Below are 114,334 nucleotides of genomic sequence, written 5' to 3' on the forward strand. Positions count from 1 at the left end.
TTCGAGAAGCCTTCGAGAAACCCTCGATCAACTCTCGATCAACCCGACACGTCACCCCGAGAGGTCGTCATTCCGATGCGTCAATCGTCCGTCCGCGCGCGCCGTGTGGCAGCGGCATCCGTCAGCCTGGTCGTGGCAGCGGGCGTCGCCGCCTGCGGTCCGAAGGACAACGATGCCAAGGGTTCCGGTGGCGACTCCACGCCCCACAAGGGCGGCACACTCACGGTCCTGAACTCCGAGCCGCAGGCCGACTTCGACCCCGCGCGGCTGTACACCTCCGGCGGCGGAAACGTTCCCTCGCTCGTCTTCCGCACCCTCACCACCCGCAACCGCGAGAACGGCGCGGCCGGCTCCGAGGTCGTCCCGGACCTCGCCACCGACACCGGGCGCCCCAACAAGGACGCGACCGTGTGGACGTACACCCTCAAGAAGGGGCTCAAGTACGAGGACGGTACGCCGATCACCTCGGCCGACATCAAGTACGGCATCGAGCGCTCCTTCGCCCCCGAACTCTCCGGCGGCGCCCCCTACCTGCGCGACTGGCTGGTCGGTGCCGCCGGCTACCAGGGGCCGTACAAGGACCGGAAGGGCCTGTCGTCGATCGGGACGCCGGACGCCCGGACCATCGTCTTCCACCTGAACAAGCCCGAGGGCGAGTTCCCGTTCCTCGCCACGCAGACGCAGTTCACCCCGGTGCCCAAGAGCAAGGACACCGGAACCAAGTACGAGTCGCACCCGGTCTCGTCCGGCCCCTACAAGGTCGTCAAGAACGAGAACGACGGCGAGCACCTCGTCCTGGAGCGCAACCCGAACTGGTCGGCCGCGACCGACGCCGAGCGCAAGGCGTACCCGGACACGATCGACGTGCGCTCCGGCCTCGACTCCTCGGTGATCAACCAGCGGCTGTCCGCGTCCCAGGGTGCGGACGCCGCAGCCGTCACCACGGACACCAACCTCGGCCCGGCCGAACTCGCCAAGGTCAGCGGCGACAAGGAACTGGCCGCGCGCGTGGGCACCGGCCACTTCGGCTACACGAACTACCTCGCGTTCAACCCGACCGTGAAGCCGTTCGACAACCCCGAGGTGCGCCAGGCCGTCGCCTACGCCGTCGACCGCTCCTCCGTGGTCAACGCGGCCGGCGGCAGCGCCCTCGCCGAGCCCGCCACCACCTTCCTGCCGAACCAGAAGTCCTTCGGCTACACGCCCTACGACCCGTTCCCGGCGGGCCGGGCCGGCGACCCGGAGAAGGCCAGGAAGCTGCTGGAGCAGGCCGGCTACAAGAACGGGCTGACCGTCACGCTCACGCATTCCAACGACAAGAACTTCGAGACCAGCCCGGAGATCGCCACCGCCCTCCAGGACGCGCTCAAGAAGGCCGGCATCACGGTCAGGCTGCAGGGCCTGGAGGACAACGACTACCGGGACAAGATCCACGGTGTGAAGACCGAGCCGGGCCTCTTCCTCGCCCACTGGGGTGCCGACTGGCCCTCCGGCGGCCCCTTCCTCGCCCCCATCTTCGACGGCCGGCAGATCGTCAAGGACGGCGCCAACTTCAACACGGGCCTGCTGAACGACAAGACGGTCAATGGCGAGATTGACGCGATCAACAAGTTGACCGATCTCGACGCCGCCGCAAAGCGGTGGGGTGCACTGGACAAGAAGATCGGCGACAAGGCCCTCGTCGTGCCGCTGTTCCACCCGGTCTACAAGCGCCTGTACGGCAAGGACGTCAAGAACGTCGTCATCAGCGACTGGACCGGCGTCCTGGACATCTCCCAGGTCGCGGTGAAGTAGCACCGTGAGCGAGGCACTTGCCGCCGTCGAGACCGCCGGGACGGGTACCTCCGTCCCGGCGGCCTCGGGGGCACGTCAGTTCTGGCGGCGGCTGCGGGCGCAGCGCGCCGCGCTGGTCGCCGCGGCCGTCGTCGCGCTGCTCGTCCTGGTCGCGCTCGCCGCGCCGCTGCTCACCGCCCTGGAGGGCCAGGACCCCACCACCTACCACCCCACCCTGATCGACTCCGCGCGGGGAGGCGTGCCCATCGGCTCCTTCGGCGGCGCGAGCGCCGACCACTGGCTGGGCGTCGAACCGCAGACCGGACGCGACATGTTCGCCCGGCTGGTCTACGGCGCACGGGTCTCGCTCGGCGTGTCGCTCGGCGCCACCCTGGTGCAGGTCGTCCTCGGCGTCGCCATGGGCGTGGCCGCCGGACTGGGCAACCGCTGGGTCGACCTGATCCTGAGCCGCATCACCGACATCTTCATCTCGATGCCGTTGATGATCATGGCTCTGGCGCTGCTGGCCATCGTGCCCAGCGGCTTTCCGCGGCCCGTCCTCGTCGCGCTGATCATCTCCCTGGTCGCCGGCTGGAGCACGACGGCGAAGATGGTGCGCGCGCAGACCCTCGCCCTCAAGAACCTCGACTACGTCTCCGCGTCCCGGCTCAGCGGCTGGAGCACCTGGCGGACCGCCGTGCGCGAACTGCTGCCGGGCCTGGCCGCGCCGGTCATCACGTACGCCGCGCTGCTGATCCCGCAGAACATCAGCGCCGAGGCCGCCCTGTCCTTCCTGGGCGTCGGCGTGAAGCCGCCCACGCCCTCCTGGGGACAGATGCTCACCTCGGCCGACGTCTGGTACCAGGCGGCCCCGCAGTACCTGCTGCTGCCCGCCCTCGCCCTGTTCCTGACCGTGTTCGCGATGACCGTCCTCGGCGACGGCGTCCGCGTCGCCCTCGACCCGCGCGCCGCCTCCCGCCTGCGCGTCGGCACCGGACGCAGACGGGAGGCCCGCGCGGCGAAGGCCGTACCGGGATCCGATGCTGCCGCGGCGAAGGCCGTACCGGGATCCGATGCTGCCGCGGCGAAGGCCGTACCGGCCCCGGACGCGGCCGTGGTGAAGAAGGAGGACCGGGCGTGAACGGCTTCACCGGCTTCGTCCTGCGCCGCATCGCCGGCGCCGTGATCACCCTGTTCGTGCTCTCGGTGATCATCTACGTCGTCTTCTACGTCACCCCCGGCGACGTCGCCCAGATCACCTGCGGCCCGCGCTGCTCCCCGGCCCAGGTCCACCAGGTGTCCCAGCAGCTCCATCTCGACGATCCGCTGTACGTGCGCTACTGGCACTTCCTGCAGGGGCTCTTCGTCGGCCAGGACTTCTCGACCGGCACCTCCGTGGAGCACTGCGCGGCGCCCTGCCTCGGCCAGTCGTACCAGACCGACCAGCAGGTCACCGACATCATCCTGGCCAAGCTGCCGGTGAGCTTCTCGCTGGTGATCGGCGCGATGGTGATCTGGCTGCTGGTCGGCGTCGGCACGGGCGTGCTGTCCGCCTGGCGGCGCGGCCGGCTCTCCGAGCGCCTGCTGACCGCGGTCACGCTGGCGGGCGTGGCCACGCCGGTCTTCGTCATCGGCCTGGTCCTGATGATCGTCGTCTGCGGCGAACTGCAGCTGCTGCCCTTCCCGCAGTACGTGAACTTCACCGACGACCCCGAACAGTGGGCGTGGAACCTGCTGCTGCCCTGGCTGTCGCTGGCCCTCATCGAGGCGGCCAACTTCGCCCGGATGACCCGGGCGTCGATGCTGGAGACGCTGGCCGAGGACCACATCCGTACGTTCCGCGCGTACGGCGTCGCCGAGCGCGCGTTGATCGCCCGGCACGCGCTGCGCGGCGCGACGGCCTCCGTGATCGCCCTCAACGCGGTCACCTTCGGCTCGGCCGTCGGCGGCGCCGTCCTCACCGAGACCCTCTTCGGGCTGCCCGGCATCGGCCAGGAGCTGGTGCACGCGGTGAAGGTCGTCGACCTGCCGGTGGTCGTCGGCATGGTCCTGGTCATCGGCTTCTTCGTGGTCCTCGCCAACGCCGTCGCGGACGTCCTGTACGCGGTGGCCGACCGACGGGTGGTGCTCGCATGAGCCTGGTGGAAGTGGCGGACCTGACCGTCGAGTTCGGTGACCTGCGCGCCGTCGACGGGCTCTCCTTCAGCCTGGCGAAGGGAGCCGCCCTCGCCCTGGTCGGCGAGTCCGGCTCCGGCAAGTCCACGGTCGCGGGCGCCCTGCTGGGCCTGCACCGGGGCACCGGAGCCCGGGTCGGCGGCTCGGTGCGGGTGGCCGGCACCGACGTCCAGGCGGCCTCCGACGAGGAACTGCGCCGGCTGCGCGGGGCCGGGGCCGCCATGGTCTTCCAGGACCCGCTGTCCTCGCTCGACCCGTACTACGCGATCGGTGACCAGATCGCCGAGGTCCACCGCGTCCACACGCGCGTGTCACGCCGCGCCGCACGCGCGCGTGCCGTCGAGGTGCTGGAGCGGGTCGGGATCCCGGACGCACGACGGCGCTCCCGGTCCCGCCCGCACGAGTTCAGCGGCGGCATGCGCCAGCGCGCCCTCATCGCCATGGCCCTCGCCTGTGAGCCGGACCTGCTGATCGCCGACGAGCCGACCACCGCCCTCGACGTCACCGTCCAGGCCCAGATCCTCGATCTGCTGCACGCGCTGCGCGCGGAGACCGGCATGGGCCTGCTCCTCGTCACCCACGACGTGGGCGTGGCCGCCGAGAGCGTGGACGACATCCTCGTCATGCGGCACGGCAGGGCCGTCGAGCGCGGCCCGGTCGGCGCGGTCCTCGCCGAGCCCGCCGAGGCGTACACGCGCCGGCTGCTCGACGCCGTCCCGCGCGTCGACGCCCGCCGGACCGGCTCACCGGCCACCGACGAGGTCGTGCTGGAGGCCACCGGCGTGCGGCGCGAGTTCGGGCGCGGCAAGCGCGCGTTCGCGGCGGTGGACGACGTCTCCGTGACCGTCCGGCGCGGGGAGACCCTCGGCGTGGTCGGAGAGAGCGGCAGCGGCAAGACCACGCTCGGCCGCATGCTGGTGGGGCTGCTGGAGCCGACCGCGGGCGGCATCCGCTACGAGGGGCGCCCGCACACCGGTGTGAACCCGGCCGTGCAGATGGTCTTCCAGGATCCCGTCTCCTCCCTCAACCCCCGCCGCGGCGTGGGCGAGTCCATCGCCGACCCGCTCCGCGCGCGCGGGGAACGCGACGAGTCACGCATCCGGGGACGCGTGACGGAACTGCTGGAACGCGTGGGCCTGGACCGGGCGCACTACGACCGCTACCCGCACGAGTTCAGCGGCGGACAGCGCCAGCGCATCGGTATCGCGCGGGCGCTCGCCGCCGAGCCGCGCGTCATCGTCTGCGACGAGCCCGTCTCGGCGCTCGACGTCACCACCCAGGCGCAGGTGGTCGCCCTGCTCGGCGAGCTCCAGCGTGAACTCGGCCTGGCGCTGGTCTTCATCGCGCACGACCTCGCCGTAGTCCGCCAGGTCAGCGACCGGGTCGCGGTGATGCGGCGCGGCCGGCTCGTCGAGTACGGGCCCGCCGACGAGGTCTACGACAGCCCGCGCGAGCCGTACACCCGGCAGCTGCTGGCCGCCGTACCCGCGCTCGACCCGGAGCTGGCGGCCCGCCGCCGCGCCGCCCGGCGCGAACCGGCAGCGGCCGGGCTTCCGGCCCAGGGAACCCGCACCCGGGTGGCGTAACGTTTCGCGATCGTGCGATCACCCTCCGATCCTTAGCGCGACCGAACGTCACCCGCACGCGAAAGTTACGACCGTTCACCCCTTTTGGTGGTGCGATGGACAACCGTCCGTCGCACCACCGCCTTGTCCCCTTACGTTCATCCCGCTGCGAGCCGCCGGGACAACGGCGGCTCCCCAGACGGGAGAACGGGGGTGCACACGTGCGCATAGGACTGCTGACCGAGGGTGGCTATCCGTATGTGAGCGGTGACGCCGGGCTCTGGTGCGACCGGCTCGTGCGCGGGCTCGAGCGGCACGAGTTCGACGTCTACGCGCTCAGCCGCAGCCGGCGCCAGGAGGCCGACGGCTGCGTTCCGCTCCCACCGCAGGTCCGCCGGGTGCGGACCGCGCCGCTGTGGACGGCCGAGGACGACGGGGTCGCCCACGGACGGCGCGCACGCCGGCGCTTCGCCGAGTACTACGGGGAACTGGTGGCGGCGGTCTGCGCCGGGGACGCCTCGGGCACGGCCGGCGAACCCGGTTCCCATTCCGGCGGGGGCGGCCACGGGGGGCCGGGGCGCGGCGGAGTCCGGACCGAGGGGCTCGGGGCGGATGCGGGCGACGGGGCCGGTCCCGCCGGGGACGGTCACGGGGCCGCCGGTACCCAAGGCGTGTCCGGTGACCTGGCGGACCGTTTCGGCAGCGCGCTGTACGGGCTCGCCGAACTCGCCCGCGAGGAGGGCGGACTCGTCGGCGCCCTGCGCTCCGACACGGCCGTACGCACCCTGGAGCGTGCCTGCCGCGCCCCCCGTGCGCTGCGCACGGCGCGCGAGGCGCGCGTACCCGACCTGCTCGCCGTCGCCGCACACCTCGAACGCGCCCTGCGCCCCCTCTCGCTCGACTGGTACGACGACGACGCACTCGGCGCGGCCGACCTCAGCCACGCCACCGCGGGCGGTCCCGCCGCCCTCTGCGGACTGCTCGCCCGGCACTTCTCCGGCGTACCGCTGCTCGTCACCGAGTACGGCGTGCGGCTCCGCTCGCACTACCTGACCCTCGGCCCCGACGCCGCCGCCCCCGCGGTCCGCGCCCTGCTCGGCGCCTTCCACGGCCGGCTCGCCGCCGAGGTCTACCGCGCGGCCGAGATCCTCACCCCGGGCAACGCCCACGCCCGCCGCTGGCAGGAACGGTGCGGTGCCGACCGCGCCCGGATCCGCACGGTGTACCCCGGCATGGAGGCGGGCCGCTTCACCGAGGTCGGCGAGTCCCCGGACCGGGCCGATCCGGACACGCTGGTCTGGGTCGGGCGCGTCGAACCCGCCAAGGACCTGGTGTCCCTGCTGCACGCCTTCGCCGAGGTGCGCAAGGAGGAGCCCGAGGCCCGCCTGCGGATCGTGGGCGCCCCCTCCGGCGCCGAGGGCGCGGCCTACCTCGGCCACTGCCGGGCGCTGGCCGCACAGCTCTTCCCGGACGAGGCGGAGGGCGCGCACGCCGTCGGCGACAACCCCGTCTCCTTCGAGGAGATCGGTGCCCCGGAGGTCCCGACGCTGCCCGAGGCGTACGCCGCCGGCGCCGTCGTCGTCCTCTCCAGCGTCGTGGAGGGCTTCCCGATCGGCCTGGTCGAGGCCATGTTCTGCGGCCGGGCCACCGTGTCCACGGACGTGGGCGCGGTCGTGGAGGTCATCGGCGGCACCGGACTGGTCGTGCCCCCGCGCAACCCCCGGGCGCTCGCCGAGGCGTGCGTGGCGCTGCTGCGCGACCCCGAGCGCCGTGAGCGTCTCGGAGCCGCCGCGCGTGCCCGGGCGCTCGAACTGTTCACCGTCGAGCAGAACATCACGGCATTTCACGGCATTTACCTGGAGATCGTCTCGCACAGCCCGGTGCGCCGGGTCGTCCTGGACGAGTCCGGCGAGCCGCTGCCCTTCGCGGCCCCCGCCGAGTCCCGCGTCCCCGGCCGCTGGACCGACTCCACCGCCCGCGCCCTGCCCCGCGGCATCCCCGGCTGGGCCACGTCGGCCCCGGTCCGCGCCACCCCGCTGGCGACCGCCGAGGGGGCACGATGAGCGAACTGGACAGCCGCACCGCCGACGACGCGGGGCCGGTTCCATCGGCCGGGCGGAAACGGGCCGTCGGCCCCCGGCGGGCGTCCGTGGACCCGGTGAAGGCCCTGCTGCACCGGCACCGTGAACTGTGTGAGCGGGCGGTGGACCCGCTGGAGATCGCCGCGGGGCTGGAGGCGCACGGGGTCACCGACCGGACGGCCGCCCGCTTCCGCCACCGTGACGTCTTCTCGCTCGCCGAGGAGCTGTACGCGCGCGTGCCCCGGCACGCCGAGCCGTGCCCGGAGCCCCGCCCGCTGCCCGTGCCCCGTGTCCGCCTCGGCCGGCTGCTGCTCACCCTCCTGCCCGGAGCGCTCGGCACGGCCACGGTGACCGGGCTGCGCCTCACCCATGGGGACACCCGGCCGCTGGTGGCCGCCGCCGGCCTAGTCGCCGTCGCGCTCGCCGTCCGCGCGGTCCTGCGCCACGGCCCGCTCGCCGGCCCGCCCGGCACGCGCGCGTGGCGGACCGCGATCGGCACGCGCACGTGGACGCTCTGGCTGCTCGCCTACGCCCTCGTCGGTGACGGCCTCCTCCGCGCCGTGCTGACGGGTGGGCCCGACGCCCTGCCCACCGGAGCCCCGGACGGCCCCTGGCCCACGACCACCGCGCCCGCCCTGGCACTCCTGGCGGCCTGCGCCCCCGCGGCCTGGTCCGCCCGCCTGCTCTCCGCCGGCGCCCGGCGCAGACTCGCCGGCAGCCGGGGCCTGGAGGACTTCACGGCCGCCGCCAGGCCGCTGCTGCTCGGCGCGTTCGCCGCGTTCCTGAGCGCCCTCGGCGTACTGCTCGCAGTCTCCGGCACCGCCCTGCGCGAGCCCGCGGCCTACCCGCAGGCCCTCACCCTCGGCGCCCTGCTCCTCCTCGCCCGCCTGCTCACCGTGCACCGCCACCGGCATGCCCCCGCCCTCGCACTGGGTGCCGCGGTGGCCGTGGAGGCGGCGTCCCTGGCCCTGCCGGTGGCCGGCCGGCTGCCCGGCTGCGCCTTCCTGGCCGTGCCCGTCGAGACCCTCGTCGACGCCTGGGGCGAAGCCGCCGTACCGGCCCTCGCCTGCGGCGCCGCGGCCCTGGCCCTGCTGTGGCACGCGGGCCGCACCCTCACCCGGGCCTCGGCCCACGCCCCCACGGGAGCACCCGAGTGAACCCTCCGCCCACCGGCCCCACCCACCGCCTTCGGGCACCCGCACCACCCCTTTGAAGGAGAAGACCAGATGACCACCTCCCGACCCGGAGCGCCCGGAACCACCGGAACCGCCGGAGCGCCCGGAGCGGCCGCAGGAGACGTCGAAACGGCCGGTACCACCGGCGCGCACACCCCGGGAGCCGCCCGATGAGAGTCCTGCTGATCGGAGCCAACGGATTCATCGGCCGCTTCGTCGCCGACCGCCTGCTCGCCGACCCGGCCGTCCAGCTCACCGCGCTCGGCCGCGGCGACGACGCCGACGTACGCTTCGACCTCGCCACCGGCAGCCCCGGTGCGCTCACCCGCTTCCTCGACGCGGTCCACCCCGGGGTCGTCGTCAACTGCGCCGGCGCGACCCGCGGCGGTGCCCGCGAACTCACCCGGCACAACACCGTCGCCGTGGCCACCGTCTGCGAGGCGCTGCGCCGCAGCGGCTGCGGTGCCCGTCTGGTCCAGATCGGATGCGGTTCCGAGTACGGCCCCAGCCAGCCCGGCTCCTCCACGGCCGAGGACGCCGTACCGCGCCCCGGCGGCCCGTACGGCGTCAGCAAGCTGGCCGCGACCGAACTGGTACTCGGCTCCGGCCTGGACGCGGTCGTCCTGCGCGTCTTCTCGCCGGCCGGCCCCGGCACCCCGGCCGGCTCCCCGCTCGGCCGGCTCGCCGAGGCCATGCGCCGCGCCATGCAGTCCGGCGACGGCGAACTCAAGCTCGGCGGCCTCGGCGTCCAGCGCGACTTCGTCGACGTACGCGATGTCGCGCGGGCCGTGCACGCCGCCTCGCTCTCCGCCGCACAGGGCGTGATCAACATCGGTTCCGGCCGTGCCGTGCGCCTCAGGGACGCCGCCGCCGTCCTCGCACGCGTGGCCGGATACGGCGGTGCCCTCCACGAGCTCGACGCGCCGCCCGGACCGCTGCGCGCCGCCATCGGGCACCCCCGGGCCGACGCCGAGCACGCGGGCCAGGTGGCGTACCCCTACCCGGACGGCTGCGGCAGCTGGCAGCAGGCCGACGTCCGCACCGCGCGCGACCGGCTCGGCTGGCGGCCCCGCATCAACCTCGAGGAATCCCTGGCCGACATCTGGATGGAGGCGGCATGCCGCATCTGACCAGCACCACCGCCGACGCCACCAGCACCGGCGTCCGCACCGCGCTCGGCGTCCCGGGCTACGCCCACCCGCTCGTCGCCCCCGCCCAGTGGGCCGAACTGGCCCGCCCGGGCACCCCCCTGGACTGGGTGGTCCTCGACGTCGCCGCCGGGCCCGGCAGCCGCCCCGACCCGCACTGCCTGGAGGCCGCGGCCCGGCTGCGCGCGGCGGGCGTCCGCGTCCTGGGCCACCTGGACCTCACCTACGGCGCCCGCGCCCTCGGCGACCTGCTCTCCGACGCCCACCGGCATCTCGACTGGTACCGCGTCGACGGCTTCCTGCTGGACCGCTGCCCCGTCGAGCGCACCGAGCTGCCCGAGGTCCGCCGTGCGATCACCGCATTGCGGGCGGTCAGCGACACCGCCCGCGTCGTCCTCGGCCACGGCCGCCACCCGCACCCCGGCTACGCCGAGATCGCCGACCAGCTCGTGACCTTCGCCGGTTCCTGGTCCGACTACCGCTGGTCGCAGGTGGCCGAGTGGACCGCCGACCACCCCGCGGACCGGTTCTGCCACTTCGTGCACAGCGTGCCCCGGGGGCATCTGGACGAGGCGCTGCGGATAGCCCGCTGGCAGGGAGCCGCGACGATCTACTTCACGGACCGCACCGACGGGGGCGGACGCGTCGACCCCTGGGAGACGATGCCCGGCTACTGGGACGAAATCGTCTCGCGAGTCGGAACGGGTGTCTCGGAATGAAGAAGGGCGTGGCAGTGTTACGGGGAGAACAACTGTAGTGATTGACCGACCAACGGAGTCCCCGTGTCGCTGCCACCCCTGGTCGAGCCGGCTTCCGAGCTCACCGTAGACGAGGTCCGCAGGTACTCCCGCCACCTGATCATCCCCGATGTGGGCATGGACGGGCAGAAGCGGCTGAAGAACGCCAAGGTGCTCTGTGTGGGCGCCGGCGGCCTGGGCTCGCCGGCGCTGATGTACCTGGCCGCCGCGGGCGTGGGCACCCTCGGCATCGTGGAGTTCGACGAGGTCGACGAGTCGAACCTGCAGCGCCAGATCATCCACAGCCAGGCCGACATCGGCCGTTCGAAGGCCGAGTCCGCCCGTGACAGCGTCAAGGGCATCAACCCGTACGTGAACGTGATCCTTCACGAGGAGCGGCTGGAAGCCGACAACGTGATGGACATCTTCAGCCAGTACGACCTGATCGTCGACGGCACGGACAACTTCGCGACCCGGTACCTGGTCAACGACGCGTGCGTGCTGCTGAACAAGCCGTATGTGTGGGGCTCGATCTACCGCTTCGACGGCCAGGCGTCCGTCTTCTGGTCCGAGCACGGCCCCTGCTACCGCTGCCTCTACCCGGAGCCCCCGCCGCCCGGCATGGTGCCCTCCTGCGCCGAGGGCGGTGTCCTGGGCGTGCTGTGCGCGTCCATCGGCTCCATCCAGGTCAACGAGGCCATCAAGCTCCTCGCCGGCATCGGTGAGCCGCTGGTCGGCCGCCTGATGATCTACGACGCCCTGGAGATGCAGTACCGCCAGGTCAAGGTCCGCAAGGACCCGAACTGCGCGGTCTGCGGGGAGAATCCGACCGTCACGGAACTCATCGACTACGAGGCCTTCTGCGGCGTCGTGTCCGAGGAGGCCCAGGCGGCCGCGGCCGACTCCACGATCACTCCGAAGCAGCTCAAGGCGTGGATCGACGAAGGCGAGAGCATCGAGATCATCGACGTCCGCGAGCCGAACGAGTACGAGATCGTCTCCATCCCGGGCGCCAAGCTGATCCCGAAGAACGAGTTCCTCATGGGCAGCGCCCTGGAGGGCCTCCCGCAGGACAGGAAGATCGTCCTGCACTGCAAGACGGGTGTCCGCAGTGCGGAAGTCCTCGCGGTCCTGAAGTCCGCCGGCTTCGCCGACGCGGTCCACGTCGGCGGCGGTGTCATCGGCTGGGTCAACCAGATCGAACCGCACAAGCCGGTCTACTGACCACCGGTCCCGCCGACCAGCGGGACTGACGAAGCCCACGGCTCCGACCTTGTCGGATGCCGTGGGCTTCGGTGTCTCACCAGTCGCCATACCCCTCGTCGTAGGCGTAGTAGTAGCCGCCGTAGCCTCCGTCGTGGTCGTAGCCGTCGTGGTCGTAGCCGTCGTGGCCGTAGCCGTCGTGGCCGTAGCCGTAGTCGTCGTCGTGGCCGTAGTAGCCGTAACCGTCGTGGTCGTGGCCGTAGCCTCCGTCGTGGTCATAACCGTCGTAGCCGTAGCCGTCGTGGTAATAGCCGTCGTGGTAATAGCCGTCGTGGTAGCAGCCGTGGCTCCACCGCCACCAGTCGTCGCAGCCGCCGTTGTAGTGCTGGGAGTAGGACGACTCGTGAACGGGGGCGGCGACGGCGGACCCGGCCGCGCCGACAGCGGTACCGCCGGCCAGAAGGACGCCGGCCGCGTACACCGCGAGAAGGCGTCGAATGCGTTGTGCTGACATGGCCCAGCCCTCCATTCCACTGTCTCGCGCAACGGAAGACGCGCGGGAATGCCGGCCGCGCGGGAGTGAACGCGCGACGCGGTTTCAGGCGTGCCGTGTGGCGGGGCGAGCGGTCCGGACCCTCGGCCGGCCTGCACCTTCCATGCGTCCGACAGACGGCCGATGCCGCCGTCCAGCCGCGGGACGAAATTGCCGAAGGACGCGCGCCCCATGTAGCGGCACCGCCGCAGGAACGAGTCTTTTCCTCGACGCACGCCATGACAAGGGACGATCGGCCCTGATTCGTGACCGGTGAACAGAACCGTGACGGCGACGACCGAGGCTCCCACGGTGGACTCCTCAGCCGCCGCAGACCTTGCCGTCCTTCGGCACCGTTCCGTTCAGCAGGTAGGCGTCCACCGTGGAGTCGACGCAGTCGCTGCCACTGCCGTACGCCCCGTGCCCCTCTCCCTTCCAGGTGAGCTCGACGCCCACACCCCGGCCCAGCTCGTCGGCCATCCTGCGCGCGCCCTCGTACGGCGTGGCCGGGTCCCCGGTGTTGCCGACCAGCAGGACCGGGGCCGCACCCGGCGCGCCGACCTCCGGGGTGTCGTACTGACCGGGCACCGGCCAGTCATGGCACCAGCCCGCCGTGTCCCAGCCCAGGTAGTCCCCGAACACCGGCGATATCCGCTCGAACTCCGCCAGCCGTCGCTTCGTCTCGGCGGGCGTCGGCCGCTGTCGCTCGTCCAGGCACGATATGACCCGCTGGGAGTGCGTCATCGTGCCGTAGCGACCCGAGGCGTCGCGGTCGTTGTACTCGTCGGCGAGTGCCAGCAGCTCCGAGCCGTCACCCTGCTCCGCCGACTCGAGGGCACTGGTCAGCCTCGGCCAGTTCGACTCGCTGTAGAGCGGCAGGATGATCCCGGTGACCGCGAGCGTCTCGGTCAGCTTCCGCCCCGACGACGTCGGCAGCGGCTTCTTGTCGAGCCGCTTCAGCAGGTCGGCCGCCTTCCGCGAGCCCTGGCCGTGATCCTGGCCGGTGGACTCGAGATAGTCGTCGAAGGCTCGCTGGAAGCCGCGGGCCTGGTTCTCGGCGTGGCCCACCGTGTCCGCGGTCGGATCGACCACCGCGTCCAGCACCACCCGGCCCACCTGCCGGGGGAACAAGTGGGCGTACACCCCGCCGAGTTCGGTGCCGTAGGACATGCCGAAGTAGTGCAGCTCGTCGTCGCCGAGGACCTGGCGCATCAGGTCCATGTCGCGTGCCGTGTCGGTGGTGGACACATGGGCCAGCAGCGGTCCGGTGGCCTGCCGGCAGCCCTGGCCGAAGTCGGCGGCGTCCTGGAGGTACGCCTTCTCCTCGGCCGGGGTGTCGGGCGTGGCGTCCACCGCCTCGGCGGCCTCGATCTCCCGGTCGCCGCGGCAGCGCACGCCCTCGCTCCCGCCGACCCCGCGCGGATCCCAGCTGACCAGGTCGTAGCGTTCGTGGAGCGAGGAGACGGACTGCTCGAAGTACGGCATCGTCGACACGCCCGAGCCGCCGGGGCCGCCGAAGTTGAACAGCAGCGAGCCGATGCGGTCATCGCCGGTCGCCCGCGCGCGGATGAGGGAGAGGCCGATCGTTCTGCCGCCCGGCTCGGACCAGTCCAGCGGCACCTTGAGCGTCGCGCACTGCCATGCGCCACCCGGCGCGGAGGCGTTCCCGGTGGCCTCGCAGCGCCCCCAGCCGAGGCGCTGGGAGGTGAGGGAGGACGGCAGGGCCGTCGGACCCGGCGCGGCGGTGGATCGCGGCGCCGGCGGGGGAGTGGAGCCGGTCCCCTTGCCCTCGCCCCCGTGCCCGCCCTCGTCCGGCGAACCGCCGCAGCCGGCGAGCAGCAGCCCTGCCGCCACCGCGGCGGTCCAGCGCAGGAATCGCCTCATGCCCACCCCCCTGACAGGCCCGCCGCGTCGTGCCGCGCCGGGCGTTCACGCCATGGTAGGCGCCCCCGGCCCGGTCCGAGACGGCCTGTGGATAACCCTCTGAACTGCCCTTTCGTCGGCCGTCGGGGACCCGTCAGGAGCAGACGGCGCCGCTCTTGGGCACCTTCCCGTCCAGCAGGTAGCCGTCCACCGCCCTCTGCACGCACTTGTTCTTGCTGTCGTAGGAACCGTGCCCCTGGCCCTTGTACGTCAGCTCGACGGCGACGCCCTCGCCGAGCGCGTCCGCCATCTTCTTCGCGCCCTCGTACGGGGTGGCCGGGTCGCCGGTGTTGCCCACGACGAGGATGGGCGCCGAACCCGGCGCGCTGACGTCGGGATGGTCGGCGGCGCCCGGCACCGCCCAGTCGGTGCAGCTGAGCATGCCCCAGGCCATGAACGGGCCGAACAGCGGGGAGGCGGCGCGGAACTCGGGCAGCTTCCGCTGGACGTCGTCCGTGGTGTAGCGCGGTTTCGCGTCGGAGCAGCTGATGGCGGTGTTCGCCGCCAGGAGGTTGCTGTAGTCGCCGTTCTCGCTGCGGCCGTTCAACGAGTCGGACAACAGCATGAGGATCTTGCCGTCGCCGTCGTACGCCTGCTCCAGCCCCTCCGTGAGGTACTCCCAGAAGTCCTTCGAGTACAGGGACTGCGCGATGCCGTTGATGGCGGCCGTCTCGGTCAGCTGGCGCGGGAAGATGCCGGGGATCGGCTTCTTCTCCAGATCGGCGAGCAGTTTCGCGATGCGGTCCTTCACGTCCTGCTCGGTGTCGCCGATCGGGCATTCCGTGGTCTTCGAGGTGCAGTCCTTCGCGAAGTTGTCGAGCGCGAGCTGGAAACCCTTGGTCTGGCCGAGCGCGCCCTGCTCCGGGGTCTGCGTGGGGTCGACGACGGCGTCGAGGACGGCCCGGCCCACGTGCTTGGGGAACAGGTGGGCGTAGACGCCGCCGAGTTCGGTGCCGTAGGAGATGCCGAAGTAGTGCAGCTTGTCGTCGCCGAGGACCTGGCGCATCAGGTCCATGTCGCGGGCCGCGTCCGTGGTGCGCACATGCGGGAGGACCTTCTTGGAGTTCCGCTCGCAGGCCGCGTTGAACCGCTTGGTGCGCTGGAGGAACTGGTCGCGTTCGGCCTTGTCGTCCGGGACGGCGTCCTGCTGGAAGTACACGTCCAGCTGCGAGTTGCTCTCGCATTCCACCGGCGCGCTGCGGCCGACCCCGCGCGGGTCGAAGCTGACCAGGTCGTAGCGGGTGCGCAGGTTGGAGTAGTCCCCGGCGAACGCGGGCAGCGTGGTGACGCCGCTGCCGCCCGGACCGCCGAAGTTGAACACGAGCGACCCGATCCGCTTGTCCGCGGGACCGCTGGCCCGGGCGCGGATCAGGGCGATGTCGATCGTGTCGCCCTTCGGTCTGCTCCAGTCCAGCGGCGCCTTCATGGTGGCGCACTGCCAGTCGCCGCCGTGCGGCAGCGGGGACGGGGCGCTGCCGCCGCCCTCCGCCTCGGACGGCGCCGGGCAGTCCTTCCAGTCCAGTTTCTGCGCCGGGAGATCCCCGTCCCCGGTGCTGCCGCCGCATCCGGCCAGCACGGCGGAGAGCAGCGCAGCGGTGGTGATCAGCGCGGCGGCACGCGGCCTGGAGGGGTTCGCCATGCTTCCATCGTGCGGGCAGACACGCCGGCCCGCGCGGGGCACGGTCCGTCCGCATTACCCCGCCCGGCGGGGGCCGCTCACAGGGCTCCCTTCCGGGAGAGGTGGTTGAAGGCCAGCCAGCCCGGCAGCACGGGCAGCCACAGGGTCAGCAGCCGGAACAGCAGCACGGCGGGGGCCGCGACCTCCTTGGGCAGGCCCACGGCGATCAGCCCGACGGTGAGGGTCGCCTCGACCGCGCCCACACCGCCCGGGGTGGGCGCCGCGGAACCGAGCGCGTTGCCGGCGAGGAAGACCACGGCGACGCTGGCGATGCTCAGCGACACCGAGCCGTCGCCGAAGGCCCGGATGGAGGCGTCCAGGCACATCACGAAGCAGGCGGTCAGCAGGAGCATGCCGCCGATGCCGGTGACGAGCTTCTGGGGCCGCTGCAGCACGTCGAGCATGCGCGGCACGACACCGGCGAACAGCGACCTCACGCGCGTGACGACGAATTTCCGCAGGAACGGCACCGAGGTGACGACGAGGACCAGGACGGCCACGGTCAGCAGGCCCGCGATGACCGTGCGGGACGGCGACAGCGACGGTGTCTTCTCGGTGCCGGTCAGATAGCCGAAGGACAGCAGCATCAGGATGTGACAGCCGAGCCCGAACAGCTGCGACGCGCCGACGCTCGCCACCGCGAGGCCCGGGCGCACGCCCGCCCGCTGCAGGAAGCGCGTGTTGAGGGCCACACCGCCGACCGCGGCCGGTGCCACGATCTTCACGAACGACCCGGCGACCTGCGCCGCCACGGTCCGCGGGAACGGCACCCGCTCCGGCACGAAGCCCAGCAGGGCCATCGCCGCGGCGACGTAGCTGAGCGCGGAGAACAGCACCGCGGCGATCACCCAGCCCCACTGGGCCTGCGCGAACAGCGTGCCGAACTCGATGTGGGTGAGCTGCGTCAGCAGGTAGTACGCGCCGATCGCGCCGGCGATGAAGCTGATCAGCGTGCGCGGCCGGACCCGCTCCAGCCGGGCCGGCTCCACCGGCGCCTGGGGCCTGATGCGCAGCACCTGGTGCCGGATCTGGGTGAGCAGATCCTCCTCGCGGGCCTCTTCCAGGGCCTCGTCGATGGCCCGCTTCTCCGCGCGCTGCTCGGCGCGGACCGTTTTCTTGTCGGGCTTCTCCTGGGCGGGCGGGGCCGTCTCGGAGGCTTCTTCCAGACGGGCCTGTTTGTCCTGCCGGGAGGCTTCGAGCACCGCTTCGCGTTCGCGCTGGGCCCGCTCCCGGGCCAGCCGGCGCAGCGTCGCGCGCGTGGAGCGCGTCAGCGCGATCGGCTGGAGCATCGGCAGACAGTCGGCGACCGCGTCCGGGCCGAGCACCCCGACCGCCGAGGCGACGGCACGCTCCGCGCCGACCCGCAGGCCGAGCGTGGTGACCAGCTGGGCGACGTCCATGCGCAGCAGCAGCTCACCGGCCGCGATCTCGCCGCCGCGCAGCTCGGTGAGGATCACCTTGCCGGAACGATCCACCAGAATCGCGTCACCCGCCAGCCTGCGGTGCGCGATACGACGGGACTGCAGCGCCTGCACCTGGTGCCAGGTGTTGCGCAGCAGTTCGTCGGTGATCTCGTCGTCGGCCAGGGAGTCCAGGGTGCGTCCGCCGGTGTGCTCGTAGACGAGCATGACCGCGTCGGGGCCGAGTTCGGCGGTGGCGATCAGCTTGGGCGCGTTGGCGCCCGCCGCGATCGCCGCGTACGCCAGCAGCGCCTCCTGCTCCAGCGCCTGGCGCAGCGACTGGAGGCTGGAGCGGGTGGCGAAGCCGCGCAGGGCCAGATTGCGCCACGCGCGGTAGAAGAAGCCCTGCGCCTGCTGCTCCCGGTCGACGACCGTGACGTCCAGCGGCGGGCCGTCCTCCAGGGTGACGAAGTAGCGCCGGCCCCGGTCGCCGGTCTCCGACTCCGTGGCGTCCTCACGGGCCGCGCTGAGCGGGTGGAAGCCGACGTGCCTGAGACCCGCCATCAGGTTCTGGCCGGTCGGGCGGACGTTGGGGGAGCCGACCGCGTACAGGGTGCCGTAGGCGACGGTCCAGCCGATCAGAACCGTCAGGATGATCGAGAACGGGGTCGTGTAGCCGGTGACCAGCATCGAGAACGCGTCGAGCAGCAGCACGATCCACAGCACCGCGCGCCATCTGGGCCTGCGGGACATGCCGACGGCCGACATGTAGGCGATCACGGGGGCCAGATAGCCGTGCACCGGGTCGGTCAGGGCGTGGATGTCGCCCGGTGAGGGCTGGGTGAGCGCCTCCTGGATCGAGTCCGGGGCGGCCCGGGCGACCCACAGGTCGGTGGCGAGCGTCACTCCGTGGGCCAGGACGGCCGCGAGGACGCCGTCGGCGATGCGGAGACCGTCCCGTTTGACCAGCCGTTCGATCGCGAAGGCCACGGGTACCAGCAGGATCGCGATGCTGGACGCCAGCCCAGCGATCTTGATCAGCAGGTCCGGGGCCTGCCCGGTGCCCTTGTTGATGTCCTGTTCGAGGCCCGAGGTGGTGCCGTGCGCGAACGCGGCGATCGCGAGCAGCACCACGATGGCGAGCACGCCCACCAGGAGCCGCATGAGGTCGGAGGGACGGTGTACGCGCGCGGGGAGCAGCGGTTCGTCGCCCTCCACCTGCTCGGCGTGGGGGTCGCCGTCGTTGCCCGGCGGGTGCCCGGAGGGCGCTCCCTCGCGGCCGGGCGCCCCCTCCTCGCCGTCCCGCGCGCGCGTGACGGCGGTCTCGCCGGCCTCCGTGTCGTCTCCCCCCGCGCGCGGGGGGTCGTCCTTGCGCGGACCGGTGTCCTCCTGGTGCGCTCCGGCGCCGCCCTCGCCCGCGCGGGCGGTGTGCGGGCGCGCGGAGGCGTCAGGGGTGCCCGCCGCTCCTTCGGGGTGCACGCCCTGCTCCTTCGTGGTCTCATCTTGGTCTCGTATCACCAGTCACCGCCCGCACGATGGTGGCATGCCCCACCGACCCACGAGGGCATCAGGGTGCGGATGCGCGGGCGCACAGTCTGCCCGAAGGACCGCCCGGGGGCGAGGGGACCGTTCCCCGCGTACCCCGCCGGGATGCCTGCGGGGTGCGGCAGGATGGGGTGAATGAGCGAGCAGAGCCCTGCCGAGGACGCCCGCGAGGCGTATGCGGACGCGCTGCCGGAGTACGCCGAGCGGGTCCTCGAGGTCGCCGAGCGGATTCCGGCGGGCCGGGTCATGACCTACGGCGACGTCGCCGAGTGGCTGGAGGAGGGAGGCCCGCGGCAGGTGGGCCGGGTGATGGCCCTCTACGGCGGCGCCGTCCCGTGGTGGCGCGTGGTGCGCTCCGACGGCGTGCTGCTGCCCGGACACGAGCTGCGCGCGCTCGGCCACTACCGCGCGGAGGGCACACCGCTGAAACAGGCGGGCAGGAGCACGGAGGGGCACCTGCCGCGGCTCGACATGCGACGGGCCCGATGGGACGGCGGCACGGACGCGGAGGGTCACACCTGACAGCTTCCGCCATCGGATGCCGCCAGGGCAGACCTGTGGCCCGTTCGGGGGACACGGGGGACGTCCGTGGCATGCCGTACGTTCGTGAGGGGTGGGACGTGCGAGGCGCGAGCGCCGCGAGGGAAGAATCGGAAGCTCTGCTTCCGCCCGGAGCGGCGGCGTAGCGTCGGCAGCACGTGTCCCGCTCATCCCGCGGCCACCGCCTCGCACGTGTGACCGCCCGCCCACCAGCACAACCACCAGGACCGGCCGATCACGTGAGCTCCTCTTCCTCCACCAGGCGCCTGCCGCACCCCCCGGTGCGGCAGGGAAGCCGTGGCGCTTACCGACTCGTCCGTACTCCGCCGGCCGTCGTGGATCCCCCTCGTCTGGACGCGGCGCAGCACGCCGTGGTTGATCACCGGACGGGACCGCTTCTCGTCCTCGCCGGTCCCGGCACCGGCAAGACCACCACCCTGGTCGAATCGGTGGCCGCGCGGATCGCCCGGGGCGGCGACCCCGCCCGGATCCTGGTGCTGACGTTCAGCCGCAAGGCCGCCGTCGACCTGCGCGACCGCATGGCCCTGCGCATGGGCGCCGCCCGCGCGCCCAGGGCGACCACCTTCCACTCGTACTGCTACGCACTGGTCCGCGCCCACCAGGACGGCGACCGGTTCACCGAGCCGCTGCGCCTGCTCTCCGGCCCCGAGCAGGACGTCGCCGTGCGCGAGCTGCTCGCCGGCCAGCCCGAACTGGAGCGGCTCGGGCTGACCCATGTGCGCTGGCCGGACGAACTGCGCGCCTGCCTGACCACGCGTGGCTTCGCCGACGAGGTCCGCGCCGTCCTCGCCCGCACCCGCGAGCTGGGCCTCGGCGCGGACGCCCTGGACGCCTTCGCGCGCCGCATCGGCCGCCCCGACTGGCGGGCCGCGGCCGCCTTCCTCGCCGAGTACCTCGACACCCTCGACCTCCAGGGCGTGATCGACTACGCGGAACTGGTGCACCGCGCGGTCCTCCTCGCCCGCCGCCCGGAGACCGCGGCCCGGCTCGCGGCCCAGTACGACGCCGTGTACGTCGACGAGTACCAGGACACCGACCCCGCCCAGGTCCGGCTCCTGCGGGCGCTGGCCGGCCAGGGACGCACCCTGGTCGCCTTCGGCGACCCCGACCAGTCGATCTACGCCTTCCGGGGCGCCGACGTGAACGGCATCCTCGACTTCCCGGCCGCCTTCCCGCGCGCGGACGGCCGCCCCGCACCCGTCGAGGTGCTGCGCACCTCCCGCCGCTCCGGCGCCGCCCTGCTGGCCGCGACCCGTCTGATCACCCGGCGCATGCCGCTGACCCGGCTGCCCGCCGATAAGGTCCGCGCCCACCGGGAGCCGGCCCCGGTACGGGACGGCGGCCGGGTCGAGGTCCAGACGTACCCGACGACCGGCGCGGAGCTGGACAACATCGCGGACATCCTGCGCCGCGCGCACCTGGAGGACGGCGTCCCCTGGAGCGAGATGGCCGTCCTGGTGCGCGCCGGCTCCCGCAGCCTGCCGACCTTCCGCCGGGCCCTCACCGCGGCCGGCGTCCCCGTGGACATCGACGGTGACGACCTGCCGCTGCGGCACGAGCCGGCGGTGGCGCCCCTGCTCACCGCCCTGCGCGCGGTGGCCACGGCGGAGGCGCGGCGCCACGAGGGCGAGGCCGGACGCGGCGACGACGGCGGACCGTCCACCGAGGACGCGGCGGATCCGGCCGATGCCGCGAGGGGGAACGCCGACGCCGAGACGGTGGCCGTCGAGTCCGAAGGGAAGGCCGCCGACGCCGAGACGGTGCCCCTCGAGCCCGAGGTGAAGGCCGCCGAGGCTGAGACCGTGTCCGTCGAGTCCGAAGGGAAGGCCGCCGACGCCGACACCGTGTCGGTCGAGTCCGAAGAGGAGGCCGACGACGCCGGAGCACGGGCCGCCGACTCCGCGGCACGGGCCCTGGACGCCGCGGAACGCGTGCCGGACGGCTGCTGGCTCGACACCGAGACCGCCCTCACCCTGCTCGCCTCCCCGCTCGCCGGCATGGACGCCGCCGACCTCCGCCGCCTCGGGCGTGCCCTGCGCGAGGAGGAGCGGGCCGCGGGCAACCCCCTGCCGCCCCCGTCCGACGAACTGCTCACACGCGCGCTCGCCGAGCCCGAACGGCTGGCCGTGCACGACCCGGCGTACGCGCGCGGGGCACAGCGCCTCGGCGCGCTGCTGCGCAAGGCCCGCGAGCGCCTCGCGGGCGGCGGAACGGCCGAGGAGGCCCTGTGGGACCTCTGGGAGGGCACACCGTGGCCCTCGCGGCTGGAGCGGGCCGCCCGGCGCGGCGGCGCGGCCGGCCGCAACGCCGACCGGGACCTGGACGCCGTGTGCGCGCTGTTCGCCACCGCCGCGCGCGCGGAGGAGCGCACCGGGGGCCGCGGCGCCCTGAACTTCCTGGAGGAGACCGAGGCCGAGGACATAGCCGCCGACACCCTCACGCGCCGCGCGGTACGCCCCGACGCCGTCCGCGTCATGACCGCGCACCGCTCCAAGGGCCTGGAATGGCGGCTGGTCGTCGTCGCCGGTGTCCAGGAGGGACTGTGGCCCGACCTGCGGCGCCGCGGCTCCCTGCTGGAGGCCGACCGCATCGGCCGGGACGGACTCGCCGAGCCGCTGACCCCGGGCGCGCTGCTCGCCGAGGAGCGCCGCCTGTTCTACGTCGCCGCCACGCGCGCGCGTGACCGGCTCGTCGTCACCGCCGTCAAGGCACCGGCCGACGACGGCGACCAGCCGTCCCGGTTCCTGACCGAGCTCGGCGTCGAACCCAAGGACGTCACCGGGCGCCCCCGCCGCCCGCTCGCCGTCGCCGCGCTCGTCGCCGAACTGCGCGCCACCACGGTCGACCCGCGCGCGTCGGCCGCCCTGCGCGAGGCCGCCGCCCGCCGGCTCGCCCGGCTCGCCGGGCTCGCCGACGAGGACGGCCGGCCGCTGGTGCCGTCCGCGCACCCCTACCGCTGGTGGGGCATGTTCGAGCCGACCGAGAGCAAGGTGCCGCTGCGCCACCGCGACCAGCCCGTGGTGCTCTCCGGCAGCGCGCTCGACCAACTCGCCAACACCTGCGCGCTGCAGTGGTTCCTGGGCCGCGAGGTGAAGGCCGACGCCCCCGCCACCACCGCGCAGGGCTTCGGCAACGTCGTGCACGTCCTCGCCGACGAGGTCGCCTCCGGCCGCACCCCCGCCGACCTCGACGTCCTCATGGAACGCCTGGACTCGGTGTGGAACGCGCTCGCCTTCGACGCCCCCTGGAAGTCGGAGCAGGAGAAGGGCAACGCGCGCGTGGCGCTCGAACGCTTCCTGAACTGGCACGTGCTGGACCGCGCCGGCCGCACCCCCGTGGCCAGCGAGGAGGACTTCGACGTCACCCTCGAAGCGGGCGGCTACCAGGTCCGCATCCGGGGCCAGATGGACCGCGTGGAGACGGACGCCGAGGGCCGGGCCTACGTGGTCGACTTCAAGACCGGCAAGCAGGCGCCCACCGCGCGCGAGGTGGAACGGCATCCGCAGCTCGCCGTCTACCAGCTCGCCGTCCGTGAGGGCGCCGTGGACACGGCCTTCGACGGCGTACGCCCCGAACCGGGCGGCGCCGAACTGGTCCACCTCAGACAGGGCGCCGCCAAGCGCGACGGGGGCGACGGCGTGCCCAAGGTGCAGACCCAGGAGCCGCCGAGCGGGGAGTGGGTCGGCGACCTGCTGGCCACCGCCGCCGGAAAGGTTCTGGACGAACGGTTCACGCCCAGCACCGGCCAGCACTGCACGCACTGCGCCTTCCGCGCCTCGTGCAGCGCGCGGCCGGAGGGCCGGCACGTGGTGGAGTGAGACGGCCCGGCGCGTTCCGAGGCGGCGCCGAGCGCCGTCCCCGGCCGGGGCGACGCGTCCGCGCCGGGTGTCCGCGGCCAGGGTGACGTACGGCGAGGTGCCCGCGGCCAGGGTGACGTACGGCACCACACGGGCTGACCTGCGCTTCTTTCACACCGGACGGCCGGCCGGGCTCCGGTTGTCAGTCCTCGCCGCTAGCCTTTTCCGACATGCCCGCCCGAATCAGCGACCCCGAGCAGCTCAAGGAGCTCCTCGGCATCCCCTTCACCCCGGAGCAGACGGCCTGCATCATCGCGCCGCCCGCCCCCCAGGTGATCGTGGCCGGCGCCGGGTCGGGCAAGACCACCGTGATGGCGGCCCGCGTGGTCTGGCTGGTCGGCACCGGACAGGTCGCCCCCGAACAGGTCCTCGGCCTGACCTTCACCAACAAGGCCGCCGGCGAGCTGGCCGAACGCGTCCGCAAGGCACTGATCAAGGCCGGCGTCACCGACCCGGACGCCCTTCCGTCCCCCGACCCCCACACGCCGCCGACGGCCTCCCGCGCCGAACCCGTCCGGCCGGACCCGGACCACCCGACCGGCGAGCCCGTCATCTCGACGTACCACTCCTTCGCCGGCCGCCTCCTCACCGACCACGGCCTGCGCCTCGGCCTGGAGCCCAGCTCACGCCTCCTGGCCGACGCCACCCGCTACCAGCTCGCCGCACGGGTGCTGCGCGCGGCCCCCGGCCCGTACCCGGCGCTGACCCGGTCCTTCGCCGACCTCGTCAGCGACCTGCTCGCCCTCGACTCCGAGCTCGCCGAACACCTCGTCGACCCCGGGGAACTGCGCACCTGGGACACCGGCCTGCTGCGCACCCTGGAAGGTGCCAAGCTCACCAACGCCGATCTGCGCAAGGTCCCGGAGACGGCCGCGGCCCGCCGGGAACTCGCCGACCTCGTCCGGCGCTACCGGGCCGCCAAACGCGAGCGGGACCTGCTCGACTTCGGCGACCAGATCGCCCTGTCGGCCCGCCTCGCCCGCATCCCCGAGGTGGGCCGCCTGCTGCGCGAGGAGTTCCGCGTGGTGCTCCTGGACGAGTACCAGGACACCTCGGTCGCCCAGCGCGTCCTGCTGGCCGGCCTGTTCGGCGGTGGCACCGGTCACCCGGTGACCGCCGTCGGCGACCCCTGCCAGGCCATCTACGGCTGGCGTGGCGCCTCCGTCGCCAACCTGGACGACTTCCCCGACCACTTCGCCCGCTCCGACGGCCGGCCCGCCACCCGGCAGGCGCTCAGCGAGAACCGCCGCAGCGGCGGGCGCCTGCTCGACCTCGCCAACGGCCTCGCCGCGCCGCTGCGCGCCATGCACGCGGGCGTGGAGGCCCTCCGCCCGGCCCCCGGGGCCGAGCACGACGGCACGGTCCGCTGCGCCCTGCTGCCCACCCACGCCGAGGAGATCGACTGGATCGCCGACTCCCTCGCCCACCTCGTGCGCACCGGCACGCCGGCGGGCGAGATCGCCGTCCTGTGCCGGACCGCGACCGACTTCGCCGAGATCCAGGGCGCCCTCGTCGCCCGTGACGTCCCCGTCGAGGTGGTCGGCCTCTCCGGGCTGCTGCACCTGCCCGAGATCGCCGACCTCGTCGCCGTCTGCGAGGTGCTGCAGGACCCCGGCGCCAACGCCGCCCTGGTGCGCCTGCTGACCGGCCCGCGCTGGCGCATCGGCCCGCGCGACCTCGCCCTGCTGGGCCGGCGCGCCCGTCTGTTGGTCGCCCACGCGCGCGTGGACGGCACGGACGACCCCGACCGCCGGCTCGCGGCGGCCGTGGAGGGCGTCGACCCGTCCGAGGTCATATCGCTCGCGGACGCCCTGGACACCTTCCTCGAGACGCCGATGGACGGGGGCTTCCAGGAAGGCGCCGACGACGGACTGCCGTTCTCCCCGGACGCGCGCGTGCGCTTCGCCCGCCTCGCCGCCGAGCTGCGCGACCTGCGCCGCTCGCTGTCCGACCCGCTCATGGACGTCCTGCACCGCGTCCTCGCCGTCACCGGCCTGGAGGTGGAGCTGTCGGCCTCCCCGCACGCGCTGGCCGCCCGCCGCCGCGAGACCCTGTCCAACTTCCTGGACGTCGCCGCCTCCTTCGCCGCGAGCGACGGCGAGGCGACCCTGCTGGCCTTCCTCGGCTTCCTGCGCACCGCCGCCCAGTACGAGAAGGGGCTCGACAACGCCCTGCCCGGCGGCGAGAACACCGTCAAGGTGCTCACCGCGCACAAGTCCAAGGGCCTGGAATGGGACGTCGTGGCCGTACCCGGACTGGTGACCGGCACCTTCCCCAGCGCCCAGGGCCGCGAGAAGTGGACCGCACAGGCCAAGGTGGTGCCGCACACGCTGCGCGGCGACTCCGACACCCTGCCCGACGTCGACAGCTGGGACTCGCGCGGCATGAAGGCCTTCCACGAGGCCATGAAGGACCACCAGCACACCGAGGAACTCCGACTCGGCTACGTCACCTTCACCCGCCCCCGCTCACTCCTGCTCGGCTCCGGCCACTGGTGGGGGCCCAGCCAGAAGAAGCCGCGCGGCCCCTCCGACTTCCTCCGGGCGCTGTACGACCACTGCGCCGCCGGACACGGCGAGATCGAGGCATGGGCGGACGAGCCCGCCGAGGACGCGGAGAACCCGGCCCTGCACGCGGACGTCGCCGACCAGGTGTGGCCCCTCCCGCTGGACGCCGCCGCCCTGGCCCGCCGGCGTGCCGCCGCCGAGACCGTTCTCGCCCACCTGGACGCCCTCGCCACCCGGCCCGACGGCCCCGGCCCGGCCCTGCACGACCCGGCCGGCGACGAGCACCCGGACTGGCCCGTCCCGCCGGACGACGACCCGTACGGCGACGACCCGTACGGCGACGACCCGTACGGCGATGACTCGTACGGCCAGGAGCGGTACGGCGAGGAACCGTACGAGGACTTCCCCGACGAGGAGGAGTTTCCGTACGGCGACGACTTCGGCGGGCCGACCCCCGACGACCCAGCCCCCGACGACCAGGCCCTCGACGACCCGGCCGTCCCCGGCCCCGACCCCGCCGGCTGGGACGACCGGAACGCCGCGCGGCCCACGGTCCCGCACCAGGCGCCCGCCCCCCGGCGCCGCCCGCGGTCCACGGACGCCCCGGCCTCCCTCACCCCCGAGGAGGCCCGTACCGTCGCCTCCTGGGACCGCGACCTCGACGCGCTCACCGGAGAGCTGCTGCGCGCCCGGCAGACCGTCACCGACGTCCCCCTGCCCGCCACGCTCACCGCGACCCAGCTGTTGCGCCTCGCCGAGGACCCGGACGGGCTCGCGCAGGAACTCGCGCGCCCCATGCCACGCCCCCCGCAACCGGCCGCGCGCCGGGGCACCCGCTTCCACGCCTGGGTCGAAGCCCGCTTCGAAGAGCTGACCCTGCCCCTGCTGGAACCGGACGAGCTGCCCGGCGGCGACGCCGAGATCGCCGACGAACACGACCTGGAAGCCCTGAAGGAGGCGTTCGAACGCACCGAGTACGCCCGGCGCACCCCGTACCGGGTCGAGGCCCCCTTCCAGCTCACCCTCGCCGGCCGCGTCGTCCGGGGCCGCATCGACGCCGTCTACCGGCACGGCGACAGCGACGGGACGACGTACGAGATCGTCGACTGGAAGACCGGCCGCACCCGCGCCGCCGACCCGCTCCAGCTCGCCGTGTACCGGCTGGCCTGGGCCGAGCAGCAGGGCGTGCCGCCCGAGTCGGTCACCGCCACCTTCCTGTACGTGCGCAGTGGCGAGGCCGTACGGCCCGCCGGGCTGCCGGACCGGGCCGCACTGGAGCGGCTGCTCACGGGAGAGACGGAACGGTCACCGGAGGCGACCTGAGTGTGACGCATCGCCCTCCGAGGATGCCGGTGCGGGCGGATAGGCTCGGGAGCATGAGCCAGACCCCGGACAGCGCCGTCCGCACGTACATCGAGCAGCACCGCGCCGCCTTCCTCGACGACCTCACCGCATGGCTGCGCATCCCCTCCGTGTCGGCGCAGCCCGACCACGCGCCCGACGTGCGGCGCAGCGCCGACTGGCTCGCGGCCAAGCTCCAGGAGACCGGCTTCCCGACGGCCGAGGTCTGGCAGACCCCCGGAGCCCCCGCCGTGTACGCGGAATGGCCCTCGGGCGACCCGGAGGCACCCACGGTCCTGGTCTACGGCCACCACGACGTGCAGCCCGCCGCCCGCGAGGACGGCTGGAACAGCGACCCCTTCGAGCCGGTCGTCCGCGGCAACCGCCTCTACGCGCGCGGTGCCGCCGACGACAAGGGCCAGGTGTTCTTCCACACACTCGGCGTCCGCGCCCACCTCGCCGCCACGGGCCGCACCGCCCCGGCCGTCAACCTCAAGCTGCTGATCGAGGGCGAGGAGGAGTCCGGCTCCCCGCACTTCCGGGCCCTGGTGCAGGAGCGGGCCGGGCGGCTGGCCGCCGACGCCGTGATCGTCTCCGACACCGGCATGTGGTCCGAGGACACCCCGACCGTGTGCACCGGCATGCGGGGCCTGGCCGAGTGCGAGATCCGGCTCCACGGCCCCGGCCAGGACATCCACTCCGGTTCCTTCGGCGGCGCCGTGCCCAACCCGGCCACCGCCGCCGCCCGCCTCGTCGCGGCCCTGCACGACGAGCACGCGCGCGTGGCGGTCCCCGGCTTCTACGACGGCATCGTCGAGCTGACCGACCGCGAGCGCGAACTCTTCGCCGAGCTGCCCTTCGACGAGGAGCGCTGGCTGAGCACCGCCAAGTCGCACGCCCTGCACGGCGAGGCCGGGTACTCGACCCTGGAGCGCATCTGGGCCCGCCCGACCGCCGAGGTCAACGGCATCGGCGGCGGCTACCAGGGCCCCGGCAGCAAGACGGTCATCCCGTCCACGGCCATGGTGAAGCTCTCCTTCCGCCTGGTCGCCGGCCAGGACCCCGACCACATCGAGAAGTCCGTCCGCGCCTGGGCCGCAGAGCAGGTGCCCGCCGGGATCCGCTACGAGATCGACTTCGGCTCGGCCACGCGCCCGTGCCTGACCCCGCTCGACCACCCCGCGCTGCAGTCCGTGGTCCGCGCCATGGGCCGCGCCTTCCAGAGCCCGGTCCGCTTCACCCGCGAGGGCGGCTCCGGCCCCGCCGCCGACCTCCAGGAAGTCCTCGGCGCCCCCGTGCTCTTCCTGGGCATCTCCGTCCCGTCCGACGGCTGGCACGCCCCCGACGAGAAGGTCGAGCTGGACCTCCTCCTCAAGGGCGTCGAGACCAGCGCCTACCTGTGGGGTGACCTGGCCCGGACCTGGCGTCCCGCACCCTGACCGGCCCGCGCCGTACGGACGGGCACCGCGCGCAGGGCACACTGGGAAGACCGTCCGCCCGCCCCGCCCGCGCCCGACCCGGTGCCCTCCCGTCCCACGTCCCGCCGAACCGCCCGCCGATAGAACCGCTGTACTGGGGGAGTTGGAAGCACCCGTGACCACCTGGACCGACCACACAGCCGACCGACCCATCTCGCTGACCGCCCCGAGCGGCATCGACCGCGCCGCCCACCACCGGCTGGACGAGGCCTGGCTCGCGGCGGCGTGGAGCCACCCCACGACCCGCTGTTTCGTGGTCTCCGGCGGCCAGGTGCTCATCGACGAGACCCCGGACGGCCGGACCGAACTCGTCATGACGCCGTCGTTCGAGGCCCCCCTCACCGAGGCGCACCGCTACTTCCTCGGCACCGACGGCGACGGCGTCAGCTACTTCGCGCTCCAGAAGGACTCGCTGCCCGGCCGTATCGACCAGTCCGCGCGCCCGGCCGGGCTGCGCGAGGCTGGCCTGCTGCTGTCGCCGCGCGACGCGGGGCTCATGGTGCACGCGGTCGGCCTGGAGAACTGGCAGCGCACCCACCGCTTCTGCTCCCGCTGCGGCGAGCGCACGGTCATCGCCGCGGCCGGCCACATCCGCCGCTGCCCGGCCTGCGGCGGCGAGCACTACCCGCGCACCGACCCGGCCGTGATCATGGCGGTCACGGACGAGGAGGACCGCATCCTGCTCGGCCGCCAGGTCCACTGGCCCGAGGGGCGCTTCTCCACGCTCGCCGGATTCGTGGAGCCCGGCGAGTCCATCGAGCAGGCGGTGCGCCGCGAGGTGTCCGAGGAGGTCGGCGTCGCCGTCGGCACGGTCGAGTACGTCGCCAGCCAGCCCTGGCCCTTCCCGTCCAGCCTGATGCTCGGCTTCATGGCCCGCGCCACCTCCACCGCGATCGAGGTCGACGGGGACGAGATCCACGAGGCCCGCTGGTTCTCCCGCGAGGAGCTGCGCGCGGCCTTCGAGTCCGGTGAGGTGCTGCCGCCCTACGGCATCTCCATCGCCGCCCGTCTGATCGAGATGTGGTACGGCAAGCCCCTGCCGACGCGCGGTTTCGTCTGAGACACACAACAGGGCGGCCCCCCTCGGGAGAGGGGGGCCGCCCTGTGGACGGTCACGGGGAAGGCCGGCCGGTCACCGGAGGAACCCGTGGACCGTCACGCGGCGAGCTTCTGCTTCACCTGGGCCAGCGACGGGTTCGTCAGCGTGGTGCCGTCCGAGAAGAGCACGGTCGGGACCGTCTGGTTCCCGCCGTTCGCCTTCTCCACGAAAGCGGCGGACTCGGGGTCCTGCTCGATGTTGATCTCGCTGTACGCGATGCCCTCCCGGTCCAGCTGGCTCTTCAGTCGCCGGCAGTAGCCGCACCACGTCGTGCTGTACATCGTCACAGTGCCCTGCATCTCTCGCTCTCCTCAGGCAGCTCGGTGGAAGTCGTGCGAAGGGAGAACGTAGGCGATCGGCCCGCCATTCCCGACCGGGGTATCACGCGCCCGGCCCCCTCCTGTGATACCTGCCGCATTAATACGACCGCGAGCCCCTGCCTGTGGACAACCGGCACAGCCGTCCCGGGCGACCTGGCAGCATGGCGGTGTGACAGCAGCAACGCACTCCTCCCTCTTCCCGCAGGCACCGGAGACGGCCGACGCGGTGCTCGAAGGGCTCGACCCCGAGCAGCGCGAGGTGGCCACCGCCCTGCACGGTCCGGTGTGCGTGCTGGCCGGAGCGGGCACGGGCAAGACCCGGGCGATCACCCACCGCATCGCCTACGGGGTCCGCGCCGGCATTCTGCATCCCGCCAGCGTGCTCGCCGTCACCTTCACCAACCGGGCCGCCGGAGAGATGCGCGGCCGGCTGCGTCAGCTCGGCGCCCAGGGCGTCCAGGCCCGCACCTTCCACTCCGCCGCGCTGCGTCAGCTCCAGTACTTCTGGCCGAAAGCGATCGGTGGCTCCCTGCCCCGGCTCGTCGACCGGAAGATCCAGCTCGTCGCCGACGCGGCCGCCGCGCTCGGCACCCGCCTCGACCGGAATGAGCTGCGGGATGTGACCGCCGAGATCGAATGGTCCAAGGTCACCCAGACCGTCCCCGCCGACTACCCGTACGCGGCTGCGAAGGCCGGCCGTGAGGCCCCCCGCGATCCCGCCGAGATCGCCCACCTCTACGCGGCCTACGAGGACCTCAAGCGCGACCGCGCGGTCATCGACTTCGAGGACGTCCTGCTGCTGACCGTCGCCGTCCTCCAGGACCGCCACGACATCGCCGACCAGGTCCGAACGCAGTACCAGCACTTCGTCGTGGACGAGTACCAGGACGTCAGCCCGCTGCAGCAGCGGCTGCTGGACCTGTGGCTCGGCGACCGGGACAACCTGTGCGTCGTCGGGGACGCCAGCCAGACCATCTATTCGTTCACGGGCGCAACACCCGACCATCTGCTCGACTTCCGCGCCCGGCACCCCGGCGCCACCGTCGTGAAGCTGGTCCGCGACTACCGCTCGACCCCCCAGGTGGTCCGCCTCGCCAACGGGCTGCTCGCCCAGGCCCGGGGGCGCGCCGCCGACCACCGGCTGGAACTCGTCTCCCAGCGCGCCCAGGGGCCCGAACCCGTCTACATCGAGTACACCGACGAGCCCGCCGAGGCCGAGGGCGCCGCCCGCCGTATCCGTGAGCTGATCGACGCGGGCGTCCCGGCCGCCGAGATCGCCGTGCTGTTCCGCACGAACTCCCAGTCCGAGACCTATGAGCAGGCGCTCGCCGACGCGGGGGTGCCCTACCAGTTGCGGGGAGCCGAGCGCTTTTTCGACCGGCCCGAGATCCGCAAGGCCGGCATCGCCCTGCGCGGGGCGGCCCGCTTCGGCGGCAACGACTCCCTCCTGGACGACGTCGTCGACCTTCCCTCGCAGGTGCGTGCCGTCCTCTCGGGCGAGGGCTGGACGAGTGAGCCCCCGGCCGGCTCGGGCGCCGTCAGGGAGCGCTGGGAGTCCCTGGCCGCTCTCGTCGCCCTCGCCCACGACCTCGCCGCCGCCAGACCGCGAGCCACCCTCGCCGACTTCGTGGCGGAACTGGACGAGCGGGCGAACGCCCAGCACGCACCGACCGTCCAGGGCGTCACCCTCGCCTCCCTGCACGCCGCCAAGGGCCTGGAGTGGGACGTCGTCTTCCTGGTCGGCGTGGCCGAGGGCATGCTGCCCATCACCTACGCCCGGACCGACGAACAGATCGAGGAGGAGCGGCGCCTGCTCTACGTCGGGGTGACCCGCGCCCGGGAACGCCTCCATGTCTCCTGGGCCCTGTCCCGCTCGCCCGGCGGACGGCCCAGCCGCAGACCGAGCCGCTTCCTGGACGGCCTGCGCCCCGGCACCACCCCCACCGTCGGCCGCTCCGGCTCCGGTGCGGGCGGAGGCGTCGAGCGCGGGGTCACCGCGAGCGCCCCCGCCGTTCCCCGGCGCGCCCAGCGCACCCCGGCCCGCTGCCGGGTCTGCGGCCGCACCCTCACCGACGCGGGCGAGATGAAGCTGATGCGCTGCGCGGACTGCCCCTCGGACATGGACGAAGGGCTCTACGAGCGGCTGCGGGAGTGGCGGGCGGTCCAGGCCGGGCACAGTGGCCAGCCGGACTTCTGCGTCTTCACCGACCGGACGCTGATGGCCATCGCCGAGGCATGCCCGGAGAGTTCCGCCGAGCTCGCCCGCATCCCCGGTGTCCTCAGCCGCAAGCTGCGCAGCTACGGAGCCGATGTTCTGGCCATCTGCGCAGGTCAGGAGCCTGGCGGAGACGACGGCGACGACTGATGCGAACTCGTCGAAAAAATAGTTTGCGCATGCCCCGGCAATCCCCATAGGTTCTAGGCACGGAAGCAGCGGCCTTCTCGAAGACCGCGGTTTCGTGTTGTACTTGCACATCCGACGGATCGGTTCACCCGGTCCCCAAGACGCCGAGAGGAGGCGAGTCCAGTGATCAGCATCAACATCAGCACCATCAGCACGGCCAAACTGACCGATCGCTCGACCGTCTCCACGTGCATGCTCGGCGCCTCGAACCAGGGCACCGGTCTGTCCGGCATCCGTGCCGTGCGTCCGGCGACCTCCGTTGCCTCCGCGGGTCTTCCCATCCGTGAGCGCAATGAGCGACCGACCAAGGCACTGGAAGCGGTAGAGGCACAGGCCCATGCCTATGCCTTTGCGGCGGCCGGTGCCGGATTCCGGAAGCAGACGACGCAGCACCACCTGATGTGGGCCTTCCGTGGGCCAGAACCCTGGAGTGATCCAGCCTGATTCGATCAGGCCGGCGCCTTCAGGGCCGCGGAACCCCATCCGGGATCCGCGGCCCTTCTGTTTGCCCCGAACGGGGCGACGGAGCGAAGGGGCCTCGGGACAGGAAAGAACCCGGTACCAGCCGACACCCGGTCAACCGGCCGGAACGACCAGACGAGGAAGACACACCGTGCAACTCGAAGCGCACGCCCCGTCCGTACCGCCTTCGCAAACCATTCCCCCGCCCGGCCTCACGGAGGACTCCACCTTGATCCCCCTCACCGCGCTCACCGCGCTCGACGACGCCATCGAGAACCTCGGCGTACCCGTCCCCTGCCGCTCCTACGACCCGGAGGTCTTCTTCGCCGAGTCGCCCGCGGACGTGGAGTACGCCAAGTCCCTCTGCCGCACCTGCCCGCTGATCGAGGCCTGCCTCGCCGGCGCCAAGGAGCGGCGTGAGCCCTGGGGCGTCTGGGGTGGCGAGCTGTTCGTCCAGGGTGTCGTCGTAGCCCGGAAGCGGCCGCGTGGCCGCCCGCGGAAGAACCCGGTCACGGCATGAACACCGCAGGAACGATCGATCGCCCCCTCACGCACGACCCCAAGAAGCAGGCCCCGATGAAGCCGTCCACCAGCGAGCCCGCAGGCTCCGCGACCACAGACTTCACCCCCACCGGCGCTACCGAAGCGCGTCAGAACAGGAACCGAGAGATGCAACTCATGCAAGAAGCCCTGGCTCGTGCGCATATGCACGAGCGGCTCCATCACGCCGTGGCCGAACGCCGGGCCATGCGCCTGGCCGTCGCCCAGCGGATGCAGCGCCGGGCCGAGCGCGCCTCGCTGCGCGCCCGCCGTGCGCTGGCCATGGCCGTCATGCAGTAACGAACACACCTGAGCAGCGGTGGCCTCCCTGGACAGGGAGGCGAAGCTTCCCCGCGGGGGCCGGTCCGGCCGAACGGACCGGCCCCCGCGGTGCGTTGCGCACGGCGATCCGTCACCGACGGGGTTATCGTCGGCGGGTGACGAGTCTTCCCGGAGGAAGTGATCAGGGCGGCTCCACCTCGGAGCGCCGCTGCCTTGTGTGCGCCCGCTGCGGCACCCCCGCCGGCGGCTCCCTGCCGGTCACGTGGACCTGCTCCGTGGAGAACGGCGCCCGGCAGTACTTCTGCGACGCCTGCTCCCGGGAGAACCTCCGGGCGATCGAGGGGCGGCTTGATTCGGCCTGGTGGTGACGGAGACGGAGCCGGGGGCCGGTCCGGTGACCGCGGCCACCGCCGGCCGGCCGGGTCAGGCGCCCGCCGCGGGCTCCTCCTCGCTCGCGTCGTCCTCGGCCACGCCGTCCACGAAGCCCGGCAGCCACTCCTCCAGTTCCTCCCGCAGCCGCACCGTGGCGCCCAGCTGGCACAGGACCCCGATCGTGCTCAGGGTCACCCGGTGTATCAGCAGGTAGGCCGGCGGCAGGTTGAGCCGCTTGCCGAGCTGGTAGGCGGGGGAGCGGGGGTCGGCGATACGGGCGGCCTGGCTGCGGATCCAGGAGCGGGTGAAGGTGAACGCCTCCACCCGGGCCGGCTCGATGATCGGCAGCAGGTAGTCGAGGACCGCGTCCGGGTCCAGCTCGATGGTCTCCTTCACGAACCCCTCCGCGCAGAGCAGCTCGTAGACCGTCTCCGCCTCGCCGTCCAGGGTCATCCGCAGGGAGAAGCCGATCGGGGTCGGCAGGCCGCCGGGGAGCCGGTCGACCGTGCCGAAGTCCAGGACGCCGAGGCGCCAGTCGTCCTCACCGCCGGGGCCGCCGGGCAGGAGGCGGAAGTTGCCCGGGTGCGGGTCCGCGTGCAGCAGCCCGGTGCGGGCCGGGCCCGAGAAGAGGAAGCGGGCCAGGAGCTGGCCGGCCCGGTCGCGCTGTTCCTCGGTGCCGTCCGCGATGACCTCGGACAGCGGGATGCCGTTGATCCACTCGGTCACCAGGACCTGCTCGCACTGGTGCACCACCGCCGGGACGACCACGTCCGGGTCGTCCGCGAACTCCTCCGCGTGCACGGACTGGGCCTGCGCCTCCAGACCGTAGTCCAGTTCCTCGGAGACGCGGTCCCGCAGCTCCGCGATCAGCGGCTTGATGTCCATGCCGGGGATCAGCGGACCCAACAGCCGGGCGAAGCGGCTCAGTTGACCGAGGTCGGAGAGCAGTGCCTCGCCGGCGCCCGGGTACTGCACCTTGACCGCCACCTCACGGCCGTCGTGCCACACCGCACGGTGCACCTGGCCGATCGAGGCCGCGGCGGCCGGCTTGTCCTCGAACTCCTCGAACAGGTCGCGCCAGTCCGGCCCCAGCCGCTCCTGGAGCACCGCGTGCACGGTGCGGGTCGGCATCGGCGGGGCCGCCTCCTGGAGCTTGGTCAGCGCCACCCGGTAGGGGCCGGCGACCTCCTCCGGCAGCGCCGACTCGAAGACGGACAGGGCCTGCCCGAACTTCATCGCGCCGCCCTTCAGCTCGCCGAGCACCTTGAACAGTTGCTCCGCCGTGCGCTGTTGCAGCTCACGGCCGACGATCTCCGCGGACTCGCCCACGATCCGCTTGCCCAGCCCCCAGGTGGCCCGGCCGGCGATGCCGAGCGGGAGTGCGGCGAGCTTGGCGGTACGGGTGACCGCCTTCCGGGGAAGATCAGACATGCGCCCTCCAAGTCCCAGTCGGCCGTGCCGCGCCCGCTTCGCGTCGCCGCTCCGTCGACGGCCGTTGCACCGCCATTGTCGCGCGCCGCTCCCCGTCCGTTGAGGAGTGCTCCCGTTTAACTCTCTCAGCAGCCCCGCAGCCGCATTCCGGATGCGGCCGGACCGGGTGGGAGCGCCAGTTCAGGGCGGGCAGGGAGGCCTCCCAGCGGGCTCCGGCGGCGGTCGGCGACTCCCCGTCGAGGAAGGCCAGGGCGTGCGCCGCCGCGAGCCCGGCGACCGCCGTGGCCAGCGCCAGATCGCAGGCCCCGACCCGGTGTCCCCGGCCGGACCGCCACTGGGTGACCAGCAGGGGCCATGCCGGGTCCCGGTCCGCGCGGTCCCGGTCCAGACACCCGGCGCAGCCCGACTCGCCGGGAAGCACGAGCGGACCGACCACGCCCGTGCCCTCCACGACACCGGCGTACAGGTGAGGTGTGCCGGAGGCCAGGAGCGGTTCGGCGGCGAGCGGATCGGGGGCGTGCACGGAGACGTCGTCCCGGGGCGCGAAGATCACCAGGGAGAGGCCGGGATCCCCGGCGCCGGGCCCCGGGGAGCGGGTGCGGCGCGGCGGACGGTCCGGGGCCGCGCGCCGGACGGCGGCCCGCGCGGCCGTCTCCCGGCGGTCGCCGGCCGACTCCGGGGGCAGCCCGCCCGGCGCCACGTCCCACGGCTCCACGCGGCCCACGTCGGACACGTCGACCTCGCCGACACCGGCGCCCGAGAGCACCGACGCCAGCAGGGCGCCGACCCGGCCCGCTCCCCGCACCTGCACCCGCAGCGCGCCCCGGGCCGCGAGCCGGGCCGGCGCACCGCCCGGCTCGGCCGTGATCAGGGACAGCGAGGCGAGGTCGGGGCGCAGCCGCTCCAGGACGTCCGTCCTCTCCCGCAGCGCGTCCGCGGCCGGTCCGCCGCCGCGGGCGTCGTCGACGAGGCCCGCGCGGGCCAGCCGTTCCACGAGTGCGTCGACGCGACCGTCCGGCACCTTCGCGCGGCGGCCCTCCTCGCGCAGCAGCGGCAGGCCGCGGGTGCCGTCGAGCAGGTCCAGGAGGCCGCCCGTCGCGGCGTCGACCGGGCCCAGCGTCAGCGCGTGCGCGGGTGTCATCCCGAACTGCACCGTGCCGGGATCGCGCCAGCCGCGCCGCAGCGCGGGCTTCACCATCGGATGCATGACCCACCCCTTGTCCGTCGAGACCTCCGGCACAGCCGAGACGCCCCGTGCGTCCGCCGACGGAACGGAGCCCGCTCCGCCGACGCCTGCCAGCATGCCGGTCCCGGGCTCCGGGCGGCGTAAGTTATCCACAGGCGGAGGAGTTCTTCATACGAATCAAGGACACCTCGCACGCGAACCGGCCGAAGAATCGGTGCAAATCGGACCAGTTGATCGGTCGTACGAATCAAACACATGGTGGGGGATCGGCAGCGAACCGTCTCGGAGCCGGGACTTTGTCCCTGCCCACCGGGTAACGTCGGGGCGTGCCCGCCGACCCACTGCACAGCGCCGGTAAACCACAGCGCAGCACGACGAGCCAGCCACCCGGCGGCTCGGGGGTGAGCGCGATCGAGGTCCGCAGGAGTGCCCGGCGCCGCCGCACGGTCTCCGCGTACCGCGAGGGCGATCGCACCGTCGTGCTGATCCCCGCCCGCATGTCGAAGGCGGAGGAACAGCGCTGGGTGACCGTCATGCTCGACAAACTCGCCGCCCAGGAGAGCAGGCGGGTGCTCGGCGACACCGAGCTGGCCGAGCGTGCCGGACGGCTGTCGGCCCAGTACTTCGACGGCCGGGCCCGGCCCGCCTCCGTGCGCTGGGTCACCAACCAGAACACCCGCTGGGGCTCGTGCACCCCGGCCGAGGGCAGCATCCGGCTCTCGCACCGCCTGCAGGGGATGCCGGAGTACGTGGTCGACTACGTGCTCTGCCACGAGCTGGCGCACCTGCTGGTCCCCGGCCACGGCCCCGACTTCTGGCAGCTGCTGGAGGCCTATCCGCGCACCGAGCGGGCCCGCGGCTACCTGGAGGGCGTGGTCGCCGCCGGCCGGCTGCCGCACGTACCGGGCGCGCGCGGCGAGCACGATGCCTGAGCGCCCCGCCGTGGGCCCGGCCGTGCCGCCGTCCGCCTGAGCGCCCCGTGTGTCCGGGCACCCGCCGTGTGCCCGTGGAGCACCCTGGCGCCGAGAGTGTCCGTCCCGGTATTCGGCGTCCGTCCTGTGTGAGCGGCCGGGTGCGGTTGTGTACCGGCTCTGTACCGACCCCGCCCCTTGGGGTTCGTCGTCGGCCTTTGCCGTTAGCCTGGCGCGACGCACTCGCATTCGGGATGGGGGACGGTCGTAACGCATGGCCAGGGAATTCCAACGCGGCCACAAGGCCAGGATCAGTGACCTCACGGCGGGCACGGATCTGTACGTAGGCGTGCAGATCTCCGGCCCCGGACTGACCTTCGACATCAGCTGCTTCGGTCTCGACGCCGACGAGCGCCTGTCGGACGACCGGTACTTCGTCTTCTTCAACCAGCCGAAGTCCCCCGAGGAATCCATCCAGCTGCTGGGTGCCCAGGCGGGCGACACGGAGTCGTTCCGGGTCACGCTCGACCGGGTCCCGTCGCAGATCCGCAAGCTGTCCTTCACGGCGACCGTCGACGGCGCCGGCCAGATGTCGCAGATCGCCCCCGGCTATCTGCGCATCGTGGCGGGCGGCGAGGAGGTCGCGCGGTACGCCTTCGACGGCTCGGAGTTCTCCACCGAGCGGGCCGTGATGCTCGGCGACTTCTACTTCAAGGACGGGTGGCGGTTCGCCGCGGTCGGACAGGGCTTCGACGGCGGTCTGGAGGCGCTGCTGAAGAACTTCGGCGGCGAGGTGCTGGAGGAGGAGGCGCCCGCCGCCCCGCAGCAGCCGCAGTCCGCCGGGACCCCCGGCTTCGCCCCGCCCGCCCAGACCGCGCCGGCGCCCGCGTTCGGCACCCCGGCCGCCCCCGCCCCGGCGCCGCAGCCCGCCCCGGCCCCCCAGGGCTTCGCCCCGCCGCCCGGTCACACCCCGCCCCCGGCGCCCGCTCCGAACGTGCACGGCGCGCCGACGGTCATCGCTCCGCTGGCCCCGCCCGGCGGCAGCGTCCCGCCGCCGGTCGCGCCCCCGGCGCCCTACGGCCAGCCGCCCCAGCAGCCGTCGTACGGCGGCCGGCCCGGCGCGCCCATGCCCCCCGGCTACGGCCAGCAGCCGCTCTCCTACGGCGGCCAGCCGGCCCCGCCCATGCCCCCGGGCTACGGTCAGGTCCCCGGCCAGCAGCCCGCCGGCTACGGAGTACCGCAGGGTGCGCCCCAGGGCGGTGCCGGGGTGACGGCCGCGCTCCAGGCGTTCAAGGAGACGCCGACCGGCCAGCGCTGGACGCAGCAGAACAAGAAGCTGATCCGCGTCGACCTCGGCATCGGCGGCCAGCCGGTGCTGGCCCGGCAGGGCAGCATGGTGCTCTACCAGGGCAAGGTCGACTTCAGCTACAAGGGCGCCGGATTCGCCGGCCGGATCGTCGGCAACGCCACCGGCCAGGAGATGCAGCTGATGCGCTGCACCGGCCAGGGCCAGGTGTTCCTCGCCGAGAACTCCACCCACCTGCACCCGGTCGAGCTCCAGGGCGACGCGATCTGCGTGTCCGCGGAGAACGTCCTCGCCTTCGACGAGAGCCTCCAGTACGAGGTCCGCCGCATCGAGGGCCACGGCATCCCGGGCGGCGCGCTGTTCACCATGCAGTTCCAGGGCACCGGCACCATCGTCGTCAAGACGCACGGCACGCCCGTGGTGCTGCCGGTCACGCCGACCACCTTCGCCGACTGCAACGCCGTCGTCGCCTGGTCGGCCGCCTCGCAGGTGATCGTCTCCAGCCAGGTCCGCATGCGCCGCAACGCCTACCCGGGCGACACCGGCGAGAGCGTGAACCTCCAGTTCCGGGGCGCGCCCGGCAACTTCATCGTCGTCCAGCCGTACGAGGTCTGAGGGAGCCCGTCATGAACCAGCCGCTCGCGGGCTACGCCCCCGCACCCGTCACCGCCCGCATGGAGAACCACGGCAGCCACATGCTGAAGGTCGCCATGCAGACCGGGAACGACCTCCTCGCGCGCGTGGGATCGATGGTCGCCTACGAGGGCTTCGTCCAGTACGAGCCCAACCCGCCGGCCGTCCGCCAGATCGCTCGCGACTGGGCCACCGGCGAGGGCGCGCCCCTGATGAAGTGCTCCGGCGACGGCCTGCTCTACCTCGCCGACTACGGCGCCGACGTCGTCGTGATCAACCTCAACGGCGACGGCATCTCCGTCAACGCCACCAACCTGCTGGCCTTCGACGCCCACCTCACCTGGGGTGTGGAGCGGGTCAAGGGGCTCGCGAAGTTCGCCGGGCAGGGCCTGTGGAACACGAAGATCTCCGGGCAGGGCTGGGTCGCGCTGACCTCCCGCGGCAAGCCGATCGTCGTGGACTGCGGTGGCGGCGAGGACGAGACGTACGTCGACCCGGACGCGCTCGTCGCCTGGTCCCCGAACCTGAAGGTGAAGGGCAAGCGCAGCTTCAAGGCGCAGTCGCTGATCGGCCGCGGCAGCGGCGAGGCCTACCAGATGGCCTTCTCCGGACAGGGCATCGTCGTCGTCCAGCCCAGCGAGGACAGCACCGACCGCCTTCGGATCCGGGGCTGAGGGGGAACCAGAACACCATGCAGAGCCCGCTTTTCGCGCACAACGACCTGCAGACCCAGGAGCGCTGGAGCCTGCAGAACAAGCAGATGCTCCGCGTCACCCTGGAGGGGCACGACGACATCCTCGCCCGCAAGGGCACCATGGTCGCCTACCAGGGCCTGGTCGAGTTCGACGCCGAGTTCCGCAACAACAGCCAGGCACGCGCGCGTGCGCACACCGGCGAGGGCCTGGACCTGATGCGCTGTCACGGACAGGGCACGGTCTACCTCGCCAACCTCGGTCAGCACGTGCACGTCATGGACGTCGAGCAGGACGGGCTGACCGTCGACAGCTCCTACGTCCTCGCCATGGACTCCTCGCTGCACCACGAGGTCATCGCCGTCGACAGCCTGTACGGCATCTCCGGCTCCGGGAAGTACCAGCTGAACATCACCGGGCGCGGCAAGGTGGCGCTGATGACGTCCGGGGCGCCGCTGCTGATGCAGGTCACGCCCGACAAGTACGTCAACTGCGACGCCGACGCGATCGTGGCCTGGTCCACCGGGCTGCGCGTGCAGATGCAGGCCCAGACGCACTCCTCCGGGGTGTGGCGCCGGCGCGGCAGCACGGGGGAGGGCTGGGAGCTGAGCTTCATGGGCTCCGGGTTCGCGCTCGTGCAGCCCAGCGAGCTGCTTCCGCCGCAGAACGCGCAGATCGGACAGGGCCTCGCCGCCCAGTTCGGCATGGGCCAGCAGGGGGCGCGCGGCCAGAACCAGGGCAACGTCTGGAGCTGACAGGCAAGGGGTGACCGCCCGGGCGGTCACCCCTTACCCGGTCAGAGCCTGGCGCGCGTGGCCTCCAGGAGGCGTACGACCGACTCGTCCGCCACGCCGGCCACCTCGTCGTAGGCGTACCAGCGCAGGTCCAGCGACTCGTCGCTGATCTCCTGCACGGCGCCGGCCGGGGCCAGGACCGCGTACTGGACGTCGAAGTGCCAGTGGCAGGGCGCCGGGATCGGATGGCGGTCCAGCCGCACCGGGCCGCCGGGAAGCGGCGTCAGCCCGGCGATTCCGGACTCCTCCGTCGCCTCGCGCAGGGCCGCCGCCATGAGCGTGGCGTCCCCCGGCTCGCAGTGGCCGCCCATCTGGAGCCACATCCGCAGCTTCCGGTGCAGCGTGAGCAGCACCCGGCCGTGCTCCGGGTCGACGACCAGGGCGCTGGCCGTCAGGTGCCCCGCCTCGCACGCCTTCCACATGCCGTCCGGACGGGCCGCCAGGTGGTCCAGGTAGGACTGGCGCAGCTCCGGCTGGCCCTCGTACCCCTTCAGGACGAGGACCGCGTCGTCGTACAGGCTCACTCGGCGTCGTCGCCCTCGGTCTCGTCGTCCTTCTTGCGCAGGTCCGGCTTGCTTCCGGTGCCACCCGCCGCCTCCCCGAGCATCTTGTCCAGCTCGGAGAAGTCCATCTGCTCGCGGTGCACGAAACCGTCCGGGTCGTCCAGGTCGCCGGCCGTCGGCAGCATGTCCGGGTGGTGCCACAGGTCGTCCCGGCCGTCGACACCGCGCGCGTCCGTGAGCGAGGCCCACAGGCGGGAGGCGTCGCGCAGCCGGCGCGGGCGCAGCTCCAGGCCGATCAGCGTGGCGAACGTCTGCTCGGCAGGGCCACCGGTGGCGCGGCGCCGGCGCAGCGTCTCGCGTAGGGCGTCGGCCGACGACAGACGCGGCTTCGCGGCCGCGTGGACCACCGCGTCCACCCAGCCCTCGACGAGCGCCAGAGCGGTCTCCAGACGGGCCAGGGCGGCCTTCTGCTCGGGCGTGTCCTCCGGCTGGAACATGCCCTGCTGGAGCGCGTCCTGCAGCTGCTCGGGGTTCTGCGGGTCGAACTGGCCGACCACGTCCTCCAGCTTGGCCGTGTCGACCTTGATCCCGCGCGCATAGCCGTCGACCGCGCCGAACAGGTGCGAACGCAGCCACGGCACGTGCGCGAACAGACGCTGGTGGGCGGCCTCGCGCAGGGCCAGGTACAGCCGCACCTCCTCCTGCGGCACGCCGAGGTCCTTGCCGAAGGCCTCGACGTTGGCCGGCAGCAGCGCGGCCTTGCGGGCCGGGCCCAGCGGCAGGCCGATGTCTGTCGAGCCGACGACCTCACCCGCCAGCACACCCACGGCCTGCCCGATCTGCGTGCCGAACATGGCACCGCCCATCGAGCGCATCATGCCGATCAGCGGGCCCGCCATGGCCTGCATCTCCTCCGGCAGGACGTCGCCCATCGCCGCGCCGACCCGCTCGGCGACCGGGTCGACCAGCTCCTGCCAGGCGGGCAGAGTCGCCTCGACCCACTCCGCGCGGGACCACGCCACCGCCGAGGCGGAGCCCGACGGCAGGGACGTCGCGTCGTCCAGCCACAGGTCGGCCAGGCGGACGGCATCCTCCACCGCCTTGCGCTCGGCGGCGCCGACGCTGGCGTCCTTCGTGCCGTCCGGGGTGCCCTGGGCGACCGTCTGGCGGGCGATCTGCTTGGCCATGTCCCAGTTCACCGGGCCGCCCTCGTACGAGAGCATCTGGCCGAGCTGCTGGAACGCGGCGCCCAGGTCCGTGGGGTTCAGGGAACCGAACATGGCTGCGAGCGGATTGTCGGCGCCGGGGCCGCCAAAGCCGCCGGCTCCGGGCAGGCCGCCGAAACCGAACGGATTGGCCGGTCCCTGCCCACCACCGCTCTGCTGGTCCTTCTTCTTGCCCTCGTCGCCGTCTTCCGGCTCCTCCGGCGGAAGGCCGAAACCGAATGGGGTGTCACTCACGGGATTCCTCGGCTGGTAAGGCCACCGGTCTCACTCCGGCGGCGCGGCTGCCCGACAACACCACCCAGCGTAGACACCCGGACCCGATCGGGGCTCGGTGCTTCGCCTGCGGAAGGCCTGCGGCAGGATGGATGCACCTGGTACGTACGCGTCACTCGCGCGCGTACTGAAGACAACCGCTGGAGACGCCCGGTGAGTTCCCCAGATCCGCAGGTTCGCGCAGCGCGAAACCCCTCAACCCGCCCGTCGCCCGACGACCGCCCCTCCCCGTCGGCGTTTCGCGCCGGCGGGACGACGCCCGCGCGCGGGCCCGTCGTCGCGGTGACCGGCGCCGCCGGCGGGGTCGGTGCCCTGCTCACCGAGCGGCTCGCCGCGTCCGGGGAGATCAAGCAGGTCGTCGCCATCGACGAACGGCGCGGCGACTGCGCAGACGCGCAGTGGCACATCCTCGACGTGCGCGACCCGGCGATCGCGGAGAAGCTGCGGGGCGCCGACGTGGTCGTCCACCTCGCGCTCGACCTGGATCTGGAGACCGATCCGGCGGCGCGCACGGCTTACAACGTCCGGGGGACCCAGACCGTCCTGACCGCCGCCGCGGCGGCCGGGGTGCACCGGGTGGTGCTGTGCACCTCGGCGATGGTCTACGGCGCCCTGCCGGAGAACGAGCTGCCCCTCTCGGAGGACGCCGAGCTGCGCGCCACCGCCGAGGCCACGGGCGTGGGGGACCTGCTGGAGATCGAGCGGCTGGCACGGCGGGCTCCGCGGGCGCATCCGGGACTGAACGTCACCGTGGTGCGGCCTGCGGTGCTGGTCGGTGGCACGGACACCGCGCTGACCAGGTACTTCGAGTCGCCACGGCTGCTCGTCGTCGCCGGGTCGCGGCCCGCGTGGCAGTTCTGCCATGTCGAGGATCTGTGCAGTGCGCTGGAGTACGCGGTCCTGGAACGGGTGGACGGGGAGCTGGCCGTCGGCTGCGACGGGTGGCTGGAGCAGGAGGAGGTCGAGGAGCTGACCGGGATCCGGCGGATGGAGCTGCCGTCGGCGGTCGCGCTCGGCGCCGCGGCCCGGCTGCACCGGATCGGGCTCACTCCGTCACCGGCGGGGGACCTGGCGTACACGATGTACCCCTGGGTGGTCAGCGGGAGCCGGCTGCACGATGCCGGGTGGCGGCCGAAGTGGACCAACGAGGAGGTGCTCGCGGAGCTGCTGGAGGAGGTTTCCGGGCGGCACACGGTGGCCGGGCGGCGGCTGGGGCGGAAGGACGCGACGGCCGCGGGGGCCGCCGGGGCGACGGTGGCGCTGCTGGGCGCGGCGGCTGTCGTACGGCGGGCCCGGAAGGCACGGCGGCGCGTCTGAGCCAAGGCTCTCGCTCCCACGCCCCCAGAGACTCCGCTCCCCCGGACCCCGGCCTCCGTCCGCGGCCGGCACGGCGCTGTAGGAGTCTCCGAAGTCGCACGCGTGTGTGACTGGTGAAACTCGTATTCACGGTCGTCCCGGGCGTGCGGCACGATGGGCGTATGGCGCACTTGAACGAGCACCCCGGTGAGCAGGCGGCTCAGGACCCCATCAAGCTGATCGGCATCCGGGAGACCCCGCTCTCCGTGGACGAGGTGTTCCGGGCCGTCGGGGACGACGCGGCCGGCGGCATCGCGCTGTTCGTGGGGACCGTGCGGAACCACGACGGAGGCGCCGACGTGGACGCGCTCGGGTATTCGTGCCACCCCAGCGCCGAGGCCGAGATGCGGCGGATCGCCGAGAAGGTCGTCGCGGACCATCCCGTGCGGGCCCTGGCCGCCGTCCACCGGGTCGGCGACCTCCGGGTGGGCGACCTCGCCGTCGTCGTGGCCGTGGCCTGCCCGCACCGCGCGGAGGCCTTCGACGCCTGCCGCAAGCTGATCGACGACCTCAAGCACGAGGCGCCCATCTGGAAGCACCAGAGGTTCTCGGACGGCACCGAGGAGTGGGTCGGCGCCTGCTGATCCCCCGATTGCCGCCCCTGCCGGCCCACATCCCCCTCCGGTTGCGTAACCGGCACCCTCGCGTGAGCGTTGTCCGTGCGGATGGTTAATCTGCTGATCAGTCAGTTGCGGACGCGCATGGCGTAGGGAGGTCGGCATGGGGGTGCTTGTCTGGCTGTCGATTCCGCTCGTGGCCGCGGTCGGCGGTGGACTCTGGGGCAGTTGGGCCAATCGGACCCGCAAGGTGCGCGGCGACGGTCCTGAGCTGGACGGATACGCGCGGTTCCGGGAGGCCATGGAGAAGCCCCGCTCGGGCGCGCCGGGTGCGTGACCGGGGTGCCCTGACGGTGCGCTGACAGAGGCGTCCCGTACTGTCGGGGCATGCCACGCCGCACCGCGACGATGCTCGCCTCTACCCTGATGCTGATCGCGCTCCTGTGCGCGGGAGTGCTCATCCCCGTGCCGTACTCGGAGATGTCTCCCGGCCCGACCGTGAACACGCTCGGACAGCACGACGGCGAGCCGGTGCTGCAGATCTCCGGGCGCAGGACCTATCCGACGGACGGCCATCTGAACATGACCACCGTCCGGGTCACCAGCGCCGACTACCGGATCAACCTCGTCGAGGCCGTCTACGGCTGGCTGGCGCACGACAGCAAGATCGTCCCGCACGACACGCTCTACCCGGACGGCAAGACGGAGGAGCAGTCCACCCAGGAGAACGCCGAGGAGTTCAGCCAGTCCCAGGAGAGCGCCAAGGTCGCCGCCCTGAAGGAGCTGGGCGTCCCCGTGAAGTCCTGGGTGATCGTCTCCACGGTCGTCAAGGGCTCCCCGGCCGAGGGCAGGCTGCACGCCGGTGACGTGATCAAGGCCGTCGACGGCGCCGCGGTCAAGCAGCCGGCCGACGTCGCCAAGCTGGTGACCAAGCACGAGCCCGGCCAGAAGACCGTCTTCACGGTCGTACCCGCCAAGGAACAGGAAGCCGCCGAGAAGGCCCACCGGACGGCGACCAGGACCCAGAAGGTCACGATCACGACCGCGGCGTCCGACGACAGCGGTGCCAAGCGGGCCATCGTCGGCATCTCCGCGGGGACGGACCACACCTTCCCGTTCACCATCGACATCAAGCTCGCCGACGTCGGCGGCCCCAGCGCCGGCCTGATGTTCGCCCTCGGCATCTACGACAAGCTCACCCCGGGCAACCTCACCGGCGGCAGGTTCGTCGCCGGCACCGGCACCATCGACGACAACGGCAAGGTCGGCCCGATCGGCGGCGTCGAGATGAAGACCGTCGGCGCGCGGAACAAGGGCGCCCAGTACTTCCTGACGCCCGCCGACAACTGCGCGGCGGCCGCCGAGGACACCCCGGGCGGCCTCACCCTGGTCAAGGTCAAGACCATCGGCGACGCGCTCGACGCCCTCAAGGACATCAGCAGCGGGAACACCGCCGCCCTGCCGAAGTGCACCGCCAAGGGCTGAGCGGGCCGTGACACGGCTGGGGGCGCTCCCTGAACACCAGGGGCGCCCCCATCGCCGTACCCGGGCGGAACGGGATCAGTCCGCGAACGTCGCCGTCAGGGCCTCCGCGAGACCCGGCACCAGGTCGGGGCCCGTCAGCACCTCCGTGGAGGAGTCCTTCTCGCGCAGCCGCAGCGCCGACTCGCGGCTGCCGTCACGCAGCACGGCCACCGTCATGCGGACCTCCTGGCGCTCGGGGTGCTGGGCCACCCACTTCGCCAGCCCGGACTCGTCGAGACCGGAGGGGACCTGGGCCTCGGCGGACGGCGGCAGCATCAGGCGCTCCACCGTGAGCGCGCAGCCGACGACCGCGTCGGGCCAGGCGATGGTGCCGAGGAACTCGTCCAGCGGCTTGCCGGACGGGACCTCGTCCTGCTCGATCGGGGTGAGACCGGTGGTCTCGGACTCGTCCTCGAGACCCAGCTGAGCCGCGAGCGAAGGTTCCTGAGCCCGCAGCCGTGCGGTGTCTACGAGGGCGAAGAGGCGAGCGGGCTGGTCCCAGCCGAGGCCGGAGACGTACTCGTCGATCTCGAGTACGGCCCGGGTGAGCGGGCTCGCTGCCATGGGAGTGTTGGACATGGTCACAATCCTGCCTTGTTCCCGGCCGGAATCGGGAACCGAGTAAACGGTGAGTAAGTTGCATAGGTGTGGGCCCACGATCACGGGGGGCCACGGCGGGCCCGCGAACCCGAGGGCCTGACGTATCGACAGCGAACTTCGAGGTGCGCACCTTGGCTTTCCAGATGCCGGACCGCGGCGGAGGCCCGACGGGGCCACGGATCAGAGCGGGCCGCCCGTCCCGGAGGGTCCGGGCCCTGCTCGTGACCCTGGGCGTCCTTGCCGTGCTCGGCATGGCGTTCACCATGTTCGCGGGCTTCTGGACGGACTGGCTGTGGTACCGGTCGGTGCACTACTCGTCCGTGTTCACCACCACCCTGTCGACGAAGATCGGGCTGTTCTTCGTCTTCGGCCTGCTGATGGCCGTCGCGGTCGGCGTCAACATCTGGCTCGCGCACCGGCTGCGGCCCCCGCTCAGCGCCATGTCGATGGAGCAGCAGAGCCTCGACCGCTACCGCATGGCCATCGCGCCGTACAAGAAGTGGCTGCTGTTCGCGGTCACCTCTCTGGTCGGGCTGATCGCGGGCGCCTCGGCGTCGGGCCAGTGGCGGACCTGGCTGATGTGGGTGAACGGCGTGCCCTTCCACCAGAAGGACCCGCAGTTCCACCTCGACGTCTCCTTCTACGCCTTCGACCTGCCCTGGTACCGCTTCCTGCTGGGCTTCGGCTTCGCCACGGCCATCCTGTGCCTGATCGCCGCCGCCCTCACGCACTATCTGTACGGCGGGCTGCGCGTCACCAGCCCGGGAGCGCGCGCCACCGCCGCCGCGACCGGACACCTGTCGGTGCTGCTCGGCATCTTCGTCGCGCTCAAGGCGGTCGCCTACTGGCTCGACCGGTACGGGCTCGCGGTGAAGTCCAGCGACTTCAAGGCGACCGGCAACTGGACCGGCCTGCGGTACGTCGACGCCAACGCCTACCTGCCGGCCAAGACGATCCTGTTCTGCATCGCCGTCATCTGCGCGCTGCTGTTCTTCGCCACCCTGTGGCGGCGCACCTGGCAGCTGCCCGTGATCGGCTTCGGCCTGATGGTCCTGTCGGCGATCCTGATCGGCGGCCTGTACCCGGCCATCGTGCAGAAGTTCCAGGTCCAGCCGAACGAGCAGGCCAAGGAAGCGCCGTACGTCCAGAAGAACCTGAAGGCGACCCGCGAGGCGTACGGCATCGACGACGCCGAGGTCACCGAGTACGCGGGCAGGTCCACGACCCAGGACAAGACCACGCTGCGCGACAAGGTCGACGACACGGCCAGCATCCGCATCATGGACCCGAACGTCGTCTCCCCGACGTTCCAGCAGCTGCAGCAGATGAAGGGCTACTACGGGTTCCCGGACAACCTCGACGTCGACCGCTACCCGAAGGACGGCAAGGAGCAGGACACCGTCCTCGGTCTGCGGGAACTGAACCTGGGCGGCATCCCGAAGAACAACTGGATCAACGACCACTTCCGTTACACGCACGGTTTCGGCGTGGTCGCCGCGAAGGGCACCGAGGCCGACGCCAAGGGCCGGCCGGTCTTCACCGAGAAGAACCTGCCGTCCCAGGGCGACCTCGGCTCCTACGAGCAGCGGATCTACTACGGCGAGAAGACCACCACGTACTCGATCGTCGGAGGGCCCCAGAAGGAGGTCGACTACTCCGACAACGAGCGCGAGGAGACCACCAGCTACCAGGGCAAGAGCGGGGTCAACCTCGACAGCCTGGTCAACCGGGCCGCGTACGCGGCGGCGTTCAACGAACCGCAGATCCTCTACTCGGGCGCGATCGGCAAGGGCTCGCGGATCCTGTACAACCGCACGCCCAAGGAGCGCGTGGAGGCGGTCGCCCCCTGGCTGACCATCGACGGCGACGCCTACCCGGCCGTGGTGAACCACCGGATCCAGTGGATCGTGGACGCGTACACGACCACGAACGGATACCCGTACGCCTCCCGTACGACCCTCGGTGACACGACGGCCGACTCGCTGACCGCGACCAACAACTCCCGTGCGGTCGTGGCCCAGCAGAACCAGGTCAACTACATCCGCAACTCGGTGAAGGCGACCGTCGACGCGTACACCGGCGACGTGAAGCTCTATGAGTGGGACACCGAGGACCCGGTGCTGAAGACCTGGATGAAGGCCTTCCCCGGCACCGTCAAGCCCCGCTCGGACATCTCCCCGGACCTGCTGGCCCATCTGCGCTATCCGCAGGACCTGTTCAAGGTCCAGCGCGAGCTGCTCACCCGCTACCACGTGCCGGACGCGCAGACCTTCCTCAGCGGCAGCGAGGTGTGGTCGGTCCCGGACGACCCGACCAACGACTCGGGCAGCGCGGTCCCGCCGTACTACCTGAGCATGAAGATGCCGGGCCAGAGCGACAAGGCGTTCTCGCTGACGACCACGCTCACCCCCAACGGGCGGGACAACCTCAGCGCCTTCATGGCCGTCGACTCCGACCCGCGCACCAGCGACTACGGCAAGATCAGAGTCCTGAAGCTGCCGACGAGCACGACCGTCGACGGCCCCAAACAGGTCCAGAGCCAGTTCAACTCCGAATCGGACATCGCCGAGACCATCAGCCTGCTCAGCCGCGGGCATTCGAAGGTCGAGTACGGCAATCTGCTGACCGTGCCGCTCGACGGGGGCTTGCTGTACGCGGAGCCCGTCTACGTCCGCGGTGGTTCCCTCAAGTACCCGTTGCTGAGGAAGGTTCTGGTCACCTACGAGGGCAGGACCGCCTTCAAGAACACCCTGGACGCGGCCCTCAACGAGGTGTTCGGCGTGCAGGGTTCGACCAGGCCGCCGGAGACCGGCACCACCAACCCGCCCGGTACCGCCAACCCGACGGTCAGACAGGCACTGCAGGACGCCCAGAAGGCCTACGACGCCGGGCAGCAGGCCCTGCAGGACGGTCCGGACTGGGACGCGTACGCCAAGGCGCAGAAGGACCTGGAGAACGCGCTGAAGAAGGCCGAGGAGGCACAGGCCAAGGCCGACAAGGCCGGCGGCGGAAACAAGAGTTGATCAAGCGCCCTCCGCGTCGTGGTACGGTTGACCTGCAACGGCGCGGGGTGGAGCAGCTCGGTAGCTCGCTGGGCTCATAACCCAGAGGTCGCAGGTTCAAATCCTGTCCCCGCTACTGAAGTCGAAGGCCCGGATCCTATAGGGATCCGGGCCTTCGTGGTGTGCGAACTCATGTACTGAGGGGAGGGACGGCCGCGCCGCCGTGGGGAGTTGGGCGCTCTGTGTTTGACTTGTCTCCCTGTGGGCATGTCGACAAAACGCTGAAGTGACCTCACGGGCTGCGGTATACCGGGTGTACCCAGGTTGCAGGTGGTGCGACGATGGACGTTATGGGGGACAAGGCAACTCTGTTCGAGTCAGGGCGATTTGTGCAGCCTCCCGGCATCGAGCCGGCCCGCGACGAGATGGTGGACATGGGCGAAGCCGGCGAGGAGACGCGCCTCGCGCTCGCCGCGCAGAGCGGCGACGCCGAGGCGGCGAGTGTCCTCGGGTCCATGCTGCTGCGCCGCGGCGACCTCGACGGAGCCGAACCTCATCTGCGGGCCGCCACCGCGGCCGGTGACCGGGCCGCCGCCAACAACCTGGGAGTCCTGCTGCACCAGCGCGGCTACGCCGAGGAGGCGGCCGGCTGGTGGCGGATCGCCGCCGTGGCCGGATCCGCCGCCGCCGCGCACGCGCTCGGCCGCTGCCACCGCGAGCGCGGCGACGAGCCCGCCGCCGAGTACTGGCTGCGCCAGTCCGCCGAGCAGGGCCACGTCCTCGGCGCCTACGCGCTCGCCGACCTGCTGGAGCACCGCGGGGACGTCGCAGCCGAGCACTGGATGCGGGCCGCGGCCGAGCGCGGGCACCGCGAGGCCGCCTACCGGCTGGCGCGCGCGCTCGACCGCACCGCCGGGCACGGGGACGAGAACGGGTCCGACAACGCTGTCGCGGAGGCCGAGCAGTGGTACCGGCAGGCCGCCGCGCGCGGTCACCGGCGGGCCGCGCTGCACCTCGGGGCGATCCTGGAGCGCCGCGGGGAACTGAAGGAGGCCGGCCGCTGGTACCTGACCTCCGCCAAGGACGGCGAGCCGCGGGCCGCCTGCGCGCTGGGCTTCCTGCTGCGCGACGCCGGCGACACCGAGAGCGCGGCCGTGTGGTGGCTGCGCGCCGCCCAGGAGGGCGACGGCAACGCGGCCAACGCGCTGGGCGCGCTGCACGCCGAGCGCGGTGAGACCCAGACCGCCGAGCGCTGGTACCGCGCCGCGCTGGACGCCGGCGACGACAACGGCGCCTACAACCTCGGGCTGCTCTGTGCCGAGCAGGGCCGGACCACCCAGGCCGAGCAGTGGTACCGGCGGGCCGCCTACGCCGGGCACCGGGAGGCCGCGAACGCGCTGGCCATCCTGCTGCTCCAGGGCGGCGACACGACCGGGGCCGAGCCGTGGTTCTCCAAGGCCGCCGAGGCCGGCAGCGTGGACGCCGCGTTCAACCTCGGCATCCTCTACGCGGGCCGCGGCGAGGACGAGATGGGCTTGCGCTGGTACGAGCGGGCGGCCTCCGCCGGACACGCCGAGGCCGCGCTGCAGGTCGGGATCGCCCGGCTGCGCGAGGGCGACGAGCCGGAGGCCGAACGGCATCTGCGCTGCGCCGCGGGCAGCGGCAGTGCGGAGGGCGCATACCGGCTGGCCGCCCTGCTCGACGCGCGCCGGCCGCCGGAGCCCGCGCACGAGCTGGGGGAGATCGTGCAGGAGAAGACCGAGTGCGAGGAGTGGTACGAGCGTGCCGCCTCGCAAGGGCACCGGCGGGCGCAGGTGCGGGTCGGCATGCTCGCTGCGGCCCGGGGCGACGTGGTGGAGGCGGCGCGGTGGTACCGGACGGCGGCCGAGGCCGGGTCGCGCAACGGTGCCTTCAACCTGGGGCTGCTGCTCGCCCGCGAGGGCAGCGAGCCGGAGGCGGCGGTGTGGTGGACCCGGGCCGCCGACGCCGGGCACGGCCGGGCGGCGCTCCGGCTGGCCCTGGTCTACGCGCGTCGCGGTGAGCTGGCGGAAGGGCAGAGGTGGGCCGACCGGGCCGTGGCGCTGGGGCCGGCGGAGGTCGCGGAGCGGGCGGGGCGGCTGCGGGACGCACTGCGGGAGGAACTGTCCGCGTGACCTGGTCCGGGTGACCCGGTCCGAGCGGCTGTGCGGGCCGGGGGTGCGGGGCCGGGGAGTGACCCGTGCCACCTCGCCGCGAATGGATTTGCATCCCGGCACCGCCCTCCCGTAATGTCGTGTTCACCGACGCGGGGTGGAGCAGCTCGGTAGCTCGCTGGGCTCATAACCCAGAGGTCGCAGGTTCAAATCCTGTCCCCGCTACTGAAGACCGAGGGCCGGAATCCAGAAATGGATTCCGGCCCTCGGTGTTTTCACGCGCACACGGCCGAGAGGTCTCCGTGTCCGTGTCGAGCCCTCTCGGGCATACGCGAGGAGCCCCGGCGGATGCCGGGGCTCCAGGGAAGCGTGGTGTTACGCGCTCGCACAGTTCGGGCACAGTCCCCGGTACGTCATCTCGACGTCCGACACCGTGAAGCCGAAGCGTTCGGAGTCGGGGAGGTCGGCGAGGGGGTTGCCGGTCGGGTGGACGTCACGGATCGCGCCGCAGCGAGCGCAGACCAGGTGGTGGTGCGGCCGGTGCGCGTTCGGGTCGTACCGCTTGGCGCGCTTGTCCGTGCTGACTTCCAGGACCTCGCCGAGGGTCACCAGCTCACCCAGCGTGTTGTAGACGGTCGCCCGGGAGATCTCCGGCAGCTTGGCGACGGCCCGTGCGTGCACCTCGTCGGCCGTCAGATGGACGTGCTCGCCGTTCAGGACCTCGGCCACCACGCGTCGCTGCGCGGTCATCCGCCATCCGCGTCCACGCAGCCGTTCCAGAAGGTCGCTCATGGCCACCAGCCTAACAGGAAGAGGGACCAGGTCGGGAATATGTGTGACTTTGGATCGTGGCTTGACTTAGACAAAGTCCATTGTAGGATCAAAACCGGCTTTGGCCACAGGACAGGACTAGTCAGTGATGACGCAGGAGGCGCACGTGTCGCAGGGACCGCTCACCACGGAGGCCGGTGCTCCGGTCGCCGACAACCAGAACAGCGAGACGGCGGGCGTCGGCGGGCCGGTCCTGGTCCAGGACCAGCTGCTGCTGGAGAAGCTGGCCCACTTCAACCGTGAGCGCATCCCGGAGCGTGTGGTGCACGCCCGCGGCGCCGGCGCCTACGGCACGTTCACCGTGACCGCCGACGTCACGCCGTACACGCGTGCCGCGTTCCTCTCCGAGGTCGGCAAGGAGACCGAGGTCTTCCTGCGCTTCTCGACGGTGGCCGGCAATCTCGGCGCGGCCGACGCGGTCCGGGACCCGCGGGGCTTCGCGCTGAAGTTCTACACCGAGGAGGGCAACTACGATCTCGTCGGCAACAACACCCCGGTGTTCTTCATCCGGGACGCGATCAAGTTCCCGGACTTCATCCACACCCAGAAGCGCGACCCGTACACCGGCAGCACGGAAGCCGACAGCGTGTGGGACTTCTGGTCGCTGTCGCCGGAGTCGACCCATCAGGTGACCTGGCTCTTCGGCGACCGCGGCATCCCGGCCTCATACCGGCACATGGACGGCTTCGGCTCGCACACCTACCAGTGGAGCAACGAGGCCGGTGAGGTCTTCTGGGTCAAGTACCACTTCAAGACCGACCAGGGGATCAAGAACCTCACGGCCGAGGAGGCGGAGGTCCTCGCGGGCAAGGACCCCGACTCCCACCAGCGCGACCTGCGTGAGGCGATCGAGCGCGGCGAGTTCCCGAGCTGGACCGTGGGCGTGCAGATCATGCCCGCGGCGGACGCGGCGACCTACCGCTTCAACCCGTTCGACCTGACCAAGGTGTGGCCGCACGCGGACTACCCGGTCGTCGAGATCGGCAGGCTGGAGCTGAACCGCAACCCGCGGAACGTCTTCGCCGAGGTCGAGCAGTCGGTCTTCAGCCCCGCGCACTTCGTGCCCGGCATCGGCCCCTCGCCCGACAAGATGCTCCAGGGGCGGCTCTTCGCCTACGGCGACGCGCACCGCTACCGCGTCGGCATCAACGCCGACCACCTGCCGGTCAACCGCCCGCACGCCACCGAGGCCCGCACCAACTCCCGGGACGGCTTCCTCTACGACGGCCGGCACGGCGGGGCGAAGAACTACGAGCCCAACAGCTTCGGCGGCCCGCAGCAGACCGGCCGCCCGCTGTGGCAGCCATTCGACGGCTTCACCGGCGGCACGGGCGGCCACCCGACCCCGGTGCACGCCGAGGACGACGACTTCGTGCAGGCGGGCAACCTCTACCGGCTGATGTCGCAGGAGGAGAAGGAGCGTCTGGTCGCCAACCTGGCCGGCGCCCTCTCGCAGGTCTCGCGCGAGGACATCGTCGAGCGCGCCGTCGGCAACTTCCGCAACGCCGACGCCGACTTCGGCAAGCGGCTGGAGGCGGCGGTGCAGGCGCTGCGCGACTGAGCCGGCCGCCCTCGCGGCTGGGCGGGCCGGACCCACGGTGCTCTGGGTCCGGCCCGTTCGTGTGCTCAGGGCACGGCTGCGGGCTCGCGGGCCGGGACCCAGCGGCGGATGATGTCGCGGACCGAGACGATCCCGGCCACGTCGCCGTGGTCGAGCACGATCAGGTGCCGGAAGCCGCCGTGCGCCATGGCGCGGGCCGCCTCCTCCAGGGTCCAGGTCGGGGCGGCGAAGACGACGTCGGTGGTGGTGTGGGCGTGGGTGCGTTCGGCGTCCGGGTTCTGGCCCAGGCCGACGGAGTTCAGGATGTCGCGTTCGGTGAGGATGCCGATGCCGCCGGCGTCCGGGTCGAGGACCACGGCGGCGCCGACGCGGCGGGCGGACATCAGGGCGGCTGCCTGGCGGAGGGTGTGGGCGGGGCCGAGCGTGAGGATCACCGTGCTCATGGCGTCACGGACGAGCATGGATGGGCCACCTCCTAGAATCCTCCCCGTTGTGCGGGCCCGGCGCGGGAGGCGCCTGTTCGGTAATGCACAAGTTCACAAGCGGGGGTAACCTCAGACTGCCAGGTAAAGGGCGGGTCAACAAGGGGGCGCGCGACGCCAGTTGAGGGCGTACCGGGAGTACTCCCGTTCCTCACCGGCGCTGGTTGAGATACCCCAGCAACTCGTCGTGCAGCAGCCCGTTGGACGCCGCCGCGTTGCCGCTGTGCGGGCCCGGGCGGCCGTCGAGGCCGGTGAAGGTGCCGCCCGCCTCGGTGACGACGATCGCGTTGGCGGCCATGTCCCACAGGGACAGCTCCGGCTCGGCGCAGAAATCCACGGAGCCCTCCGCCACCATCATGTACGGCCAGAAGTCGCCGTACGCGCGCGTGCGCCACACCTGGCGGGTGAGGTCCAGGAAACCGTCCAGGCGGTCCTGCTCCTCCCAGCCGGAGAGCGAGGAGTACGCGAAGGAGGCGTCCGCGAGCTTGCCGACCTGGGAGACGTGGATACGGGACGCGGCGGTGAGGTTGCGGCCGGTGAAGGCGCCGTGGCCCTTCGCCGCCCACCAGCGGCGCTGCAGGGCGGGGGCGGAGACGACCCCGACGACGGGCTCGTAGCCGCCCTCCGTCGCCTCCATCAGGGAGATGAGGGTGGCCCACACGGGAACACCGCGTACGTAGTTCTTGGTGCCGTCGATGGGGTCGATCACCCAGCGTCGGGGGCCGGTTCCCTCCACGCCGTACTCCTCGCCGAGGACCGCGTCCCTCGGTCGGGCGCGCTGGAGCTGGCCGCGGATGACGTCTTCCGCCGCCTTGTCCGCTTCGCTCACCGGGGTCATGTCCGGCTTCGTCTCCACCTTCAGGTCGAGCGCCTTGAAGCGGGCCATGGTGGCGGCGTCGGCCGCGTCCGCGAGCACATGGGCGAGACGGAGGTCGTCGAGGTAGTCCGGCATGTGAGGAACGGTATCCGGCGGGCGGGTGCGGGGGCCACCAGGGTCCGGGTGTGAACGGCCGTCGCGAACCCTTGACAGTGCATACAGGCGCGTCAAATCTGGGCGCAGTGTCGCTGTGACCCAGGGAGGCGAGGATGCCTGCTGCCCGGGAATCGTTGTTGGACGCCGCGTTCACGGCGCTCGTGCGCCGGCCGTGGTCCGCGGTGCGGATGGTCGACGTGGCCGCGTCGGCCGGGGTGTCCCGGCAGACCCTGTACAACGAGTTCGGCAGCAAGGACGGGCTGGCCCGGGCACTGGTGCGGCGGGAGGCCGACGGCTACCTCGCCGGTGTCGAGCGGGCCCTGGCCGGCTCCGCCGGGGCGGGCGAGCGGCTCACCGCCACCGCCGAGTGGACCACCACCGCCGCCCGGGAGAACGCGCTGGTCCGGGCCATGCTCACCGGCTGCTGGACCGAGCGGCTGCCGGCCCCGCCGCTCACCGCCGTGCCCTCCGCCACCACGGTCCCGGCCCAGCGCCGGGCCGACGGGCCGCTGCCGACGCCCCGCGACTTCGTGCGGATCGTCCGGGACCGGGCGGCGACCGCGCTGGCCGGCCCCGGCACCGCCCCGGACGACACCGCCGAACTGCTGCGCTCCTGCGAACTGGTCGTCCGCCTCGCCCTGTCCTGCGTGGCGGCCCCGACCACGGAGGGCAAAATGGCGGACCTGGTCCGGGCGGTACTCCCACGGCACCCGGTGTGAGCCGGCCCGGCCGGTACCGCGGCCCCGCAGCCCCAGGGCCCGGTACCGCCAGGAGACGGCCGCCCGCGTCAGACGTCGCCCTCGTACGGTCCGTTGCGCTGGTACACGGCCCGGTACGGCCGGGGGAGGTCGCTGCGCTCATGGGCCGCGTCGGACCGGTCGGCGGGGGCCGAAAGCGCCGACAGCACGCGCAGCCGCTCCAGTCCGGCCAGCACCGCGGCCCGGTGACCGGACTCCTTCATCCACCGCGGCAGCCGCGGGAACATCGCCCTCGTGCGGCCGGTGCCGCCCTCCCGCAGGGTGGCACCGGTATAGGCGGCCAGCGCCTCGACGTGTTCCTCGTTGCAGGCCCACAGGACGTGGCCCGCACAGCGCGTCTGCAGCCACAGGGGCCGCCGGAAGAACGGGTCCTCGGTTCCGCCGAGCTGCGCCGCGACGAGCGCGCCGTCCCGCCTGGCGGCCTGCCATCCGGCATTCACACCGCACCCGCCACAGGCGAGCCGGCGGGGCCGGACCAGCAGTTCGCCGGAGTGGGCGAGCGGGGGGAGACCGGGGCGCGGGATCACGTCCGCCCGGCCGCCGCAGCGGGGACACACCACCAGGACGCGGCCGGCGAACCGGGGCAGCCACTCGCCGCGGTCGCGATGCCGGGCCGGACCGGTGTCCTGTTCACGGTCCATGCGGGGCGCGCCTAGTGCGCCGACCCCGACAGCTGAAGCCCGATCACCCCGACGATGACCAGGCTGATGGAGACGATCTTCAGGGTGGACACCAGGTCGCCGAGGAAGACCATGCCGTAGATCGCGGTGCCCGCCGCGCCGATCCCGGTCCACACGGCGTAGGCGGGGCCGACGTCCAGCTTCTTCAGGGAGAGGGTCAGCAGGCCGAAGCTGCCCAGGGCGAACGACGCGAAGGCGATCGTCGGCCACAGGCGCGTGAACCCGTGGGAGAGTTTCAGGCACACGGCGAAACCGGTCTCCAGAATCCCGGCCACTATGACCAGCAGCCACGCCATGTGCGGTCCTCCCGTTGGTCCGGATCTCCGGCTCGGTGCGATTATGCACTTACCGAACTCACGGCCGGGCAAACAACGCGGGGCTCAGTCGCCTTCCTTGCGTTCCCGCGTGGCCAGCAGCCGGCGCAGGGAATACAGCCGTGCGGGGTCCGCGTGCCCCTCCTCCACCCACGCGTCCAGCGCGCAGTCCTGCTCGTCGTGGCTGCACGCGCGCGGGCAGCCCTCCGTGCCGGGTTCGAGGTCCGGGAAGGCGTGGATCACCCGGGACGGGTCGATGTGCGCGAGCCCGAAGGAGCGGACTCCCGGGGTGTCGACGACCCAGCCGTCCCCGCCCCCCAGCGGCAGCGCGAGGGCCGAGGTGGTGGTGTGCCGGCCCCGGCCGGTCACCGCGTTCACATGTCCCGTCGTTCGCCGGCGCTCCTCGGGCACGAGCGCGTTGACCAGGGTCGTCTTGCCGACGCCGGAGTGGCCCACGAACGCGGTGACCCGGCCGTCCAGATGCGCGCGTACCCGGTCCGCCGCGCCCCCGCTCTCCAGCTCCTCGCGGCTGGTGACGACGTACGGGATGTCCAGGTCGCCGTACAGCTCCAGCAGCTTGTCCGGCGGGGCCAGGTCCGACTTGGTCATCACCAGCAGCGGCTCGAGACCGCCGTCGTAGGCCGCGACCAGACAGCGGTCGATCAGCCGGGGGCGCGGCTCCGGGTCGGCCAGGGCCGTCACGATCGCCAGCTGGTCGGCGTTGGCCACGACCACTCGCTCGTACGGATCGTCGTCGTCGGCCGTGCGGCGCAGCAGCGACGACCGCTCCTCGATGCGGACGATCCGCGCGAGCGTGTCCTTCATGCCGGACAGATCGCCGACCAGGGCCACCCGGTCGCCCACCACGGCCGCCTTGCGGCCCAGCTCGCGGGCCTTCATCGCCATGATCGTGCGGTCGTCGACCAGACAGGTCAGCCGGCCCCGGTCGACGGTGAGGACCATCCCCTCCGCCGCGTCCTCGTGCTTCGGGCGGATGTTCGTCCGCGGCCGGTTGCCCTTGCGGTTGGGACGGCTGCGGATGTCGTCCTCGTCGGTGTGCTTGCCGTAGCGGCGCATGGCGTGATCCCTACTGTCCGAGCATTCCGGTCCACAGCTCGGGGAAGTCCGGCAGGGTCTTCGCCGTCGTCGCCACGTTCTCGATCTGCACGCCCTCGACCGCCAGGCCGATGATCGCACCGGCGGTCGCCATGCGGTGGTCCTCGTAGGTGTGGAAGGTCCCGCCGTGCAGCGGGCGCGGACGGATGTGGAGGCCGTCGGCCGTCTCCGTGACGTCACCGCCCAGCTCGTTGATCTCCTTGGTGAGCGCGGCCAGCCGGTCCGTCTCGTGCAGCCGCAGATGCGCCACGCCCCGCAGGGTGGACGGCGAGTCGGCGAGCGCGGCCACGGCCGCGACGCCCGGGGTCAGCTCGCCCACGTCGCCCAGGTCCACATCGATGCCGTGGATCGCACCCGAACCGGTGAACCGCAGCCCGTACTCGGTGAGCTCGCAGGAACCGCCCATCTCGGTGAAGATCTCCCGCAGCCGGTCACCCGGCTGGGTGGTGCGGGACGGCCAGTCCGGGATCAGCACCTTGCCGCCGGTGATCAGGGCCGCCGCCAGGAACGGCTGTGCGTTGGACAGGTCCGGCTCGATCGTCAGGTCCCGGCCGAGCAGCGCGCCCGGCGTCACCCGCCACACGTTCGGCTCGCCGCCCGACTCGGGGGTGTCCACCTGGGCGCCGACCGCACGCAGCATGTCCACCGTCATCCGGATGTGCGGCAGCGAGGGCAGGCTCGCCCCGGTGTGCCGGACCTCCACGCCCTGGTTGAAGCGCGGGCCGGACAGCAGCAGTGCCGAGACGAACTGGGACGACGAGGAGGCGTCGACCGAGACCGGACCGCCGTCCAGCGCCCCGCCGCCCTGCACGGTCAGCGGCAGCGCGCCCCGGCCGTCGTCGTCGATCCGGGCACCGAGCACCCGCAGCGCGTCGATCACGCCGTCGAGGGGACGCTCGTACGACCGCGGGTCCCCGTCGAACCGGATGGGACCGTCGGCCAGCGCGGCCACCGGCGGCAGGAACCGCATCACGGTGCCCGCGTTGCCGACGTCGACCGTGGCCGGGCCGCGCAGGCCCGTGGGCAGCACCCGCCAGGCCTCGCCGGTGCCGTCGGGGCCGACGCCCTCCTCGATCTCCACGCCCATGGCCCTGAGGGCGCCGGCCATCAGCAGGGTGTCCCGGGACCGCAGCGGGCGGCGCAGCCAGCCCGGCTCGGAGGCGAGGGCGGCGAGGACCAGGGCACGGTTGGTGACCGACTTGGACCCCGGCACGTGGACCGTCGCGTCGACGGCCCCGCTCGCGTGCGGGGCGGGCCAGAGTGCGGTGGAGGAGCTGTTCGGGGCCATGGGGCCACTTTATAAGGAGGGCCCGGGGTCAACCTTCCAGCAGCCAGCGGCCCCCGCCGATCAGCGAGCACAGGGACACCGCGTGGAACAGGAACAGCCACAGGCCCGCCGGTACGTGCGTCAGCCGCGACAGCTGGTCCGCGTCCGAGTCCCCGGCCCCTCCCCGGGACCGCTTGGCCTGCAGTTCGAACGGCGGCCGGACCCCGCCGAGCAGCAGGAACCACACCACCGCGTACGCGAACGCCGCCTGCACCTGCGGTCCCGTCAGCCAGGACACCAGCAGGAACGCCCCGCCCGCGAGGACCACGGTCAGTACGCCGTACGCGTTGCGGATCATCACCAGCATCACCACCAGCAGGGCGGTGGCCACCCACAGCAGCAGAGTGATGCGGCCGGCGGCCAGCAGCGCGGCCCCGCCGAGACCCAGCAGCGAGGGAGCCGTGTACCCCGCCGCGGCCGTGAGGATCATCCCCAGGCCGTACGGCTTGCCCCGGCTGACCGTGAGCCCGCTGGTGTCGGAGTGCAGCCGGATGCCGGTGAGCTGCCGGCCGGTGAGCAGGGCGGTCAGGCCGTGGCCGCCCTCGTGGGCGATGGTGATCGCGTTGCGGGATATCCGCCACAGCGGATGGGGCACGACCACGGCGAGCGCCGCGGCCGCGGTGGCCAGCACCACCCACAGGTCGGGATCGGGCTGGGAGCCGGTGAGCCGGTCCCAGAGGTCGGGCAGCGCGGTGGCGGCGAGGCTGTCCATATCTCGCGGTGGCTCCCTGCAGTAGTACGGAGTCTGGCAGTGTGGCACGTATGTGCGGACGGTATGCATCGAGTCGTGGGCCCGAGGATCTCGCGGGTATCTTCGAGATCGAGAAGTGGGAGCCCGAAGAGACCCTGGAGCCGGACTACAACGTGGCTCCGACCAAGGAGGTCTACGCCGTCCTGGACCGCCCCCTGAAAGACGCGGACTCCCCGCGTCCGGTTCGCCAGCTGCGGAAGCTGAAGTGGGGCCTGGTCCCGTCCTGGGCCAAGACGCCCGAGGGCGGCGCCCGCATGATCAACGCGCGCGCCGAGACCGTGCACGAGAAGCCCTCCTACCGACGGGCCTTCGCCGCCCGCCGCTGCATCGTGCCGGCCGACGGCTACTACGAGTGGGTCACCGGCGAGCAGGAGCGCGATCTGGAGGTCGAGGGCAAGAAGAAGCGGCCGCGCAAGCAGCCGTACTTCGTGCTGCCCGCCGACGGCTCGGTGTTCGCGATGGCCGGCCTGTACGAGTTCTGGCGCGACCGGACCCTGCCCGACGACCACCCCCGGGCCTGGTGGGTCACCTGCTCGGTGATCACCACCGAGGCGGAGCGGACCCCGCTGGCGGTGGCCCCGGCCGAGGGCCCGCACACCCTCGCCGACATCCACCCCCGGATGCCGCTGATGCTCACCCCGGACCGCTGGGACGCCTGGCTCGACCCGTCCCGCACCGACCCCGACGGCCTGCGCGACCTGCTCACGCCGCCGCCCGCCGGCCTGATGCGCGCCTATCCGGTCCCCACCGCCGTCAGCAACGTCCGCAACAACGGCCCCGAGCTGCTGAAGGAGCTGGAGGCACCGGAAGAGGGCACACTCTTCTGACGTGACTACCGAGACCGTTGCCACGGATGCGGGAGATGCCCGGATCACCTGGCACGAGGCGAAGCGTGCGCGGCTGGTGCTGGCCGTCGGCCATGGGGCGGGCGGCGGCATCGAGGCGCGCGACCTCCAGGCACTCGCCGGGACGCTCCCGGGGCACGGCGTCACCGTCGCCCTCGTCGAGCAGCCCTGGCGGGTCGCCGGGAAGAAGGTCGCGCCCGCCCCGAAGACGCTGGACACCGGGTGGCGCGGCGTGTGGCCCGCCCTCGCGAAGCCGGGACTGCCGGTGATCTCCGGCGGCCGGAGCGCCGGGGCGCGCGTCGCCTGCCGTACGGCGGCCGAGCTGGGCGCCCACGCCGTGCTCGCCCTCAGCTTCCCGCTGCACCCGCCGGGCAGGCCGGAGAAGTCCCGCGCGCAGGAGCTGCTGGGCGCCGGCGTGCCCACGCTGGTCGTCCAGGGCGGGAACGACCCCTTCGGCAGGCCGGAGGAGTTCCCCGACGGCTCCTACGAGCTGATCGAGGTGCCGTACGGCGATCACGGGTTCGCCGTGCCCAAGCGTGCCGGGACCACCCAGGAGCGCGCGCTGGAGATCATCACCGACGGGGTCGCGGGGTGGGTCGCGGCGCTCGGGTGACGGCCGGGAATGTTGCGCGGCCGCCCGCTGTTGAGGCCCACAGAAGTGCTGAGGACCTCGGCACCGACGTCGTGGGAGAGGAAGTCCGCCGCATGGGTTCGACCATCTGCCCGAGCCGCAGCAGCCGCACCGACCTGGACTGGACGGTGCTGCACGCGGCCAGGACCGCTCCTATTCGAGCGGCGGCGGGTACGGGTCGTGTTCTATCCTCCGAATCGAGTGGGATCGGTTCTGGTCCTGCCCGGGATCTTGAGGAGGTGGGTCCGGTCACCGGTACCGACGCAGGGACCGACAACGGCCAGGCGGAGCAGCCCGAGGGCCAGGGCGTCAGCGCGGAAACGTCCGGTGAGACGACCGCGGAGCGCAGCCGGCGCTTCGAGCGGGACGCGCTCGAATTCCTCGACCAGATGTACTCGGCCGCGCTGCGCATGACCCGCAACCCGGCCGACGCCGAGGACCTGGTGCAGGAGACGTACGCCAAGGCGTACGCGTCCTTCCACCAGTTCCGCGAGGGCACCAACCTCAAGGCGTGGCTGTACCGGATCCTCACCAACACCTTCATCAACTCGTACCGCAAGAAGCAGCGCGAGCCCCAGCGCAGCGCGGCCGAGGAGATCGAGGACTGGCAGCTCGCCCGCGCCGAGTCGCACATGTCGACGGGACTGCGTTCCGCCGAGTCGCAGGCGCTGGACCACCTGCCGGACTCGGACGTGAAGGAAGCGCTGCAGGCGATCCCCGAGGAGTTCCGCATCGCCGTCTATCTCGCGGACGTCGAGGGCTTTGCGTACAAGGAGATCGCGGACATCATGGGGACACCCATCGGTACGGTGATGTCCCGGCTGCACCGGGGCCGCCGGCAACTGCGCGGCATGCTGGAGGACTACGCCCGTGAGCGCGGGCTGGTCCCGGCGGGCGCCGGGGAGTCGAACGAAGCGAAAGGCTCGGGCTCATGAGCTGCGGAGAGCCGCACGAGACGGACTGCGGTGAGGTCCTGGACCATCTGTACGAGTTCCTCGACAGCGAGATGCCGGACGTCGACCGCGACAAGTTCCAGCACCACTTCGAGGAATGCTCGCCGTGCCTGGAGAAGTACGGCCTGGAGCAGGCCGTGAAGAAGCTGGTGAAGCGGTGCTGCGGCCATGACGACGTGCCCGCCGACCTGCGCGCCAAGGTCATGGGGCGGATCGATCTGATCCGCTCCGGGCAGACCGTGCCGGAACACGACGTGACCAAGGCGCCGACCGCGCCCCAGGAGTCCTGACACGCCGGGGCATATCACCCGAACGTGCTAATCCTCAGGTCATAAGCCCCGCACCCCCCGATAACCGCCCTAGGCTCCGAGCCTGGACAGGCATGGTCGGGGAGGGGCGTGATGGAGGCGGTACCGGCGAGGGCGCGCGGCTATGTGACCGGTGTCGCCCTGCTCGCCGCGCTCAGCCTGTCCCGGCTGCCGGCCACCCCCACCCCCTGGGCCGCCACGCTCCTGCTCGCCGCGCTCTACGCCACCTGCGAGCACGTCGTGCACCGCCGCTTCGGCGGCCCCTTCTACCCCGTGCTGCTCGCCGGCGCGTTCCTGCTGCCCCCGGCGGCCGCCGCGCTCGTCCCGGTGCCCGCCGCCCTGCTGTCCCCGGTCGAGCACCGGCCCGCCCTGCCGCGAAGGGTGTGGCGGGCCGCGCAGCCCGCGCTCGCCGTGTGGGCCGCCGCCCGGGTGCACGGGGCGCTCGGCGGCCGGGACGCCGTCGTCCGCTCCGACTTCCCCCACGCCCTGCTGCCCGCCGGCGCGGCCGTCCTCGCCTTCTGCCTGGTGCTCACCGCGCTCGACGGCGGCCTGCGCGCGGCGGCCGGGCCGGTGCCGCTGCGCCGGGCCTGGCGCGGCCTGCTGGCCCGCTCCCTCGCCGCCGTCGCGGTGCACGGCCTCGCCGGACTGATGATGGCCGTGCTGTGGCGCAGCCCCTACGGCCCCGTGTCCGCGCTGCTCGTGCTGCTGCCGATGTGCGTCTCCTGGTGGGTGTTCGCCCAGTACCACCGCGAACGCGCGGCCCACCAGGCCACCATCCGCGCCCTCGTCCAGGCCGTCGACATCAAGGACGGCTACACGCGCGGCCACAGCGAACGGGTCGGACAGGCATCTGTGCTGATCGCCCGCGAACTCGGCATGGACGACGACCGTGTCGAGGTGCTCCGCTTCGCCGGCATCCTGCACGACGTCGGCAAGCTGGGCGTGCCCACCCGGCTGCTGCGCAAGGACGGGCCGCTCACTCCCCAGGAGCGGCGGATCATCGAACTGCATCCCGAGTACGGCCACGAGATGGTCCGCGGGATCTCCTTCCTCGGCGAGGCCCGCGCGGCCATCCTCCACCACCACGAGCGGCTCGACGGCACCGGCTACCCGTACGGGCTGGCCGGCGCCCAGATCCCCGAGTGCGCCCGGATCGTCGCCGTCGCGGACGCCTTCGACGCCATGACCTCCACCCGCTCCTACAGCAGGGCCCGCCCGGTCGAGGCGGCCGTCGCCGAGCTGGAGCGCTGCGCCGGGGCCCACTTCGACCCCCGCATGGTCACCGCGCTCGTCCGCGCCCTGGCCCGCTCCGGCTGGCACCCGGCGGTCACCGCCGACGAACCGGCGTACGGCACCCCGCCCGCGCAGCGGGCCTCCCGCACCGGGGTGCCCCGATGACCGTCCTGAGACTCGTCCACGGCGCCGCCGCCCTCGTCTCGGCCGCCTCCCTCGCCGTCACCCTGTGGACCGGCCTGGCCGACCGGGGCGACGCGCTCGCCTTCGGCGTGCTCATAGCCGTCGGCGAGCTGACCCGGTGGAGCGACACCCGGGCACGCCAGGCCGCACCGCTCGGCGCCGCCGGCTCCCTGTCGTACGCACTGCTGGGCGCCGACGCCGGCCGGCCAAGCCAGCACGACGCCGCCCAGGTCGTCACCGTCGTCCTGGTCGCCGCCCTGATCGGCGCCGTCCCGCACATCTGGGCCGGCCGCACCGCCACCGCCGACCACCTGGCCCGCCGCGTCCTCACCGTCGGGTTCGCCGCCGTCTGCTTCCAACCCCTGTACAACCGGGGCGTCTTCGACTCCTGGAGCGGCCCCGCCTACGCCCTGCTGCTGCTCACCCTGCTCGCGCTCACCTCGCTGTGCGGCGCGGTCCTGGCCGCCGCGCTGGCCCACTGCCGCACCGGCTGGCCGTTCGGACCGCTGCTGCGCGAAGAACTGCGCGGGCTGCTCGGCATCGGCTCCGCCGTCGTCGCGACCGGCGCGGTGATAGCGCTCGCGGTCGCCGTCGTCGGACTGTGGGCGCTGCCCGTGTTCTGCCTGCCCATGCTGCTCGTCCAGCTGTCCGTGCGCCGGTACGCGGCCGTGCGTGCCACCTACCGGCAGACCATCGCCTCCCTCGCCCGCGCCACGGAGATCGCCGGCTGCACCCCCGCCGGGCACGCCCGCCGCGTCGCCGCGCTCAGCCTCGCCGTCGGCCGGGACCTCGGCCTGACCGGCCCGGAACTGACCGTCCTGGAGTACGCGGCCCTGATGCACGACATCGGACAGCTCAGCCTGGTCGACCCGGTCCCGGCCGGCGCCACCGCCGCCCTGCCGGCCGCGGAGCAGCGGCGTATCGCCCTGCTCGGCGGCGCCGTCGTCCGGCAGACCGGGGTCGACGCCGCCGTCGCCGTCGTCGTGGAGCGACAGGCCGACCCCTACCCGGAACAGCCCCTCGCCGCCCGCATCGTCCGGGCCGTGAACGCCTACGAGGAGAAGACCCGGGAGGCCGGCCCCGAGGGCCCGCTCCGTGCGCTGGAGGAGCTGCGACTGGGCACCGCCGGGGACTACGCTCCCGAGGTCGTGGAGTCGCTCGCCCGGGTGCTGGCCCAGCCCCAGGGCGCGCGGGAGCGCGTCCCGGTGAGACGAACGGGACTGTCTGACCCCGAGCCCGGCTGGGTAACCCATGGGTAATGAGCGCCTTTCCCGTCGTACGTGGTTGGATGCGAGGGAGAGGGTGTCCGGGGGCACAAGCCAGCCCACTGTGCGGAACTGGAACTGGCAGGCGGGAATCGTGAGGATCTTCGGCAAGGGACGGCACCGGCCCTCCGCCTCCTGGCGGCAGGCGACCGACCGGGCGTTCACGCTCATCGGGGACGGCCGGTACGAGGACGCCGGCGAGCTGCTGACACGCGCCGCCGACCTGGAGCCCTGGCTGTCGGAGTCCTGGTTCAACCTCGCCCTGCTGCACAAGTTCCGGCACGACTGGGAGCAGGCCCGCGCGGCCGGACTGCGTGCGGTGGCCCTGCTCGACCGGGAGACCGGGGCGCCCGACTGGTGGAACGTGGGCATCGCCGCGACCGCCCTGCAGGACTGGCCGCTGGCCCGCCGCGCCTGGCAGGCGTACGGGCTGAAGGTGCCCGGGGGTGCCGCGGCCGCCGCCGAGCCGCTCGGCATGGAGCTGGGCAGCGCCGCCGTACGGCTCTCCCCGGAGGGCGAGGCCGAGGTCGTCTGGGGCCGCCGGCTGGACCCGGCCCGGCTGGAGGTGCTCTCCATCCCGCTCCCCTCGTCCGGGCGGCGCTGGGGCGAGGTCGTGCTGCACGACGGCGTCCCGCACGGCGAGCGCACCACGTCCGCGGGGCACTCCTACCCGGTCTTCGACGAGATCGAGCTGTGGGCGCCGTCCCCCGTGCCCACCTGGGTGGTCCTGCTGGAGGCGGCCACCGAGGCGGACCGGGACGCGCTGGAGCAGCTCGCGGCCGACGCCGGGTTCGCCGCGGAGGACTGGTCGTCGTCGGTGCGGCTGCTGTGCCGGATGTGCTCCGAGTCACGGATGCCGTCCGACGAGGGCGAGGGCGTGCACCTCGACCCGCACGATCACAGCGAGCCGGGGCATCCGGGGCCGCTGGGGCACCGGACGGACGGGCAGCTGTGGGTGCCGGAGCGGGAGTGCGGGGTGGCCGCGCCGGCCTCGCTGGTGCGGGGGCTGCTGGACGGCTGGGTGGCCGACAGCCCGGACTCCAGGGACTGGCGGGATCTGGAAGAGGTTTGCTGAGCCGCCGGTGAGCAGCCGCCTTTAGGCTGTACTCGCAGAATTTTCCAGGCTTGCAGGAAGGCGTACGTCGGTCATGGCGCAGCAGGACACCGATCAGCAGCACGCGGGCGTGCTCCCCGTCGACGACGAGGGCTATGTCGTCGACACGGGGGAGTGCGAGGAGCGCGAGAGCGCCTGGCGTGAGCGCGGCACCTCGCGGCCGATCACGGTCGTCGGCAATCCGGTGCTGCACAAGGAGTGCAGGGACGTCACCGAGTTCGGCGAGGAGCTGCAGCAGCTGGTCGCCGACATGTTCGCCAGCCAGCGCACCGCCGAGGGCGTGGGCCTGGCCGCCAACCAGATCGGTGTCGACTCGAAGGTCTTCGTCTACGACTGTCAGGACGACGAGGGCGTCCGGCACGTCGGCGTGGTGTGCAACCCGAAGCTGGTCGACCTGCCCGCCGAGCGGCGCCGGCTCGACGACAGCAACGAGGGCTGCCTGTCCGTGCCCACGGCGTACGCGTCGCTGGCCCGGCCGGACTACGCCGAGGTGACCGGCCAGGACGAGAAGGGCAACCCGGTCAAGGTCCGGGGCACCGGCTACTTCGCTCGGTGTTTGCAGCACGAGACCGACCACCTCTACGGCTACCTGTACATCGACCGGCTGTCGAAGCGGGACCGCAAGGACGCGCTGCGGCAGATGGCCGAGAACGAGCCACGCTACCCCGTGGTCGCCAACGACTGACCAGGGCAGGGCACTTGGGGCGCCCGGCCGGGATCCTTCCCGGCCGGGCGCCTTCGTGTTGCCGCGGTTCGCTCATGCGTGCGTCGTACAACCGATCCAATGTGCGCTCCTAGTGATCCTTAATCAGTCACACAAGGGGGGATTCTCGGCACCATGGGGTAGTGAGTGAAGCAAATCCGTTCCCACGCCGGTCAGTTGTGGTGCTGAATGTAAGAGCGGGGATACGCAACGGCGCACGCCCGGCACGGGAGGGGTGCGCGCTCCTGGCGGCTGAGAGGGGTTTGTACGTGCAAGCTTTCCCACGCAGCACCACAGCGACGGCGACGGCGGTCGTAGTGCCACCCTCACTGGCACTCCCGGTGATCGAATCCGCCTTTCCGCGGCAACTGCACCCGTATTGGCCCCGGCTCCAGGAGAAGACACGGCTCTGGCTCCTGGAAAAGCGGCTCATGCCGGCGACCAAGGTAGCGGAATATGCCGATGGACTGTGCTACACGGACCTCATGGCGGGCTACTACACAGGGGCTCCGGACGAGGTCCTGCAGGCCATAGCCGACTACAGCGCCTGGTTCTTCATCTGGGACGACCGCCACGACCGCGACGTCGTGCACGGCCGGGCGGGCCACTGGCGGCGGCTGAGGTACCGGCTGCACGCCGCCCTCGACGCCCCCAGACACCATCTGCACCATCCCGACCCGCTGGTGGCCAGCTTCGCGGACAGTGTGCTGCGGCTGTACGGGTTCCTGCCGCGCACCTGGAACCAGCGGTTCGCCCGGCACTTCCACGCGGTGATCGAGGCCTACGACCGCGAATTCCGCAACCGCACCGAAGGATACATACCCGGCGTCGAGGAGTACCTCGCCCTGCGCCGCCACACCTTCGCCCACTGGATATGGACGGATCTGCTGGAAGCGAGTGCGGGCCGTGAACTCCCGGGCGCCGTGCGGAAAAACCCGGCGTATCGCCGGGCGGCCCTCCTCAGTCAGGAGTTCGCCGCCTGGTACAACGACCTCTGCTCACTGCCGAAAGAAATAGCGGGCGATGAGGTGCACAATCTCGGAATCAGTCTCATCACCCATGAGGGACTGACCCTGGAAGAAACGGTGGACGAAGTCAGGCGACGCATCGAGGAGTGCATCGAGGAATTCCTCGTGGTGGAGAAGAACGCCCTGCGGTTCGCCGATGAAATCGACGACGGAACGGTGCGCGGCAAGGAATTGAGTGCCGCCGTCCGGTCCTGTGTCGGGAATATGCGCAACTGGTTCAGCTCCGTCTACTGGTTCCACCACGAGTCCGGCCGGTACATGGTCGACAGCTGGGACGACCGGTCCACGCCCCCGTACGTCACGAACGAAGCGGCAGGTGAGAAATGACCCTTGAGTCGGTCAAGCCCGAGGCCCCCGGGACCCGCGACACCTCCGAGGCGCCCGAGCTGCGCTTACCGCCCCTGGCCGGCGGAGCCGTACCGGTCCTCGGGCACGGCCTGAAACTGGTCCGCGACCCGCTCGCCTTCATGTCCGCGCTGCGCGAGCACGGTGACATCGTGCGTCTGCGGCTCGGCCCCAAGACGGTGTACGCCGTCACCACGCCCGCGCTCACCGGGGCACTGGCCCTGAGCCCCGACTTCAAGATCGACGGCCCGCTGTGGGAGTCCCTCGAAGGGCTCCTCGGCAAGGAGGGCGTGGCCACCGCGAACGGCCCCCGGCACCGCAGGCAGCGGCGCACCATACAGCCCGCGTTCCGGCTCGACGCGATACCCGACTACGGCCCGGTCATGGAGGAGGAGGCGCACGCGCTGACCGGCCGCTGGAAACCCGGCGAGACCATCGACTGCACCTCCGAGTCCTTCCGGGTCGCCGTCCGGATCGCCGCCCGCTGCCTGCTGCGCGGCGACTGCATGGACGAGCGCGCGGAACGGCTCAGCATCGACCTCGCCGCCGTCTTCCGGGGCATGTACCGCCGGATGGTGATGCCGCTCGGGCCGCTCTACCGGCTGCCGTTCCCGGCCAACCGCGAATTCAACCGGGCATTGGCCGATTTGCATCTGCTGGTGGATGAGATCGTCGCCGAGCGGAGGGCGTCTGGTCAAAAGCCGGACGATTTGCTGACGGCATTGCTGGAGGCGAAGGACGACAATGGCGATCCCATCGGGGAACAGGAGATCCACGACCAGGTCGTCGCGATACTCACCCCCGGCAGCGAAACAGTCGCGTCCACGATCATGTGGCTGCTTCAGGTCCTCGCCGAACATCCGGAACACGCCGAGAAGGTACGGACCGAGGTCGAATCCGTGACCGGTGGCCGACCGGTCGGATTCGAGCACGTGCGCGCGCTCAGGCACACCAACAATGTCGTCGTCGAGGCCATGCGGCTCCGGCCCGCCGTATGGATTCTGACGCGGCGCGCGGTGACCGACACCGAGCTCGGCGGCTATCGCATTCCGGCCGGGGCGGACATCGTCTACAGCCCGTACGCGATCCAGCGTGACGGCCGCTCCTACGCCCGCCACCTCGACTTCGACCCCGACCGCTGGCTGCCGGAGCGGGCCAAGGACGTACCGAAGTACGCCATGAGCCCGTTCAGCGTCGGCAACAGGAAGTGTCCCAGCGACCACTTCTCCATGACCCAGCTGAGCCTGATCACCGCGGCGATCTCGGCGAAGTACCGCTTCGAGCAGGTCGACGGGTCGAACGACAGCACCCGCGTGGGCATCACGCTCCGCCCGCACGACCTACGCCTGCGGGCGATGCCCTGGTAGGGCGCCTGGTACCGGTGCGCGCTCAGGCGGCCTGCGGGCCCCGGAACGCGCGCCGGTAGGCGTTCGGGGTCGTCCCGAGGGCCCGGACGAACTGATGGCGCAGCGCGGCGGCGGTGCCGAAGCCGGTGCGCCAGGCGATCGCGTCCATCGTCTCGTCCGTACCCTCCAGCAACTCCTGTGCCAGCAGAACCCGTTGACGAAGGATCCACCGGTAGGGAGTGGTCCCCGTCTCCTGCTGGAAGCGCCGGGCGAAGGTGCGCGGCGCCATGTGGGCGCGGGCGGCGAGCTGCTCCACGGTGACCTCCTGGTCGAGATGGCTCTCCATCCAGGCCAGCACCTCCCCGACCGTGTCGCAGGGAGCCTTCGGCAGGGGCCGCTCGATGAACTGGGCCTGCCCGCCGTCCCGGTGCGGCGGCACCACCATCCGGCGGGCGATCTTGTTGGCGACTTCCGGGCCCTGTTCCTTGCGCACCAGGTGCAGACAGGCGTCGATCCCGGCGGCGGTGCCGGCGGAGGTGATGACGGGATCCTCGTCCACGTACAGCACGTCCGGCTCGACCGTGAGCCGGGGGTAGCGCCGGGCGAGCTGCTCGGCGTGGTGCCAGTGCACCGCGCAGCGCCGCCCGTCCAGCAGTCCCGCCGCGGCCAGCACGAACACGCCGGAGCAGACGCTGAGCACCCGTGTGCCCCGGTCGACGGCCCGCCGCAGCGCCGCCAGCAGCTCCGCCGGATACTCGCGCTGCGCATAGGTCTCACCGGCCGGTACGGCGATCAGATCGGCCTCCTCCAGCCGCTCCAGGCCGTACGGGGTGGTCACGCCGAACCCGCAGTGCGTGCGCAGCTCGGGGCCCTCCGCCGACACCACGGCGAAGTCGTACACGGGCAGTCCGTCGTCGCTGCGGTCGATGCCGAACACCTCGCACACGACGCCCAGCTCGAAGGGATGCACTCCGTCCAGCAGGACGGCGGCCACGTTCTTCAGCATGCTGACAGTGTGCCTCGACAGTGGCGGTAATTCGAGGGTGTGCGGCAGTCCTGCCGCTCACGGTAAGGAGCATTCGGCGCGACAGTGGTGTCCATGAACGGAAACCAGATCGAAGGCCTCATCGGAATCCTCGCCACCCTCGGGATCCTGGTCCTCCTGATCCTCCCGTCCGCGCTCGGAGCGGTGCGCGACCGGCGCGTCGACCGACAGCTCAGGGAGGCGGAGCGGCCCGCGACGCCCCCGCGCGCCGGAGCGAAGGAAGAGCCCGAGCGCCTCGGGAGGCGCTCCGGCGTGGCCCGGCACGCCTGACCGGAGAACGAACGGCGTCGCCCGTCCGCACCCTCCCGAAGGCGGTGCGGACGGGCGACGCCGAACAGCCCGTGGCCGGTCAGAAGTCCTCGTCCAGGTCGACCGTGCCCTCCACGGCGACCTGGTAGGCGGAGGGACGGCGCTCGAAGAAGTTGGTCAGCTCCTGGACGCCCTGGAGCTCCATGAAGGAGAAGGGGTTCTCCGAGCCGTACACCGGGGCGAAGCCGAGACGCGTCAGGCGCTGGTCGGCGACGCATTCGAGGTACTGGCGCATCGAGTCGGTGTTCATGCCGGGCAGGCCGTCGCCGCAGAGGTCGCGGGCGAACTGCAGCTCGGCTTCGACGGCCTCCCGCAGCATGTCGGTGACCTGCTGCTGGAGCTCGTCGTCGAAGAGCTCCGGCTCCTCCTTGCGGACGGTGTCCACTACGTCGAAGGCGAAGGACATGTGCATCGTCTCGTCGCGGAAGACCCAGTTGGTGCCGGTGGCCAGGCCGTGCAGGAGGCCGCGGCTGCGGAACCAGTAGACGTAGGCGAAGGCGCCGTAGAAGAACAGTCCCTCGATGCAGGCGGCGAAGCAGATGAGGTTGAGCAGGAAGCGGCGGCGGTCGGCCTTGGTCTCCAGCCGGTCGATCTTCTCGACCTCGTTGATCCACTTGAAGCAGAACCCGGCCTTCTCGCGGATGGAGGGGATGTTCTCCACGGCGTCGAAGGCGGCGGCGCGGTCGTCCGGGTCGGGGAGGTAGGTGTCCAGGAGGGTCAGATAGAACTGGACGTGTACGGCTTCCTCGAACAGCTGCCGGCTCAGGTACAGACGGGCTTCGGGGGAGTTGATGTGCTTGTACAGCGTCAGCACGAGGTTGTTGGCGACGATCGAGTCGCCGGTGGCGAAGAAGGCCACCAGGCGGCCGATGAGGTGCTGTTCCTCGGGCGTGAGCCTGGCGAGGTCGGCGACGTCGGAGTGGAGGTCGACCTCCTCGACGGTCCAGGTGTTCTTGATGGCGTCCCGGTAGCGCTCGTAGAAGTCGGGGTAGCGCATGGGGCGCAGGGTCAGTTCGAAGCCCGGGTCGAGGAGGTTGGTGTTTCGGGTGGTCATTACTGGCAGGCCTCGCAGGACTCGGGGTTTTCCAGCGAGCAGGCGACCGCGTCGGGGTCGGTGACCTGCTGCACGGGGATGGTGGCCTGCGCCTGGGCGGCGCGGGCGATGCGCGTCGCCGGACGGGAGCGCAGGTAGTACGTCGTCTTCAGCCCGGACTTCCAGGCGTAGGCGTACATGGAGGAGAGCTTGCCGATCGTCGGCGTCTCCAGGAACAGGTTGAGGGACTGGGCCTGGTCCAGGTACGGGGTGCGGGCGGCGGCCATGTCGATGAGGCCGCGCTGGGGGATCTCCCAGGCCGTGCGGTAGAGGTCGCGTACGTCCTCCGGGATCCAGACGAAGTCCTGGACGGAGCCGTTGGCGTCGCGCAGGGCCTCGCGGGTGCGGGCGTCCCAGACGCCGAGGTTCTTCAGGTCCTGCACCAGGTAGGAGTTGACCTGGAGGAACTCACCGGAGAGGGTCTCGCGCTTGAACAGGTTCGACACCTGCGGCTCGATGCACTCGTACACCCCCGCGATCGAGGCGATGGTGGCCGTCGGCGCGATCGCCAGGAGCAGCGAGTTGCGCATGCCCGTCTCCGCGATGCGCGTGCGCAGGGCGTCCCACCGCTCGGGCCAGGCGGGCTCGACGCCGTAGTGGTCGGGGTGGAGGACGCCGCGGGCGGCGCGGGTCTGGTCCCAGGCGGGCAGCGGGCCGTTGCGCTCGGCGAGGTCGGCGGAGGCCTCGTAGGCGGCCAGCATGATGCGCTCGGCGATCCGGGTGGACAGGGCCTTGGCCTCGGCGGAGTCGAAGGGCAGGCGCAGCTTGAAGAAGACGTCCTGCAGGCCCATCGCGCCCAGTCCGACCGGACGCCACTTGGCGTTGGAGCGGCCCGCCTGCTCGGTGGGGTAGAAGTTGATGTCGACGACGCGGTCGAGGAAGGTGACGGCCGTACGCACCGTCTCGTCCAGCCGGTCCCAGTCGATGTCGCCGTCGGACACGAAGGCGCCGAGGTTGACGGAGCCGAGGTTGCAGACGGCCGTCTCGCCGTCGTCGGTGACCTCCAGGATCTCGGTGCAGAGGTTGGAGGAGTGGATGACGTTGCCGGCCTCGGCGGTCTGGTTGGCGGTGCGGTTGGCGGCGTCCTTGAAGGTCATCCAGCCGTTGCCGGTCTGTGCCAGGGTGCGCATCATCCGGCCGTACAGCTCGCGGGCCGGCATGGTCTTCTTCGCCAGGCCGGCGGCTTCGGCCCCGCGGTAGGCGGCGTCGAACTCCTCGCCCCACAGGTCGACCAGCTCGGGCACGTCGGCGGGGGAGAACAGCGACCACTGCTCGTCGGCGTTGACCCGGCGCATGAACTCGTCCGGGATCCAGTGCGCCAGGTTGAGGTTGTGGGTGCGGCGGGCGTCCTCGCCGGTGTTGTCCCGCAGCTCCAGGAACTCCTCGATGTCGGAGTGCCAGGTCTCCAGGTAGACCGCGGCGGCGCCCTTGCGCCGGCCGCCCTGGTTCACCGCGGCGACGGAGGCGTCCAGGGTCTTCAGGAACGGCACGATGCCGTTGGAGTGCCCGTTCGTCCCCCGGATCAGCGAACCACGGCTGCGGATGCGGGAGTACGACAGACCGATGCCGCCGGCGTGCTTCGACAGCCGGGCGACCTGGTGGTAGCGGTCGTAGATGGAGTCCAGCTCGTCCAGCGGGGAGTCGAGCAGGTAGCAGGACGACATCTGCGGGTGTCGCGTGCCCGAGTTGAACAGGGTGGGGGAGGACGGCAGATAGTCCAGGCGGCTCATCAGCCCGTACAGCGCCGCGACCTCGTCCACGGAGCGCGTCGTGTCGTCCTCCGCCAGACCGCTCGCCACGCGCAGCATGAAGTGCTGGGGCGTCTCGACGACCTTGCGGGTGATCGGGTGGCGCAGCAGGTAACGGCTGTGCAGGGTGCGCAGGCCGAAGTAGCCGAACCGGTCGTCGGCCGCGACGTCGACCAGCGCGTCGAGCCGCTCGGCGTGGATCCGGACGAACTCCGCGGTGCGGTCGGCGATCAGGCCCTCCCGGTGCCCGACCGCGATGGACCCGGTGAACGACGTCACGCCCTGCGAGGCGGCCTCGTCCCGGATCGCGAGGGTCAGCAGCCGGGCCGCCAGCTTCGAGTAGACGGGGTCCTCGGAGATCAGGCCGGCGGAGGCCTCCGTGGCCAGCTCCCGCAGTTCCGCCTCGTCGGCCCGCGCGGACCGGCCACGCAGCGCGGCGGCGGCGACCCGCCCCGGGTCGGCGTCGGGCAGATCGACGGTCAGCTCGGTCAAGGTCCGCAGCAGTGCGGTACCGGGACCGTCGGTCTCCAGCTCGGTGACTGAAGCCGGGTCGGCTGGCGCGATGGTCACGTGGGGCTCTCCCTCGCTCGGCACGGGGGCCTGGCGAAGGGCAGGGGCGACCACGAGCGCGCACGGCGTCGCGTCCACCAGCCCACTCCGCGAGGCCCGGACGTCAGAACGCACCCGGATCGGACGACCGGGTGGGCTGCCGGCAGGTCCTCGGACTGAACAGGCGTGCGGACGCACGCGAGTACACCGTTGCGGGACAGTTCCGGATTCGCACCGGATTCCCCTGCGACGACAACGGGGATGAGCATACATCTAGTGCCGGGCTGTCCTGTCACCCCCAGATGTTGTGTCGCTCCGGTCTCAGAGGGTCAACGCGTAAGTGAGCAGCGTGAGGTCGGAACGGCCCGGGAGCGGATTCCAGTCCCGCTCCGGCGCGCGCTCGAAGCCGAGGCGTTCGTAGATGCGGTGGGCGGTGCGCATCGTCCGCTGCGTGGAGAGCACCACGCCGGCACAGCCTTCGACGGCCCGCGCCCGCTCGACACAGGCCCGCACCAGCGCCTCGCCGACACCCTGGCCCCGGGCGGCGTGGTCGACGGCCAGCATCCGGATCTCGGCCTCGCCCGGGCCCGCGATGTCGGTCATGGGGCCGCCGGAGGGAACGAAGGTGACGCCGCCGAGGAGGCCGGCGTCCCGGACGGCCACGAGGACCTCCGCGGCGGCGGCCCGCCCGGCGACGTCCCGCAGCTCGCCCAGGTACCAGTCGTCCTCGTCGAAGGCGAGGAGGCCGTCCCGGAGGTACGCCTGAGCGGTGATCTCGCCCAGCGCGCCGTACTCCTCGGGGCCGGCCCGCCGGATCAGGAAGTCCATGACACCGAGTCTGCCCGAGGGGTACGACGACGGGCCGCCGGAAGTCCTCCGGCGGCCCGTCGAACGGCGCCCGGCTAGTGACCGGCGCCCGCGGTCGCGGACGGCAGCTCCGCCTGGACCCCGGGGTCACCGGCGTCCGCGGTGTAGTCCTCCGGCCTGGTCTCGTCGAGGCCCTCGGGGGCCTTCAGCGCCTTCAGCACGAAGGTCAGGACCACCGTGACCACGACGTTGATCACGAACGCCGTCAGGCCGATGTAGCCGATCTCGCCGATGCCCGGAATCTCCTTGGCGCTGCCGCCGAAGTGCTTCTGGGTGGGCGAGGCGACTCCGTACGCCGCCACCGTGCCGTAGACCATGCCCACAGCCCAGCCGGCCAGCAGCGCCCAGCGGTGGAACCAGCGGGTGAACAGTCCGCCGACCAGGGCCGGGAAGGTCTGCAGGATCCAGATCCCGCCCAGCAGCTGGAAGTTGATGGCGACGGTCTTGTCCATGGTGAGGACGAAGACCAGGGCTCCGACCTTCACCAGCAGCGACACGATCTTGGAGACGCGGGTCTCCTCGGCGGCCGTGGCGTCCGGCTTGATGAAGTCCTTGTAGATGTTGCGGGTGAAGAGGTTGGCCGCGGCGATGGACATGATCGCCGCCGGGACCAGCGCGCCGATGCCGATCGCGGCGAAGGCCACGCCCGCGAACCAGTCCGGGAACATGTCCTCGAACAGCTGCGGGATGGCCAGCTGGCCGTTGGTGACCTTCACACCGGCCGCGATCGCCATGAAGCCCAGCAGCGCCAGCAGACCCAGCATGAGGGAGTACAGCGGCAGGATCGTGGTGTTGCGGCGGATCACCTCGCGGCTCCTGGAGGAGAGCGTCGCGGTGATCGAGTGCGGGTACATGAAGAGGGCCAGGGCGGAGCCCAACGCCAGGGTGGCGTAGGTCCATTGGCCCGCCTCCGCCGGGACCAGCGCGCCGCGCGGCTTGCCGGTCGCCGGGTTGACCTGGGCGAAGGCGTCGCCCGCCTTGGCGAAGACGTCGTCGAACCCGCCCAGTTTGATCGGGATGTAGATGATCGCCACCGCGATGACGATGTAGATCAGGGCGTCCTTGACGAACGCGATCAGCGCGGGGGCGCGCAGGCCCGAGGAGTAGGTGTAGGCGGCCAGCACACCGAAGGCGATGAGCAGCGGCAGGTCCTTCACGAACCAGTTGGTGTTCTCTCCGCCGCCGACGCCCATCACGTCCAGCACCGCCTGGATGCCGACGAGCTGGAGCGCGATGTACGGCATCGTCGCCAGGATGCCGGTCACCGCGACCGCCAGCGACAGGCCCTTCGAGCCGAACCGGCCGCGCACGAAGTCGGAGGTGGTGACGTACCCGTGGCGGTGCGAGACCGACCAGAGGCGGGGCAGGAAGGTGAAGATCAGCGGGTACACCAGGATCGTGTACGGCACCGCGAAGAAGCCCGCCGCGCCCGCCGCGTAGATGGCCGCCGGGACGGCGACGAACGTGTACGCCGTGTACAGGTCACCGCCGAGCAGGAACCAGGTGACCCAGGTGCCGAAGGACCGGCCCCCCAGGCCCCATTCGTCCAGGGACTGCTCGTTCTCGGCCTTGCGCCAGCGCGCGGCCAGGAAGCCCATGACCGTGACGGCCAGGAAGAAGAAGATGAAGACGCCGAGCGCGACGCCGTTGACGCCGTCCTTCACTTCACCGCACCCCCGTTCGCGTCCTCGCGGGCGCGCTGGTCACGCTTCCACAGCTGGTAGGCGAGCATCGTGAGCGCGGTGGAGATCAGCACCCAGAGCATCTGGTACCAGTAGAAGAACGGGATCCCGATGAACGCCGGGTCCGTCTTGGCGTACGAGCCGACCCACAGCATCGCCACGAAGGGCGCGACGAGACACACGGCGATGATCACTCGGGCCGGTGTCACCACCGGTGGTCTCACTTCAGGCGTTTCGGACATGCCACGGCTCCGTCCCCTCACTGATCACCTGTAATGCGCAGGCAATCTAGGTGACGGCGTCGTGACAGCGGAAGACCTCGTCCGCATATCGGTATATCGATTCAGCGAACGCGCCCGGTTGTTACTCCGCCGGCCTCTTCAGCCGGGCCACGAACTTGTACCGGTCGCCCCGGTACACCGACCGCACCCACTCCACCGGCTTGCCCTCGCGGTCCAGCGAGTGGCGGGAGAGCATCAGCATCGGCAGGCCCACGTCGGTGCCGAGCAGGCCCGCCTCGCGCGGGGTGGCCAGGGAGGTCTCGATGGTCTCCTCGGCCTCGGCGAGATGGACGTCGTAGACCTCGGCGAGCGCGGTGTACAGGGAGGTGTACTTCACCAGCGAGCGCCTGAGGGCCGGGAAGCGCTTGGCCGACAGATGGGTGGTCTCGATGGCCATCGGCTCACCGTTGGCCATGCGCAGCCGCTCGATGCGCAGCACGCGCCCGCCGGCGGTGATGTCGAGCAGTTCGGCGAGCCGGTCGTCGGCGGTGACATAACCGATGTCCAGCAGCTGCGAGGTCGGCTCCAGCCCCTGCGCCCGCATGTCCTCGGTGTAGGAGGTGAGCTGCAGCGCCTGGGAGACCTTGGGTTTGGCGACGAAGGTGCCCTTGCCCTGGATACGTTCGAGCCGGCCCTCCACGACCAGTTCCTGCAGGGCCTGGCGCACCGTGGTGCGGGACGTGTCGAACTCGGCGGCCAGCGTGCGCTCGGGCGGCACCGGAGTGCCCGGCGCCTGCGTCTCCGTCATGTCGAGCAGGTGCTTCTTCAGGCGGTAGTACTTGGGCACGCGCGCGGTACGGGTGGTGCCGGCCTCGTTCTCCGCACTGCTGACGTCGGTGGTCATGCTCTGCCTTCCCGGCTCCGAATGCCGAAAGCGACCGACATCCCATCGGCCACGGCTCACATCGTGGCACGGGTTGTTGTGTCAGGACTCCACCCGCACGCTCCGTGATCCCCTCTATATACCGTTGCGCCCGCTGCTGGTCTAGTCCATCGCGCGGCGGCGCGGGCGCCCGGCACCGCCCCGGCCGGCGCCGTCACACCTCGCGGCTCCGGTTCGCGCGGCCCAGGCTCGCCCCGTCCCAGTCTCCGCCGCCGGGGCCGGCTCCGCCACGTCGCCCCTTGCTCCGGCGGTGCGGCGGGACGGTGGGCCGGATCCGCCGGATCCCCTGCCGCTCCGCCCAGATCCCCTGCCGCTCCGGCTAGATCCCCTGCCACTCCGGCTTGTTGGCGTAGGTGTGCCGGAAGTAGTCGGCCAGCTTCAGCTTGGACGCGGCGGCCTCGTCCACGACCACCGTGGCATGGGGGTGGAGCTGGAGTGCGGAGGCCGGGCAGACGGCCGCGACCGGACCCTCGACGGTCGCGGCGACCGCGTCCGCCTTGCCCTCGCCAGTCGCCAGCAGCACCAGGTGCCGGGCTTCCAGGATCGTGCCGATGCCCTGGGTGATGACGTGGTGCGGGACCTGCTCGATGTCGCCGTCGAAGAAGCGGGCGTTGTCGACCCGGGTCTGCTCGGTCAGCGTCTTGATCCGGGTGCGCGAGGCGAGCGAGGAGCAGGGTTCGTTGAACCCGATGTGCCCGTCGGTCCCGATGCCGAGCAGCTGCAGGTCCACTCCGCCGGCCGCGGCGAGCGCCCGGTCGTACGCCTCGCAGGCCGCCTGGACGTCCCGGGCCGAGCCGTCCGGTCCCAGGAACGCGTCCATGCCCATGCCCAGCGGCTCCAGCACCTCACGGCGCAGGACCGAACGGTAGGACTCGGGGTGGTCCGCGGGCAGCCCCACGTACTCGTCGAGCTGCGCTATTCGCGCCCGGGTGACGTCCACGGCGCCGGAGCGCACCTTGGCGGTCAGTGCCTGGTAGATGGGCAGCGGGGTGGAGCCGGTGGCCACGCCGAGCAGCGCGTCGGGCTTGCGTCGCAGCAGCTGGGCCATGGCCTCGGCGATCAGCTCGCCGCCCGCCGCGGCGTCCGGAACGATGACAACTTCCACGCTGGGCCTGCCGTTCTGGAGAGGGCTCTGTGCGTCTAGGTGGTTTAGACCAATCTAACAGAATCGGCGTTCCCGGGCGCGGAGAAGAAGGGGATTTCCCGGGCCGGCGGGCCGGTCTCGAACCGGCCCGTCACCCGGTCCGCCGCATGCCCGTTCCGCCCCTCGTCAGGCCCCCTTGCTCAGGTGAGCGAGCCGCCCGTCGCGTCGAGCCAGTGACCGGTCACCCAGCGGCCGTCCTCCGAGACCAGGAAGGCCACCACGTCGGCGATGTCCGCCGCGGTCCCCACCCGTCCCAGCGCCGAGAACGCGGCGGCCTCCTTCCGCGCCTCGTCGCTCGCGCGCAGCCACGAGGCGTTGATGTCGGTGTCCACGATGCCGGGCGCCACCGAGTTCACCGTGATCCCGCGGGGGCCGAGCACCTTGGACAGGTCCCGGGTGAAGACGTCGAGCGCCGCCTTGGTCATCCCGTAGGCGATCGTCGCGGGCATCGCGGCGGACCGCGCCAGTCCGGACGATATGTTCACCACCCGTCCGCCGTCCCGCAGTCGCTCCGCGCCGAGCTGGGTCAGGAAGAACGGTGCCTTCACGTTCACCGCGAAGAGCCGGTCGTACTCCTCCTCCCCGATCTCGGCGAAGGGGTGCGAGGCGCCGATGCCCGCGTTGTGCACGAGGATGTCCAGTCCGTCCGTGTGCCGGTCGAACTCCTGCCACAGGCGCTCGGCGTCCCCCGGCGCTCCCAGTTCCACCCCGATCGGGAACGCCGAGCCGCCGGCCGCCTCGATCGCCGTGACCGTCTCCTTCGCGGCGGTCTCGTTGCTCCCGTAGTGCACCGCCACCCTGGCCCCGTCGCGTCCCAGCCGCTCGGCGATACCCCGTCCGATGCCCCGGCTCCCGCCGGTGACCAGCGCCGTCTTCCCCGTGAGCGCACCCATGTCCACCCCTCCAGATTTGTCTAGTGGTCGCTACAGAAAGACCGTACACGACCCCGCGGACAATTTTCTAGGGCACGCTATAAAATAGTCCCCATGGCGACGGGTCGGGACACGCAGGCACAGGGCGGAACGGGCCGGACGCGGGGCCGGCCCCGCTCCTTCGACCGGGCCACAGCGCTGGAGAAGGCGCTGATGGCGTTCTGGGAACACGGGTACGAGGCCACCTCGGTCTCCGACCTCACCCGGATCATGGGCATCGGCGCCCCCAGCCTCTACGCGGCCTTCGGCGACAAGCGCACCCTGTTCGACGAGGTCGTCCAGGTCTACGCGGACACGTACGGCGCCTTCGGCGACCGCGCCCTCGCCGAGGAGCCCACGGCTCGCGAGGGCATCGCGCGCCTGCTCCGCGAGGCCGCCGCCGCGTACGCCGACCCGGCCCACCCGTACGGCTGCCTGATGGTGCACGCCGCCACGAACTGCAGCAGCCCCGAGGTGGAGGCGCTGCTGCGGGACCGGCGCAACGCCGGCATCGCTGCCTTCGAATCCCGGATCCGCGCCGACGTCGCGGCGGGACTGCTGCCTGCCGGCACCGACGCGGCCACCCTCGCCCGGCACGCGGGCGCCATGATCCAGGGCATGTCCCAGCAGGCCCGCGACGGCGCCGGCCGGGAGGAACTGGAAGCGCTCGCGGAAATTGCCATGACCATCTGGCCCCACGACTGAGCCGGGCGGGCTAGGCTGCGTGGCATCGCGTGCCCACGCCCGCGCGGCGCGGACGCCCCCACGCCATGGACACGCCCTCGTGGTCTAGTCCACAATCGAGTATGACAAGCCTCCGCCTTCCCCGCACAGGAAGGCGGATCGAGGAACCGGTGCTCTCTGCCCTGACTGCCCCGGCTCCTCGACCTTCGGCCGACCGGGACCGCACACCCCACGGCCGATGATGCTCCGGGCTGCGGTGCCGGGAGGGTTGAGGGTCCCTTCCAGGCGCCGCGGCCCGCGGGTGTTTTTCCAGCCATTCGCGCGCCGCGGGTACGCTCGCACACGTGCCCTCCATGAACGAACTCGTACGCCAGCACACCGCCCTCGACGACTCCGATCTCGAGTGGCTCCACCTGCTGGTCTCGGAGTGGCAGCTGCTCTCCGACCTCTCCTTCGCCGACCTGGTGCTGTGGGTCCCCACCCGGGACGGCACCCGGTACGTCTCGGTCGCCCAGATGCGCCCCAACACCGGCCCGACCTCGTACCAGGACGACATGGTCGGCCACCTGGTGCCGCGCGGCCGGCGGCCCATGCTGGACGTGGCGCTGGACGAGGGCCGGATCGTGCGCGAGGGCGATCCGGAGTGGCGTGAAGAGGTCCCCGTACGGGTCGAGTCGATCCCCGTACGGCGGGAGGGCCGCGTCCTCGGGGTGATCGCCCGGAACACCAACCTGCTCACCGTGCGCACCCCGAGCCGGCTGGAGCTGACCTACCTCCAGAGCGCCTCCGACCTCGCGCAGATGATCGCGGCCGGCTCCTTCCCGTTCCCCGACCAGCAGGTCGACATGGACGCCTCGCCGCGTGTCGGCGACGGCCTGATCCGGCTGGACGCGGACGGTGTCGTCCAGTACGCCTCCCCGAACGCGCTGTCCGCCTATCACCGGCTCGGCCTCGCCTCCGACCTGGTCGGCCATCACCTCGGGCAGACCACCGCCGAACTCGCCCCCACCCGGGGGCCGGTGGACGAGGCGCTGGCCAAGGTGGCAAGCGGCTGGGCGCCGCGCGAGTTCGAGATCGAGGCCCACGACGGCGTCATCCAGTTCCGGGCCATCCCGCTCAAGCCCAAGGGGGTGCGCATCGGGTCTCTGGTGCTGCTCCGGGACGTCACCGAACTGCGGCGCCGTGAACGCGAGTTGATCACGAAGGACGCCACCATCCGGGAGATCCACCACCGGGTGAAGAACAACCTCCAGACGGTCGCCGCCCTGCTCCGGCTCCAGGCCCGGCGCATCGACTCCGAGCGCGGCCGGGAGGCCCTGGAGGAGGCGGTCCGCCGGGTCGGCTCGATCGCGATCGTGCATGAGACGCTGTCTCAGAACCTGGACGAGCGGGTGGAGTTCGACGACATCGCCGACCGGGTGCTGGCCATGGTCGCCGAGATCTCGCCGGGCAAGGTGACCGGCCGGCGCAGCGGACGGTTCGGCGTGCTCGACGCCGAGGTCGCCACGCCCCTGTCCATGGTCCTGACCGAGGTCCTGCAGAACGCCCTGGAGCACGGCTTCCGCGAGGGCGACATGGGCACGGTCGAGGTCGCCGCGGTGCGCGGCGGCACCACCAAGGAGGCCCGTCTGCTGGTCACCGTGCAGGACGACGGCGTGGGACTGCCCGAGAACTTCGACCCGCACCGTTCGGGAAACCTGGGTCTCCAGATCGTACGGACCCTGGTGGAGGGCGAGTTGGGCGGTTCGTTCGACATGGTGCCGGCCCCGGAGCGGGGGACGCGGGTGATCCTGGACATTCCGGTGCGTGCGCAGAAGTGAGCGGACGGCCTTTCCTGAAAGGCCGTCGAGCGCACAAGGCCGTCGGGTGCCGCGAAGGACGTCGAGCACCGCGAAGCCGTCGAATGCCGCGAAGGCCGCTGGATGCTGCGAAGGCTGATGCGCGCCGCGAAGGCTGATGCGTGCCGCGGGCGAGTCGGCACAGCAAAAAGCCCCGGACCGCCATTGGTCCGAGGCTTGTGCTCGTTGCTGCTCTGCTAAATCGCTAAGCGCATCGGGGGATACTGCGCGCTGCGGCTCGGGGGCGGGAGATGCGTACGTGCTGTGCGCGCCGCCAAGCTCAGGCTGTCAGCAGGGGTGGGTATGTCAGGCGGAGGCCTGACGGGCCCGGTTGCGGGCGGCGCGGCGCTTCATGGCGCGGCGCTCGTCCTCGCTGAGACCACCCCAGACGCCGGAGTCCTGGCCGGACTCGAGCGCCCACTGCAGGCACTGCTCCATGACGGGGCAGCGACGGCAGACGGCCTTGGCTTCCTCGATCTGCAGCAGCGCAGGACCGGTGTTGCCGATGGGGAAGAAGAGCTCGGGGTCTTCCTCGCGGCAAACGGCGTTGTGACGCCAGTCCATGGCTGCTACCTCTCCTTGGTATTACATGCAGGTTGCTTGTGAATGTGAACGCTTTCACGAATCCCTCAACAAGTGAAGGGCCGACCGCCGAGTCTTCCCCGGCGTGGTCCTTGGTTTGAAGAGGGGTTCCGGTGATCAGTGGAGGCCGGTCTTGCGGGCCGTCCCGATCGCCACGTAGAGACTCGCAAACCTCAGCGGCGGATACAACCCCTTCCGGAAAGTTTTTTTTGATTCCTCGGTGTCGACTGGGTCACAGCCGTACTTCCATGGGGTGGACCCTGGCCTAAACGTTCGAGTGAAAGGACTTTGGCCCGTTCCGCTCACACAATCACACGCAGTGCGCGGCGTACGCCTGTGAACGTCACGCTGGTACGCAGCCCCAGGTGGTCACCGTCCATCTGAAGGGGCAGGGGCACCTTCGAATGCAAGGTGAACTGGTCCAGATCGTGCAGTGAGACCGCGTGCCTGCCGTGGGGGCCGCGCTCGGGGGACGAAGTGAGCAACTGGGTGCCATACCGGGCAACCGCGGCCGTCGACAGGCGGCTGAGACCCAGCACATCGATACCGGTGTCGAACGAGGCCTTAGGCGATGTGTACATCGGGCGATTGCCGAGATACGTCCACGGGGACGTGTTCGAGGCTATGGCGACCACAAGATCCTCGACCGGGTCCTCGCCGGGCCGGTCGAGCGTGATCGTGCCGTGCCGGCGGTTCGGCTCGCCGAGGAACTGCCGGACCACCTGACGGACGTAGAGCGCGTGCGTCGACTTCTTTCCGCGCTCGCGCTGCTGCTCGACCCGGCCCACCACGCCCGCGTCGAAGCCGAGCCCGGCGTTGAAGGTGAACCAGCGGGCCGGCGCCGCCTCGTCCTCACTGCCCGGCGGACCCGAGGTCAGTCCGAGGCCGACGACCCGCTCGGTGCCGTCGCGCAGCGCGTCCAGCAGTGCGCCGGTGGCCTCGACGGGATCGTTGGGCAGGCCCAGGGCCCGGGCGAAGACGTTCGTGGAACCACCGGGGACGACGGCGAGACCGGGAAGCCGCTCCGGGTCCGGGCCGGCGTGCAGGAGGCCGTTGACCACCTCGTTGACCGTGCCGTCGCCGCCGAGCGCCACGACCAGGTCGATGTCGTCGCTCTCCGCCGCCTGCCGGCCGAGGTCGCGCGCATGGCCGCGGTACTCGGTGGTGACCGCCTCCAGCTTCATCTCGCTCGCCAGCGCGTGGATCAGGACATCGCGTCTGCGTGCGCTTGTGGTGGTTGCCGCCGGATTGACCACGAGAAGTGCACGCATGCAAGGCAGCGTACCTACTGGGGGGTACTCGGCCCAGACCGAGGTAGGGATCGGGTAAGAGAAGGGGGCGTGAGCCTGGACACTCGGGCACGGGGCGCGGCGGGGCGCTCCGGGGGCGGGGCTACCCTGCTGGGGTGAGCAGTGAGCAGAATCCCGCCCCGGACACCGACGCGGCCGGCGTGGCCACGGAGCCCCGCCCGCGCAGGCTGACGTACGCGGCGGTGCTGGCCGCGCTGGAGGGTGCCGCCCTGATGGCCGGCGGTCTGGGAGCGCTCGTCCTCGGGCTCACCGGTGACCCGGACGACCGGCAGCAGGCCGTGACCCTCGGGATCACCCTGATGGTGCTCGCACTGCTGCCGCTGCTCGCCGCGCGCGGGCTGCTGCTGCGGCGGGGCTGGAGCCGGGGCCCCGCGGTGATCACCCAGGTCATGGCCCTGCCGGTGGCCTACAACCTGATCCACGCCGACGGCCTGGCCATCCCGGCCGGCATCGTCCTCACGGCGGTCGCCGTGACGGCGCTGGTGCTCCTCGTCAACGGCGAGACGACCCGGGCCCTCGGGATCAAGGGGCCGGGCCGGGCCGAGTAGGGCTCGCGGAGAGCGGCGCTCGCCGAGCGGATCCGGCGAGCGGTCCCCTCGGGCAAGGCCCGCCGCGCAGGTCCGCCGAGCGCCTCGGGGCGGGACTCACTCCTCGACGAGGAGCTTCTCCCGCAGCTGGGCCAGGGTGCGGGCCAGCAGGCGCGAGACGTGCATCTGGGAGATGCCGACCTCCTGCGCGATCTGCGACTGGGTCATGTTCCCGAAGAAGCGCAGCAGCAGGATCCGCTTCTCGCGCGGCGGCAGGTCCTCCAGCAGCGGCTTGAGGGACTCGCGGTACTCGACGCCCTCCAGCGCCTCGTCCTCGGCGCCCAGGGTGTCGGCGACCGCCGGCGACTCGTCGTCCGTGTCGGGGACGTCCAGGGACAGCGTGGAGTACGCGTTCGCGGACTCCAGGCCCTCCAGGACCTCCTCCTCGGAGATCGAGAGCTTCTCGGCCAGCTCGTGGACCGTCGGGGAGCGGCCGTGCAGCTGGGACAGCTCGGCCGTCGCGGTGGTCAGCGCGAGCCGCAGCTCCTGCAGCCGGCGCGGCACGCGGACCGCCCAGCCCTTGTCGCGGAAGTGCCGCTTGATCTCGCCGACGACGGTCGGGGTCGCGTACGTGGAGAACTCCACGCCTCGCTCGGGGTCGAACCGGTCGACGGACTTGATCAGGCCGATCGTGGCGACCTGGGTGAGGTCGTCCAGCGGCTCGCCGCGGTTACGGAACCGGCGTGCCAGGTGTTCCACGAGCGGCAGGTGCATACGGACCAGCTGGTTGCGCAGCTCCGCGTACTCCGCGCTGCCCGCGTTCAGCTTGCGCAGCTCGACGAACCTCGCCCGCGCACCGCTGCGGTCCTGGGCGTCGTGCTGGGCGGCCCGCACGGCCTCCGCGTCGTCCTCGGCGTATCGCTCGTGCTCGCTCATCGTCCCGCCCGTAGCCCTTCCCCGAGCCCTCGCCCCCGCGCGGACGGTGGACGCGGCTCCGTCGCCTGTCTCCGGTGGCGTGCCCGGTCCGGCATCGTCACCGTCGACCCGCGCGGAGTCGTCCTCCGGGTGCGGTCTGGCCTGCTCGGGGATGCCGTCGATGCCGTCCGCCGTGCGCTGGGAACCGTCCCGGGGGCCTGCCCCGGCGGTCTCGGCGCCACCCGTGCTGTCGGCTTCGCTCGAGCGGGAGGATTCCCATGACCAGGGGGCGCCTCCGTCCCCGGTCGGTAGCTCCCGTGTGCCGCGCTCTTCGTCCCGCACCGGCCCGTCCCCGTTCCTCACGCCGGCCCGGGGCCGACGCCACGCTGTTTGTAGAGGCTGATCGACACCGTCTTGTCCTCGTCCACCGCAGACGAGACCTTGCCCGCGAGGGCCGACAGCACGGTCCACGCGAAGGTGTCCCGTGAGGGGGCGTGGCCGTCCGTGGTCGGTGCCGAAACGGTGACTTCCAGCGAGTCGTCGACCAGCCGGAAGACGCAGCTGAGGACCGAGCCGGGCACGGCCTGCTGGAGCAGGATCGCGCAGGCCTCGTCCACGGCGATGCGCAGGTCCTCGATCTCGTCCAGGGTGAAGTCCAAGCGGGCCGCCAGACCGGCCGTGGCCGTCCGCAGCACCGACAGGTAGGCACCCGCAGCCGGCAGCCGGACTTCCACGAAGTCCTGGTTCGCCGCGGGCTCGCCTGCGATCTGGGACACCCTCACCTCCATGGTGGTACAAGCTTTACGGGGCCGAGGGTCGCCCCTCGGGGTAACGCGTACGTGGTTCAAGCGGTGACGCTATCGCGCTCCGAACGTTCCTGTCCCCGGGACCCCAACCCCCTGGCGTCACTCACAGTAAAGCTGTGGATACGCTCCGTGTCTAGAGGGTTTGCGTGCCCAAATGGGGAGAGCGCGCGCCGGGTTGACGTACCCAGACGTCAGACGCTCGAACCGTCGTGCGGCAGCCACCGCATGCAGTGTCACACGAGAACGGGGCCGGGTGAGACCCTCCCGCTCAGACGAGCACGTGGTCGACGAAGCACCACCGCCAGTCCTCGCCGGGCTCGAAGGTCCGCATCACCGGGTGACCGGACGTCTCATGATGCTCCGTGGCGTGCCGTCCCGGCGAGGAGTCGCAGCAGCCGACATGGCCGCAGGTGAGGCACAGCCGCAGCTGGATCGGATGCGTGCCGGTGCGCAGGCACTCCGGACACGTCCTGTCGAGCGGCTCCGGTTCCGGGTGCGGCAGCGCGTCGGCGTGCGTGCACTGTTTCATGATTGCCAGATTACGACGGGTGTGCGGGTGGCCGCGCGGAAAAAGAGGGTGGGCGAAGAGCATGGACGTGATGCCCCTGCTGTTGCTGGTGGCGGGCAGTGCGGCGGTGGCGGCGGCGGCCAGGCGCACCCCCGCGCCGGCACCCCTGCTGCTCGTCGCCGTCGGCCTGGCGGTCTCCTACATCCCCGGAGTGCCGTCGTACACCCTCGATCCGCACGTCGTCCTGCCGCTGCTGCTGCCCCCGCTGCTGTACACCTCGGCGAGCGACAGCTCCTACCTCGACCTGCGGGCGCAGCTGCGGCCGGTGGCGCTGCTCTCGGTGGGTTACGTGCTCTTCGCGACCCTCGTCGTCGGCTGGGCCGCCTATCTGATCGTCCCCGGGCTGTCGCTGCCCGCGGCGCTGGTGCTGGGCGCGGTGGTGGCCCCGCCGGACGCGGTGGCCGCCACGGCGGTCGCACGCCGGGTCGGGCTGCCCTCACGGATCACGACGATCCTGCAGGGCGAGTCCCTGCTGAACGACGCCACCGCGATCACCGCCTACAAGGTGGCCCTCGGCGCCGCGGTGGGCGCGGGGGCCACCTGGGCCGGCGGCATCGGCGAGTTCGCGCTCGCGGCGGTCGGCGGCGTCGGGATCGGTCTCGTTCTCATGGCGCCCCTGCACTGGCTGCGTACGCACCTGGCCGAGCCGCTCCTGCAGAACACGCTCTCGCTGCTGATCCCGTTCGTGGCCTACGGGGTCGCGGAGGGGGTGCACGCCTCCGGGGTGCTCGCCGTCGTGGTCGTCGCCCTGTATCTCGGCCATCGCGCGTGGGAGGTCGACTTCGCCACCAGGCTCCAGGAGGAGGCGGTGTGGAAGATGGTCGCCTTCGTGCTGGAGTCCGCGGTGTTCGCCCTGATCGGCCTCCAGCTGCCGATCGTCCTGAAGCGGCTCGGGGAGTACGAGGGGGCCTCCGCGGCCTGGTACGCCGTCGCGGTCTTCCTGGTCGTGGTCGCGGCCCGGTTCGCCTGGGTCTATCCGGCGACCTTCCTGCCCCGCCTGCTCTCGGCCCGCATCAGGGAGCGCGAACCGGACCCCACCTGGCGGGGCGCGATGGTCATCTCCTGGGCCGGCATGCGCGGTGTCGTGTCCCTGGCCATCGCCTTCGCCATCCCGTCGGCCATGGCCGCCGGCCCCCGCAACCTGATCCTGTTTCTGACCTTCACCACCGTCATCGGCACGCTCGTCGTCCAGGGCGTGACGCTGCCACCGCTGATCCGGCTGCTGAAGTTCCCCGCCCGCGACCGGCAGGCCGAGACGCTCGCCGAGGCCAACGCCCAGGCGCAGGCCTCGCGGGCCGCCGAGGCCCGGCTCGACGAACTCCTCTCCGACGAGCGCAACGCCTTGCCGCCGCCGCTCGCCGACCGGCTGCGCACGGTCCTGGAGCGCCGCCGCAACGCCGTCTGGGAGCGGCTCGGCCAGGTCAACCCGGTCACCGGCGAGTCCGTGGACGACACCTACCGCCGGCTGTCCCGGGAGATGATCAGCGCCGAACGCGAGGTCTTCGTCCGGCTCCGTGACCACCGGTACATCGACGACGAGATGCTGCGCGCCCTGCTGAGACGGCTGGACCTGGAGGAGGCGGCGGCCTTCAGGGAGGCCGGGTAACGCTCCGGGGCGGCTCCGCAGCGGCTTCCGGCGGCTCAAGGCGGCTGCCGGGGGCTCCGGGGCGGCCGCCGGACATCCCGGGGCGGCCGCCGCCGGGGCTCAGGGAGTGACCACCGGGGCGTCCGGGAACGGGCGGCCGGTGACGACGGCCGCGATCGTGGTCCCGCGCGCGAAGGCGCCCTCCTCCGCGAGGGTGACGAGTCCGTACAGCAACTTGGCGACATAGAGACGCTCCACGGGCAGTCCGTGTCGCTGCTCGAAGTCCCGTGCGAATCGCTCCAGTTCAGGTGTCGTACGGGCGTAGCCGCCGCAGTGGAAGCGGTCGTCCAGCGACCAGGTGCCGCTGCGGACGCCGAAGGCACGTTCCTGCAGGGCCAGTACGTCGGCTTCCAGGAACCCGCCCTTCAGTACCGGTATGCCGAGCGCCCGCCGGCCGGCCGACAGCCCGGCCGCGAGTCCGGCGAGGGTGCCGCCGGTGCCGCAGGCGACCGCGACGGTGTCCGCGTGGCCGCGCAGTTCCGCACCGAGGGCACGGCAGCCGCGTACCGCCTCGGCGTTGCTGCCGCCCTCCGGGACGACGTACGCCCGCTCGGCGCCGGCCGCGCGGAGGATCCCGGCCAGGGTGTCCGGCTCGGACTTGCGGCGATATGTCGATCTGTCGACGAAGTGCAGGCGCATGCCGTCGGCCGCGCACCGGGCCAGGGACGGGTTGAGCGGGCGGTCGGCCAGCTCCTGGCCGCGGACCACGCCCGTGGTCGGCAGGCCCAGCAGACGGCCCGCGGCGGCGGTGGCCCGCAGGTGGTTGGAGTAGGCCCCGCCGAAGGTGACCAGGGCGCGGCCCCGCGCCGCCGCGATGTTCGGCACCAGCTTGCGCCACTTGTTGCCGATGAGGTCGGGGTGGATCAGGTCGTCGCGCTTGAGCAGCAGCCCGAGCCCGCGGCGGCCGAAACGGTCGTCGCCCGCCTCCTGGAGAGGGGAGGGAAGGCGAGGGGCGAGCGGGTCGGGGCTGGTCACCGCTCCATTGTCGCCCGGGGCGGGGGTCACGCCGGGGCCGGGGCGCCCGCCCCCGCCCGCGCGGCGCGCCCCTCGACGGCGACTCCGTGACCGGCGTGGGCGCGTTCGCCGGCGACCCCACGACCGGCGTGGGCGCGTTCGACGGCGAGCCCACGACCGGCGTCGGCGCGTTCGACGGCGACCGGGCCCGGCCCGCCGGGGTGCCCGCAGCCGGTCCGGGGCCGGACGGTGCCGGCCCCGGACCGACCCGGCGCCGTCAGCCTTTCAGGCGCTCGGCGATCCGTTCCCTCAGCCACGGCATCGTGAACCCCCGGGGATCCACTTTGCCCGGCTGCCACTCCCGGTGGCCGATGACCGACCGTTCCGTCCAGCCGTGATGGCGGCACAGCGCCGCGGCGACCCGTTCGACCGCGGTCAGCTGCTCCTGCGGCCACGGGTCCTCGCCGTCGCCGAGGTTCTCGCACTCGAAGCCGTAGAAGTGCCGGTTGCCGTCGGTGTTCGCCTCGTTGTCCAGCGGCAGCCCCCTCTCCGCGATCACCGCGCGCAGCACCTCGTCGTCGCCGAGTCCGGCGTGGTTGGCGCGGCCGTAGCCGACCAGGTGGACCCTGCCGTCCTTGGTGATCACTCCGTGGCACAGCGGCCCCGGAAGCTCCGGGTAGCCGGCCCGGCACAGCTTCACCGTGCGCTCGCTGCCGCTGGTCACCGTGTGGTGGATCATCACGCCGTGAACGGGGCCCCAGGGGCCCTTGTGGTTGCGGTTGTGGTGCTGCCAGTCGCCGACCTCGACGACCGTGACGCCCTCCGCCCGAAGGGTGTCCAGGAATGCGCCCGCCGACATGGGTGGGGCCATGCGCGACTCCTTCGTGCCGTGCCCGTCCGGCCGCCGGTCGCGGCCGTCTGTCCTGCCTGCTTCTATCGAAACCGGATGTCTCGGGACACATCGTTCGGATGCTGTGCGAGCCGATCCGGACAGGACGCACACTTCGTCGGAGCCGGGGGTGGGGTCCCTCTTTGTGCCCACTAATCCGATGATCCATTCCCGCTCTTTCGGGTAATGGCGCGCTCACCCACCGTGCTGGGAGGCTCGAATGCGAGACCGGTGCCCGGTGCAAGTTCGGCGCCGGGCATACATGGGAGGTCATTTCCTTATGTCGGTAGGCGAAGAGGTCCGCACGGAGCAGGGCAAGCCGCAGCAGTCCCTCGGGACGGCGGCAGCGCGGAACCTGGCCACCACCACCAAGTCCGTTCCACAGATGCAGGAGATCAGCTCCCGCTGGCTGTTGCGCACGCTCCCCTGGGTGGATGTCCAGGGCGGCACCTACCGGGTGAACAGGCGGCTGACCTACGCCGTCGGCGACGGCCGCATCACCTTCGTGAAGACCGGGGACCAGGTGGAGGTCATCCCGGCCGAACTGGGGGAGCTGCCGGCCCTGCGCTCCTACGAGGACGAGGAGGTGCTGACGGAGCTGGCCCGCCGCTGCCGTCAGCGCGACTTCGCCCCCGGCGAGGTGATCGCCGACTTCGGCAACCAGACGAACGAGGTCTATCTGCTCGCCCACGGCCGGGTGGAGAAGGTCGGCACGGGCCCCTACGGCGACGACGCCGTCCTCGGTGTGCTCGCCGACGGCGCCTACTTCGGAGACCAGGCGCTGCTCGACCCGGAGGCCATCTGGGAGTACACCGTCCGCGCGGACACCGCGAGCACGGTGCTGATCCTCAGCCGCCAGGACTTCGAGCAGGTCGCGGAGCGCTCGGACTCGCTGCGCGGGCACCTCGAACAGCTGCGCGCGATCCCCGAGCAGCGCACCAACAAGTACGGCGAGAAGGAGGTCGAGCTGGCGGCCGGCCACTCCGGCGAGCCCGACATCCCGCACACCTTCGTGGACTACGAGGCACGGCCCCGAGAGTACGAACTGAGCATCGCCCAGACCGTCCTGCGCATCCACTCGCGCGTGGCCGACCTGTACAACCAGCCGATGAACCAGACCGAGCAGCAGTTGCGGCTCACGGTCGAGGCACTGAAGGAGCGCCAGGAGCACGAGCTGGTCAACAACGCGGAGTTCGGACTGCTCAGCAACTGCGAGTACGACCAGCGGATCCAGCCGCACGACGGCGTGCCCGGCCCGGACGACCTGGACGAGCTGCTCAGCCGCCGCCGGGGCACCAAGCTGCTCCTGGCCCACCCGCGCGCGATCGCCGCGATCGGGCGCGAGCTGAACAAGCGGGGACTGGTCCCGGAGACCGTCGACATCGCCGGCAACCGCATCCCGACCTGGCGCGGCGTGCCGATCTACCCGTGCAACAAGATCCCGATCAGCGAGGCCCGCACGACGTCGATCATCGCCATGCGTACCGGCGAGTCCGAGCAGGGCGTCATCGGCCTCAGGCAGTCGGGCATCCCGGACGAGATCGAGCCGAGCCTGTCCGTCCGTTTCATGGGCATCAACGAACAGGCCATCATCAAGTACCTGGTGACGGCGTACTACTCGGCCGCTGTCCTGGTGCCCGACGCGCTGGGCGTGCTGGAGAACGTCGAGATCGGCCGGTGGAGGTGACGTTTCCGCACGTCGCGGCCGTGTCCCCGCCCACCGGGGCGGGTAGGCCCTCGGGGTATGCGTCCGGCCGGGCCGGTGACGCCGGCCCTCGCGGACCTGGCGAGGGGGAGGCATGGCCGAGTTCATGACGGAGACCGACGAGCGTTCCCCCGGTGTGCCGCGTGCCGGCACACCGGAGGAGCCCGAGAAGACCGCAGACGCCGCCACCGGTCCGCTCGACGGACAGGAGGCGGCGGCACAACTGGAGCGCACCCGCGCCCTGGTCGACCCGGAGCTGCGGGCGGCCATCGAGTCACTGCCCGGCGCCATGCGCCGGGTCGGGCTCTACCACTTCGGCTGGCAGCACGCCGACGGCACGCCGGCGGCGGGCAACGCGGGCAAGGCGATACGGCCGGCCCTCGTGCTGGCGGCTGCCGCCGCCCTCGGCGGCCCGGCGGCCCGGGTGGCCGCGGTCCGGGCGGCGGTGGCGGTCGAACTGATCCACAACTTCACGCTGTTGCACGACGATGTGATGGACCGGGACACCACCCGCCGGCACCGGCCGACGGCCTGGACCGTCTTCGGGATCCCCGACGCGATCCTCGCCGGGGACGCCCTGCAGGCGCTGGCCCTCGGGCTGCTCGCCGACGACCCGCACCCGGCCTCCGCCCCGGCCCTGGCCCGGCTCGCGGCCTGTGTCGTGGAGCTGTGCGAGGGGCAGCACGTGGACACCGACCTGGAGCGGCGTGCGCCGGACGCGGTCACCCTGGACGAGGTGCTCGTGATGGCCGAGGCCAAGACCGGTGCCCTGCTGGGCTGTGCCTGTGCGCTCGGCGCGCTGTACGCGGGGGCGGACGACGAGGACGTGGCCGCGCTGGACGGCTTCGGCCGCCAGGCCGGGCTCGCCTTCCAGCTGATCGACGACGTCATCGGCATATGGGGCGACCCGCGGCACACCGGCAAGCCGGCCGGCGCGGATCTCGTCGTCCGCAAGAAGTCCCTGCCGGTGGTGGCGGCGCTCACCTCCGGCGCCCCGGCGGCGGCCGAACTCGCCGCGCTGTACGGCAGGCCTCATGTCGAGGGCGAGGCGGAGACCGGGGAGATCGCCCGTACGGCACTCGCGGTGGAGCGGGCCGGCGGACGGGACTGGGCGCAGGCCGAGGCGGCCGACCGCATGGCCCGGGCCATGCAGGAGCTGGCCCGGGCGGTCCCCGAGCCCGAGGCGGCGGGCGGTCTGCTGGCGCTCGCCGAGTTCGTCACGCGGCGGACCAGCTGACGGCTGCCGGTCCGGCGGCCGAGAAGGACCCGGAGTCCCCGGGCCGTGCGGTCCTGACCCCGCGCGGTCGCCGGGGACTCCGGCCGGACGGCCCCTGCGCACCCCCACGGTGCGCGGAGCCGTCGTCGTGTCCGGCCCCCCGGAAACCCCTCGCGTCACGACAGCTGAAGCACTGCAGCTGGAGCGGTCACGGGGTGGCCCGGCCCCGCCCGCTCCCCGCCTCCACCGACAAGAGATCGGCCTGCGCACGCTCCGGGTGCGGTGCGCACCTTCGGCAGCGGCGTCCTGGTGCGCACGTGCGGCAGGAAGCGCTGAGACGGTCGCCGCTCTACGCTGAGGGCATGGGCAGCGAGCAATCCGTCTGTCCCGTCTGCGGGCAGCCGGTCGAAACAGTCGTCAAGCGGCACAAGACACTGGGCGCCTGGGTGCCGGTGTGGGCCCCCGGACCGTGCCGCAACCCCGGCTGCGCGGCCTCCGCCGGCGCCGGACGGTCCGCCGAGGCCGAGCGCTCCGACGGCGCCCGGGCCCGGCCGGGCGACAGCGGTCCGGAGCGTCCCTCGGAGGCGGGCGCGAAGGACACCACCGTCTGAGTGACAGCGCGCCGGCGGCAGGACGGTCCGTGCGTCAGTGCGGTCCGGGCGTCAGTGCGTCCGGGCGCCGGCGCGGCCGGATCGGCGGCACGGTCGGATCGCCCCGGGGGAACGCCGTAGCGTGGGCACATGCCGAAGCTGCCGTACATCCTGCACATCACCGAGCGTTCCCTGTGGGAGGCGGCGCGCGAGCGCGGCGCCTACGAGCTGTCCACCCGGGGCCGCACCCTCCAGGAGGAGGGCTTCATCCACTTCTCCACCCGCGAGCAGCTCCCGCGCGTCGCCGACTTCCTCTACGGCGGCCCCGACGCCCCGGACGAACTGGTCGTCCTGGTGGTGGACCCGGCGCGGGTCGGGGCGCCGGTGCGATACGAGGCCGTGGAGCCGGGCGGGGAGGAGTTCCCGCACGTGTACGGGCCCCTACCGGTCGAGGCCGTGGTGGACGTGGAGCCCTGGGCGTAGCGGGCGGGTCTACCCGGCGTCGGTGCCCTGGCCGCCGCCGTCGGGCAGGGCGCCGGTCTCCGGATCGCGGCCGGTCAGGCAGTACGTGCCGCCGGCCGGGTCGCGCATCACCGTCCAGTGGGCGCCCTCGCTCACCAGGACGGCACCCAGCTCCTCGTGCCGTGCGCGGACGGCGGCGATGTCGGCGCAGGCCAGGTCGAGGTGAGCGGAGGCCGGGCGCTCCTCGTCGAGCCGCTGGAGCAGCAGCCGGACGGGGAGGCCCGCCGGGGGCCGCAGCCCGGTGAACTCCGGCCGGGAGCCCGCCCGTCGCGTCCACCCGGTCAGCCCGGACCAGAAGGCGCACTCGGTGTCGTACCGGGACGGCGGGATGTCCAGGCACACCTGGTCCAGCCGGCTTCCGGACACCACCGGAGGCCGTACCGTCTCCCCGTGCCAGGGCACCGCGCAGAACAACTGGCCCGCGGGGGAGCGCAGTACGGTCCAGTCGCCGTGGTCCGCCACCACGGCGGCGCCGAGCCGGCGGGCGAGCACGGTCAGCTCGTCCACGTCCTCGGCGCACAGGTCGATGTGGGCGCCGCCGTTCCCCTCCCGGACGCCCTGGAGCTTCACGCCCGGGTCCGCCCGCTCCGGCAGCAGAGTGGCGAACTCGTCCTCTTCACCGCGGAGTCCGGACAGCCGGGTGCCGCTCACGGCCGTCCAGAAGTCGCCCGCGGCGGCCAGGCGCGCGGCGGGCCGGTCGATGAAGGCGTACGTCCAGCGAATGATCACGGGCGGGAGTGTAGGCGCGAACTGCCCACGGCTCCCGCCGAATTCACCGGGCCGGGCGCTCGATGAAGCGGAGCTGGTTGCCGGCCGGATCCCGGAAGGCGCAGTCACGCACCCCGTAGGCCTGGTCCGTCGGCTCCTGGAGGACGTCGGCGCCGGACTCGCGCACCCGCTCGTACAGCGCGTCACAGTCGGGGGTGGTGAAGATGACCCCGCGCAACAGGCCCTTGGCGAGGAGCTCGTTGAGCGCCTGCTTGTCCGCGGGGGAGGCGTCCGGACTCGCGTCCGGCGGTTCCAGGACGATCTCCACGTCCTGGACCGGGGAACCCAGGGTCACCCAGCGCATCCCCTCGAAGCCCACGTCGTTACGGATCTCCAGACCGAGCACATCGCGGTAGAAGGCGATGGCCTTGTCGTGGTCGTCCACCGCGATGAAACACTGCGCGAGTTTCACGTCCATGGACTCACCCTAGAACCGGTGGGCACGCTCCGCCTCAGTAAAGGCGGCGGCGCGGCCGGGTCAGCCTGCGGGCCACGCACGACGGGATCACCGCGCTCTCCTCGTGATCGCGGGCGCGGTAGGCGCTCGGAGTCTCGCCGACCAGCTCGGTGAACCGGGAGCTGAAGGAACCGAGCGAGGTACAGCCCACGGCGAGGCACACCTCGGTCACGGTGAGATCGCCCCGGCGCAGCAGCGCCTTGGCCCGCTCGATCCGGCGGGTCATCAGGTAGCTGTAGGGCGTCTCGCCGAACGCCTTGCGGAAGCTGCGCTGGAAATGGCCCGGCGACATCAGAGCGTCACGGGCCAGGGCGGTCATGTCGAGCGCCTCGGCGTACTCGCGGTCCATACGGTCCCGTACGCGCCGCAGCCGTCTCAGGTCCTCCAGGGCGGTCATCCGCTCAGCTTCGCACAGGTCGCACGACTGGATCCCGGGAGTCCGGCGGAGCGATTTCGTCCGGTTGTCCGGGCACGCCCGCCGCTCCCCTCGTCCACCGGCTCGATGCCCGCGCCCGCCGGAAGACCATGGCGCAGGGGCACCGGCCACCGGCTCCCGTGGCCGGGTGAAAACGACCGCACCCGGCCCGCGAGGACGCCGTGAACGGCGGCCTGCGGGCCGGGTGCGGGCAGAGGCCGAACGGAAGGCCGGCCGGTCAGGCCTTCTTGGTCTCCCAGAAGATCTCGGCGACCCGCTTGATGTAGTCCAGAGCCTTCTGGCCGGTCGCCGGGTCGGTGGACGCCTTGGCGGCCGAGAGGGCCTTCAGGGTGTCGTTGACCAGCTGGTGCAGCTCCGGGTACTTCTCGAAGTGCGGGGGCTTGAAGTAGTCGCTCCACAGGACGGAGACGTGGTGCTTGGCAAGCTCCGCGCGCTGCTCCTTGATGACGGTGGCGCGCGCCTGGAAGTGGGGGTCCTCGTTGCTGGCCATCTTTTCCTGGACGGCCTTCACCGACTCCGCCTCGATGCGGGCCTGGGCCGGGTCGTACACGCCGCAGGGCAGGTCGCAGTGGGCGCTGACCTTGACCTTGGGGGCAAACAGGCGGGAAAGCATGGAGCATTCCTTCCTCGTGATCGTCTTCTCAGGTGCGACATTACTCCCTGAGGAAGGCGATTTCTCGGCTGCCCCCTAGGGCTTAGGACAAAAGTCCAGGGTGAGACTGAGACTGGTGGAGGAACGGACCGGGGAGGTGCCGGGGATGCCGGAGCTGTCGCAGGACACCGAGCGGGGGAGGGCTGTGGCGCCCTTCGGGCTGGCCGAGGTGACGGGGCCGTCCATGGTGCCCACCCTGCACCACGGGGATCAGCTGCTGGTGCGGTACGGGGGTGCGGTCCGGCCCGGTGACGTGGTGGTCCTGCGTCATCCGTTCCAGCAGGATCTGCTGGTGGTCAAGCGGGCCGTGGAGCGGCGCGACGGCGGCTGGTGGGTGCTCGGGGACAACCCCTACGCGGGCGGGGACAGCACGGACTACGGGGTGGTGCCCGAGGAGCTGATCCTCGGGAAGGCCTGGATCCGGTTCCGGCCGGTCCGGGCCGGTCAGCGTTCGCCGCTCGCGCTGGTGCGCTGGGCGTTCTCGGCGGCGAGGCCGCTGCTGCCCGACCGGTCGGCCTCCAGGCGCTTGCGGGCCCGGTAGGCCGCCACGTTGGCGCGGGTGGCGCAGCGGTCCGAGCAGTAGCGCCGGGAGCGGTTGGTGGAGGTGTCCAGATAGGCGTTGCGGCACGGGGGCGCCTGGCACAGTCCGAGCCGGTCGACGCCGTACTCGGTGAGGTGGAAGGCGAGGCCCATCGCCGCGATGGCCGCGTAGCCGGCGGTGGCGTTGGAGGGGTGGTCGGCCAGGTGCATGTGCCAGAGGGGGCGGCCGTCCTCGTCACGGTGGTCGTGCCCGGAGATCTGCGGGCTGACCGGGAACTCCAGCAGCAGTGAGTTCAGCAGGTCCACGGCCAGGGTCTCGTCGCCCTTGTCGGCGGCCTCGAAGACCCCGCGCAGTCGTGCCCGGACCGAGCGGAAGCGGGTGACGTCGGCCTCGGTGGCGCGCCGGGCGGCCGACGCGTTGACGTCGAAGAGGTCGCGGACGGCCTCGACCGTGGTCAGGACGTCCTTGCCCCGGGCCGGCTCCTCGCTGTTGACGAGACGGACGGCGTAATCCGAGTAATAGGCCAGTTCCACTTGTAGTCCTTACGAGGGCGTCTTATTGTCGTGCCTGCGGTCGGGTAACAGCCGGTCGCGCTTCCAGGGTATTACGCGGATCGAAGGGAACGGGTGACCCATGACCACGAGTGCCGGAACCGACTGGGCGGCCTGGCAGGAGAGCTGGGACCGGCAGCAGGAGTGGTACATGCCGGACCGCGAGGAACGCCTCGGGATCATGCTCGACATGGTCGAGGCGCTCGTCGGCACGGCCCCGCGCGTGCTCGACCTGGCGTGCGGCACCGGCAGCATCACCGCCCGGCTGCTCCGCCGTCTCCCCGGGGCCACCAGCACCGGAGTCGACCTCGACCCGGCGCTGCTCGCCATCGCGCACGGCACCTTCGAGGGCGACGACCGCGTCTCCTTCGTCACCGCCGACCTCACGGACCCGGACTGGCCGGCGCGGCTGCCGTACGACTCGTACGACGCCGTCCTGACCGCCACGGCCCTGCACTGGCTGCACACCGAACCCCTTGCGGCCCTCTACGGTCAGGTCGCGGAGCTGGTCCGCGACGGCGGTGTCTTCATGAACGCGGACCACATGATCGACGAGTCCACGCCCCGGATCAACGCGGCCGAGCGCGCCCAGCGCCACGCCCGCATGGAACAGGCCAAGCGCGAGGGCGCCCTGGACTGGTCCGAGTGGTGGCAGCTGGCGGCCCAGGACCCGGTCCTCGCCGAGCCCACCGCCCGCCGCTTCCAGATCTACGGCGAGCACGCCGACGGTGACACGCCGTCGGCGAGGTGGCACGCGCGCACGCTGCTGGCGCGGGGCTTCGCGGAGGCGCGGACGGTGTGGGCGTCGCCGTCGGACGCCCTGGTGCTGGCCGTGAAGTGACGCCCGGCGACCCGCGCATGCGGGAGGGGCGGTACGAGAACTCTCGTACCGCCCCTCCCGTGTCCCCGCGCCCGAAGGGGTGCGGGAACCGTGCGACCGGCCGTCAGCGGCCCGCGGGCCGGGGACGGCGCCGTCCGCCGGGCGCTACAGCACCTTGGACAGGAACGACTGCGTCCGCTCGTGCTGCGGGCTCGTCAGCACGTCCCGCGGGTGGCCGGATTCGACCACCACGCCGTCGTCCATGAAGACCAGGCTGTCGCCCACCTCGCGGGCGAAGCCCATCTCATGGGTGACGACGACCATGGTCATGCCGGACTCGGCGAGGTCGCGCATGACGTCCAGGACGTCACCGACCAGCTCCGGGTCCAGAGCCGAGGTCGGCTCGTCGAACAGCATCAGCTTCGGTTCCATCGCCAGCGCGCGGGCGATCGCCACACGCTGCTGCTGGCCGCCGGAGAGCTGGGAGGGGTAGTGCCCGGCCCGGTCGGCCAGACCCACGCGCTCCAGCAGCTGCATGGCACGCTCCTTGGCCTGCGACCGGTTCGCGCCCTTCACCTGCACCGGCGCCTCCATGACGTTCTCCAGGGCCGTCATGTGCGGGAACAGGTTGAAGCGCTGGAAGACCATGCCGATGTCGCGCCGCTTCATCGCGACCTCACGGTCACGCAGCTCGTACAGCTTGTCGCCCTGCTGGCGGTAGCCGACCAGCTCACCGTCGACGTACAGCCGGCCGGCGTTGATCTTCTCCAGGTGGTTGATGCACCGCAGGAAGGTCGACTTGCCGGAGCCGGAGGGGCCGATGAGGCAGAACACCTCGCCCGGCTTCACCTCCAGGTCGATGCCCTTCAGCACCTCGACATGGCCGAAGGACTTGTGGACGCCCTGCGCCTTGACCATCGGGACGGTCCCCTCGACCGGGGTGTCCTGCGTCTTGCTCAGCTTGTCGGTCATGCGCCCACCGCTCCCTTCGGGCGGCCCAGCGACAGCATGTTGGCCTTCACCTTCTGCCACGGCGTGGGCGGCAGCTGGCGGCTGGAGCCGCGGGCGTAGTAGCGCTCGATGTAGTACTGGCCCACGCTCAGGACCGAGGTCATGATCAGGTACCAGGCCGCGGCGAGGAAGTACATCTCCACCGGGGCGCCGGAGTTCTGTCCGATGTCCTGGGCGTAGCGGAAGAGTTCGGGATACTGGACGGCCGCCACGAGCGAGGTCGTCTTCAGCATGTTGATCACTTCGTTGCCGGTCGGCGGCACGATCACGCGCATCGCCTGCGGGATGACCACCCGGCGCAGCGTCCTGCTGTGGCTCATGCCGAGCGCGTGGGCCGCCTCGGTCTGGCCCTCGTCCACCGCGAGCAGGCCGGCCCGGCAGATCTCCGCCATGTACGCCGCCTCGTTCAGACCCAGGCCGAGCAACGCCGTCAGCAGCGGCGTCATGAAGTTCGACCAGTAGTCCTTGTAGAACGGCATCAGGTTGATGTACTCGAAGACCAGGCCCAGGTTGAACCAGAGGAACAGCTGGACCAGGACCGGGGTGCCGCGGAAGAACCAGATGTAGAACCACGCGATCGACGAGGTCACCGGGTTCTTCGACAGCCGCATCACCGCGAGCAGGATGCCGCCGACGATGCCGATCAGCATCGACAGGACCGTCAGCAGGAGGGTCTTGCTGACGCCGGTCATGATCCGGTCGTCGAAGAAGTAGTCCGGTACCGCGTTCCAGTTGATCTTGCCCTGGCCGAACGCGTAGATGATCGCGACGAGGAGTGCGATCGCGATGACGGCGGCGACGTAACGTCCGTAGTGCCGCACCGGGATGGCCTTGATGGCCTCGGCGCCGGCCGCGGGTGTGTCCGCCGGTTCCGCCGTCTTGTCTATGTCTGTCACGGGTAGTGCCTCTCAGTGGCCGCTGCTGCCGGTCGCGGTCACTTGCCGCCGTTGATCACGGACTTCTTGAGGGCGCCGTCCTGCGCGCCCCACTTCTCGAGGATCTTCTGGTACTCGCCGTTGGCGATGATGGCGTCCATCGCGGCCTGGAGCGCGTCCCGCAGCTGGGTGTCGCCCTTGGCGACGGCGATGCCGTACGGCGCCGCCTCGACCTGCTCGCCGACGATCTCGAAGTCCTTGCCGCCGCCGGAGGTCTTCACCGCGTATGCGGCGACCGGGAAGTCGGCGGACACGGCGTCCGCGCCGCCCGAGCGCAGCCGGGTCTGGGCCTGCTGGTTGTCGTCGAAGGGCTCGATGGCGAGCTTCTTGCCGCTCGGACACTTCTTGGCCTGCTGCTTGGCCAGGTCCTCCGAGGTGGTGCCACGCTGGACGGCGAGCTTCTTGCCGCACAGGTCGTCCCAGGTCGTGATGCCCTTGGTGTCGCCCTTGCGGGTGTAGATCGAGACGCCGGCGGTCAGGTAGTCGACGAAGTCGACGCCCTCACCGACCTTCTTGCCGCTGTCCGGGTCGACGCCCTCCTGACGGTTCTTGTTGTCCGTCATCGCCGACATCGCCATGTCGTAGCGGTCCGAGCGCAGACCGGTGAGCAGGCCGTCGAAGGTGCCGTTCTGGAAGTCGAACGTCACGCCGAGCTGCTTGCCCAGGGCGTCCGCGAGGTCGGGGTCCAGGCCGACGACCTTGCCCGCGGAGTCCTTGTACTCGACCGGCGCGTACGCGATGTCCGAGCCGACGCGGATCTTGCCCTTGTTGCGGATGTCCTGGGGGAGCTTGTCGGCGAGCGGGGCGCTGATGGCGGACGCGCTGCCGGAGCCGGCGTCCTTGTCCTTGGTCTGGTCACCGCAGCCGGTGAGCAGCAGGGCGCCTGCGACCGCGATCGCACCGGCCGCGGCCAGACGGGAGCGCACGGCGCTGGTACGACGGGTGGAGCTTGCGGTCATCGTGGTTCCTCCGGCGGATGGGAAGAGTTGCCGATGGGTCGACGGAAACACACACCTTCGGGTGTCGCGACCTCGTGGGTTTACGGCATCTTGCCATTCGGACTGCGCCATTCAGGGGAGTGGAAATGTCAAAATCGGATAACGGGTGACCCCCGAACCGCATCAGGTCGGTACATCCTCGGTCCATAGCCGCAGGATCATCTACGGGAATCCAGCGCTCCGGCCGGAAAATCTTCGGCATGTCTCACGATGTGATCAGCCGGGCTTGTGTGTTTTCACGCCATTCCGGCCCGTCGGCCGCACGTCACCTCCGCTTCGCCTCCCGGTTCCGGGGTGTGACCTTGGACCTAATGGACTCGTCGCGGGCACCGTCCGTCCGGTAAGAAGGTTCTTTACACCCCTCATCCGGGGCTCAGGGCGCGTGTGCGGCGCGCCCGTCGCGTATGGCCTCGCACGTATCAGCAATCGGGCCGTACGCGGTGCCCGCCCACCCCTCACCAGGAGTGGTCGACCCTCAAACCATGCATACCTAAGGGGTAAGACAAAGTGGCAGCGGAGATCGTCAATCCTCGCAGCGACAGCAAAACGGACCAGGACGGCGGGGCCGAGCCCCTCGATTCCTTCGATCCGGTGTTCGCGCTGCACCGCGGCGGCAAGATGGCCGTGCAGGCCACCGTGCCGGTCCGCGACAAGGACGACCTTTCCCTCGCGTACACGCCCGGCGTCGCGCGCGTGTGCACCGCGATCGCGGAACAGCCGGAGCTGGTCAACGACTACACGTGGAAGTCGTCGGTGGTCGCCGTCGTGACCGACGGTACGGCCGTGCTCGGACTAGGGGACATCGGTCCGCAGGCCTCCCTCCCCGTCATGGAGGGCAAGGCGATCCTGTTCAAGCAGTTCGGCGGCGTCGACGCGGTGCCGATCGCGCTCGACTGCACCGACGTGGACGACATCGTCGAGACCGTGGTCCGGCTGGCTCCCTCGTTCGGCGGAGTGAACCTGGAGGACATCTCGGCACCCCGGTGCTTCGAGATCGAGAAGCGGCTCCAGGAGCGGCTCGACATCCCGGTCTTCCACGACGACCAGCACGGCACGGCCGTCGTGACCCTCGCGGCGCTGCGGAACGCGGCGCGGCTGAGCGGGCGCGAGATCGGGCAGCTGCGGGCCGTCATCTCGGGCGCCGGCGCGGCCGGTGTCGCCATCGCCAAGATGCTGGTCGAGGCCGGCATCGGGGACGTGGCGGTGGCGGACCGCAAGGGCGTCGTGTCGGCCGACCGGGAGGACCTGACCCCGGTCAAGCGCGAGCTGGCCGGATACACGAACAAGGCCGGCCTCAGCGGTTCGCTGGAGGACGCCCTCGCGGGCGCGGACGTCTTCATCGGCGTCTCCGGCGGTACGGTCGCCGAGGAGGCCGTGGCCTCCATGGCCGAGGGTGCCTTCGTCTTCGCGATGGCCAACCCGAACCCGGAGGTCCACCCGGAGGTGGCGCACAAGTACGCGGCGGTCGTCGCGACCGGGCGCTCCGACTTCCCGAACCAGATCAACAACGTGCTGGCCTTCCCCGGGATCTTCGCGGGCGCGCTGCAGGTGCGGGCCTCGCGGATCACGGAAGGGATGAAGATCGCGGCCGCGGAGGCGCTGGCCGCGGTGGTCGGTGACGATCTCGCCGCCGACTACGTCATTCCCTCGCCGTTCGACGAGCGGGTCGCCCCGGCCGTGACCGCGGCGGTGGCCGCCGCCGCTCGCGCCGAGGGCGTCGCGCGTCGCTGACGTCACGCAGAATGGCCCCGTCCGCCCGGACGGGGCCATTTCCTTCTTCACCCCCGCCCGCCCGGACGGGGCCGGCTCCTTCTTCACCCGTCCCGCCCGCCCGCGTGCCGCCAAGGCCCCGGGCCGCCGGTGCCGGGCTGCGCCGCACGGGTGCCGTCACGCAAGAGGGCATGTGTCACAGCCCCGCGCGGTTCCGCCGACCGCACCGCGCACCTATCGTCGGCAGCATGTTCGCTGCCTACGCCGCCCGAATCGACCGCGACCAGCCGCTCACCGGCCTTGAGTTGGGGGAGCGTCCGGCTCCCGGGGTCCGTCCCGGCTGGAGCACCATCACGGTGCGGGCCGCTTCCCTCAACCACCACGACCTCTGGTCCCTGCGGGGCGTCGGCCTGCCGGAGGAACGGCTGCCGATGATCCTCGGCTGCGACGCCGCCGGCGTCGACGCGGACGGCAACGAGGTCGTCCTGCACTCCGTCATCGGCCAGACCGGCCACGGCGTCGGCCCCGGCGAGCCGCGCTCCATCCTCACCGAGCGCTATCAGGGCACCTTCGCCGAACAGGTCGCCGTGCCGACCTGGAACGTCCTGCCCAAGCCGAAGGAGCTGTCCTTCGCCGAGGCGGCCTGTCTGCCGACGGCCTGGCTGACGGCGTACCGGATGCTGTTCACCAACGCCGGGGTACGACCTGGTGACTCGGTCCTGGTGCAGGGGGCGGGCGGCGGTGTCGCCACGGCCGCGATCGTCCTCGGCAAGGCGGCCGGGCTGCGGGTCTTCGCCACCAGCCGGGACGAGGCGAAGCGGAAGCGGGCACTGGAGCTCGGGGCGGTGGAGGCCGTCGAGCCCGGGGCGCGGCTGCCGCAGCGGGTGGACGCCGTCATCGAGACCGTGGGCGCCGCCACCTGGTCGCACTCGGTGAAGTCCCTGCGGCCCGGCGGCACGCTGGTGATCTCCGGTGCCACCAGCGGGGACCGGCCCTCGCACGCCGAGCTGACCCGGATCTTCTTCCTGGAGCTGAAGGTGGTCGGTTCCACGATGGGCACCAAGGACGAGCTGGAGGACCTGCTGTCCTTCTGTGCCACGACCGGCGTACGGCCCGTCATCGACGAGGAGCTGCCGCTGGACCGGGCCCGCGAGGGCTTCGAACGGCTGGCGTCCGGCGAACAGTTCGGGAAGATCGTGCTGACCAACTCCTGAGAACCGGGGGGATGTCGGGCAGACAGGCGGGTCCGGAGGCACCGGACCCGCCTTTCCCGTACCCCGTGTGTCAACCGCGGTCGACGTCGGCGCGTGAGGTCGGTCGGGTCGGGCTCAGTGGGGTGGGGTGTGGAGCAGGGAGGCGATGTGGGCCGCCGCTGTGGAGAGGTGGTGGCGGGCCTCGCGGAGCTGGGTGGGGGTGACGCCGTGGTCGCGGGCCGCGTCGCGGATGTCGTCGCGGAAGCGGTCCAGGAGGCGGTCCAGGTCGCGGGCCGGGTCGCCGGTGGAGTCCCCGTGCGCCCAGGAGGGCTCGAACTCGGCGGGGAAGTCCTCCGCGGCGGAGGTGTGGTGCGGTTGCGCGGCGGGCGCGGACTTCGGCGCTCCTTCGGCGGCGCGGCCGAAGCCCCAGTCCCGGCCGAACTCCTTGCCGTAGTCCTTCCCGAACTCACCGAACTCCTTGGCCAGTTCGGTCAGTCCCTCGCGGACGCCGGTCGGCCAGTCACCGCGCGTGAAGTGGTCCTGGACCCGGTCCTGGACCCGCCGGGCGATGCGCTGCATCTCCTCCTGGGCCTGGGCCCGCGCCCGTGTCTGCGCCTCCTGTGCCTGGCGCCGGGCCCGCTGGGCCTCCTCACGGGCCCGGCGGCTCTCGTCCTTCGCGCGCCGCGCCTGCTCCTTCCACTCCTGCTTGACCCGGCGCATCTCCTCCTTGGCGGCCTTCCACGCCTCCTTGTCGCCCATCTCGCCGTACTCCCCGTAGGGCGCCCCGGCCCCGGACGGCTTCGTGTCCCGGCGGGCCTCGGAGGCGGCGGCGCGCATCTCGCGGCGCAGGTCGCCGGCCGCGCCGCGCACGTCGGCCCTTATCTCGGCGGCCAGTTCCGCGACCGACTCGCGGATCTCCAGCTCCAGGTCGGCCAGCTCGCCGCTGCGGTCGGCCAGTTCGGCGCGGCCCGCGTCGGTGATGGCGTACACCTTGCGGCCGCCCTCGGTGGTGTGCCGGACCAGGCCCTCCGCCTCCAGCTTGGCCAGGCGGGGGTAGACCGTGCCCGCCGAGGGGGCGTAGAGGCCCTGGAAGCGTTCCTCCAGGAGCCTGATCACCTCGTACCCGTGGCGCGGGGCCTCGTCGAGCAGCTTGAGCAGGTACAGGCGGAGGCGGCCGTGGGCGAAGACGGGGGCCATGTCAGAGCACCTTCTTGTCGGTCGTGCCGTCGGCCGGGGCGCCGGTGGCGCCGGCGTCCTGGCCGGAGACGGAATTGTCTCCCGGGGCGGTCGGGGAGTGGTCCGCCGGGTGGGGTGCGGTGCCGGTCGTGTCGGTGCCGTCCGTGCCGGTGCCGTCCGTGTCCGTGCCGGTCGTGTCGGTGCCGCTGGTGCCGAGGCCGGTCGTGGCGGCTGTCGTCGTGCCCGTTGTGCCCGTCGTGGGCGTGCTCGTGCCTGAGGTCTCCGGGGGCTCGGTCTCCCAGGGGGTGGTGTCCTCGTCCTCCCCGGGCGGGCGGCGCAGCAGGGCGATCGAGCCGGAGACCGTGGTGGCCCGTAGTCTCCCTGTGCCCGCGCCGAGGCGGCCGGTGATCTTGTGGGCTCCCCACTGGCCGTGCACCCGCAGTCCGTCGAAGGCGTTGGAGATCGTGCCGCTCGCGGTGTTCGCCTCCACCTCGGCGTCCGCCGGGTGCGGCAGGCGGATGGCGATCTCGCCGGAGACGCTGGTGAGGCCGACGTCCGTGGGGCCGTCCGGGTCCAGGTCGACGATCATCGAGCCGCTGACGGTGTCGGCCCGCACGAAGGGGCCCGAGCCCTCGACGACCGTCAGGTCTCCCGAGACCGAGTGGAACTTCAGGTCGCCGGTGACCGCCTGGGCCTCCAGGCTCCCCGAGACGGTGTCCGCGCGGACCGGGCCGGAGACGCCGACCAGAGTGGTGTCGCCGGTCACGCCTTTGACCACGACGGGTCCGCGGACGCCGGAGACGACCGCGCCCGCGCCGACCACGCCCACTTCCACGCGGGTACCGGCGGGGACCGCCAGGGAGACGACGGCGCTGCGCCGCCAGCCCTTGCGGTCGAGCCACTTCAGGAAGCCCTTCCAGGGCAGGTCGTCGTAGCCCACGGTGAGGGTGGTGCCGTTGCGGGCCACCAGCAGGGGCGGGCCCTCTATCTCCGAGATCTCCAGGCGCGCGGAGGCCTCGTCCGTGCCCACGACGTTCACCGTGCCGTTGACCAGACGGACCTGGAGATCGCGCACGGGCGTGTCGAAGGTCAGCTTCTGGGGTTCGGTGACGGACCACTCGGGCATGGGGCCTCCTCGGCCGGGCACGGTCGCGACGCGCCATATCGCGTCCTCTGATAAACACGATATATCGCGGCCTTGGGAAGTCAAGGCGGACGGGAAGAGTCGAGACGGACGAGGGCCAAGACGGCCTCCGGCGTGCGCCGCTGGGCGGGAAGCGGTGTGCGGAGCGTAGGAGGGGTGTGCGGGCGGACGCGCCGGCGCGGGGGAGGTGTGCGCGGGGGCGGTGTGCGCGGGGGCGGTGGCCCGAACCGTGCGGTGGCTCCCGGGACGCCGGCCCGGCCGGGGCGCATAGGCTGGTGGGAGTTATTTCCAGGCTGGATGTGAACGCAGGAGACGCACCCCTATGTACTTCACCGACCGCGGTATCGAGGAGTTGGAGAAGCGGCGCGGCGAGGAAGAGGTCACCTTCGAGTGGCTTGCCGAGCAGTTGCGCACGTTCGTGGATCTGAACCCGGACTTCGAGGTGCCCGTGGAGCGCCTCGCCACCTGGCTCGCCCGGCTCGACGACGAGGACGACGAGTAGGCGAGACGCGCCAAAGACGAGTAGGCGCGATAGGCGAGTAGGCGCGGCGCGCTGACACCGTGGCGGTACGGCTGCTTCCGGGCCCTGGGGGGTGATGGCCAGCCGTGTCGTTCACCGGCTCTCGTCTTTCTCTCCCCCTCTTCCCTCCCGGGAGTTAGCCTTCTCCTCCCATCGGCGAACGGGGGCGTCATGGCTGGAGGAGTCGAACGTGTGCGCCTGGACGACGGAACCGTCGTCTGGGCCCGGATCCGCGCGGCCGACGAGGAGGAGCTGAACGAGGGCGGCTACTGGGACACCGGACTCGGCGGCCGGGTCGTCGACATGGCGGAGGGGCTGGCCGGCACGGTCGGCGGTGTCGTGCGCTCCCTGCGCGCCGGTCTGGAGGCACCGGCACCCGTCGAGGTCTCCGTCAGCTTCGGCATCGAACTGACGGCGCAGTCGGGCAAGATAGTGAGCGCCATCGCGGAGGGCGGCGGCACGTCCTCCCTCACCGTGTCCCTGACCTGGACCGAACCGGCCTCGGTGGCGGACGGCGCGGATCCCGCCGCGCCGGGCGGCACGGTCGTACCGCCGCAGAGCCCGGCCACCGGCGCCGTATGAGCGCCTTCGACGAGATGGTGCGCCCCTCCCTCGCACGCATCGGCGCACCGGGTGACGGGTATGCAACGGACCGTGACGCGTACTGGGGGTCGGGGTTCTTCATAGCCCCGGGCTGGCTGTTGACCTGCGCCCACGTCGTGGGGAAGGGGGGAGCCGCGGTGTGCCGAGGGGAGAGCGCCCTGAGCGTGACCTGGCAGGAGCGCACCGCCGCCGGCGCCTGGGAGCCGCGCGGCGGCACCGGGACCGCCGCCGTCGTCGTGCCCCGGCCCGAGGGTGCGGGCCCGGCGCGCGATCCGTGGCCGTTCCCCGACCTCGCGCTCGTCAAGGTCACCGGCGCCGACGAGGTCCGCTGCCTCTGGCTCGGCGACCGGGAAGCGGGCCCGCGCACCCCCCTCGGGCTGTACGGCTGGTCGGTGCAGACCGGCGAGCTGGGCATCCGGCACGGCACCGGTGAACTCGCCGGCTCCGACGCGCGGGCCCTGCTGCTCGCCGGCAGCCTGCCGATCGGCGGACTGTCCGGCGGGCCGGTGCTCGATCTGCGGCACGGCTCCGTCATCGGTGTGATCAAGGGGCGCCGGCGGGAGGAGGGCGTCGCCGTGCCGGTCACCGCGCTGTACGAACTCCTGGACTCGCGCGAGGCGGGGCGCGTGGTGCGCGAGGTGCTGCGCGCGCACGACCTGCATCACGCGAGCCTCCTCGACACCCCGTCGCCGTACCCGGGCTGGACCGCCGTCCAAGCCGCCCTGCCCGGGCACTCGCCCTCCGTCTCCGGGGTCACCGCCGAGTTGCGCACGCGTCTGTACGGCCATCTCGCACAGCTGCCGCCCCCGGCCGGAGCCGGCGAGGTCGTCCACCTCGTGGAGGACGTGAAGGAGCAGGTGCGCGGCGAACGCCTCCCCTCGCTGGTGCTGCGCAACGTCCGCACCTGGCGTGAGGGCGCCGGGCTGCTCCACGGTCTGCGCACGCTGGAGCCGGGCGGCGGCGGAACGCTGGTCGACCTCGACGCCGTTCTGCTGTACGCGGCCCGGGTCGTCCGCAGGACCCTCCGGGAGCACGCCGGAGAGGTGGACGCGGAGCGGCTGCGGGCGTTCACCGGCTGGATCGCCGGGCAGGCGGCGGGCCACCGGCACTGGGCGGTCGGCGAGGCCATCCGCGCGCTGCTGGAGGGAACCGACGGGGCGGAGCGCGGCGACGGGGCGCAGCGCGGCGACGGGGCGGAGCGGGCCGACGGGGCGGAGTGGACCGGCAGGGCGGAGCGGGCCGACGGGGCGGAGCGCGGTAACGGGGTGGAGCGAGGCGACGGTCCACCCACGCCGCCCGGCGGTCTGCTCGGCGGCCCTCCCGGCGGCCGGCCCGACGGCGCACCGGCTCCCAACGGGGCGGTCGACGTCCTGTCGCGGGGCGGGGCGGCCGACGTGCCCTCGCCGGCCGGGCCCCCTGACGCCCTGTCCGCGATCGGCGCCGCCGAAGCGCCCTCCCCGGCCGAGCACGCCGGCGCGACGTCACCCCCCGAACCCGCCACGGCGCGGCCCCCGGCCGGCGCCCCACCGGCACCCACCGCACCCGCACCAGGCGAGCCCCCCGGCGCCGCCACCTGCGGACCCTCGCCCGCCCCAGACGCCGCCACCTCCGAACCCTCGTTCGCCCTCGACGCCACCGCCTCCGAACCTTCGCCCGCCCCCGGCGGCGCCACCTCCGAACAGTGGTCCGCCCCAGGCGCCGTCATCTCCCAACCGTCGCCCGCCCCCGGCGCCGCCACCTCCGGACCCTCGCCCGCCCCCGCCGTAGCCGCCCCGGACCCGTCGCCGCCTCCACCCGCTCCGGAGTGGAGCCGCGCGGTGCAGCCGGACCGGGTCGCCTCCTCCGGCACCCGCACCGACGTCCTCGTCAGGGTCGGCCCGGCCACCTACGGCCGGCACCCGTGGAGCGTGCAGCTCATCTACGACGGGCGGGACGTCACCCCGGTCGACGGCGACGACCGGGGCGTGCGGGCCGAGGAGCTGGCGGGGGTGCTGCGGGAGCCGTTGGCCCGGGCGCTGAACCAGGGGGACCACGGCGAGCACCTCGCCGCGATCGAGGTCTTCCTGCCCCGCAAGCTGTTCGATCTGCCGGTGGACGACTGGCAGTTGCTGCCCGACACCCCGGACGACGTCTGGGCCGGCGAGGACGACGAGGACGACGACTTCGTGGACGAGCGGGCCATGCCGCTCGGGATGCGGCGGACCGTCGTCGTCCGGGACATCCGGCGCAACGGCCCGCCGCCCTCCCCGGAGTGGCGCCGCCGCTGGAAGGGTGTCCTGCGCGGCCCGCTGACGCACGGCACGCTGCACGGGCGGCCCCCCGCCGAGGGGCACCCGCCGGGCGCCCCGGCCGGCGGCAAGTACCCGTACTACGGGGCCCTGTCGGCGCTGAGCGACGCGTCCGTGCCCGTCTACTGCGGCCCCGTCGGCAGCGGCGAGGGCTACGCGGCGATGCGGGACGCCCTGCGCTCCGGGCACGCCGTGGTGCTGTGGCGCCGGGACCGGCATGATCACGCGGAATGCGGGGACTTCCATCAGCAGGCCGCCGCGCTGCTCGGGCTCGCCGGACACGCCGACGGACTGCACGGCCCGGTCCGTGACCTGCGCATCCGGCTGGCCGACCCGGACACCGCCCGGGCGCACGGCCTGCGCGGGAAGATCGCCGTACTGTTCGACCCGCCGGATCGGCCGCCGTACGGGACGGAGACCATGCGGCCGCCGCCGCTGGCCGCGCCCGGCGGCTGATCCGCCGGTGGCCGCGCCGCTCGCGGCGGACACTCCGTCAACTCCACTGGGTCGCACGGATGTTCGCGGCAGGACGGGCGGGACACCGGGCGCCGCGAACGTCGGCGGGCACGGGCGGCGGACGGTAGCCTCGTACGTCGGACGGCCGGGCCCGCTGCATGATCACCAGAGCCGGGAGGAGCCCAAGGTGAACGACTGGCGGATCTACCGCGGAGTGGGTCAGCCGCACGACGGCATGGGGCGGTTGCCGGCGCCGCCGCCCTGGCGCGACTTCGCCGCCTCCCGGGACGGCACGGACAGCGGCCCCGAGGACCCCAGCAGCGCCCGCCGGCTGGGCGTGCGCCGCCGGATGGTCGAGAACTACGCCCCCCGGCCCGCGGAGGTCGACGCGGTCAACGCGGCCCTCTATCTGCGCCGGCCCCTGCTCGTGACCGGCAACCCGGGGACGGGCAAGTCGACCCTGGCGTACGCCATCGCCCACGAACTGGGCCTGGGCAAGGTGCTGCGCTGGCCCATCGTCAGCCGCACCACCCTCCAGGACGGGCTGTACCGGTACGACGCCATAGCCCGGCTCCAGGACGTCCAGCTGGAGCGCGCCCGCGGGGACGACAGCGGTGCCGCGGCCTCCGGCATCGGCTCCTACATCCGGCTCGGGCCGCTCGGCACCGCGCTCCTGCCCGCCGGGCAGCCCCGCGTAGTGCTCATCGACGAGCTGGACAAGAGCGACCTCGACCTGCCCAACGACCTGCTGAACACCCTGGAGGAGGGCGAGTTCTCGATCCCCGAGCTGGAACGGCTGGCGGACCGGGAACCCGTCGTCGAGGTGCTCACGCACGACGGCGACCGGGTGGCCGTGCACGGCGGCCGCATCGCGTGCACCGCGTTCCCGGTGATCGTGCTGACCTCCAACGGCGAACGCGACTTCCCCGCCCCGCTGTTGCGCCGCTGCGTCCAGCTGGAACTGGACCCGCCCGGCGAGGAGCAGCTCACCGCCATGGTCGAGGCGCACCTCGGCACGGACGGCGCCGGCGCCGGAGCGGACCTGATCCGCCGGTTCCTGGAGCGTGAACCCGGTGAGGTGCTCGCCGCCGACCAGCTCCTCAACGCCCTGTTCCTCACCCAGCACGATCCGCACGCACAGGGCCTCACCCGGGAGCGGATCGCCGAGATGCTGATGCAACCGCTCGACCGTACGAGGTGAGAGACGGATGCCGGGGATGCGCCTGGACGAGCTGATCGGCAAGCTGCGCCAGGGCGGGCTCCAGCCGACCGCCGAGGACGTGGCGGACGCGCTGTGGCTGGCCCGGCGGCTCGGCACGGCCCCGGCCCGCGACACCCCCGGCACCGGCACGCCCGCGGCGGCACCGGACGGCGCGCCCGGCCCGCCGCCGGAGTCCGCACCGGACGGTGAGCCCGGCCCGCGGCCGGGGTCCGCACCGCCCGGCGCCTCCCCGGCGGCCGCCCCCGGCGCCCCGACGACGGCCCCCGCGGACGCCCCCGCCCCCGCCGTCCCGCTGCACACCCCGGCCCCCGCCCCGGGCGGACGGTCCCCGGGCGACACCCCCGCGGCCTTCCCCGTCCGCGCCCCCGCCGCCGGCGCCCTGCCCGGACTGCTCGGCCTGCAGAAGGCACTGCGTGCCCTCGGCCGCTACCGCCCGGCCTCCTTACGCGGCCAGGACGAGCGGATCGACGAGGCGGCCACCGCCGACCGGGCCGCCGCCAGCGGCATCCTGCTCCCCGTCACCCGGCCCGGCCGGCGCCGGCGCTGCGACGTCCAGCTG

At 72.1% G+C, this 114,334-nt stretch carries 103 protein-coding genes, 2 tRNA genes and 1 riboswitch (1 of these 106 only partly in view); of the genes, 61 read left to right on the plus strand and 44 right to left on the minus strand.

Annotated features, from left to right (window positions below; translation table 11 throughout):
- Window positions 1–75 precede the first annotated feature (75 nt).
- The 9 genes from FHS34_RS23025 (at window position 76) to moeZ (ending at window position 11,878) form a co-directional block, all read left to right on the plus strand.
- Complete coding sequence (locus FHS34_RS23025) at window positions 76–1,794, plus strand: ABC transporter substrate-binding protein (RefSeq protein ID WP_184968424.1); 1,719 nt, start codon at window positions 76–78, stop codon at window positions 1,792–1,794.
- A gap of 4 nt (window positions 1,795–1,798) precedes the next feature.
- Window positions 1,799–2,914 (plus strand): ABC transporter permease, encoded by a 1,116-nt coding sequence (locus FHS34_RS23030; protein WP_184968426.1) that lies wholly within the window; start codon window positions 1,799–1,801, stop codon window positions 2,912–2,914.
- Window positions 2,911–3,909 carry an ABC transporter permease gene (locus tag FHS34_RS23035; RefSeq protein ID WP_184968428.1) on the plus strand — a complete coding sequence of 333 codons (999 nt, stop codon included), beginning with the start codon at window positions 2,911–2,913 and terminating at the stop codon, window positions 3,907–3,909. Before FHS34_RS23030 ends, FHS34_RS23035 begins: the two co-directional genes overlap by 4 nt.
- On the plus strand, window positions 3,906–5,534 hold the full coding sequence (locus FHS34_RS23040) for a dipeptide ABC transporter ATP-binding protein (RefSeq protein WP_184968431.1): 1,629 nt from the start codon (window positions 3,906–3,908) through the stop codon (window positions 5,532–5,534). The genes FHS34_RS23035 and FHS34_RS23040 overlap by 4 nt, the downstream gene beginning before the upstream one ends.
- A gap of 200 nt (window positions 5,535–5,734) precedes the next feature.
- Complete coding sequence (locus FHS34_RS23045; RefSeq protein ID WP_225817567.1) at window positions 5,735–7,576, plus strand: DUF3492 domain-containing protein; 1,842 nt, start codon at window positions 5,735–5,737, stop codon at window positions 7,574–7,576.
- The gene (locus tag FHS34_RS23050; RefSeq protein WP_225817568.1) at window positions 7,573–8,751 is read left to right on the plus strand and encodes a hypothetical protein; all 1,179 of its coding nucleotides are present in this window, start codon (window positions 7,573–7,575) and stop codon (window positions 8,749–8,751) included. Before FHS34_RS23045 ends, FHS34_RS23050 begins: the two co-directional genes overlap by 4 nt.
- A 188-nt stretch (window positions 8,752–8,939) precedes the next feature.
- Complete coding sequence (locus tag FHS34_RS23055; RefSeq protein ID WP_184968435.1) at window positions 8,940–9,899, plus strand: NAD-dependent epimerase/dehydratase family protein; 960 nt, start codon at window positions 8,940–8,942, stop codon at window positions 9,897–9,899.
- Complete coding sequence (locus FHS34_RS23060) at window positions 9,887–10,636, plus strand: spherulation-specific family 4 protein (RefSeq protein ID WP_184968436.1); 750 nt, start codon at window positions 9,887–9,889, stop codon at window positions 10,634–10,636. The genes FHS34_RS23055 and FHS34_RS23060 overlap by 13 nt, the downstream gene beginning before the upstream one ends.
- A gap of 63 nt (window positions 10,637–10,699) precedes the next feature.
- On the plus strand, window positions 10,700–11,878 hold the full coding sequence (gene moeZ / locus FHS34_RS23065) for an adenylyltransferase/sulfurtransferase MoeZ (RefSeq protein WP_184968438.1): 1,179 nt from the start codon (window positions 10,700–10,702) through the stop codon (window positions 11,876–11,878).
- Window positions 11,879–11,954: 76 nt separating this feature from the next.
- Here moeZ and FHS34_RS23070 read toward each other — a convergent pair whose 3' ends face one another.
- From FHS34_RS23070 to FHS34_RS23085, 4 genes are all read right to left on the minus strand, one after another.
- Window positions 11,955–12,371 (minus strand): hypothetical protein, encoded by a 417-nt coding sequence (locus tag FHS34_RS23070; RefSeq protein ID WP_184968440.1) that lies wholly within the window; start codon window positions 12,369–12,371, stop codon window positions 11,955–11,957.
- 339 nt (window positions 12,372–12,710) lie between these two features.
- Complete coding sequence (locus FHS34_RS23075; protein WP_184968442.1) at window positions 12,711–14,273, minus strand: alpha/beta hydrolase; 1,563 nt, start codon at window positions 14,271–14,273, stop codon at window positions 12,711–12,713.
- Window positions 14,274–14,406: 133 nt separating this feature from the next.
- Window positions 14,407–15,951 carry an alpha/beta hydrolase gene (locus FHS34_RS23080; protein WP_184968444.1) on the minus strand — a complete coding sequence of 515 codons (1,545 nt, stop codon included), beginning with the start codon at window positions 15,949–15,951 and terminating at the stop codon, window positions 14,407–14,409.
- A gap of 77 nt (window positions 15,952–16,028) precedes the next feature.
- Entirely contained in the window at window positions 16,029–18,869 is a 2,841-nt protein-coding gene (locus FHS34_RS23085) for a lysylphosphatidylglycerol synthase domain-containing protein (protein ID WP_225817569.1), read from the minus strand.
- 201 nt (window positions 18,870–19,070) lie between these two features.
- On the opposite strand from FHS34_RS23085, the gene FHS34_RS23090 reads away from it, so the two are divergent.
- The 5 genes from FHS34_RS23090 (at window position 19,071) to nudC (ending at window position 29,739) form a co-directional block, all read left to right on the plus strand.
- Window positions 19,071–19,457 (plus strand): MGMT family protein, encoded by a 387-nt coding sequence (locus FHS34_RS23090; protein WP_184968446.1) that lies wholly within the window; start codon window positions 19,071–19,073, stop codon window positions 19,455–19,457.
- 257 nt (window positions 19,458–19,714) lie between these two features.
- Window positions 19,715–23,314 carry an ATP-dependent helicase gene (locus tag FHS34_RS23095; RefSeq protein WP_184968448.1) on the plus strand — a complete coding sequence of 1,200 codons (3,600 nt, stop codon included), beginning with the start codon at window positions 19,715–19,717 and terminating at the stop codon, window positions 23,312–23,314.
- A 209-nt stretch (window positions 23,315–23,523) separates the two neighbouring features.
- Complete coding sequence (locus FHS34_RS23100) at window positions 23,524–27,183, plus strand: ATP-dependent helicase (protein WP_184968450.1); 3,660 nt, start codon at window positions 23,524–23,526, stop codon at window positions 27,181–27,183.
- Window positions 27,184–27,236: 53 nt separating this feature from the next.
- The gene (locus tag FHS34_RS23105) at window positions 27,237–28,640 is read left to right on the plus strand and encodes a dipeptidase (RefSeq protein WP_184968452.1); all 1,404 of its coding nucleotides are present in this window, start codon (window positions 27,237–27,239) and stop codon (window positions 28,638–28,640) included.
- Between the two features lie 154 nt (window positions 28,641–28,794).
- Complete coding sequence (nudC, locus tag FHS34_RS23110) at window positions 28,795–29,739, plus strand: NAD(+) diphosphatase (protein WP_184968454.1); 945 nt, start codon at window positions 28,795–28,797, stop codon at window positions 29,737–29,739.
- Between the two features lie 95 nt (window positions 29,740–29,834).
- Here nudC and FHS34_RS23115 read toward each other — a convergent pair whose 3' ends face one another.
- The gene (locus FHS34_RS23115) at window positions 29,835–30,077 is read right to left on the minus strand and encodes a mycoredoxin (protein ID WP_184968456.1); all 243 of its coding nucleotides are present in this window, start codon (window positions 30,075–30,077) and stop codon (window positions 29,835–29,837) included.
- Window positions 30,078–30,267: 190 nt separating this feature from the next.
- On the opposite strand from FHS34_RS23115, the gene FHS34_RS23120 reads away from it, so the two are divergent.
- The 5 genes from FHS34_RS23120 (at window position 30,268) to FHS34_RS23140 (ending at window position 34,154) form a co-directional block, all read left to right on the plus strand.
- Window positions 30,268–32,463: an ATP-dependent DNA helicase UvrD2 gene (locus tag FHS34_RS23120; RefSeq protein WP_184968458.1), complete on the plus strand. Its 2,196-nt coding sequence runs from the start codon at window positions 30,268–30,270 to the stop codon at window positions 32,461–32,463.
- A 162-nt stretch (window positions 32,464–32,625) separates the two neighbouring features.
- Complete coding sequence (locus FHS34_RS23125; RefSeq protein ID WP_184968460.1) at window positions 32,626–32,946, plus strand: hypothetical protein; 321 nt, start codon at window positions 32,626–32,628, stop codon at window positions 32,944–32,946.
- Window positions 32,947–33,115: 169 nt separating this feature from the next.
- Window positions 33,116–33,484, plus strand: a complete 369-nt coding sequence (locus FHS34_RS23130) for a WhiB family transcriptional regulator (protein ID WP_053664703.1) — start codon at window positions 33,116–33,118, stop codon at window positions 33,482–33,484.
- Window positions 33,481–33,804 carry a putative WhiB-interacting protein gene (locus tag FHS34_RS23135; protein ID WP_184968462.1) on the plus strand — a complete coding sequence of 108 codons (324 nt, stop codon included), beginning with the start codon at window positions 33,481–33,483 and terminating at the stop codon, window positions 33,802–33,804. Before FHS34_RS23130 ends, FHS34_RS23135 begins: the two co-directional genes overlap by 4 nt.
- A 137-nt stretch (window positions 33,805–33,941) precedes the next feature.
- Window positions 33,942–34,154, plus strand: coding sequence for a hypothetical protein (locus FHS34_RS23140; protein ID WP_184968464.1), 213 nt, complete (start codon window positions 33,942–33,944; stop codon window positions 34,152–34,154).
- 55 nt (window positions 34,155–34,209) lie between these two features.
- Here FHS34_RS23140 and FHS34_RS23145 read toward each other — a convergent pair whose 3' ends face one another.
- Together FHS34_RS23145 and FHS34_RS23150 are read right to left on the minus strand one after the other, a co-directional pair.
- Complete coding sequence (locus FHS34_RS23145; protein ID WP_184968466.1) at window positions 34,210–35,589, minus strand: ABC1 kinase family protein; 1,380 nt, start codon at window positions 35,587–35,589, stop codon at window positions 34,210–34,212.
- Window positions 35,582–36,796 (minus strand): TOMM precursor leader peptide-binding protein, encoded by a 1,215-nt coding sequence (locus FHS34_RS23150; RefSeq protein ID WP_184968468.1) that lies wholly within the window; start codon window positions 36,794–36,796, stop codon window positions 35,582–35,584. Before FHS34_RS23150 ends, FHS34_RS23145 begins: the two co-directional genes overlap by 8 nt.
- Before the next feature lie 305 nt (window positions 36,797–37,101).
- Here FHS34_RS23150 and FHS34_RS23155 point away from each other — a divergent pair, with 305 nt between their 5' ends.
- From FHS34_RS23155 to FHS34_RS23170, 4 genes are all read left to right on the plus strand, one after another.
- Window positions 37,102–37,707 (plus strand): M48 metallopeptidase family protein, encoded by a 606-nt coding sequence (locus FHS34_RS23155; RefSeq protein WP_184968470.1) that lies wholly within the window; start codon window positions 37,102–37,104, stop codon window positions 37,705–37,707.
- A gap of 253 nt (window positions 37,708–37,960) precedes the next feature.
- Window positions 37,961–39,607: a TerD family protein gene (locus tag FHS34_RS23160; protein ID WP_184968472.1), complete on the plus strand. Its 1,647-nt coding sequence runs from the start codon at window positions 37,961–37,963 to the stop codon at window positions 39,605–39,607.
- Between the two features lie 11 nt (window positions 39,608–39,618).
- Window positions 39,619–40,299 (plus strand): AIM24 family protein, encoded by a 681-nt coding sequence (locus tag FHS34_RS23165; protein ID WP_184968474.1) that lies wholly within the window; start codon window positions 39,619–39,621, stop codon window positions 40,297–40,299.
- Between the two features lie 17 nt (window positions 40,300–40,316).
- A complete protein-coding gene (locus FHS34_RS23170; protein ID WP_184968476.1) occupies window positions 40,317–41,072 on the plus strand; it encodes an AIM24 family protein in 756 nt (251 codons plus the stop codon).
- A gap of 41 nt (window positions 41,073–41,113) precedes the next feature.
- Here the strand turns inward: FHS34_RS23170 and FHS34_RS23175 are convergent, their stop codons facing one another.
- Both FHS34_RS23175 and FHS34_RS23180 read right to left on the minus strand, forming a co-directional pair.
- Entirely contained in the window at window positions 41,114–41,635 is a 522-nt protein-coding gene (locus FHS34_RS23175) for an NUDIX hydrolase (RefSeq protein ID WP_184968478.1), read from the minus strand.
- Window positions 41,632–43,074, minus strand: coding sequence for a zinc-dependent metalloprotease (locus FHS34_RS23180; RefSeq protein WP_184968480.1), 1,443 nt, complete (start codon window positions 43,072–43,074; stop codon window positions 41,632–41,634). Before FHS34_RS23180 ends, FHS34_RS23175 begins: the two co-directional genes overlap by 4 nt.
- A gap of 192 nt (window positions 43,075–43,266) precedes the next feature.
- Here FHS34_RS23180 and FHS34_RS23185 point away from each other — a divergent pair, with 192 nt between their 5' ends.
- The 4 genes from FHS34_RS23185 (at window position 43,267) to FHS34_RS23200 (ending at window position 46,511) form a co-directional block, all read left to right on the plus strand.
- The gene (locus FHS34_RS23185; protein WP_184968482.1) at window positions 43,267–44,430 is read left to right on the plus strand and encodes an SDR family oxidoreductase; all 1,164 of its coding nucleotides are present in this window, start codon (window positions 43,267–43,269) and stop codon (window positions 44,428–44,430) included.
- 161 nt (window positions 44,431–44,591) lie between these two features.
- A complete protein-coding gene (locus FHS34_RS23190) occupies window positions 44,592–45,053 on the plus strand; it encodes a molybdenum cofactor biosynthesis protein MoaE (RefSeq protein ID WP_184968484.1) in 462 nt (153 codons plus the stop codon).
- Between the two features lie 136 nt (window positions 45,054–45,189).
- Complete coding sequence (locus tag FHS34_RS23195) at window positions 45,190–45,363, plus strand: hypothetical protein (protein WP_184968486.1); 174 nt, start codon at window positions 45,190–45,192, stop codon at window positions 45,361–45,363.
- A 50-nt stretch (window positions 45,364–45,413) separates the two neighbouring features.
- Window positions 45,414–46,511, plus strand: coding sequence for a YlbL family protein (locus FHS34_RS23200; RefSeq protein ID WP_184968488.1), 1,098 nt, complete (start codon window positions 45,414–45,416; stop codon window positions 46,509–46,511).
- Window positions 46,512–46,586: 75 nt separating this feature from the next.
- On the opposite strand, the gene FHS34_RS23205 is transcribed toward FHS34_RS23200, so the two are convergent.
- Window positions 46,587–47,129, minus strand: a complete 543-nt coding sequence (locus FHS34_RS23205; protein ID WP_184968490.1) for a PPA1309 family protein — start codon at window positions 47,127–47,129, stop codon at window positions 46,587–46,589.
- Between the two features lie 164 nt (window positions 47,130–47,293).
- Here FHS34_RS23205 and FHS34_RS23210 point away from each other — a divergent pair, with 164 nt between their 5' ends.
- From FHS34_RS23210 to FHS34_RS23225, 4 genes are all read left to right on the plus strand, one after another.
- Window positions 47,294–50,173 carry a UPF0182 family membrane protein gene (locus FHS34_RS23210; RefSeq protein ID WP_221509372.1) on the plus strand — a complete coding sequence of 960 codons (2,880 nt, stop codon included), beginning with the start codon at window positions 47,294–47,296 and terminating at the stop codon, window positions 50,171–50,173.
- A gap of 41 nt (window positions 50,174–50,214) precedes the next feature.
- Window positions 50,215–50,288: transfer RNA gene (locus FHS34_RS23215), tRNA-Met, on the plus strand.
- A 205-nt stretch (window positions 50,289–50,493) separates the two neighbouring features.
- Window positions 50,494–52,305 (plus strand): tetratricopeptide repeat protein, encoded by a 1,812-nt coding sequence (locus FHS34_RS23220; RefSeq protein ID WP_184968494.1) that lies wholly within the window; start codon window positions 50,494–50,496, stop codon window positions 52,303–52,305.
- Between the two features lie 130 nt (window positions 52,306–52,435).
- Window positions 52,436–52,509: transfer RNA gene (locus FHS34_RS23225), tRNA-Met, on the plus strand.
- Between the two features lie 150 nt (window positions 52,510–52,659).
- Here FHS34_RS23225 and FHS34_RS23230 read toward each other — a convergent pair.
- Window positions 52,660–53,076 carry a Fur family transcriptional regulator gene (locus tag FHS34_RS23230; protein ID WP_184968496.1) on the minus strand — a complete coding sequence of 139 codons (417 nt, stop codon included), beginning with the start codon at window positions 53,074–53,076 and terminating at the stop codon, window positions 52,660–52,662.
- Window positions 53,077–53,221: 145 nt separating this feature from the next.
- Between FHS34_RS23230 and FHS34_RS23235 the strand changes: the two genes are divergently transcribed.
- Window positions 53,222–54,676 (plus strand): catalase, encoded by a 1,455-nt coding sequence (locus FHS34_RS23235; protein WP_184968498.1) that lies wholly within the window; start codon window positions 53,222–53,224, stop codon window positions 54,674–54,676.
- A gap of 65 nt (window positions 54,677–54,741) precedes the next feature.
- On the opposite strand, the gene FHS34_RS23240 is transcribed toward FHS34_RS23235, so the two are convergent.
- Both FHS34_RS23240 and hisN read right to left on the minus strand, forming a co-directional pair.
- On the minus strand, window positions 54,742–55,137 hold the full coding sequence (locus FHS34_RS23240; protein ID WP_184968500.1) for a CBS domain-containing protein: 396 nt from the start codon (window positions 55,135–55,137) through the stop codon (window positions 54,742–54,744).
- 172 nt (window positions 55,138–55,309) lie between these two features.
- Complete coding sequence (gene hisN / locus FHS34_RS23245; protein WP_184968502.1) at window positions 55,310–56,110, minus strand: histidinol-phosphatase; 801 nt, start codon at window positions 56,108–56,110, stop codon at window positions 55,310–55,312.
- Window positions 56,111–56,244: 134 nt separating this feature from the next.
- On the opposite strand from hisN, the gene FHS34_RS23250 reads away from it, so the two are divergent.
- Window positions 56,245–56,850, plus strand: coding sequence for a TetR/AcrR family transcriptional regulator (locus FHS34_RS23250; protein ID WP_184968504.1), 606 nt, complete (start codon window positions 56,245–56,247; stop codon window positions 56,848–56,850).
- A 68-nt stretch (window positions 56,851–56,918) separates the two neighbouring features.
- On the opposite strand, the gene FHS34_RS23255 is transcribed toward FHS34_RS23250, so the two are convergent.
- The 5 genes from FHS34_RS23255 to FHS34_RS23275 form a co-directional block, all read right to left on the minus strand.
- Window positions 56,919–57,530 carry a hypothetical protein gene (locus tag FHS34_RS23255; protein ID WP_184968506.1) on the minus strand — a complete coding sequence of 204 codons (612 nt, stop codon included), beginning with the start codon at window positions 57,528–57,530 and terminating at the stop codon, window positions 56,919–56,921.
- A gap of 11 nt (window positions 57,531–57,541) precedes the next feature.
- Window positions 57,542–57,865, minus strand: coding sequence for a DMT family transporter (locus FHS34_RS23260; RefSeq protein ID WP_030787784.1), 324 nt, complete (start codon window positions 57,863–57,865; stop codon window positions 57,542–57,544).
- 84 nt (window positions 57,866–57,949) lie between these two features.
- On the minus strand, window positions 57,950–58,960 hold the full coding sequence (rsgA, locus tag FHS34_RS23265) for a ribosome small subunit-dependent GTPase A (RefSeq protein WP_184968508.1): 1,011 nt from the start codon (window positions 58,958–58,960) through the stop codon (window positions 57,950–57,952).
- A 10-nt stretch (window positions 58,961–58,970) separates the two neighbouring features.
- Window positions 58,971–60,287, minus strand: coding sequence for a 3-phosphoshikimate 1-carboxyvinyltransferase (gene aroA / locus FHS34_RS23270; protein ID WP_184968510.1), 1,317 nt, complete (start codon window positions 60,285–60,287; stop codon window positions 58,971–58,973).
- 28 nt (window positions 60,288–60,315) lie between these two features.
- Window positions 60,316–61,038, minus strand: coding sequence for a M50 family metallopeptidase (locus FHS34_RS23275; protein WP_184968512.1), 723 nt, complete (start codon window positions 61,036–61,038; stop codon window positions 60,316–60,318).
- A 50-nt stretch (window positions 61,039–61,088) separates the two neighbouring features.
- Between FHS34_RS23275 and FHS34_RS23280 the strand changes: the two genes are divergently transcribed.
- The 10 genes from FHS34_RS23280 (at window position 61,089) to FHS34_RS23325 (ending at window position 71,052) form a co-directional block, all read left to right on the plus strand.
- The gene (locus FHS34_RS23280) at window positions 61,089–61,904 is read left to right on the plus strand and encodes an SOS response-associated peptidase (protein WP_184968514.1); all 816 of its coding nucleotides are present in this window, start codon (window positions 61,089–61,091) and stop codon (window positions 61,902–61,904) included.
- 1 nt (window position 61,905) lies between these two features.
- On the plus strand, window positions 61,906–62,535 hold the full coding sequence (locus FHS34_RS23285) for an alpha/beta hydrolase family protein (protein WP_184968516.1): 630 nt from the start codon (window positions 61,906–61,908) through the stop codon (window positions 62,533–62,535).
- Window positions 62,536–62,792: 257 nt separating this feature from the next.
- Window positions 62,793–63,488, plus strand: coding sequence for an RNA polymerase sigma factor SigR (sigR, locus tag FHS34_RS23290; protein ID WP_225817570.1), 696 nt, complete (start codon window positions 62,793–62,795; stop codon window positions 63,486–63,488).
- Window positions 63,485–63,796 carry a mycothiol system anti-sigma-R factor gene (rsrA, locus tag FHS34_RS23295; protein WP_184968520.1) on the plus strand — a complete coding sequence of 104 codons (312 nt, stop codon included), beginning with the start codon at window positions 63,485–63,487 and terminating at the stop codon, window positions 63,794–63,796. The genes sigR and rsrA overlap by 4 nt, the downstream gene beginning before the upstream one ends.
- 111 nt (window positions 63,797–63,907) lie before the next feature.
- Window positions 63,908–65,212 (plus strand): HD-GYP domain-containing protein, encoded by a 1,305-nt coding sequence (locus tag FHS34_RS23300; protein ID WP_184968522.1) that lies wholly within the window; start codon window positions 63,908–63,910, stop codon window positions 65,210–65,212.
- Complete coding sequence (locus tag FHS34_RS23305; RefSeq protein WP_184968524.1) at window positions 65,209–66,489, plus strand: HD-GYP domain-containing protein; 1,281 nt, start codon at window positions 65,209–65,211, stop codon at window positions 66,487–66,489. Before FHS34_RS23300 ends, FHS34_RS23305 begins: the two co-directional genes overlap by 4 nt.
- Window positions 66,490–66,589: 100 nt before the next feature.
- Complete coding sequence (locus FHS34_RS23310; protein WP_184968526.1) at window positions 66,590–67,570, plus strand: hypothetical protein; 981 nt, start codon at window positions 66,590–66,592, stop codon at window positions 67,568–67,570.
- A gap of 73 nt (window positions 67,571–67,643) precedes the next feature.
- Window positions 67,644–68,294 carry a peptide deformylase gene (gene def, locus FHS34_RS23315; RefSeq protein WP_184968528.1) on the plus strand — a complete coding sequence of 217 codons (651 nt, stop codon included), beginning with the start codon at window positions 67,644–67,646 and terminating at the stop codon, window positions 68,292–68,294.
- Window positions 68,295–68,581: 287 nt separating this feature from the next.
- The gene (cyc1, locus tag FHS34_RS23320; RefSeq protein ID WP_425579044.1) at window positions 68,582–69,667 is read left to right on the plus strand and encodes an epi-isozizaene synthase; all 1,086 of its coding nucleotides are present in this window, start codon (window positions 68,582–68,584) and stop codon (window positions 69,665–69,667) included.
- Complete coding sequence (locus FHS34_RS23325) at window positions 69,664–71,052, plus strand: bifunctional albaflavenone monooxygenase/terpene synthase (RefSeq protein WP_184968531.1); 1,389 nt, start codon at window positions 69,664–69,666, stop codon at window positions 71,050–71,052. The genes cyc1 and FHS34_RS23325 overlap by 4 nt, the downstream gene beginning before the upstream one ends.
- A 22-nt stretch (window positions 71,053–71,074) precedes the next feature.
- On the opposite strand, the gene FHS34_RS23330 is transcribed toward FHS34_RS23325, so the two are convergent.
- Window positions 71,075–72,037, minus strand: coding sequence for a GlxA family transcriptional regulator (locus tag FHS34_RS23330; protein WP_184968533.1), 963 nt, complete (start codon window positions 72,035–72,037; stop codon window positions 71,075–71,077).
- Between the two features lie 93 nt (window positions 72,038–72,130).
- On the opposite strand from FHS34_RS23330, the gene FHS34_RS23335 reads away from it, so the two are divergent.
- Window positions 72,131–72,346, plus strand: a complete 216-nt coding sequence (locus FHS34_RS23335) for a hypothetical protein (protein ID WP_221509315.1) — start codon at window positions 72,131–72,133, stop codon at window positions 72,344–72,346.
- 79 nt (window positions 72,347–72,425) lie between these two features.
- On the opposite strand, the gene FHS34_RS23340 is transcribed toward FHS34_RS23335, so the two are convergent.
- From FHS34_RS23340 to FHS34_RS23375, 8 genes are all read right to left on the minus strand, one after another.
- Window positions 72,426–73,439, minus strand: coding sequence for a ribonucleotide-diphosphate reductase subunit beta (locus FHS34_RS23340; RefSeq protein WP_184968537.1), 1,014 nt, complete (start codon window positions 73,437–73,439; stop codon window positions 72,426–72,428).
- Window positions 73,439–75,796: a ribonucleoside-diphosphate reductase subunit alpha gene (locus FHS34_RS23345; RefSeq protein ID WP_184968539.1), complete on the minus strand. Its 2,358-nt coding sequence runs from the start codon at window positions 75,794–75,796 to the stop codon at window positions 73,439–73,441. The genes FHS34_RS23340 and FHS34_RS23345 overlap by 1 nt, the downstream gene beginning before the upstream one ends.
- Before the next feature lie 145 nt (window positions 75,797–75,941).
- Window positions 75,942–76,019: riboswitch (cobalamin riboswitch) on the minus strand.
- Window positions 76,020–76,096: 77 nt separating this feature from the next.
- Window positions 76,097–76,603: a GNAT family N-acetyltransferase gene (locus FHS34_RS23350; protein ID WP_184968542.1), complete on the minus strand. Its 507-nt coding sequence runs from the start codon at window positions 76,601–76,603 to the stop codon at window positions 76,097–76,099.
- Window positions 76,604–76,677: 74 nt separating this feature from the next.
- The gene (gene mctP, locus FHS34_RS23355; RefSeq protein ID WP_184968544.1) at window positions 76,678–78,306 is read right to left on the minus strand and encodes a monocarboxylate uptake permease MctP; all 1,629 of its coding nucleotides are present in this window, start codon (window positions 78,304–78,306) and stop codon (window positions 76,678–76,680) included.
- Complete coding sequence (locus tag FHS34_RS23360; RefSeq protein ID WP_184968546.1) at window positions 78,303–78,566, minus strand: DUF3311 domain-containing protein; 264 nt, start codon at window positions 78,564–78,566, stop codon at window positions 78,303–78,305. The genes mctP and FHS34_RS23360 overlap by 4 nt, the downstream gene beginning before the upstream one ends.
- A 121-nt stretch (window positions 78,567–78,687) precedes the next feature.
- Complete coding sequence (locus FHS34_RS23365) at window positions 78,688–79,449, minus strand: GntR family transcriptional regulator (RefSeq protein ID WP_184968548.1); 762 nt, start codon at window positions 79,447–79,449, stop codon at window positions 78,688–78,690.
- A gap of 358 nt (window positions 79,450–79,807) precedes the next feature.
- Window positions 79,808–80,593, minus strand: coding sequence for a glucosamine-6-phosphate deaminase (gene nagB, locus FHS34_RS23370; protein ID WP_184968550.1), 786 nt, complete (start codon window positions 80,591–80,593; stop codon window positions 79,808–79,810).
- Between the two features lie 179 nt (window positions 80,594–80,772).
- A complete protein-coding gene (locus FHS34_RS23375) occupies window positions 80,773–81,525 on the minus strand; it encodes an SDR family oxidoreductase (RefSeq protein WP_184968552.1) in 753 nt (250 codons plus the stop codon).
- Between the two features lie 93 nt (window positions 81,526–81,618).
- Here FHS34_RS23375 and FHS34_RS23380 point away from each other — a divergent pair, with 93 nt between their 5' ends.
- Together FHS34_RS23380 and FHS34_RS23385 are read left to right on the plus strand one after the other, a co-directional pair.
- Entirely contained in the window at window positions 81,619–82,248 is a 630-nt protein-coding gene (locus tag FHS34_RS23380; protein WP_184968554.1) for a TetR/AcrR family transcriptional regulator, read from the plus strand.
- A 323-nt stretch (window positions 82,249–82,571) separates the two neighbouring features.
- Complete coding sequence (locus tag FHS34_RS23385; protein ID WP_184968556.1) at window positions 82,572–84,047, plus strand: sensor histidine kinase; 1,476 nt, start codon at window positions 82,572–82,574, stop codon at window positions 84,045–84,047.
- A gap of 324 nt (window positions 84,048–84,371) precedes the next feature.
- On the opposite strand, the gene FHS34_RS23390 is transcribed toward FHS34_RS23385, so the two are convergent.
- Both FHS34_RS23390 and FHS34_RS23395 read right to left on the minus strand, forming a co-directional pair.
- Window positions 84,372–84,629 (minus strand): WhiB family transcriptional regulator, encoded by a 258-nt coding sequence (locus FHS34_RS23390; protein ID WP_016639615.1) that lies wholly within the window; start codon window positions 84,627–84,629, stop codon window positions 84,372–84,374.
- A 320-nt stretch (window positions 84,630–84,949) separates the two neighbouring features.
- On the minus strand, window positions 84,950–85,918 hold the full coding sequence (locus tag FHS34_RS23395; protein ID WP_184968558.1) for a diacylglycerol/lipid kinase family protein: 969 nt from the start codon (window positions 85,916–85,918) through the stop codon (window positions 84,950–84,952).
- Between the two features lie 134 nt (window positions 85,919–86,052).
- Between FHS34_RS23395 and FHS34_RS23400 the strand changes: the two genes are divergently transcribed.
- Window positions 86,053–86,505 carry a hypothetical protein gene (locus FHS34_RS23400; RefSeq protein WP_184968560.1) on the plus strand — a complete coding sequence of 151 codons (453 nt, stop codon included), beginning with the start codon at window positions 86,053–86,055 and terminating at the stop codon, window positions 86,503–86,505.
- 96 nt (window positions 86,506–86,601) lie between these two features.
- On the opposite strand, the gene FHS34_RS23405 is transcribed toward FHS34_RS23400, so the two are convergent.
- The 3 genes from FHS34_RS23405 to FHS34_RS23415 form a co-directional block, all read right to left on the minus strand.
- A complete protein-coding gene (locus FHS34_RS23405) occupies window positions 86,602–87,741 on the minus strand; it encodes an RNA polymerase sigma factor SigF (protein WP_184968562.1) in 1,140 nt (379 codons plus the stop codon).
- A 17-nt stretch (window positions 87,742–87,758) separates the two neighbouring features.
- A complete protein-coding gene (locus FHS34_RS23410; protein WP_030609825.1) occupies window positions 87,759–88,175 on the minus strand; it encodes an ATP-binding protein in 417 nt (138 codons plus the stop codon).
- A 298-nt stretch (window positions 88,176–88,473) separates the two neighbouring features.
- The gene (locus FHS34_RS23415) at window positions 88,474–88,734 is read right to left on the minus strand and encodes a UBP-type zinc finger domain-containing protein (RefSeq protein WP_184968564.1); all 261 of its coding nucleotides are present in this window, start codon (window positions 88,732–88,734) and stop codon (window positions 88,474–88,476) included.
- A 61-nt stretch (window positions 88,735–88,795) separates the two neighbouring features.
- Here FHS34_RS23415 and FHS34_RS23420 point away from each other — a divergent pair, with 61 nt between their 5' ends.
- Window positions 88,796–90,379, plus strand: coding sequence for a Na+/H+ antiporter (locus FHS34_RS23420; RefSeq protein ID WP_184968566.1), 1,584 nt, complete (start codon window positions 88,796–88,798; stop codon window positions 90,377–90,379).
- Between the two features lie 99 nt (window positions 90,380–90,478).
- Here the strand turns inward: FHS34_RS23420 and FHS34_RS23425 are convergent, their stop codons facing one another.
- Together FHS34_RS23425 and FHS34_RS23430 are read right to left on the minus strand one after the other, a co-directional pair.
- Window positions 90,479–91,393, minus strand: coding sequence for a 1-aminocyclopropane-1-carboxylate deaminase/D-cysteine desulfhydrase (locus tag FHS34_RS23425; RefSeq protein ID WP_184968568.1), 915 nt, complete (start codon window positions 91,391–91,393; stop codon window positions 90,479–90,481).
- 256 nt (window positions 91,394–91,649) lie between these two features.
- Window positions 91,650–92,243 (minus strand): N-acetylmuramoyl-L-alanine amidase, encoded by a 594-nt coding sequence (locus FHS34_RS23430; protein WP_184968570.1) that lies wholly within the window; start codon window positions 92,241–92,243, stop codon window positions 91,650–91,652.
- 298 nt (window positions 92,244–92,541) lie between these two features.
- On the opposite strand from FHS34_RS23430, the gene FHS34_RS23435 reads away from it, so the two are divergent.
- The 4 genes from FHS34_RS23435 (at window position 92,542) to FHS34_RS23450 (ending at window position 96,255) form a co-directional block, all read left to right on the plus strand.
- Complete coding sequence (locus tag FHS34_RS23435) at window positions 92,542–93,948, plus strand: family 2B encapsulin nanocompartment shell protein (RefSeq protein ID WP_184968572.1); 1,407 nt, start codon at window positions 92,542–92,544, stop codon at window positions 93,946–93,948.
- A 112-nt stretch (window positions 93,949–94,060) separates the two neighbouring features.
- The gene (locus FHS34_RS23440) at window positions 94,061–95,203 is read left to right on the plus strand and encodes a family 2 encapsulin nanocompartment cargo protein polyprenyl transferase (RefSeq protein WP_184968574.1); all 1,143 of its coding nucleotides are present in this window, start codon (window positions 94,061–94,063) and stop codon (window positions 95,201–95,203) included.
- A 341-nt stretch (window positions 95,204–95,544) separates the two neighbouring features.
- Entirely contained in the window at window positions 95,545–95,793 is a 249-nt protein-coding gene (locus FHS34_RS23445; RefSeq protein ID WP_184968576.1) for a hypothetical protein, read from the plus strand.
- Window positions 95,794–95,922: 129 nt separating this feature from the next.
- Window positions 95,923–96,255, plus strand: a complete 333-nt coding sequence (locus tag FHS34_RS23450) for a DUF952 domain-containing protein (protein ID WP_184968578.1) — start codon at window positions 95,923–95,925, stop codon at window positions 96,253–96,255.
- A gap of 9 nt (window positions 96,256–96,264) precedes the next feature.
- Here the strand turns inward: FHS34_RS23450 and FHS34_RS23455 are convergent, their stop codons facing one another.
- The 4 genes from FHS34_RS23455 to sodN form a co-directional block, all read right to left on the minus strand.
- On the minus strand, window positions 96,265–97,023 hold the full coding sequence (locus tag FHS34_RS23455; protein WP_184968580.1) for a VOC family protein: 759 nt from the start codon (window positions 97,021–97,023) through the stop codon (window positions 96,265–96,267).
- Window positions 97,024–97,066: 43 nt separating this feature from the next.
- Window positions 97,067–97,480 (minus strand): VOC family protein, encoded by a 414-nt coding sequence (locus tag FHS34_RS23460; protein WP_184968581.1) that lies wholly within the window; start codon window positions 97,478–97,480, stop codon window positions 97,067–97,069.
- A gap of 34 nt (window positions 97,481–97,514) precedes the next feature.
- Window positions 97,515–97,916, minus strand: a complete 402-nt coding sequence (locus FHS34_RS23465) for a helix-turn-helix transcriptional regulator (protein ID WP_184968583.1) — start codon at window positions 97,914–97,916, stop codon at window positions 97,515–97,517.
- 256 nt (window positions 97,917–98,172) lie between these two features.
- On the minus strand, window positions 98,173–98,568 hold the full coding sequence (sodN, locus tag FHS34_RS23470) for a superoxide dismutase, Ni (RefSeq protein ID WP_184968585.1): 396 nt from the start codon (window positions 98,566–98,568) through the stop codon (window positions 98,173–98,175).
- Between the two features lie 145 nt (window positions 98,569–98,713).
- Between sodN and sodX the strand changes: the two genes are divergently transcribed.
- Complete coding sequence (gene sodX / locus FHS34_RS23475) at window positions 98,714–99,148, plus strand: nickel-type superoxide dismutase maturation protease (RefSeq protein ID WP_184968928.1); 435 nt, start codon at window positions 98,714–98,716, stop codon at window positions 99,146–99,148.
- Here sodX and FHS34_RS23480 read toward each other — a convergent pair.
- Window positions 99,052–99,681: a CGNR zinc finger domain-containing protein gene (locus tag FHS34_RS23480; RefSeq protein WP_184968587.1), complete on the minus strand. Its 630-nt coding sequence runs from the start codon at window positions 99,679–99,681 to the stop codon at window positions 99,052–99,054. The two genes, sodX and FHS34_RS23480, sit on opposite strands and share 97 nt — an antisense overlap.
- Window positions 99,682–99,781: 100 nt before the next feature.
- Here FHS34_RS23480 and FHS34_RS23485 point away from each other — a divergent pair, with 100 nt between their 5' ends.
- A complete protein-coding gene (locus FHS34_RS23485; RefSeq protein ID WP_184968589.1) occupies window positions 99,782–100,540 on the plus strand; it encodes a class I SAM-dependent methyltransferase in 759 nt (252 codons plus the stop codon).
- A 144-nt stretch (window positions 100,541–100,684) separates the two neighbouring features.
- Here FHS34_RS23485 and FHS34_RS23490 read toward each other — a convergent pair whose 3' ends face one another.
- Genes FHS34_RS23490 through FHS34_RS23500 form a run of 3 tightly spaced genes read right to left on the minus strand, consistent with a single transcriptional unit; the run spans window position 100,685 to window position 103,424 of the window.
- Entirely contained in the window at window positions 100,685–101,491 is an 807-nt protein-coding gene (locus FHS34_RS23490; RefSeq protein ID WP_308288305.1) for an amino acid ABC transporter ATP-binding protein, read from the minus strand.
- Window positions 101,488–102,426, minus strand: coding sequence for an amino acid ABC transporter permease (locus FHS34_RS23495; protein WP_184968591.1), 939 nt, complete (start codon window positions 102,424–102,426; stop codon window positions 101,488–101,490). The genes FHS34_RS23490 and FHS34_RS23495 overlap by 4 nt, the downstream gene beginning before the upstream one ends.
- Window positions 102,427–102,464: 38 nt before the next feature.
- Window positions 102,465–103,424, minus strand: coding sequence for an ABC transporter substrate-binding protein (locus FHS34_RS23500; protein ID WP_184968593.1), 960 nt, complete (start codon window positions 103,422–103,424; stop codon window positions 102,465–102,467).
- Between the two features lie 546 nt (window positions 103,425–103,970).
- On the opposite strand from FHS34_RS23500, the gene FHS34_RS23505 reads away from it, so the two are divergent.
- Together FHS34_RS23505 and FHS34_RS23510 are read left to right on the plus strand one after the other, a co-directional pair.
- Entirely contained in the window at window positions 103,971–105,194 is a 1,224-nt protein-coding gene (locus FHS34_RS23505; protein WP_184968595.1) for an NAD(P)-dependent malic enzyme, read from the plus strand.
- Between the two features lie 227 nt (window positions 105,195–105,421).
- The gene (locus FHS34_RS23510) at window positions 105,422–106,387 is read left to right on the plus strand and encodes a zinc-binding dehydrogenase (RefSeq protein WP_184968597.1); all 966 of its coding nucleotides are present in this window, start codon (window positions 105,422–105,424) and stop codon (window positions 106,385–106,387) included.
- 114 nt (window positions 106,388–106,501) lie between these two features.
- Here the strand turns inward: FHS34_RS23510 and FHS34_RS23515 are convergent, their stop codons facing one another.
- Window positions 106,502–107,563: a PadR family transcriptional regulator gene (locus FHS34_RS23515; protein ID WP_184968599.1), complete on the minus strand. Its 1,062-nt coding sequence runs from the start codon at window positions 107,561–107,563 to the stop codon at window positions 106,502–106,504.
- Window position 107,564: 1 nt separating this feature from the next.
- Entirely contained in the window at window positions 107,565–108,668 is a 1,104-nt protein-coding gene (locus FHS34_RS23520; RefSeq protein WP_184968601.1) for a DUF4097 family beta strand repeat-containing protein, read from the minus strand.
- A gap of 340 nt (window positions 108,669–109,008) precedes the next feature.
- Between FHS34_RS23520 and FHS34_RS23525 the strand changes: the two genes are divergently transcribed.
- The 5 genes from FHS34_RS23525 to FHS34_RS23545 form a co-directional block, all read left to right on the plus strand.
- The gene (locus FHS34_RS23525) at window positions 109,009–109,188 is read left to right on the plus strand and encodes a DUF6104 family protein (RefSeq protein ID WP_003992906.1); all 180 of its coding nucleotides are present in this window, start codon (window positions 109,009–109,011) and stop codon (window positions 109,186–109,188) included.
- A gap of 210 nt (window positions 109,189–109,398) precedes the next feature.
- Window positions 109,399–109,788, plus strand: a complete 390-nt coding sequence (locus FHS34_RS23530; RefSeq protein WP_184968603.1) for a CU044_2847 family protein — start codon at window positions 109,399–109,401, stop codon at window positions 109,786–109,788.
- Window positions 109,785–112,553: a VMAP-C domain-containing protein gene (locus tag FHS34_RS43495; RefSeq protein ID WP_221509317.1), complete on the plus strand. Its 2,769-nt coding sequence runs from the start codon at window positions 109,785–109,787 to the stop codon at window positions 112,551–112,553. Before FHS34_RS23530 ends, FHS34_RS43495 begins: the two co-directional genes overlap by 4 nt.
- Before the next feature lie 187 nt (window positions 112,554–112,740).
- Complete coding sequence (locus tag FHS34_RS23540) at window positions 112,741–113,754, plus strand: AAA family ATPase (protein ID WP_184968605.1); 1,014 nt, start codon at window positions 112,741–112,743, stop codon at window positions 113,752–113,754.
- A gap of 7 nt (window positions 113,755–113,761) precedes the next feature.
- On the plus strand, window positions 113,762–114,334 hold the start of the coding sequence (locus FHS34_RS23545) for an SAV_2336 N-terminal domain-related protein (protein WP_184968607.1). It continues 2,988 nt past the right edge of the window; 573 of the gene's 3,561 nt are visible here — the first part of the coding sequence; its start codon is at window positions 113,762–113,764; its stop codon lies off the right edge, out of view.

The organism is Streptomyces echinatus (genome assembly GCF_014203595.1).
GTDB lineage: Bacteria > Actinomycetota > Actinomycetes > Streptomycetales > Streptomycetaceae > Streptomyces > Streptomyces echinatus.

Coding starts and splice junctions, on each gene's coding strand:
- FHS34_RS23100 (WP_184968450.1), top strand. CDS start 23,524: ATGCCCGCCCGAATCAGCGACCCCGAGCAGCTCAAGGAGCTCCTCGGC.
- FHS34_RS43495 (WP_221509317.1), top strand. CDS start 109,785: ATGAGCGCCTTCGACGAGATGGTGCGCCCCTCCCTCGCACGCATCGGC.
- FHS34_RS23205 (WP_184968490.1), bottom strand. CDS start 47,129: ATGTCCAACACTCCCATGGCAGCGAGCCCGCTCACCCGGGCCGTACTC.
- FHS34_RS23145 (WP_184968466.1), bottom strand. CDS start 35,589: ATGTCTGATCTTCCCCGGAAGGCGGTCACCCGTACCGCCAAGCTCGCC.
- FHS34_RS23380 (WP_184968554.1), top strand. CDS start 81,619: ATGGCGACGGGTCGGGACACGCAGGCACAGGGCGGAACGGGCCGGACG.
- FHS34_RS23350 (WP_184968542.1), bottom strand. CDS start 76,603: ATGGACTTCCTGATCCGGCGGGCCGGCCCCGAGGAGTACGGCGCGCTG.
- FHS34_RS23220 (WP_184968494.1), top strand. CDS start 50,494: ATGGACGTTATGGGGGACAAGGCAACTCTGTTCGAGTCAGGGCGATTT.
- FHS34_RS23060 (WP_184968436.1), top strand. CDS start 9,887: ATGCCGCATCTGACCAGCACCACCGCCGACGCCACCAGCACCGGCGTC.
- FHS34_RS23460 (WP_184968581.1), bottom strand. CDS start 97,480: ATGGACGTGAAACTCGCGCAGTGTTTCATCGCGGTGGACGACCACGAC.
- FHS34_RS23305 (WP_184968524.1), top strand. CDS start 65,209: ATGACCGTCCTGAGACTCGTCCACGGCGCCGCCGCCCTCGTCTCGGCC.
- FHS34_RS23395 (WP_184968558.1), bottom strand. CDS start 85,918: ATGCGTGCACTTCTCGTGGTCAATCCGGCGGCAACCACCACAAGCGCA.
- FHS34_RS23250 (WP_184968504.1), top strand. CDS start 56,245: ATGCCTGCTGCCCGGGAATCGTTGTTGGACGCCGCGTTCACGGCGCTC.
- FHS34_RS23420 (WP_184968566.1), top strand. CDS start 88,796: ATGGACGTGATGCCCCTGCTGTTGCTGGTGGCGGGCAGTGCGGCGGTG.
- FHS34_RS23040 (WP_184968431.1), top strand. CDS start 3,906: ATGAGCCTGGTGGAAGTGGCGGACCTGACCGTCGAGTTCGGTGACCTG.
- FHS34_RS23335 (WP_221509315.1), top strand. CDS start 72,131: ATGAACGGAAACCAGATCGAAGGCCTCATCGGAATCCTCGCCACCCTC.
- FHS34_RS23195 (WP_184968486.1), top strand. CDS start 45,190: ATGGGGGTGCTTGTCTGGCTGTCGATTCCGCTCGTGGCCGCGGTCGGC.
- FHS34_RS23280 (WP_184968514.1), top strand. CDS start 61,089: ATGTGCGGACGGTATGCATCGAGTCGTGGGCCCGAGGATCTCGCGGGT.
- FHS34_RS23170 (WP_184968476.1), top strand. CDS start 40,317: ATGCAGAGCCCGCTTTTCGCGCACAACGACCTGCAGACCCAGGAGCGC.
- FHS34_RS23375 (WP_184968552.1), bottom strand. CDS start 81,525: ATGGGTGCGCTCACGGGGAAGACGGCGCTGGTCACCGGCGGGAGCCGG.
- FHS34_RS23450 (WP_184968578.1), top strand. CDS start 95,923: ATGCCGAAGCTGCCGTACATCCTGCACATCACCGAGCGTTCCCTGTGG.
- FHS34_RS23105 (WP_184968452.1), top strand. CDS start 27,237: ATGAGCCAGACCCCGGACAGCGCCGTCCGCACGTACATCGAGCAGCAC.
- FHS34_RS23080 (WP_184968444.1), bottom strand. CDS start 15,951: ATGGCGAACCCCTCCAGGCCGCGTGCCGCCGCGCTGATCACCACCGCT.
- FHS34_RS23050 (WP_225817568.1), top strand. CDS start 7,573: ATGAGCGAACTGGACAGCCGCACCGCCGACGACGCGGGGCCGGTTCCA.
- FHS34_RS23325 (WP_184968531.1), top strand. CDS start 69,664: ATGACCCTTGAGTCGGTCAAGCCCGAGGCCCCCGGGACCCGCGACACC.
- FHS34_RS23430 (WP_184968570.1), bottom strand. CDS start 92,243: ATGGCCCCACCCATGTCGGCGGGCGCATTCCTGGACACCCTTCGGGCG.
- FHS34_RS23465 (WP_184968583.1), bottom strand. CDS start 97,916: ATGACCGCCCTGGAGGACCTGAGACGGCTGCGGCGCGTACGGGACCGT.
- FHS34_RS23200 (WP_184968488.1), top strand. CDS start 45,414: ATGCCACGCCGCACCGCGACGATGCTCGCCTCTACCCTGATGCTGATC.
- FHS34_RS23440 (WP_184968574.1), top strand. CDS start 94,061: ATGGCCGAGTTCATGACGGAGACCGACGAGCGTTCCCCCGGTGTGCCG.
- FHS34_RS23190 (WP_184968484.1), top strand. CDS start 44,592: ATGGCGCACTTGAACGAGCACCCCGGTGAGCAGGCGGCTCAGGACCCC.
- FHS34_RS23415 (WP_184968564.1), bottom strand. CDS start 88,734: ATGAAACAGTGCACGCACGCCGACGCGCTGCCGCACCCGGAACCGGAG.
- FHS34_RS23390 (WP_016639615.1), bottom strand. CDS start 84,629: ATGGACTGGCGTCACAACGCCGTTTGCCGCGAGGAAGACCCCGAGCTC.
- FHS34_RS23070 (WP_184968440.1), bottom strand. CDS start 12,371: ATGTCAGCACAACGCATTCGACGCCTTCTCGCGGTGTACGCGGCCGGC.
- rsrA (WP_184968520.1), top strand. CDS start 63,485: ATGAGCTGCGGAGAGCCGCACGAGACGGACTGCGGTGAGGTCCTGGAC.
- FHS34_RS23435 (WP_184968572.1), top strand. CDS start 92,542: ATGTCGGTAGGCGAAGAGGTCCGCACGGAGCAGGGCAAGCCGCAGCAG.
- FHS34_RS23210 (WP_221509372.1), top strand. CDS start 47,294: ATGCCGGACCGCGGCGGAGGCCCGACGGGGCCACGGATCAGAGCGGGC.
- FHS34_RS23090 (WP_184968446.1), top strand. CDS start 19,071: ATGAGCGAGCAGAGCCCTGCCGAGGACGCCCGCGAGGCGTATGCGGAC.
- FHS34_RS23300 (WP_184968522.1), top strand. CDS start 63,908: ATGGAGGCGGTACCGGCGAGGGCGCGCGGCTATGTGACCGGTGTCGCC.
- FHS34_RS23240 (WP_184968500.1), bottom strand. CDS start 55,137: ATGCTCGTCCGTGACGCCATGAGCACGGTGATCCTCACGCTCGGCCCC.
- FHS34_RS23165 (WP_184968474.1), top strand. CDS start 39,619: ATGAACCAGCCGCTCGCGGGCTACGCCCCCGCACCCGTCACCGCCCGC.
- sodX (WP_184968928.1), top strand. CDS start 98,714: ATGCCGGAGCTGTCGCAGGACACCGAGCGGGGGAGGGCTGTGGCGCCC.
- hisN (WP_184968502.1), bottom strand. CDS start 56,110: ATGCCGGACTACCTCGACGACCTCCGTCTCGCCCATGTGCTCGCGGAC.
- FHS34_RS23025 (WP_184968424.1), top strand. CDS start 76: ATGCGTCAATCGTCCGTCCGCGCGCGCCGTGTGGCAGCGGCATCCGTC.
- FHS34_RS23485 (WP_184968589.1), top strand. CDS start 99,782: ATGACCACGAGTGCCGGAACCGACTGGGCGGCCTGGCAGGAGAGCTGG.
- FHS34_RS23075 (WP_184968442.1), bottom strand. CDS start 14,273: ATGAGGCGATTCCTGCGCTGGACCGCCGCGGTGGCGGCAGGGCTGCTG.
- FHS34_RS23445 (WP_184968576.1), top strand. CDS start 95,545: ATGGGCAGCGAGCAATCCGTCTGTCCCGTCTGCGGGCAGCCGGTCGAA.
- FHS34_RS23150 (WP_184968468.1), bottom strand. CDS start 36,796: ATGCATCCGATGGTGAAGCCCGCGCTGCGGCGCGGCTGGCGCGATCCC.
- FHS34_RS23055 (WP_184968435.1), top strand. CDS start 8,940: ATGAGAGTCCTGCTGATCGGAGCCAACGGATTCATCGGCCGCTTCGTC.
- rsgA (WP_184968508.1), bottom strand. CDS start 58,960: ATGCGCCGCTACGGCAAGCACACCGACGAGGACGACATCCGCAGCCGT.
- FHS34_RS23135 (WP_184968462.1), top strand. CDS start 33,481: ATGAACACCGCAGGAACGATCGATCGCCCCCTCACGCACGACCCCAAG.
- FHS34_RS23500 (WP_184968593.1), bottom strand. CDS start 103,424: ATGACCGCAAGCTCCACCCGTCGTACCAGCGCCGTGCGCTCCCGTCTG.
- FHS34_RS23330 (WP_184968533.1), bottom strand. CDS start 72,037: ATGCTGAAGAACGTGGCCGCCGTCCTGCTGGACGGAGTGCATCCCTTC.
- FHS34_RS23360 (WP_184968546.1), bottom strand. CDS start 78,566: ATGTCCGAAACGCCTGAAGTGAGACCACCGGTGGTGACACCGGCCCGA.
- FHS34_RS23255 (WP_184968506.1), bottom strand. CDS start 57,530: ATGGACCGTGAACAGGACACCGGTCCGGCCCGGCATCGCGACCGCGGC.
- aroA (WP_184968510.1), bottom strand. CDS start 60,287: ATGGCCCCGAACAGCTCCTCCACCGCACTCTGGCCCGCCCCGCACGCG.
- FHS34_RS23365 (WP_184968548.1), bottom strand. CDS start 79,449: ATGACCACCGACGTCAGCAGTGCGGAGAACGAGGCCGGCACCACCCGT.
- def (WP_184968528.1), top strand. CDS start 67,644: ATGGCGCAGCAGGACACCGATCAGCAGCACGCGGGCGTGCTCCCCGTC.
- FHS34_RS23525 (WP_003992906.1), top strand. CDS start 109,009: ATGTACTTCACCGACCGCGGTATCGAGGAGTTGGAGAAGCGGCGCGGC.
- FHS34_RS23160 (WP_184968472.1), top strand. CDS start 37,961: ATGGCCAGGGAATTCCAACGCGGCCACAAGGCCAGGATCAGTGACCTC.
- FHS34_RS23510 (WP_184968597.1), top strand. CDS start 105,422: ATGTTCGCTGCCTACGCCGCCCGAATCGACCGCGACCAGCCGCTCACC.
- FHS34_RS23515 (WP_184968599.1), bottom strand. CDS start 107,563: ATGGCCCCCGTCTTCGCCCACGGCCGCCTCCGCCTGTACCTGCTCAAG.
- sodN (WP_184968585.1), bottom strand. CDS start 98,568: ATGCTTTCCCGCCTGTTTGCCCCCAAGGTCAAGGTCAGCGCCCACTGC.
- FHS34_RS23260 (WP_030787784.1), bottom strand. CDS start 57,865: ATGGCGTGGCTGCTGGTCATAGTGGCCGGGATTCTGGAGACCGGTTTC.
- FHS34_RS23115 (WP_184968456.1), bottom strand. CDS start 30,077: ATGCAGGGCACTGTGACGATGTACAGCACGACGTGGTGCGGCTACTGC.
- FHS34_RS23490 (WP_308288305.1), bottom strand. CDS start 101,491: ATGACCGACAAGCTGAGCAAGACGCAGGACACCCCGGTCGAGGGGACC.
- FHS34_RS23275 (WP_184968512.1), bottom strand. CDS start 61,038: ATGGACAGCCTCGCCGCCACCGCGCTGCCCGACCTCTGGGACCGGCTC.
- FHS34_RS23520 (WP_184968601.1), bottom strand. CDS start 108,668: ATGCCCGAGTGGTCCGTCACCGAACCCCAGAAGCTGACCTTCGACACG.
- FHS34_RS23340 (WP_184968537.1), bottom strand. CDS start 73,439: ATGACCACCCGAAACACCAACCTCCTCGACCCGGGCTTCGAACTGACC.
- FHS34_RS23230 (WP_184968496.1), bottom strand. CDS start 53,076: ATGAGCGACCTTCTGGAACGGCTGCGTGGACGCGGATGGCGGATGACC.